Source organism: Pedobacter sp. MR2016-24 (genome assembly GCF_026239655.1).
In the GTDB taxonomy this organism is placed as follows: Bacteria; Bacteroidota; Bacteroidia; order Sphingobacteriales; family Sphingobacteriaceae; genus Pedobacter.
This window is the reverse complement of sequence record NZ_JAPIVO010000006.1, coordinates 173,015-288,357: the sequence shown is the minus strand read 5'-3', so window position 1 is coordinate 288,357 and position 115,343 is coordinate 173,015. Positions and strand designations below refer to the sequence as shown.

The following is a 115,343-nucleotide window of genomic DNA, read 5'->3' as shown; positions in this document are numbered from 1 at the left end:
ATATGTACAAAATGCCGATATGATTTACCTTTTACAGATTTCCAGAATTATGCGGCCAACCCGGTTGCCAAACTCTTTTGGGGCCGGATATCCTGCAATGGTGCAATGGCAATGTTATACTTTAGAAAAGGATCTAAAGTACAGCACCTGATACACCGGCTAAAATATAAGGACCAGACCCAAACAGGTATAGAACTTGGAAAATTACTGGGAGAGCGATTATTATCCTCACCTACCTATCAGACTACCAGCCTCATCATTCCCGTCCCGCTCCATCCGAAAAAACAGAAATCCAGGGGCTATAACCAGAGCGAGTACATTGCAAGGGGAATAGCTGAAATTATGCAAGTCCCTGTCAGTACTACCCATCTGATCCGTCAGCACCATACCAGCACACAAACAAAAAAGGGTCGTTATGATCGCTTCGAAAATATGCAGTCGGTTTTTACAATTCTAAATCCCGGGCAACTCGAAAATCAGCATATCTTACTGGTAGATGATGTGATTACAACAGGCTCAACATTGGAGGCATCTGGTATAACATTATTAGCCACGCCAATCAAACAGCTAAGCATTGCCGCATTAGCTTACTCAGAATAATACAATTGAAATAATATTAAAGCTATGGTTGCGTTTATATAATTGAGAGCGTTAATTTAGATGGTAAGGGCCGGTATTTTCTTCATAGAAATACCGGCCCTTTATCTTTTCTGCAGCTATATTCAATATTGAGCAAATATTTTAAAATAATTAAAACCATTTGGACATATCTTACGTTTGTATATATGAGAGCGTTAATTTAAGGGTCGAAACTTCCAACAAGTTTCGGCCCTTTCTTTTTTGCCTCATTTCAAACAAGCTGTTACTTATATAGTGGAAAACGGGCTACTAAATCTGTAACTTGTTTTTTAACCAGGTTTAAATGTGCCTCATCCTCAGGATTCTGGATTACCTGATCAATTAAGTCTACAATCTGCTCCATATTCTCTTCCTTGAAACCTCTGGTTGTGATTGCTGCTGTACCTACGCGGATACCAGAAGTAACAAACGGAGATTTATCATCAAAAGGAACCATGTTTTTATTCACCGTAATATCGGCTTTTTCCAAAGCATTTTCGGCAAGTTTTCCCGTTATGTTTTTATTTCTCAGGTCAATCAGCATTAAGTGATTATCTGTACCACCTGAAATAATTCCATATCCTTTAGCTACAAATGCTTTAGCCATCGCCTGAGCATTAGCCTGAACTTGTTTGATATAAGTTAAATATTCATCGCTTAGCGCTTCTCCGAAAGCAATTGCTTTAGCAGCAATAATATGTTCCAATGGTCCGCCCTGAGTTCCCGGAAAAACAGCCATATCAAGTACAGATGACATCATTCTGGTTTCACCTTTAGGTGTTTTCAATCCAAATGGGTTTTCAAAGTCTTTACCCATCATAATCATTCCACCACGGGGTCCGCGCAAGGTTTTATGAGTTGTAGTAGTTACGATATGACAGTGTGGAAGCGGGTCTGCCAGCAATCCTCTTGCAATCATTCCGGCAGGATGAGAAATATCGGCAAGCACTAAAGCACCAATTTTATCAGCTACACTGCGGATAAATGCATAATCCCATTCTCTTGAATAGGCAGATGCACCACAAATGATCAGCTTTGGACGCTCTGCCAATGCAACTTCTTCCAGTTTTGCATAATCGATCAGACCATCTTCTTTTTTTACACCGTAAAAAAGCGGATGATAAAGCTTTCCGGAAAAGTTAACAGGAGATCCATGAGTTAAATGGCCACCATGAGAAAGATCAAAACCTAAAATTTTGTCACCTGGCTGAATTACCGCTAACATTACCGCCGCATTGGCCTGCGCACCAGAATGTGGCTGTACATTTACCCATGCCGCACCAAATAATTTCTTAGCACGTTCAATAGCCAACGTCTCAATCTCATCCACTACCTGGCATCCGCCATAATAACGTTTTCCTGGCAAGCCTTCAGCATATTTATTCGTTAAAACGGAACCAGCCGCTTCCATTACCTGTTTGCTTACAAAATTCTCCGAAGCAATAAGCTCAAGTCCATTCTCCTGACGGTCTAATTCCCTATCAATCAAATCAAAAATTAAAGTATCTCGTTCCATTTATCAATGTATATTTTTGTAAAAATAATGATTTTTCACCTGAATTTAAGGGGCAAATTATTTCTATGCCTAAAACCTACGGCCTTAGTTCTTTAGGATTGACTAATATTTTGCTGTTATATTAACAAAAATCACGTACTTTGTATCTTCTTGTCTATTAAAAACTGCATGGAAAACAATACCCATCCATTATTACCAAACATAAACTATCCTGCTGATTTAAAGCAGTATAAAGAAGATGACCTAGAACAAATTAGCCAGGAATTACGTCAGTATATCATTGATGTGGTGAGTGTGCATGGTGGTCATTTTGGCGCCAGCTTAGGTGTTGTCGAACTTACAGTTGCCTTACATTATGTACTCAATACCCCATATGATAAATTAGTGTGGGATGTTGGCCATCAGGCCTATGGACATAAAATCCTAACGGGAAGGAAAGCTGTTTTTCATACAAACCGTGTGTTGCATGGCATCAGTGGTTTCCCTAATATGAGCGAAAGCGAGTATGATACTTTTGGCGTAGGTCATTCCTCAACTTCAATTTCGGCTGCTCTCGGTATGGCTGTTGCCTCTCATTACAAAGGAGAGAAAGACCGTCAGCACGTTGCCGTAATCGGTGACGGGGCAATGACAGCCGGCCTTGCATTTGAAGGATTGAATCATGCCGGTATCGAAAACTCAAATCTGCTCGTTATCCTGAACGATAACTGTATGTCGATTGATCCTAATGTGGGAGCACTCAAAGAATACCTGACCAGCATTACTACTTCTAAGTCTTACAACAGATTCAGGGACGACATTTCCAATGTTCTGATTAAACTTTCAGAGCTTGGGCCAAATGCGCATAAGTTTGTAAAGAAAATCGAAAAAAGTATTAAAGGCACACTGCTGAAACAAAGCAATTTGTTTGAAGCACTTAATTTCAGGTATTTCGGACCAGTAGACGGACATGATGTCAAAAATCTGGCGGCTATTTTAAAAGATCTTAAAGATATCCCAGGGCCTAAATTATTACATTGTGTAACGGTTAAAGGTAAGGGCTTTGCACTCGCCGAAAAAGATCAGACCAAATGGCATGCGCCCGGTCTGTTTGATAAAATAACAGGAGAAATTAAAAAAACTGTTCAGGAAAAACCTCAGCCTCCAAGATACCAGGATGTTTTCGGTCACACACTGGTGGAACTGGCGGAAGCAAATAAAAACATTGTCGGGATAACTCCTGCCATGCCTTCAGGATCATCTATGAATATCATGATGAAAGCAATGCCTGACCGTGCCTTTGATGTAGGTATTGCAGAACAACATGCGGTAACTTTCTCTGCGGGCTTGGCTACACAGGGGCTCCTGCCTTTCTGTAATATCTATTCCAGCTTTATGCAACGTGCGTATGATCAGGTAATCCATGATGTAGCTATACAAAATCTTAACGTCGTGTTTTGTCTTGACCGCGCTGGTATTGCCGGGTCAGATGGCGCAACTCACCATGGTGCTTATGATCTCGCTTATATGCGTTGTATTCCTAACATGACGGTTGCTTCGCCAATGAACGAAGAAGAGCTGAGAAATCTGATGTACACCTCACAGTTAGAAAATAAAGGGCCATTCTCTATCCGTTATCCGAGAGGCAACGGTGTTATGGTGGACTGGAAACGTCCTTTCAAAGAAATTGAAATTGGGAAGGGAAGAAAGATATGTGACGGAGAAGAAGTTGCGATCTTAACGATTGGACATGTCGGAAACTTTGCTATTGACGCCTGTAAAGAACTAAACAGTGAAGGCATTCATCCTGCACATTTTGATATACGCTTTATTAAGCCCTTAGATGAGGTTATGCTGCATGATGTATTCAAACGTTACAAAAAGATAGTAACTGTAGAAGACGGCTGCCTGCAAGGCGGTATGGGATCTGCAGTACTGGAATTCATGGCTGATCACAACTACCAGGCAAAGGTAATTCGTTTGGGAATTCCTGATACCATCGTAGAACATGGCGAACAAGCAGAATTATGGGATATCTGTGGATATGATACCGCAGCGATCATCAGAACAATAAAAGAAATAGCGGTTAGCCGTACTACTGCGACTATCGCTTCTTAAATAAAAAGATAAAATAAAGGCCGGCTTCTTTTACAGATAGCCGGCCTTTTCTATATACTAATTCGCGTTATTCTACCGTAACTGATTTTGCCAGATTCCTTGGCTGATCAACATTACAACCTCTTAATAAGGCAATATGGTAAGACAATAGCTGTAAAGGTATAGTGGCCAGTAAGGGTAAAAATGCCTCGCTCGCATCAGGAATTTCAATGCAGTAGTCAGCCATTTTTCTAACTTCTACATCTCCTTCGGTCACAATCGCAAGTACAATTCCTTTTCTCGCCTTCACTTCCTGGATATTGCTGATTACTTTTTCATAAGAAGAATTTTTTGTTGCTATTACCACAACAGGCATCTCCTCGTCAATCAGGGCAATCGGCCCATGCTTCATTTCTGCTGCCGGATAACCTTCTGCATGGATATAAGAAATCTCTTTCAACTTCAGGGCACCTTCAAGCGCCACAGGAAAACCACTGCCTCTACCAAGGAAAAGACAATTGCGCGAATCTTTAAATTTATGGGCAATCTCTTTAATCAGCTCGTTGGATGCTAAAGCCTGCTGTATTTTAGCAGGGATATTGTCCAGTTCAGTCAATAGCTCAACCAATTTGGTTTGGGTAAGTGTACCTTTCTGCTGCGCCATATAAAATGCCATCAGTGTCAATACAGTTACCTGTGCAGTAAATGCCTTTGTAGAAGCCACACCGATTTCTGGTCCTGCATGTGTATATACACCTGCATGTGTCAGTCTTGGAATTGAAGCCCCCACTACATTACAAATGCCGAAAATGGTAGCGCCCTTTTCTTTAGCCATCTCAATTGCAGCCATGGTGTCTGCAGTTTCGCCCGACTGAGAAATGGCAATTACAATGTCTTTCTCTGTAATGATAGGATTTCTGTAACGGAACTCAGATGCGTATTCCACTTCCACCGGGATCCTGGAATATTCTTCAATCAAATATTCACCCACCAAACCTGCATGCCAGGATGTACCACAAGCTACAATAATGATACGGTCGATATTTTTAAGTTTATCTGCATATTCTTTGATCCCGCCTAACTGTACTCTGCCTTCGCTGGGATAAATCCTTCCGCGCAGACAATCCCTGATAGATCTGGATTGTTCAAAGATTTCCTTTAACATGAAATGCTCATAACCACCTTTTTCCAGCATCTCTAATTTAATTTCGAGTTCCTGGATATAGGGTGTCTGCACTACATTGTCTAATCTTTTAATAACCAGCTCATCACGCTTTAATAAGCAGATCTCATTGTCATTAAGATAAATCACATTTTTTGTATACTCGATAATAGGCGTTGCATCAGAAGCTACAAAGTATTCATCCTTGCCTACACCAATTACCATCGGACTACCTTTTCTGGCTGCGATCAGTTGATTTGGCTGGTCTTCATCCATAATTACAATTGCATAAGCACCGCTAACCTGATGTAAGGCTAATCTGACTGCTTCAAACAAATCCACATTTTCCTTTTCATAAATCTCCTCCACCAGGTGGATCAGTACCTCTGTATCTGTATCGCTGTTGAAAAAATGTCCCCTGGACAATAACTCTTCTTTCAGCGTGGCGTAATTCTCAATTATCCCGTTATGGATGATTGATAGTTTTCCGTCGTTCGACGTATGAGGATGTGAATTCCTGTCAGATGGTTCACCATGAGTTGCCCAGCGGGTATGCCCCATTCCTATAGTACCGGAAAGGTTTTTATCCCCGCCAAAGTTTTCCAGTTCCTGAACTTTACCAGCCTTCTTGTAAATGTTCATATCACCCTCATTAATCAGTGCTATACCAGCACTATCATAACCACGGTACTCTAATCTTTTTAAACCTTTTAGCACAATGGGCCAGGCTTCTCTATGTCCTATGTATCCAACTATTCCACACATATAAATATTTGCTATAAAAGTCCAAAGCTAAACAATTCCTTACTAAATTTCACATATACAATTTAACCCCATAGTGTAGAGAACCGCTACACTAACTCCTTACAGGCACAATCAATAAAAAGCTAATTTACAGTCATTTATAGACTAAAAATACAAGTGGCATTATATTTAATACTTGATATACAGAAGCTATACATAAAATAGAGAAGAATAATCCCGATTTTATGTGACAAAGATCCCTTTCATTATCTACGCCAGATGTATACCGTCATGAGCCGCTCCTCCAATTTTAGCATTCAAACAGAGTATAGCTTCACAACCTTAAACTAAATAACATCACTATGAAAAAGTTAATCTTAAGCGCAGCATTTCTTGCATTTGCAGGAATTGCATCTGTAAAGGCTAATGAAACCAACAGCCTGCAGGCAATTACTGTTCAACAGGACAGTACGACTAAAACACCTGTCAAAATAGAAGATCTGCCGGACGCGGTGAAAGCTACCCTCGCATCGGAAAAGTATAAAGATTGGGCACCACTGGCAGCCTATCTGGTAACAGATGGTAAAAAAACTGAGTATTATCAGGTTGACGTTAAAAAAGCGGAAGAAACTGCTTCTTTAAAAATCGGTAAAGACGGCGTTGTCGTAGAGTAAAGAATCACCATTTTATAATCTATATACAGGCTGGGGGCTTAGCATATAGATTATAAAATATTATCCGTTAAACCCGTCCAAAAATCTCTGTCCACATCTTAAGCCTTAGCTCCTCCATCAGTCCGAGCTGCCCGGCTTTCAATCTCCATCCCCAATTACCCACAACAGTAGCTGGCATATTCATCCGGGATCTTTCATCGAGCCCCAATATATCCTGTACAGGTAGTATCACCATTTTTGCGATAGACATGTAGGCTAACCTGCCCATAACCACATGCACATTTTTTTTGCTTACGGTAGTCCCTGCATAATCTTCGATTCGCTGCCTGTCACCCTTAGTGCTGTCCTGTTCATACCATCCCAGGCTCGTGTTATTGTCATGCGTCCCTGTGTATACCACAAAATTAGCTGTGGCATAACCATGAGGCACATGCTCAGAATTTGCGATATCCTCGCCAAAGGAAAACTGCAGCACCTTCATCCCGGGCAAAGAAAATGCATCTCGTAATAAAAATACTTCTGCAGTAATCTTACCCAGGTCTTCGGCAATGAAAGGCATTTCAGGAAATTCCTGCTGCAGTATTTCAAAGAAATCTGCTCCGGGCCCCAGATGCCATTCACCATTAATTGCATTCTCCGCGCCAGCCGGCACTTCCCAGTAATCATAAAATGCCCTGAAATGATCCAGTCGCAATAAGTCATACAGTTCCATGTTTTTTCGGATCCGCGCCAGCCACCAGCTATAGCCCTTGGATTTTAAGATATCCCATTGGTAAACCGGCATTCCCCAAAGTTGCCCTTCCGCATTGAAATAATCGGGTGGCACGCCGGCAACACCCGTCAACTGGCCGTCCGCATCGATACTAAAAATCTCAGGATTAGACCATACATCTGCAGAATCATGTCCCACATAAAATGGAAGATCACCGTATAATTTAACCCCTTTTTTATGTGCAAAGGCCCTGAGCTGGTGCCATTGCCTGAAAAAGATAAACTGCTGCCATTTAATTTTAGTCAGCAATGCTTCATTGGCTAGAGAAAATTCCTGTAAAACTTCCGTGTTTCGGGACTTAAAGTCCTTTTCCCATTCATACCATGGTGCATACTGATGCTGTTCTTTGAGTACAATATATAATGCAAAATCGTTCAGCCATTCTGATTCACTGATACAAAACTGATCAAAAGCCTTTTTCAAAAGGTAATGTTTCCCTGAGTTAAAAGTCCGCCACGCAATATCCAGCAACTCTTTTTTCAGCACAGTAACCCGCGAAAAATCTACTTCAGCTCTGGCAGGCAATCTGTATTTCCTTAACAGTTGCCCGCTCAGCAAGCCATCCTCAGCCAGTAAATCCGGACTAATCAATAATACATTTCCAGCCAAACCAGATACAGAACTATAGGGTGAATAGGCCTGTTCTTCTCCTATTGGATTCAACGGAAGAATCTGCCAGTATTTCTGCCGGGCACGGGATAAAAACCCAATAAACTTCTCCGCTTCTTTACCAAAATCCCCGATTCCATACACCGAAGGCAGCGAAGTAATATGTAGCAAAACACCAGCGCCACGATCATTTGAAGGAAGCGTCATTTTTAAAAGCGCAAGAGGAAAATCACCGAAAATTTCAGCAACAGCTAAAAAACCGTCCACAGCCTTTCCTTTGCCGGTATTCAGCACACTCTCCCAGGCAGCGGGAGCCTCTGCCGGAAGCACTATCCGGGTATCTTTCCAATCGGCCAGAATCTGGTTATCCCCCAGCTTTCTGGTCAGTCCCGCCAAATCAAGTGGTACAGCAGTGATATACCATTCATGCCCATATCTTCTTGCAAATGCAAAAACATGTTTTGCATATCTGCCTTTCACCGAAAGAGGAATATAATCTCCCAGGTTGAAGAGCTGCGGAGCAGATTGCCGGTGGCGGAACAATTTGTGCAGTAACCATAACTTAATTTTCCCATTGTACCGCTCCTCCCAGAGTTGCGTTAGGGTTGGCTCTTCTGTTGTAATCTGCTCCAGATAGCTGTCACGCAATTCATAATCAACAGGTCGCCGGTTATCAGGATCAACCAGACTCAGATCCCAAAGTTCTGTCCCCTGGTAAACATCAGGAACACCGGGACAGGTAAATTTGAGTAACAGCTGACTTAAGGAGTTGACAATACCATAATCAGCTACCTTTTTCTGTATAAGCTTAAAGCTTTCAGAGAAAAGAGAATCACCTTCCAGTAGTGCAGTGGCAAAATCTTTAACATTCTTTTCATAATCAACATCAGGATCAGCCCACGACGAGTTTGTTTTACCCTCCCTGAGGGCTTTTTCCAGGTAAGCATGTAAACGCTCCAGGTAATCCTCTTCAGGGACGCCAGGCATCGGATAGGTACCTATCAGCGTCTGGTAAACAAAATACTCGTCATTTGCATCGGGCATGTCTGGCAGGGCAGCATTCATGATCCTCCATTCACCCACGGTTTTAATCCATTCCTCGGGTATGTTAGTCAATACATTTAATCTCGCTCTCACATCTTCTCCCCGTTTCGTATCATGGGTAGCAGTACCGTTCAAACTCAATGGCCATAAATTCTGTTTGACGAGCATCCTTTCATGAAAATCCCGCTTGCTGATTCCAAACGCTTCGGGATTGTCACCCACATCGTTATGACCCAAAAACCGGTTATAGGTATACATCAATGTGTCTTCCACACCCTTAGCCATTAAGGGGCCGCTAAATTGCATACATCTCAGGTAAAAATCTTTTGCACGCGCAGTATAACCTTCATCTGCGCCTTCAGCAGTTTCTGTTAATATAACTTTTTCCAGTAAGTCTGCCGCTGGCTCAATATCACTTATAGATCTTATTTTTTTGAATAAGGACTTTAAGCCTTCACGGTTTGCCTCCTGCAGCGGTAACTCATTACCATAATATCTGTAAACAGGGCAATCAATCAGAAAGGCCGCAATAGCAGCTTTCAGGCTACCAGAAGGCAGCAATTTGAGTTCCGTTTCTTCAGCCAGACCAAGCTCCATAAACAGCTCACACAGATTATTCAACTCCCCGCCCATATAATCTTCCAGGATAGCAGATTTCTTTTCAATGATCTGTTTACCAACAGAAGTATGGTCGCCGGTCAGTTGTTCATAAAACCTGGTGAAATCTCTTTTAGCATGGGTATCCGTAAATAAATTATTTACCTGTGCTAAGAAATCATAGCCTGTATTCCCCTCAATCGGCCATAATGCAGGGATTTCTTCCCCTTCTTCCAATATTTTTTCAATTATAATATAAGTATCAGTTCCCGCAACTGTCCTCAGTTGTTCCAGATATCCCTCGGGATCATATAAACCATCAATATGGTCAACCCTCAAACCCTGAAATATACCTTGCTTCAACAAGGTCACAATCAGCTTATGATAGGCAGTAAAAACCTCAGGATATTGCATATTCATGCAAATCAGCGCATTCACGGTAAAAAAACGACGGAAATTGATCTTTTCATTCGTTTCTTCCCAATGACAGAGCCTGTAATACTGACTGTCCAAAACTTCTTGTAATGGTGTGTCCAATGATTTCACTCGGTCATTTACCGGCCATTTGGTATCAAAGTACTGCACATAAAACAGTCCGTCCACTGTTACCAGTTTCAATTCTTCCTTCTCGATGGCCTGCGCTACGGTGCTTCCAAGAAAAGGCACCATCAGCGGGGTTTCTTTATCCCCGGTCCAGTTGATATCAAAAAACTCAGCATATTTAGATTTTGATCCTTTTTTAAGCACATCCATCAGCCATAGGTTAGACGGATGAAAGGCCATATGATTAGGAACAATGTCCTGAATCCAGCGTATACCCAATTTTTTCAGCTTTTTCGATAGCGCTTTCAACTCCTGCAGTGTCCCTATCTCAGGATTAATCCGTTCCGGATTCACCGTGTCATAACCGTGCATACTACCGGGCACAGCTTCCAGAATCGGAGAAGCATAAATAGTATTTACACCTAGCTGATGTAAGTATGGGATAATCTGATCAAAATCTTTGAAGGTAAATTCCTTATGGAATTGAATGCGGTAGGTGGATTGTGGATTAAACATGTTTGCTGGTATAAACTAAAATAGATTCGGATTGAACAGTTACATTAGCTAAAGCATCCAGGGATACCGGAGCAATAGCAGGGCCTCCCCAGCAAGGATCGGCAGAGTCAAATATTTTTTTCCAGTAGGGCCGCGCCCGGGGCATAATCAGATCCTGTACAGTCTTTGAGAAATTGAGCAGACAGACTACATACTGATCCTGATCCCAACGCTGCAAAATCAGACAGTTATTCACTTTATCAGCTGCTACGATCATTTGCGTCCGGTCAGTACTCAGTGGAGCATACTGTTTTCTGAGTTTCAGTAAAGCCTTATAATAATCAGATAGTTGCTGATGGGCGTTTTCCTTCAGTAAATCCCATTGTAATTTAGATTGTAAAAAAGTACTTTCAGCTTGCGGATCAGGAGCTTCTCCCAGACTGTGAAAAGCCGCAAATTCTGCCTTCCGGCCTTCACGAACAGCTTTTATCAGCTCAGGTTCACCGTGACTGATGAAAAACTGAAACGGATTTGTCTCCCCCCATTCCTCACCCATAAACAACATAGGCAAGAAAGGACTGCATACTACAGACGCAGCCATTAGTTTTTGCATTTCACGGGAAAATAACACACTGCTCCGTTCACCAAGCATTCGGTTGCCTACCTGATCATGATTTTGTGAGCATACCACAAATTGCTCACCAGCATGTCCGTCTGCCTTTCCTCCAAAAGTTTTTTGCCTGTGTGGCGAGTAGATCCCGTCGTAGACATAAGCATCACGGTAAGCCTTCTCTAAATGTTCAATACCAGAAAAATCACTGTAATATCCATTTGCAGGTTCTCCGGCAGTTACCCGCAAGGCATGATGAAATTCATCAATCCAGGTTGCATCCATACCATAACCATTTGCTGACAGTGGCTGGATGTATTTCTGATCATTCAGATCAGACTCTATAATGAGGTAATGCATGCGGTGAGTAGTCTTTATCAAATGATCCACTTCCTTCCTTAACTGCTGTAAAAAATGAACAGCACCAAAATCTTTTATTGCATGTACTGCATCCATCCGCAACGCATCAATATGAAAATCCCGGAACCACATCAGTACATTTTCAATGAAATAATTCCTTACGCCATCAGACCAGGCATCATCAAAATTTACTGCACTGCCCCAGGGCGTTTTATATTTCTCTGTAAAGTAAGGACCGGATAAAGCGAAGTAATTTCCTTCCGGGCCAATATGGTTATAAACCACATCCAGCACAACCGCCAGCCCTTTTTCATGACAAGCATTGACCAAATCCTGCAATCCTTCAGGTCCGCCATAAGACTCCTGCACGGCAAAAGGAAATACGCCGTCATAGCCCCAGTTTCTTGTACCGGGAAATTGAGCTACGGGCATCAGTTCTATTGCAGTAATACCTAATTCTACCAGGTAATCAAGCTTGCTGATGATCCCCTCAAATGTGCCCTCAGCTGTAAAAGTACCCGTATGCAGCTCATAAAAAATATACGTATGCAATGGCAGGTTCTGCCATTGCTGATCTGTCCACTGAAAATTATTCAGGTGATATGCCGTCGCAGCTCCATGTACACCATCTGCCTGGAGTAAACTTGCCGGATCGGTGATCACTATTTCATCATCAAGTAAAAACTGATAAGTATCCCCTGCAGACAGGTCAGCTGTTTCCAATGACCAGTATCCAAATTCACCTTTACTTAAGCTGAGGTTTCTGTTGGCCAGCTTCAGCTGAACAGATTTGGCTTCTGGTGCCCAAAGGCTAATAACAGCTGCCCCCGTCTGGTTAAAATTTACGCCAATATTCCGTTTACTGCTATCTATATGATTCATCTCGTATGCTTATCCTTTTATTCCACATGTTTTAAGAGCACTATTGACCGTCCCTCTACCCTTATTGTTTCACTCGTAAAATGACGGCTAAGCTCCTCATCAATTCTCGTTACACTCGTATCCAGTACCTTTACCCATTCTTTTCCATAACGTTCATTAGGCAAACGATAATCCAGGTAATCATCATGAGCATTAAACATCAGATAAAAATTATCATCTATGATCTTGTTTCCATGTGCATCCGTACTTCTGAGCCCTTGTCCATTCAGATAAACGGCTAAAGATTTAGCATAATCTTCATTCCAGTTATGTTCCTCCATCTCCATTCCCTCAGGTAAAAACCAGGCAATATCTTCCAGACCAATACCTTTGATCGGCACGCCCTGAAACCACCTTTTACGGCAAAAAATCGGATGCCGCTTACGCAGTCTGATCAGCTCTTTTGTGAAAGAAAAAAGCTCCTGATCTGCCTTAACCCAGTCTAACCAGGAAATCTCATTATCCTGACAGTAAGCATTATTGTTTCCTTGTTGCGTACGACTCATCTCGTCGCCCGCCACAAGCATAGGTACGCCCTGTGACAAAAACAAGGTGGTCAGCAGATTACGTTTTTGCCTTTTTCTTATCTTATTGATCTCTTCATTATCCGTTTCCCCTTCTACCCCATAATTATAAGATCCATTATGGTTCTCTCCATCCCGGTTATCTTCTCCATTCGCATCATTATGCTTCTCATTATAGGAAACAAGATCATGCAGGGTAAAACCATCATGTGCAGTGATAAAGTTAATACTGGCCATCGGACTCCGGTAACCACCCTGATATAAATCCGGGCTGCCCGTAAAACGCTGCGCAAACTCTCCCAGCATACTATTTGCTCCGCGCCAGTAATCTCTGATACAGTCCCTGTACTTGCCATTCCACTCCGCCCATTCCGGTGGAAAGTTTCCTACCTGGTATCCACCCTCTCCAACATCCCAGGGCTCCGCAATCAGCTTCACCTGAGAGATGATCGGATCCTGATGAATAATATCAAAAAAGGCGCTCAGTTTATTTACATCATGCAGCTCACGCGCAAGCGCAGGAGCCAGGTCAAACCTGAAACCGTCTACATGCATTTCTGTAATCCAATACCGCAAACTATCCATAAAAAGACGGAGAACATTAGGCAGGTTTGCATTTAAAGTATTACCCGTACCTGTATAATCCATATAATACCGTTGATTTTCTGTCAGCCGGTAATAAGAGGCATTGTCTACTCCTTTAAAGGATAGAGTCGGCCCCATATGATTGCCTTCGGCTGTATGGTTATAAACTACATCGAGAATAACTTCAATTCCCGCGTTGTGCATTGCTTTTACCATCTGCTTAAATTCCAGCACCTGTCCTCCACGTTCTTTATTCGCAGCATATCTGATATCAGGAGCAAAAAAACCAATTGTATTATATCCCCAGTAATTATTCAGGCCCTTTTCTACCAGGTGCCGGTCATTGACAAACTGATGTACAGGCATCAATTCAATTGCAGTAATACCCAGTTCATTCAAATAATTCAGTGTAGCAGGATGTGCCAGTCCGGCGTAGGTCCCCCTGATTTCTTCAGGAATATAAGGATGCTGCATCGTAAAACCTTTTACATGAGCTTCGTAAATGATGGATTCGTGATAATTGATATCTAAAGGAGTTTCTCCTTCCCAGTCAAATGCATTGTCTATCACTACAGATTTAGGAATAAAGGGGGCGCTATCAATTTCGCTGAAGCTCAAATCAGCTTCAGGGGAGCCCATTTCGTAACCAAATAACGCATCATGCCAGTTAATGACACCGGAGATAGCCTTGGCATAAGGATCAATCAATAATTTATTCAGGTTAAACCGATGTCCTTCTAATGGTTTAAATGGCCCGTTAATCCGATAGCCGTATAATTGTCCGGGTTTTATTCCCGGCAGATAACCATGCCAGATATGATGCGTACGCTCAGTTAAACTTAAATTGATCACTTCTGTCTGATCATCCTCTTCATTAAAAAGACAGAGTTCAACAGCAGTTGCATTATCGGCAAAAATAGCGAAATTAACACCCTTACCATCCCAGGTTGAACCCAGCGGATAAGGATATCCAGGATATACGTTAATGTTGTTCATTACCTATATCAATGGAATTTCAGCAGAAATGTTTTTATTTTTTTAAATCAGGAAAAACGCCTTAACAAAAAAAAAGATCAGGAAGTATATTTGTGAGTCAGCTGAATTAAATCGCTTATTTCGAAAGGCTTAGGTAAAAAATCATTTGCAAAACAATTATTTGCAATGGATACGATATCTTTATTTGCAGATACCAGAATAATAGGTATAGCCCTGGTACGTACATTACTTTTTAGTTTTCTGCAGATCTCTCCACCATCAGAGCCAGACATTCTGATATCCAGCAAAACTAAATCCGGCTGTATGGTTAACTCATCCTGTAACGACCTCCCGTCAACAGAAGTTTCTACCTCATAACCCTCATCTTCCAGAATCATCGTAATAATCTCCAGGATCGCCGGATCATCGTCAGCAACATAAACTCTTTTTTTTAACATCTCAGGAATTATTTAGTGGCAAACTAAAGTAAAATACCGAACCCTCTCCCCTTTCGCTTTCTACCCATATGGCTCCATTCTGCCTGCGGATAATTTCAGCGGAAATATACAAACCTAAACCTAAACCAGGAAACGAGTTAGAACGCTCATCCTCCAAAACCCTGTAAAATCGTTCAAAGAGGTTCTTTTGTTTCTCCCTGGCAATTCCAATTCCAAAATCTTTCACACTACAGATCAGGTGTTCATTCCCGGAAAAACTATTCACTTCAAGATGATCCGCCTCGGGAGAATACTTGATTGCATTTGATATTAAATTGATCAGTACCTGTCCGGTCCGGTCTCTGTCAGCATTTACATTTAAAGCTTGCCTGTCACTGACTACCTTTATTTTCTTTGTGGTTGTTCTCTGCAGTTCCTCCACTGTATCTGCTAACAGTTCGTTAAAATCAAAGTGCTGTGGCTGCAGTTTAAGCACGGTTCCTTCTATCATTGTCAGATCCACCAGATCCTGGATTAATAAAGTAAGTTTATTGATCTGATTTCCCATCTTTCCCAACAGGGCAGCAGATTTTTCATCTCCCGTTTTTAAAAATCGTTCCTGCAGGTATTGTGCAAATGCCTTTACAGAAGTTACCGGAGTCTTCAGCTCATGTGTAATTACACCCATAAACTCATCCTTTCTGTTCTGCTCATTTTTAGTATCAGTGATATCCTTCACCGTACCAATCATCTTCGATGGCATATGCTGTTCATCAAAAAGTACCTTTCCCTGGGTGTGTATCCACTTTATCGTTCCATCAGGTAAAACAATCCTTGCATCATAATTATAATCGCCATTTAACATGGCAGCATTAAAAGCCTTCTCTACAACATCTCTGCGGTCATCCGGATGAATACGTTCACGCATTTTATAGAAGTTCAGATCAGCAGCTTTTTCGAATCCAAGTATCCTCGCCATCTGATTGGTAAAGATTATATTTTTTGTATGCAGGTCCATCTCCCATGATGCAGTATTCGTGTAATCAAGTGCCATATTTAACCGATGTTCACTTTCCTCCACTTTTTTCCGCGCTAAAACCTGATCTGTCACTTCAAAGCCAACAGTAACTACACCAATAATTTGATGGTGGATATCTCTTAAAGGTTCATGCACAAAATTAAAATAGGCAGTAGAGAGTTCACCGCGTCTGAAAATGTCTACGGGCGACTCATTCGCGGAAAATGAAATGCCACGATCATAGACCTCTTCCACAATTTCTTTGTGTCCCTGCGATACCAGTTCCGGAAATACCTCAGCAAATGTTTTACCCTTAACCTGCTCCAGCGTTCTGTCCCACATTACGAGGGACTTGTTATTGACCAGTTCTATCCTCAGCTCCTTGTCTTTAAATATAGCTATCGATACAGGGGCCTGAAACAATATATTATTGAGGTTCTCTTCTGAAGCCTTTATGAGTAATTTCTCTTGTTCCCGCGCATTGATGCTCCCCATAATCAGGGATATCTTAGAGGCAATCAGCTGAAAAAACTGCTGATATTCATCGTTAAATACCAGATTAGGACTTACGCCAAATACCATAATACCTATAGGCTGATGATCTGCAGGTTTAAACACCGGAATACACACTGCAGTCCGGGGCAAATCTCCAAGCAGTGTATGATGCAGCCTGGTGATCTTATCTCCCACACCTTCAATAAACACAGGCATTCTTGACTTTATGACTTTGCCAAATTGCCAGAAATTATCCTCTGCTGAGAAATCATAATATTCATCAAAGGGTTCATGCCCCTGCAGTTCAGCCGTAGAACCGACCAGCTGAGCAACTCCTTTAGCATTTAATATATATAAAGCACTGAAAGGAATATCACTATAATACTTATCAATGATTTTATAAGAAGCATTGATCACTTCAGCAATTGAATTGGAGACCCATGAAGCACTGTTTATCTCGGTAGACAGCTGCATTCTTCGCTGTTGTAATACTTTTTTTGTCTCCTCGTGGCAGGCACAAAATAATCCGCCTACATCACCGTATTCATTTATAATCGGACTGTAGGAGAAATTATAATAACCTTCTTCCCTGAATCCTTTACGTTCCAGCACCAGCATCAGATCTTGTCCATAAATAGACTCTGCATCATCAAATATCATATTTTTCATGGGCAGCAGGTTCTCTTCCCAGATTTCAGACCAGAGTTCATCTGCCCGTCTGCCTAAAAAATAAGGATGTTTAGTACCCATTAACGCCACATAGGCATCATTATGAATATTGATGATGGTATCTCTCCCCCACCATAAAAACATCGGGTACTTGGAATGAAGAATAATACTAACGGAGGTCTTTAAACTCTGCGGCCATAACTGAGGAGGTCCTAAAACTGACTTTGACCAATCAAAATTCCTGAGTAATTCCCCGCAGTCACCGCCACCCTTTAAAAAGGACAAATTATTCAACTTAGCTGTATCCTCCATAACATACATAATTCCTATAAATCCACCGTCTTTTCAAACTCTCTTCAAGAATACCCAACAAATCCCTTAATTACAAATAATACGTATACAGCTCATATTTGGATGAAATTACAAACAAAAAAGCGGACACCAAATCTGGTATCCGCCTTAGTTTTTCATAGTAGATATTCAAATGAACACCTATACTGTCATATTGTTTTTATTTTTTTTCAAAAGCTTTCTTCAACTGATCAGCTGCATAAGCCTGTGCATCTTTAGCCTGAGGTACAACAGCAGCCATACCAAAGAATTCATGCGTCACACCTGCATAATTTTTTGAGTCTACGGTTACACCCGCAGCTTTTAATTGAGCAGCGAGCATGATACCATCACTATTCAACGGATCTATTTCGGCAGTAATAATTGTTGTTGATGGCAACCCTTTAAGATTGGCATTCACCAGAGAAATTCTTGGGTCTTCAGCTTCGGGCATAGCCGTTACATAATTCTTAGTGAACCAGGCCATCATCGCTTTGTTTAAAGGATGTGCATCAGCGTAAGTCTTGTAAGATTCAGTAGTCATATCTGCCTGTGCAATCGGGTAAACCAGTACTTCATGAACAGGAACCATTATTTTCTTATCTCTGGCCATTATACTCACATTTGCAGCCAGATTACCACCTGCACTCTCACCTACAACAGCAATCTTCTTTGGATCACCTTTTATTGATGCTGCATTTTTAACTACCCATTCATAAGCAGCAAATGAATCATTATGAGCAGTTGGGAATTTAAACTCAGGTGCCAGACGATAGGCTACGGAAACAACTACTGCTCCCACCTGTTCTGCAAGTCCTTGAGCAGAAGCGTTATAAACATCCAGATCTGCAATAACAAAACCTCCTCCATGATAATAAACAATTACAGGATAAGGACCAGTTCCGGTTTTTGGCGTATAAATTCTCAGATGAACATTCCCTCCTGCTACCGGGATATTTTTACCTGCCGTATCGACACCAGGTGCCGGTAACATGATATTGTTTTCTTTAATCAGATCCATTACCGCATCCGTTGGGGTATGATTTTTCCTGGCATCTGCTGCACTTAAAGTTTCAATCGGTTTATCGCCGTAACTGACCAGCTTTTCTATCACCGCCTGCATCTCAGGATGAATAGTTTTACCCCATTCTGGCGGGGGACCAGCAGGTTTCAATGCGGTTTCTGTAGTTGTGGTCGCGGTATCCGTAGCAGCACTATCGCTGCCAGCGGTGTTTTTTGAATTATTTCCGCAGGAAGAAAGTATAACTACACTCCCTAATAATGCAAAAGCTGAATTAAATGATAAAAATTTCATAGGTATATTATTTTGTTTCCCCCTTAACACCCCCGCCAACGGGATGTTTCAACCTACAACCTGCAGGAATGCCTATATAAAACAAAAACAGCTAAAACACTTTAAGATGGAGCGTGTTAATGCGATAGTATAGCTAAAGCCGGAAAATGAAACCTGTATAAGTCAGCACTTATAAAAGACATACTGATGCAGGATCCATCGCCTAAAAAATAAAATATGAAAAACAACAACAATTCACAGAACGGGAAACAAAAAGAACTAACTCCGGATAAAGAAAACGGAGCAGGTGAATTTTTGACCACAAACCAGGGGCTGAAGATCAACGATAATCAGAACTCTTTAAAAGCTGGAGAAAGAGGTCCTACCTTACTGGAAGACTTCATCCTGAGAGAAAAAATAACACATTTTGATCACGAACGTATTCCTGAACGTATTGTTCATGCGAGAGGATCTGGTGCGCATGGAGTTTTTGAACTGTATGAATCACAGGAAAAATATACCAAAGCAAATTTCCTGAATGATACTTCAGCTAAAACCCCCGTTTTTGTTCGTTTCTCTACCGTAGCCGGCTCCAGAGGATCTACAGATCTGGCAAGGGATGTGAGAGGTTTCTCTGTGAAGTTTTATACACAAGAAGGCAATTATGATTTTGTAGGTAATAATATGCCTGTCTTTTTTATTCAGGATGCCATTAAATTCCCGGATCTGATTCATGCTGTAAAACCAGAACCACATAACGAAATTCCACAAGCAGCTTCTGCACATGATACTTTCTGGGACTTCATCTCACTTATGCCCGAATCAACGCACATGATAATGTGGTTAATGTCAGACAGAGCAATTCCAAGAAGTTACCGCATGATGGAAGGTTTTGGTGTACATACTTTCCGTTTAATTAATGCCGAAGGCAAAGGCAGTTTTGTTAAATTTCACTGGAAGCCTTTACTGGGTGTACATTCCGTAGCCTGGGATGAAGCGAAAAAGATATCAGGAAATGATCCCGACTTTCACAGACGCGATCTTTGGGATGCGATAGAGAGCGGCGCTTTCCCGGAATGGGAACTGGGTTTACAGATCATCCCCGAAGAAGATGAGCATAAATTTGATTTTGACATCCTGGATCCTACCAAATTGATACCGGAGGAGATCGTACCGGTACAGCTTGTAGGTAAAATGACGCTGAACAGAAACCCCGACAACTTTTTTGCTGAAACGGAACAGATCGCTTTCCACCCTGGCCACCTGGTTCCGGGTCTTGATTTCTCTAATGATCCTTTATTACAAGGCCGTCTGTTCTCCTATACAGATACACAGTTATCAAGACTAGGCAGTCCGAATTTCCATGAAATACCAATTAACAGACCGGTAAACGGAGTGCATAATAATCAGCGCGATGGTCACATGCGTCAGACGATCAGCACCAGTCGCACCAGCTATGAACCCAACAGTATAGGTGGTAATTTTCCTGTACAGGCAAAAGAAGCAGAAGGCGGGTTTACTTCCTATCAGGAAAGAATAGACGCTAAAAAAATCAGAGACCGCAGTGACAGCTTCTTTGACCACTTCAGCCAGGCAAAATTATTCTATAATAGTCAGTCGGAGGTCGAAAAAAACCATCTTGTTGACGCATTAAAGTTTGAACTGGGCAAGGTGGAAATTGTGGACATCCGCAAGAGAATGGTGGGCATCCTGACACAAGTAGATATGGAACTGGCTAAAAAAGTAGCGACAGGACTCGGATTAGATGTACCTGCAGCACCGGAAAAACCCATAAACCATGGTGTACCGGCAGATGCAGATCCGGCAAAGTACGAATCCAAAACAGGCAGTTCATCGTTAAAAGTTTCTGCGGCGCTCAGCATGTCCAATACGCCAAAAAACAGCATAAAATCGCGGGTAATTGCAGTACTGGCTACTGATGGTGTGAATGGTGCGCAACTTAATGCAACTAAAAAGGCATTATTGGCAGGCGGAGCACAGGCAAAAATTGTAGCTACTCATGGCGGCTTCATCAAGGATGATACAGGTGCAGAGATCAAAGTCGATTTTACCTTCCTGACAACCGCATCAGTGTTATTTGACGCCGTATATATTCCAGGTGGTGCACCAAGCATAACTGCAATCAAGGCAGAAGCTGATGCCGTTCACTTTGTGACAGAAGCTTTCAAACACTGCAAGGCAATTGCTGCTGAAGCAGAGGGAGCAGAACTACTCAAAGCGGCGTTAATACCGATGGATAAAAGTAAAACTCCGTTAGGTGTGCTTGCGGATCAGCAACCAGCAGACTTTGTAAACGCAATTGCAAATCACCGTTTCTGGGAAAGAGAGAAAAAACCTGATGTACCAGCCTAATCATCGTAAAATGAATCAAAACACTGCTGAATTAATCAGCGCAGCCAGAACCGGCGACGTTAATTTTTTACAAAGTTCAATTAGCGCAGGAGCTGATATAAATGCAGCGGATGAAAAAGGTTATACGCCTTTAATCATTGCTTGTTACAATAACCAGCTTGCCGCAGTACAGGTATTGCTCAATGCTAATGCTGATATCAATAAAAGTGATGCTGGCGGAAATACAGCTTTGATGGGCGTATGTTTTAAAGGGTATGCAGCTATTGCTGCCCTTTTAATTCAACATGACGCTGATCTTAATCTTCAGCACGGTAACGGGGGCACTGCGCTCATGTTTGCTGCCATGTTCGGCAGAAATGAACTGATCAGGATGCTGCTTGAAAAAGGAGCAAATCGGGATGTGACTGAATTCAGAGGCCTTACGGCACTGGATCTGGCAATACAACAAGGCAATAAAGAAGGTGCAGAATTACTGAGCAGGCAAACATCGGCGGCTGTAGACTGTTAATGTATTATAAAATTAATATTATGGCACAACTAGAAGTTCAACCGAAAAAATACAAAGACTGGTTCAACTGGCTGATCGCGATAGTAGCAATTGGCCTTATCCTGTTTTATTTTGTAAGTGATAAAATTACCAGCTAAATATTCAAGCATATGGAAAGGAAAGAACATCAGCATGAAATCAGCAGCCTGAAAGAACTCAGCAACAGTGATTTCGAAATCAAAGATGGTCAGCCAGATATCATCAACTGGACAGTTAAAAATTCAGCTGACCAGACTATTGGTAAAATAAGCGAATTACTTTTCGATGAGCAGGAGCGGAAAGTAAGGTATATGGTACTGGATCTGGAAGGAAACAGCTGGCAGATAGAGGAACGTGAGGTATTAATTCCTATTGGCGTAGCCGAATTGGATAAAGACCATGACCACGTTATTCTCCCTAATATTACTGCACAACAAATAAGTGTAATGCCGGATTATATCAAAGGAGCAGCAGTCATATCTACAGATTCAGAACTATACGGTCATAAAGATTTTGATGAATCCAATCTCTATGCAAGAAGGCAAACCGGTAGTTATACCGATCATGTACCTTTCCAGGTGATCACCAAAATATTTCAGGAAGAAAATGAAGCTGAAAATGCCCTGGCTTTGCTAACTGAACATGGTTTCTCAGAGAGTGATATCAAAGTAACGATATACAATCCATTGAACCGGGTGGATAATCCTTCAGCCCCGGATAATCCCAATTACCTGGGAGACGGCTCCAGGGATGAGTTTATCCTCACCATAGCAGCCAGCTCTTCTGCACAGGCAGACCTTGCACATAAGCTATTGGATATCAATGCAGAATAACAGAAATAAATAAAAAAAAGACCTGTAAAAAACAGGTCTTTTTTTTCCAATAACTACAACTCATAGTGATATGGCAAGGTGTTTGCCTTACCAGACATAGTATCTACCAGATAAAAAACTATGACGAATCCACTTAATAAAAATATAATTAAAAACGCTGACATTAGTGCACTCGCCGCAAATTTCAGGGAATATATTGCCCGCAATAAAGCTGAAGAAGAACGGGAACAATTAATTGAAGATTTAACATCACGCAACCAGGACCTAAGTCAGTTCGCCTATATCACCTCTCATAATCTCAGAGCACCGCTATCAAATTTAATAGGCTTGATAGATATTTTAAATTATGACCTTCTTGACGAATATAATAAGACCATCGTAGATATGTTTAAAGATTCAGCGTTAAAGCTGAACGAAACAATTTACGACCTTACCCAGATGCTCAGCATTAAAAGCAATAAAAATATCAGCATCGAAAACGTCAGTGTGGCACGCATATTTAAAAAAGTATGTAACTCATTCACCAAACAAATACACACAATGGGCATTTCCATACACACCGATTTCCAGTGTGAAATGATTCCCTTTAATAAGAGTTATCTGGAAAGTGTGTTAATGAACCTGATGTCAAATGCAGTAAAGTACTGTTCAGAAAACAGACCATTGAAGATTGAAGTTTCCACCAAATTGGATAGAAACGGGGATATCATCCTTACTTTTAGCGATAACGGCATGGGAATAGACCTGATCAAACACAAAGACCGCATATTTGGTCTAAATGAAAGGTTCCATAGCCACGTAAATGGTAGTGGAGTAGGATTATTCATTACCAAAACCCAGATTAACTCGCTGGGAGGGGATATAACTGTTAAAAGTGAAGTAGATAAAGGATCAACTTTCACTGTTACTATAAAAAATCCATGTTAATGTAACATCAAGATGTGTCTTTACTTAAGCGGTTTGGATTGATATTATAAATAATTTTGTTGTATCCAGAATAATCCAGATCGCCATGAAAAAATTACTTTTAGTATCCGCAGCAATTTTAGCCGTAATAACTTTGTTTAACGTTAAAGCCAATGCACAAACGCCGTTATCAGCAACAGGAACTGTTCCATTAAGAATTGTTCTTTCAGATGCCATCGCAATTACAATGAAAGCCGCTGATGATGTTGAATTCGACTATACCACTGCAGCCGACTATCAGGGCTCTAAAACAGTTCCTAAAACGGGGCACTTTACTGTTGTCAGCAACAGGGCTTATAAAGTAGCGGTTAAAGCACTTGCATTCACCCCAGCCACATCAGGCAACTCTACTGTTGTACCTCTGAATATTATCCAGGTATCAGTAGGCACATCGCCGACTGTAGGAACGTTCAATACAGCAACACTTGGAACAACAGACCAGACGCTGGTAACCACATCACCTGCAACAATCGCTGCCAGTTATAATATTAATTATACCATACCAACAGCAGCTGCGCTGGTAGGAATTACAAAAGACACTTATGCTACAGTAGTTACCTATACCGCCACGCAACTTTAAGCTGATTAATGAGATTATACACTACACTATTTACCTTATGCCTTGTCTCTTTGTTTGTAAACACAACAATGGGGCAGGGCTTTTCAGTATCACCATCCCGACTCTTTTTTAAAGGCAATCCCGGGGAAACACTGAGTCAGCAGATTACTTTTAGTAATACTTCCAGTGTTCCCGTTTCCTTTGTTTCCAATATTCAGGACTGGAACAGAGATACTGCAGGCAATAAGATGTATTTTGCCAAGAACTCCATGCCCTCGTCCAATGCAAACTGGATCACACTTTCTACGAATACGCTGACTGTTCAGCCTGGAGAAACTAAACTTATTAATGTATCTATGACCGTTCCTGCAGGTCGGGATGAAAAAAAAGGTTTAACGAACAGCATGCTCTTTTTTACCCAGGTGAAGGAACAGGCACCAAAAAAAACGAATAACAAACAAGTTGGTTTAACTATTTTGCTCGAGGTAGGTGTACAGATCTACCATACTCCTCCCGGACTGACATTTGGAGAACTGGAATTTCTCGCTTTCAATGATCTCGGACTAATTGAGACAGATAAAGGAAAGAAACGCAGATTCGCTATACAAATCCATAATAAGGGAGAAGTCAATAAAGATGCATACGTCCGATATGAAGTGACCAATAAAGCTACCGGAGAAGAATTAAAATTAACTCCTGAAGCCATTGCCATGTTACCCGATGCCTCACAATGGGTTTACCTCGATCTGCCTGCAGATCTGAACGGTAAATTCCTTGCTGTTGCAATTTTAGATGCCGGTTCTGCTTATGATTTGAAAGTTGCTGAAAAAGAAATTATATATAACCCTTAGTGCCTGCCTCTGTATTTTCAGTGTAAAGCAAAGTGCCGGGCAAACAATTACGCTTCCGCAGACAAATATCAGTGCAAATTCAGATTATACCGTTACCTCCTTAACCGGCCCCACAATAGATCTTGGGGTACTGCCTACAATTAAAGTTAAAAGCGCTTCCTCAGACTTTACCGCCACCTTAACAGGCGAAAAAATACCACTGTCTGTCGCACATCCAAAACTTCGCTCTGCTGGTAATGTCGGTTTGCTGGGCTATAGTGCAGAAGTGACGCTGAGTACCAGCGACGCAACACTATACCAGGCAGTTTTAAACCTCGGTGCAGGAGGAACCTCATTGTTAGACTACCGGATTTCTACTTTAGGTACCATCTGGAAAGCAGGAAGTTATACCACCACACTGAACTATAGTATCACAGGAATATCCACGGGAATCACCCCGGCCACTCAGGTCTTACAAATTGATGTTCCCGCTTTCATCTCTGTCGATGTACCACCTGTATCTCCTGCAACCATTACGATGGATGCTATTGCCAAGTTCAGAAATACCAATGGAAATAGTATTACTTCACCATTTACTTACTCCACCACAGTAATCAATCAGATTGCCCTTAAAACCACTACCGGAGTCTCCGCATTCACTTATACAGGTACCGCAGCCGTGCCGCCGGTTACCGCAGTGAATCTGGTAGCGCTTCGTTCTGATGTAACCTCACCCGCCACATTTAACCTCTCAGCAACAAATCAGCTGCTCAATACCAGCAACCTCGCTGTTCCTGCTGCAAATAAAAGTAGCATTACCCCAACTTTCACCATCTCAAAGGCCGATCTGCAGACTGCTTTCATCCAGGCCGGAACTTACACCCTACCGCTTACGTATACCATCAGTAAACCCGCTACTGCTTACCCGACAGGCGCTACCGTATCGACGACAACGACAGTAGATCTGAAGGTTATCACCAGTGACCTGGCAGAGCTCATTCTTGCCCCGTCCCAACCCAATATCACTTTTAACTATACTTCTGCCGCAAGTTATACACAAAGCAATACAGTCGAGCTAAGTGGTCATTTAACCTTAAGCAAAACCACGCCCTACATTGTTACTGTAAGAGCTAACGCAGCAAATCTTACACTGGGCGCCACTGCGAATCAGATTCCGGTTAATATCGTCACCATAGCGCCTATGGCTGGCCAGGCAGGCATAAATACGATTACACTGTCTAATTCACCACAAACATTGATTTCTGCTTCGGGCCCGGTAATTGATCGTCAGATCAATCTCCAGTACCGTATCCCTTCAAGTCAGAATTCTAATCTTGTTGGCAAACCATCAGGAACTTACGAAACAACTGTGACCTATACATTAGTCGCTCCCTAAAAACGGGTTACACCTATCTTTCTGCGTTCATCCCTGTACATAAATGTCAGCAGTTCTGCCGGACTCCCATTTAAGGCAACCCGCTCCTGTCCGTTTTCAATGGAGAAGGGCAAACCTTCTGTTTCTACGTAAACAGTGTACTCATTGCGCGGCAGGTAGAAACAGAATTCTCCATGATCATTTGTCAAAGTCTGATGCAAATTACCATTCACATCCCTTGCTTTAACCCTGATCCCCGCAAGGTCAGGCATCCCATCGCCATATTTTACAGCAATGATTTTCAGTTGCCCGAATAAAGCCTGTGTTTTGACAAGTGCAATGTCCATTTTCTTATTTTTATCCAGGAAAACCTGAGTAGGTTCCTGCAAGCTCCAGCCCTTTGTATTGGTGATAGCAACCGTATAGGCATCTTTTTTCATCCCTTTAAAAGCCACTTTTCCTTTGGCATCAGTCAGCGCTACCTGACCATTTATCTTTACCAGCACCCCCGGAACTGCCGGTTCATCTGCATCTTTCTGACCATTGCTGTTCCTGTCCTCATAATAAACCAGTTCCAGTTTCTTAGCATTGTTATTTCCCGGGTTTCCGAATTGTTTCTCTATCCCTACACGGATCTGTCTGGTATTGAAGGTTGATGTAGCACGCTCATAGCTGGCAAAATCTGTCCGGTCAACTTCGGTCACCAGTTTCTGCCGGATAATAGCATACAGCGCGTCACCAGTCAGCGCCCAGTTCTTCTTAAAATTATACCTGAGCATCCCATTCAATGAATAGTTGCTGCTTCCTGTATAACCATAATGACTGTACATCGTACTCATCTGCAAACGTAATGCGTCGTTAAAAGCAGAAAGACGGACATTCGGGCCTATAGCATACAGATGATAACGCCGGTTCTGCCCTGTTACCGTCAGCACATCAGACAGGTAATAAGGGTTCAGCTGCACATAAGTACTCAGGCCTAAAAAAGAATAGGTATAATTACCCGTAAACTTAAATGTATGATAAGGTGCCTGTGGGGTACCCGAGGTATTTACATAAGTATAACCATAATCGCCATTTAGGGTAAAGGATTGGTTGGAGCCATAATAGCCAACATTTACAGCCATACGTGCAGCAGACGATTTCCAATCCACGGTAGAATTGGTTATTGGTGTAAAGCTGGTGGAATACAACCGCTGTTCCAAAAGATAAGGTGTAAATGATAAGGAAACGCTTCCCACACCAACACTGTAACCCAGTTCGTAAATATTGATTGTATTTTTGCTCTCTCCTGCATATAATTCATAAGTGAGGTTATTTTGATACTCAGGATGGCTGGTTTGCAGATTGGCATGTGCAGTTAGTTTGTTCTTGTCATTCAGCCTGATCATCATCCGCAAATCAGTATTGAATAATCCCCTTCTGATTCCTGTATAATACGGACTGCTATAGTAACCATTGCCAGAAAACTGAATTCCTTCCCCTTCATATACATAATTCAATCCTGCACTCAAGCCACTTTTTTGTTGTTTACCTGCGCCCTGAACTTCTTCAAGGGAATATCCCGCTTCAAAACCAAAAGATTTTCGCTCACCAAGATCAAAGTTCATTTTAGTACTGAGCTGACTGGCATCGACACCGGTTAAAGGATCCTTACTGTGTATGACAGTAAGTCTTTGATGGTCTGATGTAGACTTTTCCTTCTTATAGTCAAGTGCATACACCTTTGCACCGGGCAGCGAATTATTCAGCTGATTAAAAAGGAAATAATCATTTTGAATCCCATAGGCCGATAAGGACTCTCCCGCAGCAAGGTTTAAATTTGCTTTAATTCCCCGTCCGCCAAAGGCGTAATCCATGTTTTCATATATATTCCCGAGCTTAATGCCCCAGCCTTTACGCTGATAATCTATAAATGAATTATAAACGATTAATCCATTATTCTGCTGCTGCCTGAAATAGTCCGTATTCATTCGATAAGACAAGGAGCTGTTATTCCCCATACTCAGTTTTCCGTTACTCTGAAACTGGTAATAAGCAGAAGTACCGTCCATATCCACATAACGCAATGCTGCGCTGTTGGGCAGGTCGCCATTCAACTGTACATTCCCTCCTAACCTGCCCTCACTGGTCACGTTTACCACTCTAAGCGTTTTTACTGCCAGTTGGTTATTACCATTATCTAGGGCCCGGATAGTTACTGTAAAATCCGAGATAATCTTTTTGCCTAACCTGTTCTTCGCAGTAAAAGGCAGCAGTTGCTGCGCACCGGGTTGTAAGACGAGATTCATGGTCTGCCCCGTGAATTCCAGTCCTTCAGGAATTCCGTTCAGGAGTAATCTGAAAGACAAGGGTACAAAACAGGTGTTGATGCAGCTCACCATAATCTGCGCCTGGTTAGTATATTGATTGAGGTAAATCTCACTTTCTTCAGTACCAATGACCAGACCGCCGGCATCCACCAGTCGGGTAATAAAACTTGCAGCAGATTGTACTGAAATACTTGCTTCGGCAGCAACAAGGCGGACGGTAAAGGTTTGTACATTGTCCTTTATATTTTGCCTGTTGGTCATATATTTCATAGGAAATATACGCGTCTCTCCGGCACCCAGAACAATAGTGTCAGGCAAAGAAATAAAACCTTTTAATAATATATGCTGCTGATCCTGTTTCAGTACCACGGGCTTAGGATAAGTGTTGGTTACTCTAAGCAAATTGGAAAATGTCTGTCCCCCTTTAATGATGAGGCTATCCTTAGTAAAGGCATATTTTACCTGAGCGTGTCCCTTAAAGAAAAGAAACATGATGCAGAAAAGTAAACATAAAATCCTCAGGTAGCTGGTTCGAAGCATCAAGCTAATTAAATTGAAGCATATGGCAAATAAAATCGTTATTTAACAATGCAAAAATCCGGAATTTACACCGCTGAATGAAGGCCGTAATGACACATCTTAGTGTGTCACCCCCTACCTGAACTGTGCCAGCAGCTCTCCCTTACTGTTGATGTTTAACTTTTTATAAGTTCTTTTGATATATTGCCTTACGGTATCCAGAGAGATACCATACTTGTATCCTATCAGCTTATAACTTAAGCCATTCTTCAGTCCTTCAACTACCTGACGTTCGCGGAAGCTTAATGCAGACTGATAATCAACCGTTTGCTGCACCTGCATAATTACATTTCGGGAAATAGAAGGGCTGAAAACAGATCCCCCTTTATAAGTGGTTACTATGGTGGAAATAATTTCGTTCACACAGGTATCCTTAGTCAGGTATCCCATTGCACCTGCTTTCACACATTCCAATACGCTGTTCTGATCATGTATATCACTATATACCACTACATTGGTATTGGGAAACTTACGGTATATAGCTCCTATTGCTTCTACACCGTTCTGCTCTATATCCAATAGTGTTACATTAGGCTCCTCATTAGGCTGAATTTTCTTACATTCACCCATTGAAGCTACCTCAACAGTCACTTTAAAATTATACTGATTCTGATGATTTAATAACATGGACATCATACCCCTGCTTTGTTGATTGATGTCGATAATCCCTACTTTAATCATGATTCCCTCCCATCTTTAATAACCTAAAACGATACAATAGTAAAATTAAGGAAATAGTTTTTGAGTCAGGGCGTTCATTCTGTTCATTAAATTTTAGCGAACGAATGTTTATCGCCCCTTAGGGTTTTGTAGTCGTCTTCATAATTAACGGAATTGTAAATGAAGAAGAGTCGGGCGAGATGAATGCATCCCTTAATTCTCTCCCCAAAAGCACATGTTTATTTACTTCGGCTGCCCTGTGCGCATAGTAAGCTTCAAAGGCCGACAGGTAATTCATACTGGTCAGGAGATAATCGGATAATACTTTCGCATCTGTGAGTGCATTTGTAGTTCCTGCGCTGGTAAATGGCAAAGCAAGATGTGCAGCATCTCCAATCAGCACCACATTATCACGATGAAATCTCGGAAGCAGATCAAAATCTCTGGTATTCCAGATATAACTGGTCGTAAAATCATTCGCTTCCAGAATAGAGGTAACTTTTTTTGGGAAGTGTTTTAACATGGAAAAACAGAATGTTTTCAATTGTTCGGCAGAACGGTCCTTTACATCTCCCAGTGATGGATCATATTGCATAAACCATACGAGTTCTGTTTCTGAGGTAGGTATCAAACCAAAAGCAAGTCCCCTGCTTTTTTCCTGGAATTTAGTGAATTTCCCCGTGTACAGACCTGCAAACTCAGGATGGTTCACAATTCCAACTACCTCTTTAACAATACCTGGCTTAAAATTTATATCACCAAAAATCTGCTGGCGGACAATAGAATTTGCACCATCTGCCGCTATAAAGATATCACCATATTCCAATGTGCCATCTGTAAATTCAGCAGCAATAACCTTTTCATCTCTATAAATAAAGTGGGAGAAGATTCTACCGTCATTTAACCGGGATGCCGGAAAAAGTCCGGCCAGGCAGATCGTCAGGTCTGTCCGTTTAAAACATTGCCAGTCGTCCAGTTTCATTGTCTGCATCAGCTCTCCGTCCGGCCTTTTAAAAACAAAAGTGTCAATCAATTTTCCCGGCAGGATACAATCTTCGGCATCAGCAAGCGCCTGCAATATGGCAATACCTTCATGATGCATCAAAAACGCATGTCCGCCACCTACAACGCCTAATTTTCTTTCATTAACACTTACATCAACACCGTTCTTGTGAAGATAAATGCCCATACACAAGCCTGCGATACCACCGCCGATAATTACAGCTTTCATAGCAAATTAATTGTATTTTTCATCCTGCCAAGAGCTTCCTTTAAAATGTCTTCCGATGTAGCAAAACTCATCCTGATATATCCTTCAGCACCTTCTCCAAACCATTCTTTAGCACCGGGTACGACTGCCACTTTAGCCTCGTCCAGCAAGAGCTGATGAATTTCCTTACTGCTACGTCCCGTTCCGGTAATATTTGTAAAAGCTACATAACAACCTTCCGGCGCAATGCAGTTAAAACCCTTCATCATATTTAATTCAGTAACACATAAATCCCTCATGCGCTGTAAATGAGATACAAAATCTGTCAGCCAGTATTCGCATTCATTCAATGCAGTCGTTGCAGCAACCTGTGAGAGTATATTAGCCCCATGGATCGTAGAGCCATGCAGGGATGCAGTGAACAAGCGTTCATAATGCAGCGGATTGGAAGCCATTACAGCACCAATTCTTAATCCCGCCAGCCCATAAGATTTACTGTAGCCGGTTACAGTAACCGTCTGATTTTTAACCTCTTCATTCAGGGACGCAATGCTGGTAAATATATGTGGTGTATATACGATATCACTCCAGATCTCATCTGACAGTATCAGTAAATTATGTTTTACGGCTATTTCACCCAGCTTTAATAATTCATCTTTCCGAAAGACTTTACCAGTAGGATTTAATGGATTACATAAACAAATCATTTTTGTCTTCGAAGTAATCAACCCTTCCAGGCGGTCAAAATCTACCTCTGCACTGCCAGGAGGAATCGGAAATGGCACCGCCACACCACCAACGGCCTCAGTAGCATACCGAAACAGAAAATCAACGGGATCAAAGATGATCACTTCATCACCAGCATTAACAAATGCCCTGCAGGTCAAATAGATACCAAAAGCAGCACTGTCAACAGGAAAAATATAGTCGGGATTGGCTGGAATATTCCGCTTAACAGAAAAATAGCGGGCAACACTTTCTTTAAATTCAGGTAATCCTGCCGGGGGTCCGTAAGAAAGGTACCTGTCCTTCGTGAACCGGATTATAGCTTCAGCAATTTCAGGTGCACTGCGAAAATCAGGATCAGCTGCAGTCAATGGAATTACTCCTTCAGCCACAGTAGCCCATCTTAAATTAAATGCTCTTTTTTTTAAAATATCAAGATCGATTGAGGCGTTTTGAAACATTCTCCTAAACTATCGATTTTAAAGAAATAATAGAAATTTATATTATTATCATAAACCATTATTTTATAAGAACATACGATTCAGACCAGTTATTCTATGTTTTCAATAATTTCCAGAAATTTTTCTTTTACTAAAGGTTTAATAATGAAGTCAGCTACCGAGCTGATGTTTTTTGATCTTTCCATTTCATGTGGTGAAATGGAAGAAGAAACAATGTATAATTCAGTTTTTCTCGCAAAAGACTGGTATAAATCCTGGTATTCTTCCAGAAACTCCCAACCGTCCATTACGGGCATATTCAAATCCAGAAAAATTACGTCCGGTAAACGTTCTTTTTCATCGTAAATGTTTTTCAAATGTGTAATTGCCTGAAAGCCATCAGAGAAAACCTCAACTTCTATATCTGTGGTAACTTTCAAAATTGTTTTTTTTGTCAGGAATACAAAAATATCGTCATCGTCTATAAGAAAAACCTTCTTCATTTCAATTTATATTTTGATTCACAAATTCTATTGAAAACTTCGCTCCTTCATCAGGAGCACTCTCCACCCAGATTTTACCACCCATCGCTTCCACCTGAGTTTTTGTCATAAACAAACCCAGCCCCTTTGCATCGGGATGACGATGGAAAATTTTACCGATTTTAAAAATACTGTCCTTGTGTTTCAACAAATCTATACCCAGCCCATTGTCTTTTACGGTAAGAAAAATACTTCCATCCTGCCTCCTGGAAGCAAGCTCCAGTGATAATTGTCTGTCCGGCGACTGATATTTTATCGCATTGCTAATCAGGTTATAAAAAATGCTGGCCAGATATTTATGGGGATAAACTACAGATGGGGCATCATCAAAGTTGATCCGTATCTTAGCCCTGGCTCTTTTGATTTCCATATGTAAACCATCCAGCACTTCCTGCAGACAGACGTTCAAAATTATGATATCTGCCTTGATATCACCATTTTGCCTGATCTGGATAGACTCCACTAATTCATTAAATGTATTCTTCAGATTTTCAATAACCGGTTCCAGTTTAGAAACCAGCAATTTTTGCTCCTCTGCTTCTTTTGTTTCCTGAATAAATTCAACCAACATCGACATATTGATCAGCGGTCCGCGTAAATTATGAGAAACTATATTGCAGAAATCCAGCAACTGAGTATTCTGAATAGAGAGCTGATCCATAATTACCGTCTGTTTTTCTTCCAGTAATTTACGCTCAGTAATATCCATACCAAAACCAATCGCCATCACAAAGTTACCATGCTCATCGTGCATCGGAAACATCCTCCGCAGGAAAGTGATCTTATCCCCTTCAGGATTCAGCAGACTTTCTTCCCATACAATAGCTTTACCTGTATTTTTTACCTGCAAAAACTGATCGCGTCTTTCCTGTGCTATTTTAATATCGCGGTTGCGGTAAGCAGCATATTCAAAATCATCTTTGCCGATGATATACTTCCTCAGCTCATCATTTTTAATTGCACCGGGATTGGCGAAAAGATACTTATGCTCCGCATCAAAAACCACAATATCCGAAGGAATATTATTCAGTATACTTTCGTAAAATTCTTTTATACTGCTATTGATCACAGGCAATCGCAATTGCAAAACCGTAATGATCTGTTGAACAAGCAGCGCCAAACCTTCATTTTGCGACTCCGTCAATTTAAAAGCTTCGTAGCCGGCAACGGATAAATGACCTATAACCAAATTATTATATACCGCTATAGGTACAGTTACCATAAACGGATAATCCTGCTGCAAACTATTGTCCCTTGGCGTTTCTGTAAATTTCACACCCAGACTGGCTTTAAACCAGATTCTGTCCTCATCAACAAATGAAATCGTTGCGATAGGTGTATTCGCAATGATAGCAGCCAGCTTAACGATGTTATCGAATTCCGGTTCTTCCCGGGTATCGAGAATCTCCAACACATAAAGTGCAGCGATTCTCTCAGCTTCATTTTTAAGTGTTGGTAAATTAATCATAAGCGTTTTCTGTCGAAGATTTTGACAGTACAAATCTAATTATAAGATTGATAGTTTTAACAATTAATAATTCCACCTCTTTTAAGTTGAATTCCAAGGTATAATTTTTTATTCATAATCATTCATACTCCAAATAAATAATGATTATTTTTTTAGAAGACTTTTCTGTTATAATAGATTAAATGAACTGAAATTTTTCCAAATCAAATCATTTAATAAAGAAAGCCTGTGTAAATCTCCATTCACACAGGCTATAAATACCTATTATACAAAAGATTATGACGCGAATTATCGCTATCCTGTTAAACGCGAGCTTTCTGCCTGCCCCACAATTGATTGAATGGCTACATTTAGCTTTTGGGAGGAATCATTCAAAAAGGTAAGTGTTTCCTGGGTATCTTCTCCCGGATATTTAATCAGAAACTCTGTTAAACTCATGATATTGGCGAGTGGTGCACGTACCATATGACTTTGTATCCATGCAATTTCCTTAAGGTCATGATTCTGCTGCTCAATTTTTTGAATATAACTCAGACGTTCCGACACATCTGTAGCCAATACCAGTCTCGCATCTTTACCCTCAAAGCGGATTACATTCGTCTCGATTTCTACAGGGAAAGTTTCCTGCGACTTATTCACATGTGTCAGTAAACCGGAATATTCCCTTGTTTTAATCATGCTATTCATATCCATCAGCTTCCCGGTCTCATTCTGAGGACGAATCTGTGAAATATTCATTCGCAGAAATTCTTCGCTGCTGTACCCATATTTATCACACGCAGCCTCATTTACATGCAGAAAATTACCAGTCTGCAAATCAAAAACATACATAGGTACGGGATTAGCCTCGAACGTACTCCTGTAGTACTTTTCTGATGCATCTAACTTAGATACAAGCGTTGCTTCCTTAACTATCGTCTGCTCCAAACCTTTTAGCACCCGGCTGATCAGCATTACGCTGATCAATGTGACAAAAATCAGGTTCCCGGAATAAGAAACCCATAAAGGCAGATCATAACTAGCCAGCAAGGGACTATCAAATAACTTGTATTCTATCACAACACCAAAACCCGCACAAATCAATACATTGAGTCCGACAAGATAATAGGCAGTCGGCCGCGGAAATATCATTGCCGAAAAAATAGTGATGATAATCAAATAAAGGGCACCAGGTCCTTCAGAACCTAAAACTGCAATATAAACTACAGCCAGAACATATAAGAGAAAGAGCGCAATGATTTTTCTAAAATGAATCATGATGCTTTTATTAAATACTGTAAATAGAAAAGAGCACACGAATAGAATGGTGAACCATTGTATAAATGTGCTGCCTGCAAAAAAACCATAAGTAACTGAAGAGGCAAAAGCAATGATACCTACTATAAAAGCATAGGTAATCATATTAGTAAATAGCTTTTTTCGCCAGAAAACAGACTCATCTTCCCAATGATTCCCGTTTTTCAGCACCGCACTCTCCATCATATGTTTAAACCTGTACCAATACGCTTTAATCGGAACCATATTCAATTTTTATCATAACCCGTTGTTTCAGCTCCCGGGTTATTCAGTTTATTCAGTCAGCCAAAACCTGCAAAAGTTAATCCATTTTTTATTTAAGTTTGCCTAAACCCCATCATGACGAAGCCAATAACAGACAATGATAAATTTGCAAGTGATGCTGCGTTCGACAGTTTGTATTCATTAAGAGCACAACAGTTGTCAGCAATTCACTGGACGCCTCTTCAAACCGTTAAGAAGGCTGCCCTGCACCTTACCGGAGGTTCAGGAAAGCGTATACTTGATATCGGGAGCGGTGTAGGAAAATTCTGCATTATAGCCGCGCATTATTTTCCCGATTACGAATTTTATGGAGTTGAACAACGGAAAGCGCTCATAGACGAGGCGATTATTGCCCAAAATGCAACAGGTATCAGCAATGCAACGTTTATTCATGACAACTTTACCACACTGGATCCCGATGAATACGATCACTTCTATTTTTACAATTCCTTTAGTGAAAACATCTATCATTATAAACCAATAGACAACCTGGTCAACTCCTCTCCGGAGATTTATCAGGATTACCTGCAACATTTTCACCAGCTGCTGGAAGCAAAACCATCCGGCACGCGACTCGCTACATTTCATTGCCAGCAAAATGAAGTACCTCCGGGATACAAAAGGATACAGCATATTACAGGTGAAGACCTTAAACTTTGGATCAAGCAATAAAGTTCAACGCTCATGAATAACTTGTTAAATGCTATCAAACGCTTTCCCTACATCAGAGCGTTTGTAACTATTTCAGTTTACCTGCTTTCCATTATATTGATCCTGATGCAAGGTTCAGCCGGCCCCGGGCTGTTTTATTTATTATGCGCCTCTATATTTACAGATACCCTGTTGTACCATAAAAAAAAATACTTCTCCTGTTTGCTGCTGATAGGTACATTGCTCGGCTTCACATTAATTATTGCTTACAAATTAGCTGAAACACCACTATTATTTCAGTTCACAACCCAATCCTGGCTAGGTTTCACTATTCATCTCCTGATTATCAATATTGCCTGCGTTTCCAGCATCAGTATCATTACAAAAAAACTAAGAAATAAGATCACCAAAGAAGCCGAGCTCACCCTTTTGCTGGCTAAAGAAATAGAAGAAAAAACAGTTTTGCACCAGAAAATCAGGGAATCGGAAGATTATTACCGTTACCTGTTTGCTTCCAATCCCGTACCCATGTGGGTTTTTGATAGCAATACCCTAAAATTTCTGCAGGTCAATGATGCCGCCGTAAATTTATACGGCTATTCCCGCGAAGAGTTTCTGAAACTGACCATTATGGATATCAGACCAGCATCGGAAGTGAAAAACGTAATGAACATGGTGGCAGATAAATATTATCCCGTGGCAGATTTCAAAGGGAATATGAAACACCTGAAAAAAAATAAAAAAGTCTTCCCTGTAGAGATACGGAGTAATCCTATACAGATCAACGGGGAAACGGCAAGACTGGTGCTGGCGACCGACATTACGGACCGCACCAACTACATCCGTAATATTGAAGAGCAAAATAAAAGACTGCATGATATCGCATGGATTCAGAGCCATAAGGTCCGTGCGCCATTAGCGCGGGTAATCAGCCTTGTAGATCTGCTATCAAGACCAGCGGCAAACCTTGAGCAGGAAGAAATATTAAAGTACCTAAGTATCTCCGCAGATGAACTAAATCAGATAGTTACCGCTGTAATTAAACAAGCAGAAGAAGACAGCCGTTAACTTTTAATTATAAGCAGGCAGGCAGATCCTTTATAAATTATATTATATCCATACCAAAGCATATTTTATTTCTTGGAAGATAAACTATAAATGCGTTATTTTGAGGAGAATATAATTTACAACTCCGCTATCAGGTAATAGTGGGGATCAATAATAACGCAAAGTTAAATCAAAAAATAAATGAACCAGCAAGCATCCTTAAATGTGGATTATACTGAAAATTCATTCGTACTTATCAACACCAATAAGGAAGTTATTTTCTTTAAAGTCGATCAAACTCAGGAGATTGAAATATATTTACCACATCAGCCCGTAACAGGCCAGCCTGTATTGGACTGTATTTCAATTTCTTATAAACACGATTTTAATGAAGTACTTGACCGTGCACTGGCGGGTGAATCCATTACTTTCAGAGATGAAATGACACACCGGTTAACAGAGCGGCCTTTCGTCATCATCATTACCTGCACGCCCATATACATTGCAGGAGAACTCAGCTATATTAACTGCACATTTGCAACAATGAAAAGGGTAACAGATATTGTCAGAAAATTTGACGATTATTCAAAATTTGCCTCCCATGAGCTCAGGCCGCCCATTACAAATATTTTAAGTTTATCCAACCTGCAGAATTACCCAAAAATGAAAACCTATGATGTGGATCGCATCAGGTTTTTATTAAATGATATCTACGAACAGGCCGAGAAACTGGATAATGTGATTATGGTATTAAACGGACTCATCAATGATAATGAGGAGAACAAGCAACAGCAGGAAATTCCCGCGCAATTACAAAAGGCTGCTTCAGGAATAGTTAATCGCCATATTGTCCTTGTAGATGACGAGCCTATTGTTAACAGGCTGCATCAGATGTTACTGAAGAAATACCAGCAGGACAGGACAATTATAGATTTTGCAGACCCAACGCTGGCAATGGAATATGTGATCAGCAATAAACCAGATCTGATCTTTCTGGACCTGAACATGCCAAAGATCAACGGTTGGGAATTCCTGAAGCTGATTGAAGATAACCGGATCAAAGTATCCGTCATCATTGTCTCTTCCTCTATCGATGAACATGAAAAAGCTAAAGCCAAAGCTTATCCTTTTGTAAAGGACTTTTTAAGCAAGCCGCTTACCAGTGAAAATATAAGCGCAATGTTCTCTTAAACATTGCGCTCTTTGATTTATGCCCAGAGATTTTCAGGATAAACCTTTTCATCAATCAGCTTTTGCAGTTGTGCTTTCACAACAGGTGCGTCTTCTTTAAAAGTTACACCAAACCACTTCGCTTCTGTAGGAATCATTTTCACTACGCCATTCCCGGAATTGATTAAGGTATCAGCAACCTCAGGTATTAAAAATTCGGCCTTCAGTTCTGTTTTATTCTCATCCAGGAACTTGTAATATTCAGCTTCAGACCAGTTTACAAATTCAGGCGTAAAGCAAAAGAAATTCATACTTACTTTAGTGTCTAAAGGAAGTTCCAGATCAGCCTCAGCCTCTTTGGTAAATGCTTTACCTTCTTTTTTATAGATTTCCTTACGTTCTGTAATACTCACAATATTTTGTGCCCCATCCACATTGATTTCACCACGGGTCACAGATCCATTATCACTCAGTGTATTTTTCAGCTCGTAACCAATGCAGGCATATTTCCCATCTGCTATTCCATTGGAAAGAAAATCATACGCTTGTTTAAATGCGTCAAATCCATAGAAATCATCCGCATTAATTACCGCAAATGGTGCATCCAGTACATCCTTGCAGCACAATAACGCATGCATTGTACCAAAAGGTTTTGTACGTCCTTCAGGAAGTGTTCTGCCACCGCTAAAGCTTTCCAGCGACTGATACACGTATTCCGTTTCAATCTTACCCGCTAGCTTAGGTTCTATAGTAGCTTTAAATGCCTCAGAAAACTCTTCCCTGATAATAAAAACGACTTTCCCAAATCCGGCCTGTATTGCATCGTAAATAGAATATTCCATAATCGTTTCACCTGAAGGCCCGAAGGATTCAGTTTGTTTATTTCCACCGTAACGGCTTGCCATACCAGCAGCCAGTATAACCAGGGAAGGCTTGGTTGTAGTCATAGATTATTGTTTTTAAGATTTATTTATAAAACTAGCAAATTTCCTCTAGATTCAGACAGGAGGTATTCACATTTTAAGTACAGAAATGATAACAGAAAAAATCCAACATTGGTTTGATTTCGTTTATAATGCAACAGCTAACCAATAAGCCATATGAACAGTTTTGAAATCGAAGTGATGAGCCAGCATTACATGGGATCATTATCCGTTGAATCCGTTAGTTCCGATCATAAATTGTTCGCCGTCTATCTTCATAGAGAGATTATAGGCCTGGTCAAACCCATCAAAAATCCCCGGTCCACAGGATGGTATTCCCACGAGATTACCGATAATGAACTTTTAAAACAGATAGGCGACTGGATTGATTATTACTATCCGGAAAGCACTGCTAAAAAGCATTCTCTTCACCATGAAATACATTGATGATGGTCATAAATATGATCCTTACATCAAGCATACTGCTCCAGTTCTCCAGGTACCAGATGTCATGCTCCACCCGTTTTTGCATGGCCGTGTCATCCTTAGTTTCGCCGCGATAGCCGTTCACCTGTGCCCAGCCTGTAATCCCCGGCTTTAAAAACTGTCTCACCATATACTGGCTGATAATCGCTTTATATTCCTCCGTATGGCGCAGCATATGCGGTCTCGGACCAACCACACTCATCTCTCCCATAAATACATTAAAAAACTGGGGCATCTCATCCAGGCTGCTTTTGCGCAGGAATTTCCCGATAGTCGTTACCCTGTTATCATTTCTGGTCGCCTGCTTATTATCGCTGTCATTGTTCATCCGCATACTTCTGAACTTATAACACCAGAAAGGTTCGTCATTAATACCGCTTCTCTGCTGTTTAAAAAGTACCGGTCCTCTACCCTGTAGTTTAATCAGTAATCCTATAATGGGATATAACCAGCTCAATACAAAAACGATCACTATCGTACTGAAAACAATATCAAACAAGCGTTTCTTAAATCGGTTACCCATGCTTTCCAGAGGTTCATCCCGTAGTGTAATTACCGGAAATTCCCCGCCCATATAGGTAATGGTATAAGGTGCTGATAATGCACCTGCAAGATCGGGAATAAACTTTAACCGCAATAACTGTTTGTCAGCCTCCTTTACGAGCGGACCGATCTCCCGCATGCGCGAAGGTGAAACGGAAACATAAAGATCTTTTACACCTGAGTTTGCGGCATCCTGCAGGGTTTGTACAGCCTCTGCAGACAGGCGACCAAAACCGTCGCCGTACATACTTGCCTCGTCACCAATCAAGCCATAATATTCTAAATTCCGCTGCTTCTGAAAGTAGTCCGCCAGGCGCAAACCTGTATCATTGTTCCCCATCACCGCTACTTTACGGGTCAGGTTAAATTTGGTAATCACCAAATGCTGAATATAAGTTCCAATAAATCTGTTCAGCACAAAACCTGCTAATAAAAACACATAGAATAAGACCAGGAACGTCCGTGAAAATTCATAATCCTTCGCAAACAGCAAATAAATAGAAAACAGCACGAAGTGCAGCAATAAACTCTTTAAAGTTCCCCTGTAAATCCGCTCAATTTTACGTGCGTTATATGCCGTATACAAGCGGAATATAGCCGTATTAAAAAACCAAAGCAGATTACAAACCACCAGGTAATGCTGCTGTATTTCCTCACTGACTACTTTACCCATATATCCGGTAACGTAATAAGCAAGCACATAAATGAGATTGATCATGATTACATCCGTAATCGGCAGGATATATCTCAGCAGGTAGAGGTATCGGGTTTGGATAGGCATGTTAAATATTTTATTAAGTTAATTCCTCAGCTGCCATTGCAAGCCAATCATTGAGCCAAAATTATTATACAGCTCACCAAAGTCGTAGGCAATGGTGCCTGATAATGATAATTGTGAATTTGGAACGCGCCAGCTTACCTCTTCCATGGTATAAAACTGTGAAAGTGGGATATCAAAATTTCCCGGCGAATAGTTCCCGTAATTCTTCGTATAGGTGAGCTTTGTTTTGGTAGAAATCTGCTTGTTGATTTCATATACAAAAGCGGCATGACCACCTACTACACGGTTATTAATGATATTACTCAAAGGTTTAATATCACGTTGCGGTCCGTCCCAATCATAGGGCTGTACATCGTTAAAATACTTCGATCCTCTTACCCGGTTAACGAATAACGGCGTACCAATAATCTGATCATTATACTCCCATCCCGTCCTGTACACGCCATTATTATAATAACTTTCTCTGTACTGCTGCGCATAGAAGTCATTCATCTGCTTGGTATAAATGAATTCCAGCACCAGCTTTTTCAATTTAGCACCGGGCTTTTTATTAGTAATATTTAAACTTAACAACCTGTCGATATTTCTGATGTCAATACCCTGTCCCATATCAAAAGGAGTCTGGTTGTTCAGGTTAATTTTATAGTGCTCATTCTCCCATTCAGCACCCGCTTCAATTACGCCACGCTGGTCGCCCGACCTGTTAGGTCTGATCTGACCGGTCGTACTTCCGTCATCTGACTCTTTAGCCAGCAGGATATTCCAGAAGCCGCCCCATGATTTATCCAATGATAAAAAATCAGGTCTGGAACCACCCCATACGGCGTAATGTTGTATACCCCCATATAATTTCAGCTTGCGTTTTCCCAGTCTGAAATAAATATTTTTTTCATGCAGGTAAGCACCCTTCATAAACTGGTTGTCTCCCATTAATCCATGTCCAAGCTGTCCTTTAAACTGGATCCATCCGTTCGTAAAAGGAATCGCTGTATAGTCGAGCGATAACTTAATTTCAGGAATAGGCAATGCGTTCCCGCTAATACCAAGCGATCCAGACGAAAGATCCGGATCCACCTCGCCGACTACCTGCTTAAACCTCCCCACACTTAATTTCAGGTTTTTGTAGGTCGCCTTTAGATAAGCCTCCTGAATCAGTGTTTTACGCAGGTGGTCGTTATTATAAATATCAACCCCATAGTCCAGTTTCAACCAGGACAATACCTGGTTCGTATTCGTGGCTCTCACATGTGTGGAAAAATCAAACTGCTGGTCAGATATGATCCCATAACGGTTAGCTACAAGCCATAAAGGAAGATAGTCTTTAGAAGCAACAGTCACCGCTGTTCCTGCCTGCACCTGTAAAGAATCAAGCACCTGCGCACTGGCGGATACCGTCAGGCATAGAGATAAGGTGAAAATTAAAAGGTATTTCATAGGTAAATAGGTTTAAAATCAGGATACATCCGCCAGCATCTTTGGCAGAATATTACGTTTATCTAAAAATTGCTCTGCATATTTACGTGCATTCACACGATACTTATCATGGTCATTCTCCGCAATAAATACAATAGTCCGGGCCAGTTCATTTTCATCTTCCGCAGCAATCACTACGCCCATATCATGCGCATGAATCACATCATGCAGGGTAGTGCCTGCATTTGCAGTAACCAACGCCAGTCCACCTACAGATAAAATTGAGGTCAGCTTAGAGGGCATCACCAGGTCACTCGCATTTGCTTTTTGTAACACCAGGTGTACATCTGCCATGTTTAGAAATTCATTGAAAACATCAAAACCCTGTAAAGGCAGAAAATCAAGATTCTTCAGGTTCTTCTCCGTAGCCATTCTAATCAGTTCCTGCTTAAAAGGCCCTGTACCACAAATCACGAATTTTATCTTTTCTTTTTCCTGAAGTTGTTCTGCGATACGGATTAAAGCATCAAGACCTTGTTTCTCACCAATACTACCAGAATAGAGTATAATCTGATGATCTTCCCCATAACCCCATTTCAGTTTCAGTGCATTACGGTCAGGCAAGGGAAAAAAGGTTTCTGTATCCACCCAGTTCGGGAAAAACATAATCTTCTTTTTTACTTTTTTTCCTACCCTCGCAATCATCCCTTCAGAGATAGTACTCACAAAATTCATCTTCCTCAGAATAAAATTCTCCAGCCCAAACAAGGCATCAAACATCCAGTCATGTTTCAGCATGTTCAGCTCTTTCGCTGCTTCTATCTGTAAATCCTGGATATGATAAACGATTTTACCACCCCGGATAAACCTGTACATCAAAGCCAGTATAGCCAGGTGAAAAGGCGGTGCAATACAAAAGATCAGGTCCTGTTTCTTCTTGAACAGCAATTTAAACACCATCATGCCGGCCGACATAAAAAAATTGGCTTCATGTAATAACCTCTTCAATCCCGAAGGATCTTTAGGCACATACAAAGGGCAGCGGTGTATGGTTAAATTATCATTGCAAAGCTTCTCTGTTTTATAAAAATTACCATGGTAAGGCTGCTGCACCTGCCAGTTAGGATAATAAGGAAAACCTGTAACCATCGTTACCTGGTGACCATCATTAGCCAACCATTGAATCATCTCACCTGTATACTTACCTATCCCCGTCAGTTCGGGTAAACAATTAATTCCTAATACTAAGATCCTCTTCTTCATATCCATCTTGCTTTAATATAACTTAAGGGATTTCCTTTATAAATACCATTCTCTGCCACATCCGCCGTCACTACAGAACCTGCGGTGATGATGGAATCCACACCTACAGTCACTCCCGGCGATACAAATACGTTTGCACCGATCCAGCAACCATCCATCAGTCTAATCGGCCCGTTCCGGTAGGGCATTTCCGGAATCCTGTAATCATGGTTACCGCCACATAAAAAGGCACGCTGCGATACACAGACATTATCACCTATAGTCAGCAACTCAAAGTTCAGCAAAAATGCCTCCTCTCCAATCCAAACATCATTTCCTATCACCAGCTTCCACGGAAAATGTATATTTACCCTTGGCTTAATGATCACACCGCTCCCTACTTTAGCACCAAACAATTGCAGCAATGCTTTCTTCAGCGCATTTGGATAAGGCATGGCCGACAAAAAGAAAATCATCTTGATAAAATACCAGCTGATTTCTTTGAATTTACCCGCACCCCGGTCCAATCCAATCTGAGAATTGAATGCGCCAAGGTTTACTTTCGACTGCCGTTTTGCTGCTTCCATATTACAGTTCAGTATCTTTTTTTAATTTTTCTTCTTCAATAATCCGCAAGGCGAGAATAATCTCTACCATCGTACGCTGAAGAGTATAATGCCAGCCTCTCCAGCCGTTAAATATCAGTCCTTTTCCAAACAAGGTGTAAAAGAACACCAGGAAAGGCGCGATGATCTTTGTCTTCCTTATTTTTGAACTCATTGGTAGTGGCCCCGTGCTCGCAATCAGTTTATTCGCTTCTTTGATGGCGTATCCATCCTGGTTGCTCAGCCAGCGGCTCAGCGATTTTCTATCGTCATGTAAAATAACTGCCTGATAGGAGCCTGTCTCACCATTCACTTTCAGCCTTTGAGTATGTCCGTCGTCGTAGTAAAAGCATTTAGACTTTCTAAACAGCACAGGCCTTGGCGTGGTATTGTCCTTCAGCAGTGGTTTACCAAATACCAGAAATTTAAACCTGGTATCATAAGCCGGTTTGTCACCGGTCGCCACCCATTTCTTTGTTTCTGCAATAAAATCTTCAGGCAGCACATAATCTGCATCCAGGCTCAGTACCCAGTCGCAGTCTACCAGAGAAAGTCCATAATTCCACTGGATCGCATGTGTATCAAAAGCACGCTGCTCTACCACTACATTTTCATATGCCGCTGCAATTTCCAGCGTTGCATCTGTACTGAAACTATCCAGAATAACCACTCTTTCCAGCCAGGTCAGCTGATCCAGCACCCTTTTCAGGTTAGGTTCTTCATTTTTGGTCAGAATCACTGCTTGCAGTAGTGTAGCGCTTAGCTTTTCCATATCTATATTTTATTTACCTCTATACCGTTTCTAAAATCTTTTTGTACTCATTCGCATAATTTTCAATCAGTTTATTAGCTGAAAAATGCTGCTCAATGATCTTTCTTCCACTTTCCCTGATTGTTTTGCGGTGTTCCGGATTTGCCCTCGCCTCAGTCAGCTTGATCACTACATCTTCCACTTCCAGAGACGAAACCCAGCCCAGATCAAGCTGTCTCACTGTTGCAGAAAGCGCAACTTCTTCAGATACCAGCACAGGAGTGCCCATATGTAAAGACTCAATCACAACATTCGCAAAGTTTTCATTGAGAGACACCAGTACGAAGAGATCAGCATGCATCAGTGCCTCGAATTTCTCTTCCCTGTTTAACCAGCCTAACCACTCTATTTTATCCGCAATATTTAAATCAGCAGCCAGATTTTTTAGCTCACTGATATATTCTGCCTCTCCGGATCCGGCTATTTTCAACACTATATCAAAACCCAGGCCGCTAATTGCACGGAAAAGGATTTCTATACCCTTTTTGGGGTGTACGCGCGACATAAATATGATCGTAAACACCTTGTTATCAGGCGCCACAACCGGTATCTCAGGCAGCGTAATAATGTTAGGCTGTATAAACCCTGTCCAGTTATCAATGACCAGTCTGCACTCCTCATACTCCGATTCCGCGGTCGCATGAAAGGTGCTGCGCGATAAAGCAAATTTTCCCGTAACGCTATGGATCAGCTTTTTCGATTTACTGCTGCCTGAATTAAAAATATAACCGCTTAACATCCCTCGTGGTGAAATCACCACCTTAACTTTTTTGAGATGGCAGATACAGGCCGCAACAATGACCAGGAAGTTCCACCAGGATTGAATATGGACAATGTCATAGGCCTTTACATTGGCATATAAATGTTTCCAGAGGGCCGTTGATACATGCGTAGGATCTTTTGTAATCCGCTTGAAGTAAGTTACCTTCACTCCATCCACATCCATCACCTGACCCGGTACTACATCCAGTTCCACTTCCCCGTTGGCAGTAGTCGTGAATACGTCCACCTCATGCCCGGCCGCAACCAGTCCCTCACATAACTTTGAAACCGACTCTATCGGTCCTCCATAAATGTAGGCAGGTTTATAAGAAGGCACTATATGTAATATCTTCATGATGATCAGTTCTTAGCAGTTAATACTTCTTTATAAATTTCCTCTATCCTGTTCAGCGCATGTTCCAGATTAAACTGTTTCACGTGTTCAACCCCTCTCTCTATCCAATCCTTCTTCTCTTCACCCTGAATTTGTACAGCTTGCTGTAAAACCACCGCAGCCTGTTCTGCCCATTCAGCATCATTCCCCGGCGGACGACGGTCTATCAGCAAAGCAGCCGCACCAGCAACTTCCAGCATGGGTGCTTCATTGGTCGTAATCACCACTGTTCCCGATGCCATCGCTTCGGCTATCGGCCAGCCAAAACCTTCAGCTATAGAAGGGAACAGAAAAACCGACGCCCCGGCGTAGGCCTTTTTAACCACTTCATCACTCACACCCACAATAAAGTGGATATCATTTTTATAATCAGAATTATTTCTCTTTTCCTCCAAAGCAACCGCAGGTTTTGGTCCTATCAGCAATAGGGGCAGATTACCTTCCTGTTTTTTTCTCCAGGTATCATAAATCGCAATCACGCCTGTTCTGTTTTTATACCATTGGTTGCCCCCCACATGCAGGATATACCCATTAGCCAGATCAAGGTTGAGCTCTTTACCCAAAGACAACCTTGACACATTTTCTGGTGCCGGTACAAATGCAGGATTTAAGCCATTATATACCATCTCTGACCGTTCCGGTTTTACCGCCATAAAACGCTCCAGATCGGTTCTCGTCTTTTCAGATACAGAAATGAAGTTCCTTCCTTTACTATAACCATTTTTAATGTAAGCCTGGTATTTTTTACCACTTGCTGAAGTGATATTTTCCGGGATCTCTCCCAATGCAGAGCGCTGGGCAAGAAAATCATGGCAATGAATTACATGCAGACGATCGGCAATCAATGGTATATAAGGACCCAATGCATGATCGGTGACTACATACAAGGTATCAGCAGGCTGAGTCTTTAATAGCTTTTTCACTGTCCCCGGAAAAACAATATACTGGTCGATATAACTCATCCATTTTTTAAAACCTCCAACAGGAAGTTTTGAAAACTTTGCTTCCGGCTGCCATACTTCTGTTTCATGACCACGTTGCCGCATTCCTTCCGCAAGCATATGGACAAAACGCGGCATGCTCTGTGAACCAAGAAAAGAAGGATGTGCAAAAAAAACTATTTTCATAATGCTGCTCCCCGATCCGTTTTAAATTTCACTATAGCGTCAGACAGTTCCTGTCCGTATTTTTCCCATGGTCTCAACCTTGCTGTTTCCATTGCTGCCCGTCCTGCAGCAGCAATCACACCAGGCTTGCCAATCAAATTTTCTATGGCCTGCTGCAAGGCCACCGTAGAGCCTGCCTCGATAATCCAGCCATTCTCTCCATCCGTAATCAGGTCAGGTCCCGCTGTACGGTCAGTTGTAATCACCGGTGTTCCCTGAGACATGGCTTCAGTAATCACCAGACCAAAGCCTTCAAATAAAGAAGGAAAAACCAATACATCATGTTCCTGCATCAGGCTCAGTACCTCATGGTGTGGTAAACTAGGAATCCATTTATGCCTGCCCAGCGCTTCTTCCAGTGCAGTGCAATCCCCAACAGTCTTCTTTCCGACAACAGTCAGCTCTACCCTTTCACCAATCCCATCCACTGCAGCAAATAAGTCCGCAATACCCTTACGCTGCGACAGTCCGCCTACAAATAATAATTTCAATGGCTTTTTCGCATCATCATTATATTTTCTGTCAGACACTACCGGCGGAAATCCATAAGGTATCACCGTTACTGGACACAGCTTCCCTTCATATTCATTCAAAGTTTTAGCCGTGAAAGAACTGGCTACTAAAATCTGATCAGCCAGCCTCAGCTCTTCATCTTTCCTTTTTAACTTTTCATCGGAATTACGCAATCCTGTTAAAGTAGGCGCCCATTCCGGCCATCTTTCCTGCTCCGCAGTCAACAAGATTTTGGCTGCCTTCCAGTAACCTATAGGTAAATCATAAATACAGATCAGGTTTAGTTCCTTTGCTACTGCAAAAGAATTTAAAGCACCGTCCTCATAAGCATATACTGCATTCAAACCTGCTTTCTTTTCCTGTTTCAACACAGCAGCCACACGCTTGTCGAAATTATTCCAAACCGCATCCACACTAAAAAGGCCTACCTCATGTTTGATCAGCTGCTTAAATCCGAACTTGATCGACAATAAACGACCCAGTTCACGCAATGGCCATACCCCTGTAGCCTGGTGTAAAGTTGTATCGAAACGCCTTCTGTTTAATTCAGCTAAAGGGCCAAAACCACTCAGCTTATCCAGTAAAGTGCCCTTAAATACCGCTATACTGGTATAAAATTTAGATAAAATTCCCGCCTTTGCGCAGGCAACTGCTGCTGCACGCACATTGGCATTACCAGAAGGATGCGAAACTATTATCTTCATATTTTTTTGGTATTGAAGGAAGCGATAATCAGCCCCCCAATTAATGTACTAAACCCAAGATTTGTCGGCTGCGCCCATTGTCCCTGCGGGATCACCAGTAAGCCAAAACTCAACAGTAACCAGGGTAACAAATCGCCATCAGCCAGTTTTTTAAATCCAGCTGCAAAAAGTTTGAATGATAAGCCAAGCCTGATAAAAATCACACCCAAACCCATAATTGTGCCCATCTCCCCCAATACTCTTCCCCACTCTTCCTCAGAAATCAGGAAAGTCGTACGTCCGCTGATCAGCATAGCTCCCACATTAGTTCCCATACCGATTCCGTATCCAAAAAAAGGCTGATCAAATGAGCTGCTTAATGCTTTTGTCATTAAACCTATGTACCTGTTTCCTAAGGTTCCCTGTAAACCACCCTCACTATCACTCGCATTTGTAAACCTCGAAGTAAATACTTCTATAGCTGTTTGAAAGAAAGGTAGCTGGATGAGGATCAGCAGGGAAAGAGTGATCAGCACACCCGCCATAATTACCTTTCCTGCATATTTTCCGTTTCTCAATACACCTATCACAGTAAATACAAGAGTGATACCTATACTAAAGAAGAGCGTGCGACTAATTGATAGGGGAATAGAAGCTAAAACAGCTGCAGTCGCCATAATCAATAAAATCTTATTCATTCCTGTATTAAACCAGAAATAGATCACAAATGGAGCACATAAGGAGAAAAACAAGGTAACTCCCGTAGTAAAAGAGAATGTTCCCGGTGGACGGAAATAACCCATTGCACCACTAAACCCGCCTCCTTCTGTATTATCACCAATACCGCGGTTTACAAAAGAGGCCTGGGGACTATAAAACTGTACTGCAATCAGCAATGCCATCGGGATAGCAATCATTAAAATCATTTTGCCCATCTCCAGCACATCCTCTTTTTTAAAGATCCGCCCGATGACAAACATCAGCGGAAAGTGAACCAGCAATATTCTTGCACCAAACACCGCTACAGGTAAATTTCCGTGTCCAAATAAGAGCGTGGTAATCACACTGATCACCGTAATTACTACCATTGCCGTCAATAAAAATGTATTCGTCAGTTTACCCTTTCTCCAAACCTGGTAAATCAACCATATCGCAACAGGATCACGCACTACCAGTAAAGGAGTTGCCAGCGAAGGAACCAGCCACTTCCGCAGTGCGCCTTCAAAAATCAGCAGAAAAAAATAGATCCAGACCCCCCGTTTTAACCAGAGGTCTTCATCTTTATTTTCCATTAATCTTTTATCCCTTGTGTTTTGCATTATCAAATTCTATATCCTTTATTTTATGCTAAAGTGGTTATGTTATCAAAGCCGGGTTATCCCCAGATCATTATTCTATATTTACTGACAGGTCATCAACAAACTGTTTAGCTGTACCTGCCAGGGATGGGTTGTAGGAAAAATCCTTTTCTCCATTAAAAAAATCATCCAGGGAGCCTCCATCGAATGCAGAGATGCCGTAAAGATTGTTTACGGCTCCGATTCCACCATAGGCGCGGTCACGTGATACAGCCAGTAAATGAACACCATGTGCTCTCATCGCTGCAACGGAACCACTTTTTTCAGCCAGTGATAAAGGCGTTGTAAAAATTCCGAACTCAGCTTCCGTTAATATTTCAGATATGCTTTTTTCACTCAGTTTTCCTAAGCATTCAGCATCCAGACCGGCTCCCGTCCAGATCTTCATCCAGCGTTCAAGCTCATTGCCACTCCTGCCAATGATTATCAGCTTAATTTTGACATCATTCAGGTCCGCATAAGCTTTTGCCCGGGCAGCAAATGATTCAATTGGGGCATCAGGGTATATACTCCCGAATACCACAATATTGATCGTTTCACGCCTATGATGTGTTGTTCTCAGTTTTTCCTGTACCTGCTCCGGAGAAACTACAGGAATATTAGAAAACAATGGCAACAGACGAGCTTTTGCCCCCATTCTTTTCAACTGTTCCAGGTAAACCATATTAGTGGTATGTACTACCGGTTTCAGTTTTCTCAACAGCTGCTTTACCAGGTACAATTGCACTTTGCCCCATAATACCTCTTTCACACTTGCGCCTTTGTACATCCCTACAGCAATTTCATGAAACATCACTTCCCACTTTTTCCCTTTCCCTACGTCCATCAGCATATTGTTCAGTCCAAAGTCAAGACCCTTATCATGAAAGGAGAAAGCCACATATTGCAGACTTATCCAATCAGGATTGAATTCAGCTATATACTTTCTCAATATCTCCATTCTATTCACTGCCGTCAATCCAGCAGGAATCCGAAGTGCAGCAACATGATTTGCATCACCTGCATTGATTGTTTCCAGTTCGCCCTTCAAATGACGGTCATTGATTGCTGCTACAGCAACATCAATCCCATTGAGCATTAATTCAAGACATAAAAGCCTCAAATAATCCCCAACTCCATCATGTCCAGGTTCAAAAGATCCGCAGATAAATACAATTTTCATTTTAGCCATATTGTGCACCCGCTGATGTTCTTTTTTTATTAAATATGTTCACTTTCACGTTTTCTCATTCCAATCTTCCTTGCAGGGACGCCGCCCCAGATCTCTTCCTTTGGTACAGATTTAGTCACAACGGACTCTGCGGCAATGATAGCACCATCATTAATCACTACACCTTTTAAAACGATTACATTACAACCCAACCATACGTCCTTACCAATTTTAATAGGTATTTCAGTTCCTTGTTGCGTCCTCACCAATTCACCATAAGCAAAACCATGATCATGGTCAATAAACTTACATCCTGACGCAATCAGTCCATCATCTCCTATTTCAATTCCCAATCGAATGTTAAACTCACATCCGGCACCAATAAAAACACGATTTTTGATTTTAATAGAAGGGCCCTGCTTCCAGATACCATCGAATTTGAAAAATATATCATCTTCCAATGTGCAGTTATCCCCAACAATTACCTGATGTGGCCATGTTACCTTTAAAGGTGCTAGTCTCGTATTTTTACCCGTTTTCAATCCTATTAAACCATAATAAGAAGTACGGACAAACATTCCCAGCTTCCTGAAAATCTTATTACGTACAAAAAATATTGATCGGTCAAAGAGGCTATTCGTCATCTTTAATTCCATTAAGTTTAATTATGAAAAAGGCCAGTAGTAATAATAGCTGACCAGAAGAAACCATTATGTTCATTAATAACACACCATTTAGCGTAGATATATCCATGAATATGATGCCCGCAACAACTGTGATCAGGTTTACAGGAATGGAAATGGCCGGATTGATAACCCATCCACGACTAGTGGAGAGACTAAAGATACAACCCGTAATCAGTGCCAGACAGCTTCCCAAAATACTAAAAAGAAGTGCGCCCGAAAGATCAGCATATTGCTTACCCAATATCCATAACAATTGATCAGGGAAGACATAAACAATGCCCATAATTATTGTACAAACAGCCACCAGGACAACAATAATTTTTACAAAATTACTGGTCAGCAATATCTTATTGCTTGCAGCCCTTGCAAACCTCGGTACTACCAGCGTAGCGAATAATACAGTAAATACACTCAATACCATTCCCAATCTGCTAAGCGCACCCACCTGTGCAATCGCCCTGGTCGTTCCCAGAATAGAAATCAGCCATACTGTTATCTGACCCGAAAGACAGTAATAAATTGCGCCCGGCAGTCTTCTCTTTACCATCTTCAGGATTTCAGTCTGATAAACCGGATCTACTGGTTGACTTGTATCTGCAAACCGCAATGCCATCTTTCTCAACCTGAAATTGCCGATGATCCTCGGAATTCCATTCGCCAGCAACGCAATAAAAGTGAAAGGAAAAATGAATACCGATGCCGAAGAAAGAAAAAGGCGGAAAAGTCCAACTTTAGCCTGATTAGCCTGCAAAGGCTTAATATCCTGATGTAACTTCGGAATGGTTTCCAGCAGCGAGTCTGATAAAGCAGAAAAAAAAGCTGGAATCAGTGCCGCAACAATCAATATAATTACCCAGGGCTGTGCATGTTGTAACCATAACAAATACACCAGTACAGGCACGGCTACCAGCAGACTAAAAACAGCGAATTTCTTTCGCAGTTCCATTCCGGTTACGAGTACCTTACCTAATTCTGTCCTGTCGCGCCAAATCTTCCCCCCCTGTGACATCACTCCAGAGCTGATTCCTCCATCTGCCAGAATCGTCATGGTACCCAGCATCGTATTTGCCAGTGTATAGAAGGCATATTCCTGAGTAGGCAGCATTCTGATAATAAATATACCCGTCAGCAAGCCTGTCGCCTGCACCAATACTTGTGCAGCACCAGTCATAAAAATCAATTTCCCCCATTCCAGGGACTTTGAATATTTAGGATGAGCAAGAATACGCTGACTGATACCCCTCATTAGACCTTTACTTTAAGTGCCTTGACCGATGCTACAATTGCAGCACGACTTTTCATTTCATAATTTTTGATCACATCCACATCTACCTTGATCGTTTCCAGATTAGGATTACAACCTGCCGCCAGGTCATCTGAAGAGATAAAATCTGCTCTTTTTACTCCAAGCTCTTTAAAAAGCAGTTCATTTTTAACCGCATATGCAACCGGATATAGAGGAATTCCCAACTTCAAAGCAAATATTGTAGTATGGTATCTCGTTGCAAAAACTCTGGTTGCGGTAGCCATGTGTTTGATCATACGTAGCGGATCAGCATGGTATTTAGCATGTTTTACTTCCAGACCTTCCAGCAGAGACTTACCAAATGCTTCATCATCCGGAGTAAAAGGAATCGTTTCCACCGTTAGTCCATCAGCGATAGCCTTCTCCACCACATTTCTCACGAGTGCTTTATAAGTACTATGCATCTGTTCGTAAGCTGCATAAAGCGCTGGTCTTTCTTCTTTATATTGATCAGATGCTACAATTTCACCATTGATCAGTTTGCCGTACAGCGGGATAATATTGACCAGTAATTTTCCTGGTTTATCACTCCTTACCTTTGCACGTTCTTTTTCACAGAAGTCAGGGTACAAAGAAAAAGCAATATCAGGATGGAAATGGATATCCTGTCTCCCCGTCATTGTCTTTAATTTTTCCGCCTGCGCTTCACTTCTGCCACTTACATAAGCAGCTTTTCTGATCAGCTCAAGGCATACCTCCGGATATGATTTCTCATTAAAGTCGACCCCCAATAAAGAAACCTTATGGAAGTCTCCCTTATAGCGTTCAGCTACCCGCGTTAAGGAATCCGCATAACCCACCGCTCCACCGCCAACAATTGCATAAGGTGCTTTCGGCCATTTGTCCAGGTTGTAAATCGTCTGCATACCAGTTTTGATCTGTTCTTCTTCCAGTACCGATGTAACCGATGTGCCCAGGGCAATATCACCCAGATTACCCCCATGATAACCACCAACTACGCCGACTTCAACACCAGATATTTTCTGTTTGATATTCCTTAATCTGTGCTGAACCTGTATATAAGACATCATCATATTATTATTGATTAGATTTACCTATTTTGATTTTTTGAAAAACTTTTTAAATGAATCAGTAGCCGTTTCTTCTTCATTACCGTAACCATAGCCATAACCATAGTTCTTATTGATCGCAGCGCCATTCAGCAGAATGGTCATTCGTTCTATCTTTTTAGTCCTGAAAATGTCCTCCGTAATTTCCAGTTGTTCCTTATGCGTATAATTCTCACGAACAACATATAAGGTCAGATTTGCATGCGTACTCAATAACTGTGCATCCGTCACCAGTCCCAGCGGCGGTGCATCCACAATAATATAATCAAAATCAGCTTTCAGCGCAGCCATTAAGATTCCCAGGCGCTCATTCAGTATTAATTCTGCAGGATTTGGCGGAATAGGTCCCGAACCAATGACAAATAAATTATCCTGAATCCCTGAAGGCACTACTATATCACTGATCTCCACAGCCGGAGAAGTAATAAAATTCGTGTATCCTACCTTGTTACTCAGATTAAATTTATTAGACAGATTAGGTTTCCTTAAGTCCATCTCCATGATCACTACCTTTTTCCCCGTCAGTGCAATAGTAGCAGCCAGATTGATCGAGCAGAAAGACTTACCTTCCCCACCCATACTTGAAGTGATCAGAATTGTTTTTTCTCCTTCCTTGAGGAAGAATGACAGACTCGTCCGCAGGTTTCTGAATTGTTCCGAAATAGCCGTTCGTGAATGATTGCCCACTACAATAGTCTCTGCAGAGTCACTTATGCCAATCTCCGCTATCACTGGTACATGCGTTGCTGCGAGAATATCATCTTTAGATTTGACAGTCGTGTTCAGGATATCCAACAGGTAAATAATTCCTAAGGGAAGAAACAAACCTGCGAAAATTCCATACCCGATAATGGACTTGCCATTCGGGCTGATTGGGCCGGTTGATATTGGTTTCTCGATGACTTTACAATTGGAAATATTCGATGTTTTAGAAATAGCGGTCTCTTCCTTCTTTTGCAGCAGGAAAACGTATAACTCCTGTTTGATCTGTTGCTGACGCTCCAAATCCAGATATTTACGCTGAATAGTAGGTACCTTTCCGGCCTGATTATCCATTTTATTTGTTCTGCCCTGCACAGAATTCTTTGCAATCGTGAGCGATCTTTTCAGACTTCCGATACTCTTCAGCATGTCACTGCGTACGCCCGCAATCTGTGTGTTCAGGTTCTGTACATAAGGGTTGCCCTCTGTCTGGCTCAATTTGCTGCGCTCTTTTTCCAATACAATGGTATTGTAACGCTCCATCAAAGCAGTAAAATTCGGATCTTCCAGGAATACCCCACTTGGCATTACCCGCTCCGCATTCCCTTCATCACCAAGGTATTGCTCCAGTGAGCCAATGATACTCAACTGTGTTTCCACTTTGGCCAGTTCATTTACAGACTCACTAGAAGAGGTGATCAGCTGTGCAGATTGCGCAGCAATATCCGTTACCTTATTCTCTTTTCTGAAAGCTTCCACATTTCCTTCCACCCTGCTCAGTTCAGAGCTCACCAGCATTAATCGCTCGTTGATAAAAGAGATCGTGCTATCTGCAACCGTATTTTTATCCAGAATATTGGATTGTATATACGTTTCTATTAAAGTATTTAAAATCACTTCTGAATATGCCGGCAATGGAGAAGAAAAACTCAGGTTAATGATATTTACCTGCTTACTCGGTATCGCTACCTGTAATTTTTTCAGGAAGGAACCAACCACCGCTTTAACAGGCACTACACTTACTGCATATATTTTTCCAGGCTCCGCTTTCAGTTCCCCACGTTCAAGCTGAATATTACCGAGCCCTGGTACGGCAACCGCTTCATATAAATTGACTGTCTTGTTCCAGTTATTACCCTGCAGCTTGTATTTACCATCCTTCACTTCTACATTAAAACCCCCGGCAGCTTTTGCTTCCGGGTTATCTAATACATGCACTTTGAAAGGAGCTTCGTCCAGTTCCACGTCCTTCACCTTACCTTTCGCAAAATAAATGATATTGGCATTCAGCTTCTTTACTACCCGTTCCATCAGCATTTGCGTCTTAAAGATCTCCGCTTCTGTTTCCGTGCTGCTCGTTGGCGCCATATCACCACCAAAAGCTTTCAGCAGACCACTCTCACCACTGGCGTTCTCATCTTCTTTAATCAGCACGCTGGCAGTAGTACTATAAATCGGCGTAGCATATCTGATATATAAATAAGATACCAGGACGAAGAAAATTAAAGAGATCAGCAGCCAATACCAGTTTTGCTTCACCTTAGCCAGATACTTCTTAAAATCAAATTTGTTCCCAGATCCGAACAACGGATCTTCAGTAAATTCCTGACTAGTATTCATACGTTGTAATCAATTTATAATCTTGTAATTAATGCAATAAGGACCGATAGTGAAGAAACAAGTATCGTCAGCGTCTGGCGTTGCGCAGCATTGTTGGCAGCAATCTTTCCTTTGCCAGGCTCTACATACAACACATCATTCTGTTTCAGATAGAAATAAGGAGAGCTCAAAACCGCAGACTGCGTTAAATCCAGCCTTACCACATCCTTTTTACCATCCGTTTCACGAATCAGCAGCACATTATTCCGCTTTCCATAGATCGTTACATCACCTGCCATCGCTATGGCATCCAGTATCGATACCTTCTCATTCGGCACTGTATAAGAAGATGGTTTAGCTACCTCACCCAGTACCGTAATTTTATAATTTGCAAAACGAACCTGTATCGTCGGATCCTTGTAATACTTCAACGCTTCCGTTCTGATCACCTCTTTGGCCGCTGCCGTAGTCAGACCCGCTAATTTCACGATTCCTAACATTGGAATTTCGACATTCCCTTTTTTATCTACCAGGAATCCCGAGATGGCCAAGCCTGCACCCGCTGAAGCTGGCGCTGCCGCAGCTGGGGTTTGATTCACCGCCATAGAAGCAGCAGGATCAATAGTCTGCACTGTAATACTTAAAATATCATCCGTCTGGATCAGGGGTTCGGTGAAAGTGGCTCCCATCACCTGCTTTATTTTAAGCGAATCAATATCCGTAAAATATACGGCCTGCACTTTGGGTGCGCAGGAAGAAAAAATAAGCATAGACAACAAACAGAATGTGAGTGTTTTGATGCTGATCGTAAGTACTTTATTCATAGTTATTTCAAAAATAAAAGGACAAAAGCGCCCAAAATTGTATTAAATGCATTTAGCAAAAGCGCTGTCAGAAAAAACCTCCAGGTTTCTAAATGGGTATTGTCCTAAAATTGTATGTAGTTTACCGCTTCGCACCCCATCCCCAAGCATCTTCATATGTTTATCGTGATGAAGATCGGTTCCGGCAAAATCATACATCTTTGCGTTAAGCAGGTGTTCAGCCATTGCCTTCACCCCTTTACCATAATAGCCCAGTACAGATAGTATGTTCAGCTGGAAAGAGCAGCCTATGCTTTTAAGCTTCTCATAGCGTTCCGTATGTCTGAAATAGAAATTGTAACGTTCCGGATGTGCCAGGATTACCTGGTAACCCTGCAACTGAAGTTCGAAAATGATATTTTCTATATTCGGCGTTTCCATCAGGTATGACATTTCAATTAGGATATGTTTACCCGGAAATACCAGCAGTCCTTCTCTCACTACAAACTCACTGTCGGCCATATATTCTGCCGCAGCATTGATTTCGATACTTAGATTTTGATTTTTTACTTCCTCCTGAACTGTTTTCAAGACAGGAAGGATTGTTTCAGGCGTATTGGGATATAAATCCTGAAAGATATGCGGGGTACAAACCAGCCTGCCAAAGCCTAATTCCTGCATTTCGTGAATGTAACCTAAAGACTGTCCGATTTCTTTAGATCCGTCATCAATACCAGGTAGAATATGTGAGTGAATATCAACTCCCAGCCACTCTATGTCAGTTATTTTGTTTTTCTTATGAAAGAAATCGAACATATAATTTTTTAAGTAAAATTGAAATCTATACACATTTAGTCATACATCGTCCCTACTAATGTACTTTCCTAAGATAAGTTATTATTATAAAGTATAAAATATCACTTATTAAAAATGTACGTTATCTTTATATTATCCTATGATTAAATAGATTTAAAACAGCATCCAAAACAAGCGTTAGAATAGCTGCAATACAGCTATCGAAAAACATTGATTTAAAATGAAAACGCTAAATTAAAACCTTTATTATATCAATTATGTTACAATAAATTGAAATTACGGATTTTATAAGGCTAAAAACAGCAAAATATTACCTAAAAATTCCCAAATACTGATAAATATTAAATTTACTAAAACGAACCAAATACTATATTCGTCAAATATTCCAGTTAACAGTCTTAAACTATAAATAAATAGGTCGAATTACTCATTATAATGATTGTAATTCCATCTTAAGTGACCTATTTAGCACTGTGTATCAATTATGATACCAATTAATGACCAATTCACAACCTTTGGCTCTGAATAAGAATTCACACAATTACACAATACTGTGTATCAGTAATTTACATTGAAGATAGTGTATTTATTACAATTACTACCAATAAATTTATTTGTAATATATTAGAGCAGAAGCACTTCAGCTAGTTTTTGAAACAATGTTAGGGAAGATTATTCCGGAAAAACAAACGGGTGTTCAATTTTATAGTCAGATGTGACTATAATCATTGCCGACTAGAGAAAGATTGCCGCTAATTTTCTAAAGTATTAATGCATGGCCTCAGCAGACAGAAAAACTGTCATAAAGAAGAGAGCGGCTATTATGAAGGGTTTTAATTTTTAATATCCAGACTTTCAAAAACAGAGTTTTTACTTTTAAACTCTTTTACCAAAGCTTTCATATTCGTTACCACCTGCAGGTCGTCGCAGCGTTGCGCATGCTCTATCAGATTATAGATTTGTTTTTGCACATCATCAAATGCATATTCCCTTACCTTGCCAATCATGATCTTCTCATGGTGTGTAGGCATCGTATTCTCATTATCATTCAATAATTCCTCAAAAAGCTTTTCTCCTGGACGAAGTCCTGAATACTCAATCTGGATGTCCTGATTAGGTACCAGGCCGGCTAGCAAGATCATTTTCTTAGCCAGATCAATAATCTTGACAGACTTGCCCATGTCAAACACAAAAATCTCCCCCCCAGAACCCATGCAACCTGCCTCCAATACCAGGCGACAAGCTTCCGGTATAGTCATGAAATAACGCGTAATTTCCGGATGTGTCACTGTGATAGGTCCGCCTTTTTCAATCTGCTGTTTGAACCTTGGTATCACAGAACCATTAGACCCGAGCACATTTCCAAAACGTGTGGTAATGAATTTAGTAATTGGTTTTACATCCAGCTCATTGATATAACTCAAACCGTTACTGAAGATATGATTGTTATTATGCAATGAATTATTTAGTGATTGTACGTAGATTTCAGCAATACGTTTTGACGCCCCCATAACGTTTGTCGGATTAACCGCCTTATCCGTAGAAATCATCACAAACTTTTGCACACCATACTTTACTGCTTTATCAGCAATAGTCTTGGTACCCAATACATTTGTTTTAATCGCTTCACAGGCATTATCTTCCATCAAAGGTACATGTTTGTATGCACCGGCATGATAAACGTAGTGAGGCTTTAATGTACTGAATAAATGCTCCATTCTGCGCTCGTCTCTCACATCACCAATAAAAGCGTGGAAATTCTTGTTTTTAGTGGTCTCCGTCATTTCAAGATATAACTCATGTAATGCAGACTCAGACTGATCACAGAGAATGATCAATCCCACATCAAACTTAGCGAGCTGTCTTACAATCTCAGAACCAATAGAACCCGCTGCTCCTGTGATTAAGATTCTTTTGTTCTGTAACTGTGCTCCTATTCCTTCAATATCGATATGAATAGGTTTACGGTTTAACAAATCTTCAATATTTAAGTTCTTGATCTGCGTAGTTTGTATCTTACCATCAGTCCACACGTTAGGTGGTGGAATATTTAATACTTTGATCCCATTCTCCAGACAAACATCAACAATTTGTTCCTTACGCTCCGAAGGAATGGTATATGAAGCAAAAATGATTTCATCCAGTTGATGTTTCACGATCAGATCAATCAAATTCCTTGCATCCAGAATTTTTATCCCGTCAATGGTTTTACCCATCTTCCGCTGATCATCATCCACAAAAGCAATGATCATTTTATTGACATTTGGGTCATGGTCAAAAGTACGTTTGGTAGCAACCCCTGCTTCACCTGCACCATAGATCATTACACGTACAGTATCTAAACGCAGGTTTTTGATATACATGAAAAAGTATTTCACCAATACTCTATAAGTGATCAACATCACAAAACTTGTGAGCCCATTAATCACTAAAACACTATTAGGAATCAGCGCATGATTGCCAAAAGCAACAAATCCCATATTTATCAAGAAGAACGTGCCGTTAGATACAATAACCGCATATAGAATTCTGAAGGAATCCTGCGCACTTGTATATCGGATAATACCTGAAAAGGTTTTTACGACAATAAAAACTAATGTACTGATCACAGTTGTAATTAATACATTCCGGCTAAATTCTAAATAGTCTAGTGTAGATAGATCAAAATTACGTTTGATCAGGTATGCTATCGCCAAAGAAACGAAACAGATCGTTAAATCTAATGTGAATATTATCCACCGGGGCACTATATTTATCTGGTTGAACAAGATGTCGTAGTTTTAGTAACGGCAAATTTAATCAAATAATCATACCAAGCATCAACGCAGGATATCATTTATACACTCAAATTATTTATTAAGATACTAAATGTTGTTTAATACCCATTAAACCGATTTATTAGACAAAATATAACCCTCAAATTATATTTGCAGGTTATTGATAATTATATTTCAGGAAGTTAAAACGCAAAAAAACCGTCCATTTTGAAGGCTTGACCTAAAAAATGAACGGTTTTTTTATACAGTATGTATACTATTCGAAGTTATTGAGTGTCTTGAAACCTCCAACTTTCAAATGCTCGTCTTTTTTCATCAGTTCTAAATCAGCCTGCATCATATCTTTAACCAGAAGCGGTAAATCATATTTAGGTACCCATCCCAATTTCGTCTTGGATTTTGTAGGATCTCCTAATAATAAATCCACTTCCGTAGGACGGAAATATGCAGGATCGACTTTCACCACTTCCATTCCGATTGTTAATGCTTCTGTATTTAATCCCAACTCAGCGGCAATGGTCTCGTCAATCGCAGCAATCGCTCCAGTTTCCTCTGCACCTTCACCACTAAAAGCAACTGTAATTCCCAGTTCAGCAAAACTCATTTTTACAAAATCACGCACAGTAGTTGTTACTCCTGTAGCAATTACGTAATCTTCTGCAACATCCTGTTGTAGGATTAACCACATGGCTTCTATGTAATCCTTTGCATGACCCCAGTCGCGCTGTGCAGAAAGATTACCCAGGTATAAACATTTTTGTAACCCTAATCCAATCTTTGATGCTGCTCTTGTGATCTTCCGCGTCACAAAGGTCTCTCCCCTTAAAGGACTTTCATGATTAAATAAGATCCCATTACAAGCAAACATATTATAAGCTTCCCTGTAGTTCACTGTAATCCAATAGCCATAGATCTTGGCCACGGCATAAGGAGAACGTGGATAAAAAGGAGTAGTTTCACTTTGAGGTACTGCTTGTACCAAACCATATAATTCAGACGTGGACGCCTGATATATTCTTGTTTTTTCCTGCAATCCTAAGATTCTGATAGCTTCCAGCAGTCTTAAAGTACCAATACCATCCGCATTCGCGGTATATTCAGGCATATCAAAACTTACCTTCACATGGCTCATGGCCGCAAGGTTATAAATTTCATCAGGCTGCACTTCCTGAATAATACGAATCAGATTAGTGGAATCTGTCAAATCGCCAAAATGTAATTTGAAGTTCACCCCATTCTCATGCTGATCCTGGTATAAGTGATCGATCCGTTCTGTATTAAACATGGAAGATCTTCTTTTCAAACCATGAACAAAATATCCTTTTTTTAATAAGAATTCCGCTAGATAGGCACCATCCTGGCCCGTAACACCTGTTATAAGAGCAACTTTCATTGATTAATATTTATAAGTAGATTAAATGAAAATATATATTGTTTTAGAAGTATTAAGCAAATTCATCACCACAAGCGGCAACGATCGCTCTAGACACCTCTTTTATTTCTTGTTCTGCAGCCTTAGGATAAATCAGCAAAACTTTACCGTCATCCACTACGATGTAATTATCAAGCCCTTTGATCACCGCTACTTTATCCTTAGGAATCTGGATCATACAATTTGAAGTTTCAGCAAGATTAACAGCATTTCCAGAAAATACGTTGTTGTGCTCATCCTTTTCGATCACCTCATACAAAGATGCCCATGTACCTAAGTCAGACCAGCCAAAGTCGCCAGGAATCGTAAATACGTTCTCTGCTTTTTCCATGATCGCATAATCAATCGAAATATTATCAGAAAGCGGATAGTTTACGGAAATAAAAGATTGTTCATCTGCAGTATTATAACAAGAATTTCCCTTTTCAAAAAGTTCAAATATCGTTGGAGAATGTTTAGCTAATGCACTTAATATTGCATTTACGCTCCAAACAAAAATACCTGCATTCCAGAGGTAGTCACCACTCGTCACAAATTCTTGTGCTTTCTCCAGATTCGGTTTTTCCAGGAAATGCAATACCTTATGTACACCGTTCAGGTCCCGTTTATCGTAATTAATATATCCATATCCGGTATCCGGCCTCGTTGGGCTAATTCCTAAAGTAACTAAAGCATCATTTTCCTCTACAAATGCTAACGCTTCTTCTACTTTTTCCAAGAAAACCTTTTCATTCAGGATCAAGTGATCAGAAGGCGCAACAACAATATTCGCTGCAGCATTCAGTTGTTTGATTTTAAACGAAGCATAAGCAATACAAGGCGCTGTATTGTTGCGACTTGGTTCAGAGATGATGTTCTCTTTTGGCAGATCCGGCAGCTGGTCAATAATTAAAGCGGAATATTGTTCATTTGATAAGATGAAAATATTCTCTTTCGGACAAACGTTCAGGAAACGTTCGTGTGTCAATTGTAAAAGTGACTTTCCAATACCAAGAATATCAATAAACTGTTTTGGAAAGTTGTTACGGCTTTTTGGCCAGAAACGGCTGCCAACTCCACCAGCCATGATTAATACATAAGTGTCCTTCATAGAAATAGCAATTGTTTAATACCTTTTATTTACAATAAGTAAATCTAACGAATCTTAATATATGACAATAATAACAAATTATTAACTATACTTTAAGTTTACGCGCATTTTGGCTTTTCTTTTGCTATATAATAACGTCAAGAATTGCTAAAATAATACTTTAACCAAATATTTATCTTTTTATATCCTTAAAACTCTCAACAATGACAAAAACTGTAGGGCAAAAATTAAAAATATTACGTCAAACTCAGTGTTTAAGTCAGAAATTCATTGCCGACAAACTAAACATTTCTGTTCCAGCCTATTCAAAGATTGAAACAGGAGGTACAGACATTACGTTCAGCAAATTACTATTAATTGCCAACATTTTCAGTATATCGATCATTGATTTGTTGAAAATAGGCGAAAAAGACAGTGATGATGATGAATTCCCTGATTTAAAAAAACAATTAGCTAATTTAACTGAAGCTTACGGTGTGCAGCAACGGAAGATTATTGAGTTGCATGAAGCTATCAGGGAAAAAAAAGCTTAAGCTGTTTAAAGAGTTTCAACAAAACTTATGTTATCTCTTTAAACAATTACAATGGGGAATATAATACCCGTCTAGCGCAAAGTATTACATTCCCCTTTAAATTTATAACTAAAGGGGCGGTCCCTAAGAACAAAGAAAAAAATTAGCATCTATTTATTGTATTCACTAGCCTTTTAGAATCTGGATCAGGTCATCGTTGATATAAAAAACTTCTTTACCATCTTTTGCAACACTTAATATTTTTGCATCAACCAACTTATTGAAATATTTTGTCAGTGTCGTTCTGGAAGTAATACCCATAATATTACCAAGAAATTTAGGCTTGATATAAGGCTGACTAAAAATGGCTTCATTCACCTCCTTCGTGTACCATTTAATTCTGGTCTTTGCATAAAGCAACGTCGGTTCCATCTGACTGATTATACTTAAGATCAATTGGTTAGTCAGCAACGCGGTTTTCTCCACAGCATCCAGCATGTACAAAACCCATGGTTTCCATGAATTTCTTTGCGTAACTACTCCTAAATGATAGTAGTAGTCATCCTTATTGATCAGGATGTATTTTGATAAATAAAGTACAGGCTGTTCCAAAAGGCCTTTATTCACCAGATATAATAGATTTAAGATTCTTCCAGTTCTCCCGTTTCCATCAGAAAATGGATGAATTGCCTCAAATTGATAATGGGATATACACATTTTAATCAAAGGATCAGATGGATACTTTATATCATCATTTAAATATTCAATCAGATTTTCCATCTTACGTTCCAAAATACCTTCGCCTCTTGGAGGGGTATACACAATTTCTCCTGACCGGAATTCACTTTGACCTCTTCTGATTACGGTTAAACTTTGAGGTGATCTTAGACCAGCAGTGGAGTTTTTGACTTGCCTGAAAGTACTGATCACACAATCCATATCAATTTGTCCGTTAGCCAATATCAATTTGTATCCTTCCCATAACGCTTCCCGGTACCTTAACACTTCCTTCGTTGCCGGCTTTATATTGTCTTCCTGAATTGAATCAGAAACCGCCTTATACAGTTCATCTTCTGTCGTGAAAATATTTTCAATTGCAGTTGAAGTTTGCGCTTCCTGTAAGGCGATCGTATTAACCAACATTGTAGGATTAGGTAAGCGATGAATACTGCTATTAGTCGCAGCCAACGCTCTTGATGCACTGACTAGTTTTTTTAATACTTCCACATCGTCTTCCACTTCATTCGATGGCAATAACGGAAGTTCATTAAAGGGTTTTGTTCTATCGTAAGGCATGCTATAAGCGTATTATGTTGGACATTTGCGTCTGCTATACGGATATCTGAACACAAAAAAGCTATATGTTCATTTTTTACCAAATATTGGACACATCACAAATATAATCAAATAGAATGGACATATAAGTTTTATATGTTCACATTTTCAAAGATAATGAACATGTAATAGCTAAGGCTGAATTCTAAAATCGTTAAAAATCGGTATATAATTGTCTAAATGTACTTCTCAAACCAATAGTAAATAATCCAGTATTAGTTGAAGATACCGCATTAGATTCCTTTCTGAATATACCACCCAATTCTATACGCAGATTATACTTTGGATTAAGGACATAAGCTACTTTCGCTTCACCATAATATAGATCTGTGGCTAAGCCCTGACCAATCTCATTCCCATAATCTGATACTCGTACATTATAAGATTTAAAGATATCTCCCCCATAATTTTGTCCTTCAGAATCCAAGCCCTTCTTTGCATACATTAACTCACCACTAAAATCAAATCTTTTGTAGGTATAATTCAAAAGCCCTACAAATTCTCTGTAATTTGCTCCTAACTGGTTAGCCAATGGCTGGTTCATTGAAGCATAATTGGATACCCGGTCAAAATGCGCGTAAGTATATGGCCTAGCTGTATTAAATTCAGCTAGGTAATTTAAGCCTTTCACCTTTATCAGATCAGAACCTCGCACCCCGATTTGGATAGCATTTTTATTTGCCCAATAACCAGTCCCTTTGAAAAACTCTTTAGCAGTAAATTCATCAAACATGAACTGACCATAAACTATAGTATGATCAAATACTTCATATTTCAAATTAAAACCTAAACGCATCTTATCTGGAGACGTAGTATTGGCGCTTTCCACAGAACGCAGGAATACAAATGGATGAGCATAATTAAAATCAAAACCACGTTTACCTTCCGGTTCTGCGTCAGCCCAGGTTACTGCCTGGAAGAAACCTGCAGAAAATCTTTTAGTCACATTCCAATCGATATAATGCGCCGCCATCCATTTCCCACGATCACCAAGCCTCCTGTCTTCAGTTAAATGATCTGCTCCCGGATCCAGCATATAAGCATAAATCGTCTGGTATTGAACATTACCCAATGTAGCGCGCACTCTAAAAAACGAATAAGGAGCTGTATTATCACTTAAAAGTACCGAACGGTAACCATCACCAATGAAGTTCTTATCACGTCCGAGAGTAAGATTTAAATGTTTATTAGGTGTATAGGAGATTAATGCAGTAGCGTATGAATAATCCTTGGTCTTGTTATTCAGCTTATCCCCACCTGCCTGTCCGGGAACAACCTGATTTTGCTCCACAAAATTGCTATAATAGTTAGCGAATACTCCCTGATTTTCATAAGCACTTGTATAAAATGAAAATTTAGAACCGACATTACCTCCAAATTGAAAGCCACGCGTATTTAACCAGGTATTCTTCTTGTCTCTTACGTCACGACCAATCATCATGTCTGGTAGAAAATCTGCATAAACATTGTAGTCATCACCAATAAAATTCAACAAATGTTCCTGAGTAATTTTTCTTCTTAACCAACTCCGGTGACCAACTGAATCTACCCCCATGTTCATCAATTCATTATAACGTCCTACCAGTGTTGTATCATCGCTATAAAATCCTCTGATCGAACTATGAACCTTTGAATCAACGTCATACACAGAATTATTAAACTTCTGATAGTACTGATAAGAATAAGGTAAAATCTGGTTTGGCGTTTGCTCCTGAGCAACTGCAGTAAGAAAGAGAAGTCCAAGAAATAACTGAAGTATGATTTTTTTCATATGATTTGCGTTATGCAATTTTGGTTCCAAATAGCTTTCTTGAGCCTTCTGTAGAAAAACGAACAATTATAAAGATGATTGTGGAGAATACCAGTACCACTAAAATAGCAGGTATAGATTTCGGCAAAAAATATATGATAACAGCATTGATGAGCAACTGAACCAAAGCATATGAAGAAGAAACTATTAGATGAGGGACTTTTCTTTCATTAGCTAAATACTGATAAAAATGACTTCTATGCGCATCAAAAATATTCTCCTTTCTCATTAACCTGAAAAAAATAGTAGAAACTGTATCTAATCCGTATAATAATAGAATCAGGAAGTAAGTAAAATCCAAAGTTTTTAATATCAGCGCACCTACTAAATACATTATTATAAAAGCAATACTTACGCTACCTACATCTCCAGCAAAGCACTTTGCTTTGATTCTGAAGTTAAATATATTGAAAACCAATAACGATAATATAGAAATGATCAGAAAGTTCGATTTAATAAAAACGATTTGAAATATATTTATATAAAGCAAAGAACAAAGTGTAATTAGCGCATAAGCTCCAGTTATGCCATTTATCCCATCCATAAAATTTACTGCGTTAATGATTCCAATTACCAAAATAATGGCCAAAACGATCCAATAAAAAGGCAGATTGAGAATCCCCATTTGATAAAACAACAGTATAACACTAATTAAATGAACTGACAGTCTCAATTTATTACTTACCGGTTTTATATCATCTAAAAAGCTAATAAAAGCAATAGCAATAAGCCCCAATAAAAAATAAAAATATTCAAATCCAAAATAAAATGAGTATAAAAGAGGTGCTATAACGAATATTATTCCACCTCCCCTCAAAACCAACACCGCATGAGAACTTCTATGATTAGGCTGATCAATTATATTGAAACGACTAGCAATTTTAAAGTAAAGAATCTCAGTAATAAAAAGAATAAGAAAAAAAGTTCCGAATGTAACTATACTCATAAGCGATAATAGATGTCCATAATAAAGTGGAATTAACAAATATATACACAATATCGTAATATAACCTTAAAATGACTATTTTTCTTATATAGCGAATGATATTAAATTGTATGTAACCCTCCCTTTTTTCGAACCGGTTTAGGAGGCGAGAATTCAAATTCATGTATTATTTCTTATCCCTCAGCATGCAGTCGACTCCGCAGGAGTTGACTGCATGCTGAAACCCCATTGGGCTCTATATTCCAGCAGTATTTTACCCTCCAAAGCTTCATGTGGCTCTTTGAGTTGTAATCGTTTACCCATTCTTCTGCTAGAAGCTGTACTTGCGTTATATCATCAAATAAATTCGCATCCAGAATACTTGGCCTGAAGCTGCAATTAAAACGTTCTATATATCATTTTGCATTGGCCTTCCGAGTTGTGTATATCGAATTTCAATATGATTATCCTTGCACCATGTACTGAATTCCTTACTAATAAATTCAGATCCATTATCAACCCTGATACATTTTGGTTTTCCTTGCTCGCAAATGATTGTTCCAATATCCTGGTTACTCTTACCGCCGACATCGAATGAGCAACTTCAATAGCAATGGCTTCCCTGTTAAAATCATCTATGACATTTAGTGTCCTGAACTTTCTTTGATTGGTCAGCACATCGTTCATAAAGTCCATAGATCACATTTCTCCAGGATCATCCGGACGTAACAGCGGAGTTTTTACCCTCTCTGGTAAACGCATGCGTACTTTCCTTCGTTGATTTAATCCTAGTAATAGATACACCCGCCTGACTCTTTTATAATTCCATTTATAGCCGTGTGTACGGATTCTTCCATAGTATAGATCCTGTCTTTCAGTTAGATAAGCCAAAGACAGTTCCTGAAGTTAGCTATGGTTTCTGAATCATCCTTTACCTCTTGATAATAATACATGGATTTAGGTAGCGAAGCTACCCGACAAGCCCTACTGATGCTGATCTGGTGATGCTCCACCACATAAGCAACCATGTTTTTACGCTGGCAGGGCTTTAGAACTTTTTTGAAAGTACATCTTTAAGTATCTTGTTATCAAGGGCTAGTTCAGCATACATATGCTTAAGTCTGCGATTTTCCTCTTCCAGTTCTTTCAAACGGCGAAGCTCCTGATTATCCATCCCGGTGTACTTTTTCTTCCAATTATAGAATGTGGCTTGGTGTACGCCAAGTTCACGGCAAATATCTACCACTTTTTTACCTGACTCTTGTGCCTTGATGGCTGCTACGATCTGGCTTTCACTGATTATTGACTTTTTCATCTTATTATTTTAAAATTACGAATTTCGCTACTTATACAGTCCGATATTTTAGGAGGGTTACAAAATAGATGTCGACTTTAAATGCAATACGGTTGGTCATTTAAACGAAACTCCCTACAGTCTCTATCTTGAGGATATTACTTTACCATATATGTGTTAATTCTACGGTTTAAGCCTTCAACCAATGAAGACCCTGGCTTTCAATACTGAAATATATTTCTTCCAAACTGCATATATCGGTCTATAACGGGCCACTTGTATCGGTGATATTGGGCCAGTCCTATCGGTTATACCGGGCCACTTAAAACAAGTTGTATTTTACAGAGTACATAAATCTGTAAAAATATGACTGGTCATCGAAAAGACTTGTTAGATATACGACGTATAATTCAATTGAAGGCCCGTGGAGAAAGCAACCGATCCATAGCCAGGTTGCTGGGCATAAACCGTAAAACGGTAAATGAGTATATCCTAAACTTGGGTTCTTCCTGAAAAGATTTCTCAGAACTTAGTCGCCTAGATGAAGAAGCCCTTACATCTATTTTGCCAGAGTCCAAAGCATTCAATAAACCGCAATGCTATACTAACCTGCAGGAAATGATACCAGCTTTTCGTACTGCCTTGAAACATTCGGGCTTTACCTATCTGAATATCTGGGATGATTATCGTAAGAAATATCCGGAAGGATATGGATACACTCAGTTCAAAGAACATGTGCAAAAAGCTTTTGCCGTGCAGCATGCCTCATTTCACATGGAACAGATCATGGGTGGAAAGCTATTAATCGATTATGCTGGTGACTGCCTGTTGCTTACTGATAGAGAAACAGGAGAAACAAGACCAGCGGAGGTGTTTATCGGTATACTTGGAGGTAGTGGATATACTTATGTCGAAGCGAGTGAAAGTCAGCGGAAGGCTTATTTTTTCAATAGTATCAGAAGATGCTTTGAATTTAATGGTGGTGTTCCTAAATTGATTGTCACGGATAACTTAAAATCGGCGGTAACACAGGCTCATCGCTATGAACCTGAACTTAATAAAGACTTTAAAGCCTTTGCGCTACACTATGGAACAGCAGTATTGGCTACCAGAGCACGTAAACAAAAGGATAAAGTATTAGTTGAGAACGCTGTACGACTTGTTTATCAAAGAATCTGCTTTGCCTTAAAAGACCAGGTGTTCTTTGATCTTCATTCCATGAATCAAGCAATCAAGCCATTGCTTGATCTTTATAATGCGCGCATGTACCAGCAGAGACAGACCAGCCGTACACAGTTATTTCTGGAGCAGGAAAAGCCCCTGCTGTTACCAGTACAACCATATGAATTACTCACTTATAAAAATACTTTGGTACAGAAGAACTATCACGTCTTTATCAGCGAGGATAAACATTATTATAGTATGCCGCATCAATATATCGGTAGAAAAGTAGAGATCCGCTATAACGAGACGTTGGTAGAAATCTATTCTTAAATTTCACGAATTGCCTGTCATATTAGGAACAGAAAGGCAGCGGGCTTCAGCACACATGATAATCATATGCCCGCCAATCATCAGATCATGAAGGAATGGAATGTGGCTTCTTTTCTATCATGGGCAGAATCCAAAGACCCCGTAATCTACCAATATATTGAAAAAGTGTTTGTGCAACGGTCACATCCAGAACAAGCCTATCGATCCTTTGGAGGTATCCAACGATTGGGCAAGATCTACGGGATTGAGAGGCTAATATCCGCAGGTATCCGTGCGATCAGTTGAACAATATGGATATAAAATACTGGAATCCATCCTAAAGCAAAATCTTGATCAACAACCATTAAAGTAGGAGGAAGTTCAACTGCCATTGCACGAAAATCTACGTGGCTCCGCTTATTATCATTAACAAATAATAACAATATGAATACTCAACAAACACTAGAAAAAATGAAAAGCCTACGGCTGCAGGGAATGCTATTGGCTTACAGTAGTAGTATTGAAAGCAAATGCCACCTGCAATTGACAGCTGACTAACTACTTAGCATGGTGGTGGATGCAGAATGGCAGGATCGATCTAATAAAAAAGTAGAGCGGTTAACGCAGAGCGCAGCATTCCGTTATCTTTCTCATTTATCTGAAATCAACTATCAGGCTGCAAGGGATCTTCACAAGGAATTACTGACCCGGCTTTCGTCTTGTCAATTTGTTCAACAGAAAGAGAATGTTCTCATTACTGGTCCAACGGGTGTAGGAAAAAGTTTTATTGCCTCCGCATTAGGCCATCAGGCTTGTTCTATGGGTTTTAAAGTTGCGTACTACAATACTGCTAAACTGTTTACAAGGCTCAATAGCGCCAAGGCAGATAACTCGCTGTACAGAGAAATAGCTGGTATTGAGAAACAGGATCTACTGATCCTTGACGACTTTGGATTACAAAATCTCGACAAAAATCAAAGAGATCTTTTGATGGAAATTATCGAAGACGGGCACAACAAAAAAGCCACAATAATTGCTTCACAACTTCCTGTGAGTACTTGGTATGAAGTCATAGGTGAGGGAACTATCGCTGACGCCATTCTTGATAGACTTGTTCATGGCGCACACCGAATAAGTTTATCAGGTGAATCCCTGAGAAAAGTAAAAAAATAATCCTATTATTGCTGGCCAGCTATCACCGATACGCCTGGCCCATCTTCTAGCGATACGCGTGGCTCACAATCACCGATATATCCATCCAAACTATAGAAAGTGCTTTGAAATACATGAATGTCTGGTGGGATCTGAGCCAATTTAAGCCGGTTCCAGTTCTCTGAAATAATGGATCACAAACTCAGCTTACTTTCTCAAGATGACTGCATTTAAAGCCCCACTTTATTACATTCATAATAACATTTAGATTGCCTAATTTACCACATACAATAAGCACAAATTACTGATAACCAACCAATTTCTTAAATATTGGAAAGTTAATAATATATTGAAATATAATTCTATGTCCTCTATCATTTAAGTGAATATCGTCACCGAAAGAAAAGTATTCTAAAATAAACCAACCATTTTTACTTAACTTTTGCAAATAGTCCACTACATGGCCAGGAAAGGATATAATCATTTTATCATTTAGAATTTTGAGCCTTTTTCTCATATCTGCGTTACCAAAATTTCGCGGTTGTGTGCCTGTGATCATATAATTTATATTATTAGACTTCATCAGGTTTACTAATACAGTATAATTAGCTAAAATTTGATCATCTGAAAATCCCGAAGCAACATCATTTGTAGGCATGTTAATAATAATCAAATTAGGCCGATAACTAATAGCTTTTGTTATATTTCTAAATATGTCTGGAGATGGTTTTCCTGAGCTCTCAATATTTCCGTTAGGTAAAATGTGAAATGTATTGTATCCTGGAACAGATAAATTTATAATATCTACGTTTTTACCATCTTGTCTTAACTTATTTCGTAATAAATTCACCCAACTAAGAGATAAGCTACTTGCTCCATTACCTGCGGAAGTTGAAGATCCTAATATCACAATCTTCAAGGAAGAATCTGGAAATTCAATAATAGAATCTATTTGATTTTCGATAGGTAACGGAAGTGACAACTGAGCAGTATCAATATTTAAAATGTCTTCCTTTATCAATTCAGAATTTTGAACAGTTTTTTTGCAAGAAAACAAACAAAAAAAAGAAATAATCAAAAATATTGTGCGAGTGGTGTTCAGTTTCATTATTAACCATTTAATATTCGAATATAATATTATATAGTATTAAATACTAGCGTATTATTATTCGCTTTAAAATAACACCATACATTTATATGTAGTTATCAAATAATTACCCTTTGAAGATTTATCATCATAATCAGATAATAACAGCCAAATACATATCTGCGAAAGGCAAGTAATGACGGACAATAATTAACTTCGTAAAAACTTAAATTCTGATCCCAAATACCCACTTAAACTTACTTGAAATAAGCATTTTAACAATAAAAAAACTGGACAAGTATACAGTTAGAAATCTTAGAATTGACCAACCTATATTTTGATATACATTATACTCGTCAAAAACAAGATGAAATGGTTTAAAGACCAAACCTGTGAGGTATACGACAAATATCCAATGTACCAAATAAATTCCAAATGTAGTTTTACGAGGTAACAAATTAACTGAAAGCCAGTTAATCTTCCCAATTTTTATTAATAAAACAAACATACCAAGAGAGTAAAGTATATTGGTAAATTTTAAGACATTAAACACTTGATCTGATCCGGTCGTAAATAAGAAATACGATTCAGCTAAACTAGTGATAAATAAAAATACGTTAATTATAATTAATCGGGTATAAGAACATTTTTTTATGTGACTACTAATCCTAGAATAATGCTTATTTATGTAAGCGCCCAACCAGAAATAAAATACAAATCCAAGGAGTGCACCTGAATGACTTGCTAACACCCACCCTGTATATATATTAACGCAATAAAAAAGTGTTAGAATTAGAAAAAAAAAGCCCAACCAACAACTGTATAATACCTTTTTAAAGGATAATAGTATACATATACAAAGTAAAAAATTTGGAATGAACCAGAAACTAGTTAAAAATACTGTATTGTAAATCTCACTAAATAAAATTATTGTGAAGGTGTCAAAAGATTTAAATACAGCATTTAATCCAATTGAATAAACAAGATACAGAATATTTAAAACAATTAAAATCGCTACCCAAAAACTCCAAGGTTTAAAAGTGTTACTAATTCTATTCTTTAGATATTGTATTGAAGAGTATTCCCGAAATTTATGGTGTAGAAGAAAACCAGCAATCATAAAAAAAACGATAGTTACGAATTTAAACGCTAACAAAAAAATCATACTTACTAGAGTAGATATAATATCCGTATATGAAACATTTATACTAGAATGTTCAAAAACAATACCTATCATAGAAATACACCTTACTGTATCGATAAAACCAAAATCTAAATCATTTTTCACTTCCAAAAATAGGAGAAATATTCATATAAGTTAGAATTTTTATCTATATATTGGTAGTGTTTAGAATTTTGTGTAAGTAGGAAAAAGGGCATGAGCGAGCAAATCGAACAAAGTATTGTTAGATGTAGGCCCGTGGGATGAGTACCTGTGACCTGAAAAAGCAGATCCGTGAGGTTTATGTTGTTACAAAGCCCTTCACCAATATATTTGAAAGAAAGGTGAACTAAAGAGCCTTCTTGAAATTTATTTGTCCGGCACAAGAATCGTGTGTCATCCCAGACGCAAAAAATGTAATGGCTTTTCTACGATTACTAGCTACAAGCATAATAACCAATAGTTATCCAAGGATGGATATCAATTACTTTTTAGCATAGTCAAGTCTAAAGATGCGTATTATCTCATAAGAAACAACGCTATTTATCATTTAATATGAATGAATCGACCGTTATTATCATACCTGCTTCTGAAGACAGTGGAAGCTCGATTGCAAGTTCATTTTTTATCATCTTATTGCTAACAATATAGTTTTCCGTTAATTTACATAAGCGTTCAGTATTTAAAGGCAATCCTAATAAATCACCTATTCTTGCGACTATTTTGACAAGCTTTTTTGGGATCCATAATAGCTTTATACTTTTGTTTAGCCTATTTGTTATAATTGAAATGACCTCATTTGTAGATAATGATTTATCGTCTGCTACATGATATAGTCCAGACAAGATTTGATCTTTTAATATTAATCTCTCAATAACAAAACATAAATTACCCACGCTAAGATAAGATCTTTGATTTTGAAAAGCTGCTAATGGGTAAGGAACGTTTTTTTCCACAAATTTATAAAGTAAATTTAAATTACCCTTATTTCCTGGTCCATGGATCATACAAGGTCGCAAGATAATATATGATTTGTTTTCAAAAACTCCAAGTTCTTGAATATATCTTTCTGCTAAAAGTTTCGATTTTCCATAGTGAGTTTCAGGATTAGGAATTATTGATTCTTCCAATATGGCATCTATGCTATCAGCAGCAGCTTTAACCGAACTAATAAATATAAATCTTTTTGCAGTTGATGATAGGTAAGCATCGTACAATTTCTTGGTAAGTTTAAAATTTACATCATAATATTCGTCAATATTTGAAGTCTTTTTTAAATCATGCGCTTTACCAGCCAGATGAACGACAGAATCGACACCTTCTAACTTAGCTTTAAGTGTTTCATCTGAATCATATCTTTCAAATTTTATAATTTCAATATCATTCCCCTTTAGATATTTAATTAAATTCAATCCAACAAATCCAGAAGCACCAGTCATTAATATTTTCATAAATTCTTATTATAAATGCCGATATAGGCTGCCACCATTTTATCCCTTGAGAACAACTTCGCCCTTTCTAATGAATTCCGTGAAAATTTTTCATAAAGTGATTTATCATGAATAATTGATTCTATAGCATGTTTCAATTCTAAACTGTTTGCCGGCTGAATTGTTAATCCTGAAAAATTATGTAGAGATACAAACGGTACGCCCGACTTGAGATTTGTATTGATAACTGGTATTGCATTTGTCATAGCTTCCAGTTGAACTACACCAAAAGCCTCAGCTTCATTAATTGAAGGAAGTATGAATAAATCCGATTTTTTGTACAAGCTTTTTAATTCTTCGTCATTAACCTTACCTAAAAAATTTATTTTATTATTTATACCAAGATCGGAAACATATTTTTTCAGCTCGACTTCACTCTCACCTTCACCACTTATAACTAAATTTACATCTAAATCCTTAATCGCTTCAATCAGATATTTTAAGCCTTTATATATTCTTAATTTACCTACGAATAAGAGTTGAAAAACTCTATCTACAGGATATCTTTTTGGTTTCACCTGGTATGAAGTGATGTTGGGGTCAAAGCTTAAAGGAATTACTATAATTTTATTGGCAAAAGGTTTCAGTATATCCGACGCTTCCAAAAGTTGAGGAGACGTCACCACTATCATTTTCGCTTTTATCAATAGTTTAGATATCAGAGGATCGTAAAATTTACCGATCCAACTCCATCGAGAATTTTTAATATTAGCGTGCCATGTAATAACTAAATCTTTCCCATCCAATAAATCCATATTTCGAAAAAGAGCCAATTCCATATTGGGAAATGGGTAATGATGATGGATTATATCTGCATCTTTAATTAATGCCCTTAAAGAAGAGTATCTTAAATTGAGTGGTTGACTTTTAAAGAAGAATGGTGTAGACTCTTTAATAGAAATTAGTCTATCGGTAACATTGATTGCTTTCTTGAAAGACGGCAAATGGCTATTTGCGTATACTGTAAATCTCACGTCATCCACATTAGCAAGAACGCCCTCAACAAGGTTTTTAACGACAGACTCCATTCCCCCTTTTGAGGGGGCATAATATTTTACAGTTTGTAAGATCTTCATCTATTTTTTAATTTGAAACTTTAACTTTTCACCATTAGAGTGAATAGGTCCACAATTGGAAAAAGAGCTTTTAATGAGTAAGTAAGTACTTTTTGGATTATTCGAAGAAAACGATTTTGAAAAACCTCCAAATTTTACAAACTTGCAGTTTTCAAAAATTGTACTGCCATCGGCAAAGAAAAAGTTAGTATTGTTACCATTTACTAAAGAATGTCTCACTCGCACCAAGCCGACAGCACTTTGATATGCCTGTTTTCTACCATGAAAATTCAGCGAAGTATTGTCAACATAAATTTTAGCTGTACTTCTATAATTTAAAAAAGCCAGTGCATCACCATTGTCATTGCCATCAATCATACCTGTTGTTATACAACTATTCTTAATGTTAATTATTGATTTGTCATTTAAGACATTAGCTATACCGAAATTGAAATCAGACATATTTGAATTATTTATAGCTACAATTGTCTTCGCAAACTCCTCAATATGTATACACTTGGCAAAGCCTTTAATATTAACCTTATTTATGTTGATTTTATAAAATGAAGTTGAATACTCAAAGGTGATAGCTGACCTGCTCCTCTTTGCTTTAGACTTCATACCAATAAACGTACAGCCATCAATAGAAATATTACCATCATTTTTGACAAGAGAATGGTAAACACCATCACCGAAACCATCAAAATCTATTTTTTTTGCAAATGGCGTGGCTCCCCTCCCACCCACATTAATGAAACTGCACTTGGAAATAGTCGAGTTTTTAACATTATGAACTCTTATTCCGTAGCCGAAAATATTTCGAAATATGCAATTATAGATAGTGACGTTCTCAGCTAAAATTTGTAATCCAACGTTTATATCTGTATCAAAACTTATTGTTGGAAAACTATACCTTAACCCCGACCCATCAAAACTCAAACCAGTAATCGACACCTTTGTATTTACACTTCTTCCAAACATAGAAGTATCCCTTATTGAATTTATTGTTTTACCAATTGACAAAAAAATATGCTCTCTAAAAGATGTCAAATTATATCCGGAAGAGTTTAAAACTACTCCATCAGGTTTAATAACAGCACCATCTGAGATAATATTTACGGTCTGATTAGGTTCTAAGGATATTCGAATCGTTGATCGAATATTATATGATTGTTTTGTTCTCGGAAAAAAACAGTTTATTCCTTGTTTTATAGAAAACAAAATTGCTTTTTGAATAGCTTGAGAATCGTCATGAACTCCATCACCTCTTGCTCCAAAATCTTTCACAGAGATAGCTTTACTCTGATAGTGATTGCAACTTACGATAAATGGGAAAATGAATGATAGAGATAAAGTCAAATACAGGAATAATTTCATACGAATGTCTTAACTCTGGAGTGAAATCAAATGTCTCCTTGAGAATTTCACGTATTCCCAGCACTGAAGTAAATAATACTTTGCTATTGAAATTTTTCTCTCCATATAAAGCATTTTCAAACACAATACGACCCCTAAATGCATTTCCCGTAAATTCGATGATAATCCCTTTTCTCCAAAAATCCGTTTCTCTTCTAAATTTGCCGCACCGACATAGTCAAGAAGGTATCCCTTAAAATCAAATAGCACCTTCAACCACAAATAGTAATCCTCTGCATATTTCATATCCTCGTTGAACCCACCACATTGAATAAAACAGGCTTTTTCTATGATAACGCAGGGAGTAAGGAAAAAGTTTTTATATAACTCACGATTAAAGGATATAGGTCCATCATAATCTAGATTTGCCGATATATATTTGGTACCTATGATTTTATATTCAGCACTTTGCTCAAGGAATTCTTTCTGGAATTTTATTTTGTCTTCAAACCAGAAATCATCACTATCTAAAAATGCAATATGTGTTGAGGATGTGACCATGACGCCACAATTCCTAGCCCTAGAAGGCCCAGAATTCTTTTGATAAATAATTTTTTTAATAATTGAACTATTATCTGAATCAAACCTATCGATAACAATTTTATCACTCCCATCAGTACTTCCGTCATCGACAACGATGATTTCATCTACATTGGAACTTTGACTGAATACAGAATTTAGACACGATAAAATAGTTGCTGCGGAATTATAACAAGGAATTACTACTGCTATACTAATAATATTCTTCATATGAATTCTGATAATTTACGTGTTATACTACTTAAGCCATTATCAATTTTGAAACTTCTAATGTTATCTTTCATTATTTCAATTTCTGCTTTGTATTTTCCCGTGCTAATTCCCTCTATAAGTACTTTCATTGCTTCCATATCCTTACATAGAAAACCCATTCTTCCATATTTATTGAAAAGCCATTCAAAATAGTCATTAGTTATAGATATAGAAATAATTCCTAATTTTATGATCTCAAAAATAGCACCGCTTGCACACAATTGATAACTATTATTATCATAAAAGAAAAGTACAAAATCCATCTCTTTTATTGCCTTTTCGAAAAGATATTGGGGGACAAAGCTATCACTATATTGCAAAGATACCAGTTCATTTCTAAATGGCTCGATTTCAGTTAAAACTTTACCAATCGCCCTAAATTCAATCTCCCCAGCCAAAATTGAATTCTTAAAATAAGAAGCTACTAAAAATAGGTTCTGAGAATTTTTATTGACCATAAGTGTACCAATAGTACCATAAATCAATTTATTTTTAGATAACTGTACAGGAGTAAAGTTCGGCTTTGAATAATCATAAGGATGCAAAATAGATATGACCTTTCGAAGGCTTTTTGAAGAGATTTTTTTTGAGAGGTGATTCTTGATACTATCCCCCAAAACAATAAACTTAGTTGTCCTTGCACTAACAAAGAATGAAAATTTTAATAAATAACCTAAAAGAAGTTTAGTTATTTTCCCTCTCTTATTTTTTATCATCTCCAACTCGCCGTGTAGGACAATTATATGAATTTTATCATTATTATATAACCTTGAGATTAAGTTTAAAAATAATTGTCCCGTTGGAAGTAAACATGTCCAAATATAAATTCTAGCATTTAATTCCTTCCCTATTTTTAAAGAATTGATTACTTGTTTGATTTCACCAAATACCCTCGATAACCAGGAATATTGTTCAGTGTCGTAATATTTTTCAAAGGGGATATAAGTAATTTTATCTGTCATTTCTATTGCTTGTATAGCTTCAGAATGTGCCTTTTCTGCTCTAAAATAAATTTCATCTGTGTACAAATCATCAATAATCTTTAGAAAACAACTATTGAATTGCAGATGTACTTCTCCACCATGGGCTATCTCACTTACTATTACCATTATTCTAAAACTCTATTAATACGGTTATCAAAGATAGAATTATAAGGTACATATAAGTTATAATAGGAATTTATCAATGCATTGAATCTACTTGCTGATACAACCATTATTATTAAAAAAATCAAAATAAAGTTCTTAGGTGCGAATTTGAAATACGATAATGTAAAGCATATTAGAAATATTTCGAAGAATAAAAATGGAACAGACGCACGAGCAAAAATAGATAAATCCTTAGCAAAAAGGAAATAGATTATATTTCCGAACATATACAAGTTCAAATATCCTTTTATATTTGAACTATTTTGATAACACCTATTTTTAATCCAAAAAAAGATTGGGATAAATAAACACCGTTTAATAAGCCCTAATATATAAATAAGTAAAGGATTATTATTCGTATTTATTGTATCCGTACCACTAGCATTCAAATACTGATTGATTTTTTCACCAGCGTAGCCGTTGATACCAATTACTTGTAATATTAAACTTAGAAGTTTCTCACCTCCACCCAATAATCCAAAAAGTATACTTATGCCTGTTAGAATATAAATCGTTCTATCCTTTAAATGTGACCAGTAGATAAAATAAGCTAAAATGTATAATATCGACGTAAAATGGATGCTTGATGCCAGACCTACTGATATTGCAAATAAGATGGGTCTCTTTTTAATTATAAATCCCGTACTAACAAGTGTAATTGATATAGCTAGATTCTGCCTGACAGCGAAAATATCACCAAAATAATAACAATAGAACAGCAATATTATCGTAAAAATTGTCTCCTTGTGATATCTTACAAAAAAACTAAATTTAAGTGCTAAGCATAAAAAACTAAAAATACCCAAGTAGATCGTGTAATTACTTGTGAAACTGCGTATAGTGGAAACAATGATGAGAAATCCCGGTTCAAAATATCCTCTATAAATATCAGAAAAATAATAAAATACATCATAATACGAATCCCAATCGGTCCCTGTTTTCCATTTGACGGTACTTAAAGACCATAAAATAAAAAAACAAATTATGATTGCTATCGACCTTAAACTATTTTTTAGCCTCGTATTAAAACCTATGTATTCCAAAAAGCTAAGACAAGCGAATAACAGAAATATAACTATATATAAAAACAATTTAACATAATTTATTATTCAACAAAAAAATCATAATTTCATTCTTTAAGTTTTCTAAATTTAACTAGTAAACATAACATTTTAAATAACCATAACGGAATGAGATTCCTCAATACAATCAATTTTTCGCTCTCGCCATAATATACATTCATGTCTCGACTTATAAAACATTGATAATCTCTCTTTATGATGTCTAAATTAAATAATACATGCTCACAAACGGCCTGTAGATATTGATCCCCATTCTCTACAGTTTTGTATCTTAATCCATCTATCGCCTCAAATTTGTAAATTCCTATTCCTCCAAATGCCGATAATACAGGCAAAAATTTATTTTTAGATAATTTACTATTCATGTTTTTCTTCTGTTTAAAGAATTCACCAAAGGTAAAGTATGGTTTATTAGTAGGGAATTCTTCGCAAAAAGCAAACATATCATGATACATTTTATATATAACTTTACTAAAGATTCTTGTGTCTGTATAGCCATTTGCAAAGATCCCCCCCCATTTTTCCGGTGCTCGCAAAATTGAGGTTACAACTTCTGTAACATTAAATGACTTTATATCAATATCAATTACAATTACGAGGTCAAAATTTTTATTATGAGAAAATATCCAGTCTAAATAGATATTTCTATAAAATGCCATTTTTTCGATACGGTCCATACTAGTTCCTGGATATGGATTGTCAGTAGTTGGTGCTGGCAGAGTCAATGTAGAATAGTCCTTAGATATAATTTCTACATTAGAATGAGTTAAAGACCAATTATTCAAAATGGCTTTAGTTGAATCAACACTATCATTCTCTACTATTACAACTGATGATCTAACAAATCGCCCTCTTAATTCTTCAACAGCTGGAATGTTTTTATGTAATGCATCTTCACAATCGCGTGCTAACGCACAAATAACAACAGACTTATTAATTTTTTCCAAAGCTTTATTTATTTAAATACTTTCGTATTGATGTCTCGCTAATTAAAAATTCCTGACTTTCAAGACGATGATATTCAGCAAAAAAAGATAGAATAAAATTGTAATATTTAACTCCAACCATAAACTTCAAAATTTTCAAAAACTTGACACCCATTTTAATCTCACTAGATCTGCTCTTTATAATGTTTGGATTGGAATAATTATCATCCTTTATAATTACGCCTGTCAATAGGCCATTCTCCTTCATAATCTTGTAAAACGGATTGTCTACATCAAAGGGATTTTGACAAGCTATCTTACTCTCCAACTGTCTATAAAGACGTCTTTGCAATGGGGTTATTTTTTCCGAGTTGCTGTAAATATTGTAGCCATATGGTAAGTGGCTAAATCTTTCATAATTCATGGCTAAAACCAACTCGGTGTACTCTTTGAAAAGACGACGAAAAGTTGGAAAAGAATCAACATTATAGCTGGGATGACGTCTATTTATGACATCTGGTCTTTTGGGATTAAACCCAGAAAAATGGAAGAAAATCAGTTCAAAACTTTCATTAGAACTTTTACTCTCAACATAATAATTACCATCTCTAAGAGAGAGGCTCCGTTCATGTAAATTCCAAATTGCTACATTGATTCCTAAATGATGACAAATGCAAATATTATTAGGAAAAAATGCAGGAATGAAATCAAACCACTTTTGATCAACATGTAGAGCGTCGTATTTGTCTGCATAGCATTTGTTTTCCAACCTATTCATCCACCAATCCACGACCTTGATTCCAACATCAGATTTTTTGATACCTAAGAAGCCTAGATTATAAATACCGACAAAAAGTAGCTCCTCTTCAGGAACAGCTCCATTATAATTATTTTGTATTTCGTTGTAATGAGGAGTAATAACTATATCCTTCAAATCTAGCAGGGAGAAAATACTCTCAAAGCTATTAGTCGCATAGGTATCTGGATCAACATAAATTACTTTGTCGTATTTTTCAAAAAGTAAGTTAATACAAAAAGGTTTAATGCTCGTAGAGTACTCAATAACATTATACTTAAAAGCCATATTATTCCAAGATGGAATCCAAGATTCATCTGGGAAAATTACGTCTAAATCCTCTATTCCTGTTGAAGTGTCTGAGATGAATATTACGAATGGAATCTGGGGATTATATGTTAATAATGATTCTTTCAAAGCTAGTGCTTGTGCTAAATAATTTTTTGCACATATAGTAAAAATAACTTTATTTGTCATAGTAATGTATGTAGAATTATATTAAATCTAATTTTTAAAGGCTTTTATAAACAAACCGTCTTTTAAGCCAGTAACTATTGATTTTAATTTGTTAAGTTTATCTTCTTCACCAATGATTATTTTTGCGATACGATATACTATATGAATCTTTATTAGAGTCTTCTTATACTGTTGTTGAAATAGATCGGGATAACGTCTCCAAATTATTATATGATTACGAATGATATAGTACGTTCTGAAGGAGGAATAATTATCTGTAATCAGACCAAAATTTATTTTGGTTGGGTAACCAACCTCATGCTTTAAAATAATAGAAGGAAATACGATAGTATCATAATTTTTCAGCTTTTTGATTCGGTAACAGTAATCATAATCTACTGCATCTATAAACAAGTTTTCATCGAAATACCCACATTCACCAAAAATTTTAATAGGAAAAATAGATCCAGATGTAATTGCATCGGGTATTCTGATGTATGCACTATTTGTCTTGAAAGTAAGTTGTCCCCTATTATCTGGATTTGCTGAATATATGCCGACATTTTTAACATTATCATTTGATATCAAATGACGAAAGTTTTTTAAATTATTTCCTTCAAAATAGCTGTCTTGATCTAGTGTCAATAAATGGGAAAACTCCTGATCTTCAGCCCATTTTGCCCCCTCATTAAGTGCTTTCGCAATGCCTACATTTTTACCCGACCCAATGAAATCAATTTTATCAAAATAGGAATGTAAAAGTGTAAAATCTTTTTCACCAACTTCAGAGTTTCGGTACAATAGAAGGTGGTCGATTTGATCAATGTAAGATAAAATATTCTTTATTACTGCTCTTATATCAGGTTTGTACAACACTACAATAGCTATCAACTTCATTTTCTTATTTTCTTAGTATTTTTAGAAAAAACGTGTCCGCAAATTATTTTAACATCTTCTAAAGTTATCTTTAGGTCTCTAAAAACCATTAATGGCCACTTCCATCCTTGATAACACAAATCAATGACTCCGGGTGCTAATGCCATTCCAAATAACCCCAAGTTCGTAAATTTAAAAATAGCTATTAATAAAATTACTGTAGCAATTCCAGAATAAATTGATGGCTTCATAAATGGGATTTCGTTTCTTGTTGAAATTACTGCTCCAGATATGCCAGCGTTCAGACCTATAAATGAAGAAATAAACATCGCCATCATTACCTTTAATGATACGAGTTCCGTGTTACTTCCTATAAAACTCAGAATAATAGGACCTAATAGAATAAGACTCAAACCAGCAATTAAATATACAATATTTGAAATTAAAATTCCTTTCAGAAATATTTCCTTTATTCTTTTATTATCCCCCTCAATTCTTAAATTAGTAATTTGAGGTAAATATGTAACCAACGTTATATTAGCTACTGCTATTATAATATCAAATAATTGTTTTGTTATACCAAAGGAAGCTATTGCACTTAATGCAATAAACATTGATCCAATAAAAACTGACGATTTTTGAATCATAAAGCCGCCTAAAGAAGTTATACCATATTTGAAGGCATTTGGGGAAATAGCGTTAATGACGGCTTTTCTAGGGTATTCGACTATATTAGCTAATTTTTCAATCATTTGTTTTGTAAAAAACATCCTATAGGCTAAAACTCTGATAACAATTACTGATAACAATTGAGCTAAGACCAATGCAATTAACCCAAATCCCTTCCAAACCAACAATGATCCAACAAGAAGGTAGATTAAATTACCAAGTATTGTAATTTGCTTTGACGCTTTAATTAATCCCATCCCTTCTAAAAGCGCATCATAATACAAGGTATAGAGATTATATGTATTGATAAGGCAAAAAAGTATCCAGGCTATAAAGATTTGAGATTTATCACCCTCGTAGTTTTTAAGGATAATGTTTATATAATAAGTACCTACAGTTAACAACAAAAGTAGTAAGATAAAAGATACTCGAGAATAGAACCATCTCATGGCTTTTAATAAGCCTTTAAGAAGATTATAATTTATAGCCAAACCTTTATGGTCACTTGGGAAGCCCTCTTTCTGTAAAGACTGAACTCCACTAAGTACGTAAGTTACATTTCTAGAAAAAGAAGAATTAAAACCAAAATCAATCAAAAAAATTAATGCTGATATTGTTGAAAATATAGCCCAGATTCCAACGTCTTGAGAAGGCAAGACACGTAGTATTATTGGTAATAAAATAGCTGAAGCCGCGATCTTGAGAAATGTTGCAAAATAATTCCATATGACGTCAATTTTTTTTATCTGCATAACTTGATTATTGCACTGAAGTTTTGTTATACATTATAAATCATCAGCTAAAGATATCAACACCAATCTTTTAATGAATAAGTACAAGCATATAATTGACGCTGAGATAATGAAACCAAGAAGTGAAAATTTTATTTTTCCAAACTTTATAATCTCTAATGGAAAAACTGGTTCGTCAACAACTTGAATAAGCGGTGTTTCTCTCCTTAAAGAGATTTTAGATAATTCGAGATTTTTAACTAACTCAGTTAAGATAGCTCTATTTGTCTCCCCACTAAATTGTGACCTTTGGAATGGGATAGCTCTTAAAGATAGCTTAGAAGCATTAAGATTTGGTGTAGCATCAGTAATTCGTGCAGACAGAGAAATAGATCCATTCATTACATTTCTCACCGAATCCGTTTTTTGTTGCAAAATTTCAATATTTTGAGTCGACTTTTTCACCTTGGTCATTATATAAAAATCATTCACATTTTTAACTATCTGATCATTGAAATTTTTTGAAAAAATCTCATCAGAAGACTTCACTTCCGCTTTAATTAAATTTAACTTTTTATCTGGTTTGCCTACAGATAAATAATTCGTATTGATGTCATTTACAAAAACATTAATAAGACTATCTTGAATACGCAACAATTTTGCATTAATTGGTTTTGACATAGATCTATCTTCAAATGAGATTTGCGCCAAATCAGTCGCAGACCATTTTTCGCGAAGATTGTTTAAATTAATATATCTATCTATTAACAGTTCTTTACTACCGGTAACCTGCACCTTAGTTAAAAGTGCCTTTTGAATCATTTTTTTTGATTTATATAGTTCTAAGATGTTATCTCCTTGAAATATCCCCCCCCCACTGGATCCTAAATCAATGCCAACCATTGAAGCTATCCCTGCATACTGGCCTACTCCTCTATCACTATCTTCTAAAACAAAAGTTGTTACTGCCGTATAGATAGGTCTTTTATTATTGGCATATACAAAACCTAAAATTGCGCCTACTACAGCGAAGAATAATATATATATTATATTTGCTTTCAGATATTTAAAGTAGCCGTTTAATCCATGTAGAACCTCTCCTATAGAAAAATCGGATGATGTCTCAGTATTTTTTTTCATTATATCTATTTCCATATATCAACAGGAATACTATCAAAAAATTTCACGCTATCTAAGGAGGGTCACTATAATGGCTGCCATCGAAGCAATGGCCGAGCCTAGCCCAACTATAGCTTGTAATCCAAGTTTCTCCTTCGGTGCCCTTTGAGGAACAAATATTTCTGCCCCTGGCTTGACCTTGGGGTAATTATTAAAGAATAGAAACCTGCTTCCCGCATCAACAGAACCATTCGCATATTGTATATAAGCACCTTTTCTATTTGCATTATAAGTAAACCCACCAGCTCCATTAATATATTGTTTCATTGTCTTGTTACTGCTATATACAACGTTTATCGGTTTTAGGACTTCCCCTGTAACTTTCACAGTTTGTAATTGCTTAGGAACTCTTATAACATCCCCATCTTCTAAAAACAAGTCAGATTTTGATCCAGGTTTTTTTAATATTCTAACCATATCTATACCAACTAAATCACTTTCTAAACTTTCTACCTCTTGTATTAACTGTGCTGTATCTTTCAGCCCAACTCCTAACTGAATTCTCTTCAAATTAGCAAGCTTTTGTTTATCTTCTTCAGACTGATCTATTGCATTCTTATTTTTATCCGTCCCTGACTTATTAGCTTCTACTTTAGCACCTGGCCTTTTCAATGATGCACCTTCGGCAAAAGATAATGATGTCAAACCGCCAGCACGAATAATAATATCTGAGATACGTTCATCTTTCCTAGTTACCGTATATATACCCGGATAGAGAACTTCTCCCTCCACTTTAACCTGCTGCTGAACCTGATATCCTTCAGCACTTCGTATTGAAACAATATCAAAAGGTTGTAATACAAAAGCAGAGTCTTGCAAAGTTAGATCTCTAGAAATATTAACATTTAAAATATCAGCGGTCTTAGCAGTCTTTGAATTGGCATCACTATCTTTTATTCTTCTTGCAATTTCTATCCTATTTGGTGTAGCGCCTTCTTTAAAACCACCAGCCATTTGGATCAATGATTGTAAAGTCATTCCTTCCGCATATTCAAAAGTACCAGGCAATCTCACTTCACCTTTAATGTCCACTTTATACTCATCACGCAAATCAAAAATGGATGATATGGTCACTTTGTCTTCCCTTCTTAACGGAATATCCTGTTCAGTCCCTTTCATGATCTTGGCCACGTCAAAAGAGGTCAAAGAGAGACTATTATCTGAATTCAGTCTGGAAATATAACCTCTATTTAAAAAGGCATCCTCTTTCAATCCTTCAGCTTTCTCAATTAAAGCTTTCAATGTCATCCCTGTTTCCAACTCAAATTGTCCTGGTCTGAATACAGCGCCATTGATCTCCACTCTATTTGCAAAGCGATCAAGGATAGCTTCTACAACATATTTATCTCCATTTAATGGGCTATATTTACTAAAGTCATCAGCATTGACATCAGTAATCCTTCTCTCTTTGTTCGTATTCTGCAACACCTTGATTTTTGCCGTGTAAGCTTTATTAGAATATCCTCCTGCAAAGTTGATAACATCTTCTAAAGATTCAGTATTGAGGACTTCGAACAATGCAGGCCTTTTCACCTCACCAGACATCTCTACTCTTGTCTGATAAACGGGAATATTAATTACATCCTGATCCTGCAAACGAACATTCCCTGTTTGAATACCTTTCAGAAGAAAATTGTATACGTCAATTGTGGCAACTATTTTATTATTTCTGATCACCTGGATTTTCCTAAACGATCCATTATCATTTGGTCCACCTGAAGCACTCAAAGCATTGAATACTGTAGACAATGATGATAAAGTATAAGATCCTGGTTTTACGACTTCTCCCAGCAAAGTAATTTTAATACTCCTGATATTGCCAAGATTAACAGCAACGTTGGTACGCCCACTTTTCAAACTTGGATAAGTTCCTCCCATTGCTGAGCGAATTTTCGAAGTTGCCTGTTCAATAGATAAGCCACCAACTGAAATGATTCCAACATATTGCAAACGAATAGTTCCATCAGGACTTACCTGAAGTTTATAATTAGCTTCATTATCACCAGTCAAATCAATGAGCAACTGATCATCCGGACCTATAATATAACTTTTTGGGGTAGCCATTCTCAAATTTGGCTCGAAAGTGATATTGTCATTTTTGAACAATTCTGAACCAAATATTTTAGGGATGAGGTTTCCAAAGGCGTCTTTTAACTGTGCATCGCTTCTATCGGCAAGATTTGGACTTTTTAACGGACTACCATCATAAGCTCTACCACTGCCTTCTTGATTATCACCGGCTTGTTCAATTGTTTTTGGTTCCTCAGTTCCCCCTTGTTTTCTTAACTGGGCAACCCGGGCTCTCAACTTAGTAATTTCACCTTGCTGCATCCCCTGTGCAGCCGCCATTTGTTCTAATTGAGCATCGTTATAGCCAACTGATTCCGCGCGCTGCATCAACTGACGAACCTGCGTATCAGACAGCTCATCTACCTTCACATCCGAATAATTAGTTTGAGCAAGAATAACATCTGAAGAAGCAACTATAATCAAAAATAATAAACCGGTAATGACCTTTTTGAAATTCATATTGGGGTATTGTATTAAATAGTATTATTCGAAAGAATTAAGTGTTCTGAAACCACCACTTTTAAGGTGTTCCTGTTTTTTCATTAATTGAAGGTCGGATTGAATCATATCTTTCACTAGCAGAGGCAGATCGTACTTCGGTTCCCATCCCAGCTGAGTCTTTGATTTAGTTGGATCACCCAGTAATAAATCGACTTCCGTAGGCCTGAAGTATTTTGGATCAACCCTAACAACTGTTGTGCCAAGTTTAAGGTTCAAATCATTTAATCCAAATTCATCAATCTTCTCCTGATCAACATCAATTATAACGCCTTTTTCATGCTCATCTTTGCCAGAGAATTCAATTTCTATACCTAATTCAAAAAAGCTCATTCTTACAAAATCACGAACAGTGGTAGTCACCCCTGTCGCAATCACGAAGTCTTCTGCTTTTTCTTGCTGCAGGATTAACCACATAGCTTCAACATAGTCTTTAGCGTGTCCCCAATCCCTTTGTGCAGACAGATTACCCAGGTATAAACAGTTCTGTAAACCCAAAGCAATTTTACAAGCTGCTCTGGTGATTTTACGGGTTACAAAGGTTTCTCCTCTTAATGGACTTTCATGGTTAAACAAAATTCCATTTGATGCGAACATACCGTATGCTTCTCTGTAATTAACTGTTATCCAGTAACCATAAATCTTTGCAACGGCATAAGGTGATCTGGGATAAAAGGGGGTCGACTCACTTTGAGGTACAGCCTGTACTAAACCATACAATTCTGAAGTAGATGCCTGATAGATTCTGGTTTTTTTCTCTAAACCCAAAATCCGAATAGCTTCTAATAACCTTAGTGTTCCAATACCATCGGCATTGGCTGTATATTCAGGCATTTCAAAGCTCACATGTACATGACTCATTGCAGCAAGATTATAAATCTCATCTGGCTGAGTTTCCTGTATAATGCGGATCAGATTAGTAGAATCGGTAAGATCGCCGAAATGCAATTTAAAATTAACTCCATTTTCATGTTGGTCCTGGTAAAGATGATCAATACGTTCTGTATTAAATAAAGAGGATCTTCTTTTGAGACCATGAACAAAATAACCCTTTTTCAAAAGAAATTCTGCCAGATATGCCCCGTCTTGTCCTGTTACACCTGTTATTAAGGCAACTTTCATTAGGTTAATTTTATTAGATTACAATTACAAATATAGGGTAAATTATTTGATTACTCAGAAATTTGACAATACGGAAACCCTGAAATTAAAGGTTTTGCACGCAGGTATTTAAACTGTCTCTCCAGTAAGGTATTTCAATTTCCAATGCCTTTTTAATTTTCGTCTTGTCCAATACAGAATAATGCGGACGTCTCGCTTTGGTAATAAATGCAGAAGATGCTACTGGTAAAACGTTTATATCTACTTCAGCAAACTCAAAGACTGCTTTGGCAAAATCATACCAGGATGCTATACCTTCATTGCTGTAATGGTACAAACCGTAAGCAGTCAGGTTATTACTAATTATTTTCAGAATGACGTTCGCCAGATCCATCGCATAGGTTGGCGTACCTACCTGATCGTAAATCACAGTCAGCTGATCCCTGGTTTGTGCGAGCTTCAGCATCGTTTTTACAAAGTTGTTTGCTTTCTCTGAATACAACCAGCTGGTTCTGATAATGAAATACTGTTCCGTCACTTTCTGAATCTCCTGCTCTCCTTTTAATTTTGATAAACCATACACGTTTACGGGATTAGTGACCAGCTCTTCTGTTAAGGGAATGCTCGAATCACCATTGAAAACGAAATCAGTAGAAATATGGATAAGTGTAGTTTTATATTCCACACAGATAGCCGCCAATCTTTTAACTGCAAAAGTATTGATTTCGAAGGCCTGATCCTGCGCTTCCTCTGCATTATCTACTGCCGTATATGCTGCACAACTGATACAATATAGTGGCAGATATTCTTGAAATACTGCTTTAGTTTGTTCCTGATTGGTAAAATCAAGATCAGCTCTGCCCAAAAATATATAGTTAAAATTTTGATCCTGTTTCGATACTAAATCATTCAGGCACTGTCCCAATTGACCAGAACCTCCAGTGACGATTACATTTTGTTTCATTATAGGTTAGAAAGTTTGGCGGTAAAGATATTGAATTTATCTGTGGATAGCTGTAAACCGACGTATTCTGTTGGTATGGAATGAGACGCCTCGTAGCAGGTACCGGGTTGAAATAGGGTTAAGTACTATAAGGACCTATAGCAAAAGTATTAAAAAACAATAGACAGACAATATTTTTAGGGCGACTATAAGAGGTTTGATAGGGGGTTGATAGGCGGTTGTAGGCGTTAAACCTTTTTCAATGTTTAATCAGCTATATATCAACACATTGTAACAATTTTGTTGTTTACTGCTTTCCTCTACTCACTCTCTTGTTTCTTTCAGTATCTCTTCCTATCTTGCTCATAACCAACCCAGAATCCTGTAACTAACCAAACAGCATCATGGCAAAACATCCTTATGGCGTCCTTGGTCCCTTTATCGGCAGATTAGGCCCTACAGTAGGTTATATGCTCGGCGATATCAATGTCAGCCGCACCATTGGTAAATACCATGGCCCCAGAACGCCCAAACAATTTGCGAATGAAACCAGAATGGGACTCGTTTCTTCCTTGTCCGGTATCCTGGAAGAGTTCCTGAACTTTGGCCTGAGGGCTGTTTCCGGCATCGGTAAGCAGGATCCGCGCAACCACTTTATCAAACTCAATAAACAAAAAGCCGTTAAAGGGGAATATCCCAACATAGAAACCGATTTCAGCAAGCTGATCGTGGCCGATGGAAACATCCCTGCACCGAAAAATGGTCAGGCGCTATTGACAGGAAACCGCCTTGAGGTAACCTGGAAGGCAGACATGGAAGCCTTAGGAACGAATGAAAGAGATCAGGTGATGATCCTGGCCTACTTCCCTTCGGTGAAAAAAGCAGTGACACTGGCCAGTGGTGCCCGCAGGTCCGCAGAAACGGAAAGCATCAATTTACCTGAATTTGAACTGGAAACTGCTGTGGAAGTCTATATGGCCTTCGTGGCGGATAACCGCCTGGATGCCTCTCCAAGTGTATATTTAGGGCAATTACTCCTTAATGAGGGCGTGGGCGAACTCGAAGAAGGTTTTAAATTTGCCAGTGAGGCCATCAATAAGGAAACGGGCGAAATTTATTATGATCCGGCCTATCAATATGTACATGTTCCGCCGGAATATGACGACAAGAAGCCTGAACAGGTGCATAAAGTGAAGAAACTTTCACCGATGCTCAGGGTATTCAAGAACCAGATCAATATCGGTTACCCGGAGGGTGGCACATTGACGCAGATGAACAAGGCCATGAGCTATAATCTGCTCCATGCGATGAAAGGGGAAGCCCCGTTATATCATATTGACTTCCCTAAGCTAAAATTCAGCAGGGGAAAAAGGGAAAGCGCATGGTCCACCAAAATGATGCTGGATGAAGACAATAAGCTGCAGGTAAAATGGGCCGTGCCGGAAACGGCAAACATGAAACTGATTGGGGATGACATCGCCTGCATCATGGTGTACAATCAATCCAGGAAGCATGCTTCCGCTGAATCTTATATGGTTACACGGAAAGAGCTTTCCACTGAATTGTATTTACGGGGAATAAAACCGGGAGATATTATTCATGCATGGATCTTCTTTTACACCCCGGATGAATCACAGGCATCCAATACAGATTACCTGGGCAGCCTGACCATACAAAAAAAATAATTTTATGTTTACACCGAAATAAAAATCCCAGTGTAAACAAAGGTTGAGGTAAAATTTAGTACAAATCGAATCTTTAGGAGGGGATCCAGCTCCTCCTTACAACTTACAGTGCTAAATTATTAGTTGCCAAATCAAAAAACTGAAAACTTTTATTCCCCCGGGTAGTTAAAACTAATAGATATTAGATTAGCGCAATGGAGAATAAGAAAGAAAATGGTTTTAAAGAATTGTTTGAAGTAATTCAGCTTTATGCAAAAAACCGGGTTGAATATTTCAGGATCCTGATCCTCGAAAAATCAGCATCAATTTTGGCGGACGTCATCACAGGTACAACAGTAATTATTTGTTTTACACTTGCTTTTATACTGGGCATGGTGACACTGGCATGTTTTCTGGCTGCCGAACTCAACAGTTACCCCGCAGGATTTGGCATCGTTACCGTTTTATTTTTGCTGATTGCCATTTTAGTACTGGTATTCAAAGATAATGTGGAAAGAGTAATCGCTAATTTTTCTATCAGGCGGATTTTTAAAAAATTACAGGAGATTGAAGATGAAAAGGAATTATAATATCAAAAGCTTAGATGAGCTGCGCCAATATAAACAGGTGTTGAATCTGGAGTCCGGTTCGCAGGAGATCTGGATGAAAGAAACCGCCACTACGCTGATCAAATCATTTTCATTACCAGATATAATGGCGAAAGCAGTAAAACCGTCTTTAGGTAACCAATCTGCTTCCAAAAATATAACTTCAACTATTTTAGGAGTTGCATTACCAGTAGTGCTAAACAAAACATTATTCAGAAAATCTGGTTGGTTTACCAAAATCGTGGTGGGGATGGTCTCACGACAAATTGGTAAAAGAATCAAATAACTGCAGGATTTTATATCAGGTATAAAGGAAAACCGCAAATAGAAATATATGCGGTTTTTTATTTGGCTCAATATATGCCTGATAATATGAGCATTAAACTTATAACTCCGGCTGTATAATATAAATCAGGTATTTAACACTGTAAAAATTAATAAAGACGTAAAAATCAGGATTTTTTGCGTTAAACCGCAGTAACAAAAATCGTTACAACAAACTAGTAATGAGGTAATTAAATACACAAAATGTGGACAATATTCCACTAAATCTTTTTAGTATATAAAAATTTGAGTTCAGCTTGCTTTATTTTCCATACATACCAACAAAAGCTGATTATACTTTTCAAGCAGATCTATATATTTATCCTTCCAGTCAGTCACATTTCCATGCGCGGTCTTCATCTTTGGCAGCATATCCATAGGATCGGGAGAATGCTGCCTGATAAATTCATCTTTTGAAAACAGATTGGGGAACTCTGAAGAAAAATCATAATTGAGAACGCATCCTATGCGAAATATGATCTCCGGCTTAAGATGCCGCTGATTAAACCAATTGTAAACAGACCTCCTGTTTACTTTTGTAAGACGGGCGAGCTCGCTGATGCTATGCCCATTTCGACGTATGATACGCTCTACTATTTGTCCGTTATGCAGCTCCATAATGAATAATAAAATTAGGTCATGAAATAGTTAATTTAGTATGTGATGGTATTTAGAAATACTTTTGGTTAGAATAATATGATCGGAACTGATTTTTACTTTAGCAACCAATGCGCAATCCAATTGCTTCATCATTACTAATACGGATTTCCCTTGTATCTCAATTACTTCTGCTGGTAAGTCAAATAGAATGCCATCGTTTACCCGAACATAGTCGCCCGGCCGCAGCGTATTTATACTTACAATTTCCAGGTCTGAGTATTGTTCCATATAAACTTTGATCTTTTCTATATCAGTTGCCGGGACAATTGCCGGCTTACCACAGTAATAGATGAAATTCACTACACCTGCAGTCTGCAATACTTTCAACTGCTCTGAAGGGTTCACACAAACGAACAAATAAGAGTTAAATAAGGGAAATTCTACCAGCTTAAACCGGTCCGCCCATTTCTGTGTCCTTTTCACTAAAGGACAAAAACTCTGGATTCCCTGGAGATTCAATAGCTCGTGCGCCCGTTTCTCACATTTTGACTTTGTGTATACCACCATCCAGCTTCTGCTGCAGGTATCTTTGCTGATTACATGTGCGGCTTTCATAATTTTATCGATTTTTTGTGCTTAAACGAAAATAGTATTAAAAAGAACTGAATAAATCGCAGGCTTACTCAATGTATAGCAAAGTGTAGAATGTGTGCAAATGTTGTGACGGTCTTTTACCCTGTAAAGAAAAAAAGACAGTAAACTGCTGCTGTATCCAATCTTCAGCACAACAAACAACAAGCTAATAAACAAGTACTTATAACTACTAATTCTTTTTTCTCAAAAATTCACACTTCTTCACGAATGCATCATCATATGGAATAAATGCTTCATTTTCTCTTCTTCAGCAACTAATTTTATGAAACAATTGATGGAAACGGATTCCACTTAGAATTCACAAAAAACAATTGTAACGCTCTGCTTCTGAAATAAAGATCTACTGTAAGTGGAGTGGCGAAGCTCATTTAAATCCCAAAATCAGATGATGATAAAACCCTCAACGTTTCTCGCTTTATGTGCATGTATGCTCATTTTCGGCGCCTGCAGTAACAAATATCAGAAAATCCCTTACTTTCAGAATGTAAACAGATCTGCCGAAACCAGGAAGCAGATTGAAAATTTCACAGCACTGACTATTCAGAAATCTGACATCTTAAGTGTAAACGTAAGCAGCCTGAATCCTAAAGCTTACAGCGACTCGAGCGCCAGGGATCTGGGTTACCTGGTTGATCAGGACGGACAGATCCAGCTCCCGCTGATAGGGAATGTAAAGGTGGAAGGATTGACCACTTCCGTAGCTGCTGAACAAATCAGAAAAAGACTGACAGAATACTTACGAGAACCCGCTGTAAACATCAGAATGCTCAACTTTAAGATTTCCATCCTGGGAGATGTTTTAAAACCTGATGTCTTCAAGATTCCCAGTGAAAGAGTAACGGTAACTGAAGCGCTGAGTATGGCGGGCGACCTTAATATTACAGCGCGTCGAAACAATATCCTGCTCATCAGGGAAATTGACGGGAAACGTGAATTTATTCCGCTGGACCTTACTTCAGGGCGAATATTCGAATCTCCCTATTATTATCTAAAGAACAATGATGTGATCTATGTACAGCCTGATAAGACTAAATACGCAACGGTAGACAATAGCTACCGCAGTCTGAGTCTGATCTTGTCTGCACTTTCGATCGTCGCCATTGTACTGACAAACACCTTATAATTCAAAATCTGCCTGCTATGGAACAATTAACATATACCCCATTTACTGAAGTCGGCGAAGAAAAACGCAAGAATCTGAGACAGATCCTGAGTAAGTATTTATATCACTGGCCTTTATTTCTGATCTGCCTGATGTGCACAACGGCTTTGGCTTATGTATATATCAGACATACGATACCGGTTTATCAGATCAAAGCCAAAGTTGCCTTAAAAGATGATAAAAACCAGCCGCTCTCTGGTGGTGCCGCCGCGCTGGAGCAATTGAACATTTCTTCCAAACCTAAGTTTGCTGAAAGTGAAGTGGAAATCTTAAAATCAAGACCTGTAATCAAAAAAGTTGTGGATGAGCTCCAGTTATGGTGTAATTATTATGAAAAAAGTAGTTACACTACGCTGGATTTATACGCCACCACCCCTTTCCGGTTCAAATTTATTAAACAGAAAGAACCTTTAAAGGACTATAATTTCAGCATAACGATCAATAGCATGGACAGTTATACCATCGTTAAACCGGATCAAACAGAACTGAAGGGAAAATTCACGAACACACTGAACAGCTCTTTTGGCAAATGGCAACTGGTACCTACTGCAAACTTAAAGTACTTTATAGGGAGAACGGTGTTACTGCATCTGCAAAGTGAGCATAAGACCATTTCTGACTACCAGGAAAAGATCATTACGGTCTTAAATAAAACAACGCCGATCATAGAAATGAAGATCGAAGATGAAGTTTTCCAGCGTGGAACAGCTGTTTTAAATAAACTGGTAGCCGTATACAAAAGCTTCAATGTGATTGACAAAAATAAAGAAACTGAAAGTACGCTAAAGTTCATTGATGAACGACTCACTTCTTTAACGCAGGAGCTGACCAGTGTGGAAAAAGATGTGGAAGGGTATAAGAGCAGTGTGGGCCTGACGGATATCTCTGCCAAATCGCAGGTATTTCTGGATAATGTACAGGCAAATGACAGTCGCCTGAATGAAGTGAATGTGCAGCTCAACGTAATTGAGGGCGTAGAAAAGTATGTAAATGCACCGGATAAAAGTGACCATGCTCCGGCGACTATAGGGATTACCGATCCCGGATTAATCAACCTGGTAGCACAGATGAACAAACTGCAGGTAGACAAAGAAAGACTCCTCGCCATCACACCGGAAAACAACCCGATTTTTGTACCGATCAACAGGCAGATAAAAAGTACGCAAAACGCGATCAAAGAGAATGTAAACAGTATTAAAACTTCGCTTACAGCGACAAAAAGGCAACTGAATTCATTCAATTCCGGATTGGAAGCGGGCATCAAGAATATGCCGGGAGAAGAGCGTCAGTATGTAAGTATCAAACGCCAGCAGGGCATCAAGGAAAGTCTGTATGTCTACCTCCTGCAAAAACGAGAGGAAGTAGCGCTGAGTTATGCCTCTACGCTGACTGATGCGCGTACCGTGGAGGAAGCGTATTACGATGATCCCAAAACAAGTAAAAAAATACCGTTGTTTATTGCATTACTAGCAGGACTTCTGGTCCCGGCTGGCATGATTACAGGCAGAAGTATACTCAGGAACAGGGTACTGACCAAAGATGATATTGCAGCCATAACTGCTGCACCTGTCATCTGTGAACTGATCCAGGAAAACACTAAAAAACCATTGGTCGTACTGGACCGCGATGCTTATGCCATCGGTGAGCAGATGAGGGGACTAAGGACCAACCTGTTGCATGCCTATGACCGGAAGGGAAAGGTAGTCCTGTTCACTTCAAGTATCCCTAAAGAAGGGAAAAGTTATGTGTCCAGCAATATCGCTACTTCCCTGGCTATGCTGGGTAAAAGAACAATCATACTTGAACTGGATTTGAGAAAACCACAGATCAGCAAGATCTTTAATTTAACAGCAGATCAGCTCGGACTGAGTGAATACCTGAGTGGAAAAGCCGCTAAAGAAGAAATTATTGTACCCTCAGGCGTACACCCGAATTTATTTGTGATGCGCTCCGGCGCAGTTCCTGAGAACCCTTCAGAGCTGATCGGCTCTGATAAAATGGCAGAACTGATTACCGAACTGCGTGCTGATTTTGATAATGTGCTGATAGATACTCCCCCGCTGCACCTGGTAACGGATGCAACAATCCTGGCACCAATGTGTGATGTGAGTTTATATCTGATACGTCATAATTACACACCCAAATCAGAACTTAAATTCATTGATGAAGTGTACAGAGAGGGTAAACTGGTTAATATGAGCCTGGTTTTTAATGGCGTACAAATGGATAGCCGCTACGGATATAATTTAGATTACGGCTACTATAAAGACAGGGTAGATCTGTCACCCTGGTTCGCTCCCTTCCGTAACTTTTCAACAAGATTCTAAAACTGATCATTCCCCCTTATGGCTTATGAGTAAAATTATTGTGCTGACCCCGATTAAAAATGAAGATTGGATCCTTGAACAGTTCCTGACGGTAACTAGTTTGTTTGCAGATTGCATTGTGGTAGCTGATCAGCTCTCTACCGACAGGAGCAGGGAAATCTGCGCAGCTTTTCCTAAGGTACACCTGATCATCAATGACAAAGAGAACTATGGTGAAGATGAAAGGCAGATCTTACTGATTGAAACTGCAAGAAAATTATTCCCTGATGATAAGAGGATCTTAATGGGACTAGATGCCGACGAGATATTTGCCGCAGATAGTTTGCAGCAGCAAGCTACCTGGGACCGGATCAGAAGTCTGCCTCCGGGCACATCGCTCCATTTCGAAAGAACAGACATGATCTTCAACAATAACAAATGTATCAGGGGGGATCAATATCACCAGTATTTCCCGCTGGGTTATGTAGATGATGGTCATGCGCATGAGCCGGACATTATTCACTCCAGACGGGTGCCTTGTAATCCGGCAGGGGACACGGTATATATCGAAGAGATAAAAATTCTTCACTTTTTATATTCCAGGATGAAAGTACGCTACGCTAAAATCAGGTTCTACTCGGTGATAGAGAATGTCAACAGATCCAGCTCTACTTATGTCAGAAGGTACAAATACAACGCCGATGAAATGAAAAAGATCCGCAATTCCAGCCGGGTGAAACCCGTACCGGTAAAATGGCTGCGGGAATGGGAAGAAATGGGCATCAACTTAAAGAACTTTTATGAGCCTGAATTTTCATGGCAGGATTTCGAAGTATTGGAACATTTCAGGAATTATGGATATAAGCGTTTCCATACGGATGACATCTGGTATTTCGACTGGGAAGCCTGCCGGGAGGAAGCGGCAAAACATGGGAAGGAAATTCCTCCTGCACCTATAGAAAGGCCGGGAACATTCATCCAGCATTCACTGAAGCTGATTGACAATTTATATCTGCTGAGCAGACGTCTAAGATTGAAACCATTAAGAGCATAAAAGAAGATGTCGGTATCATCAAGATTAATTTCCGGGACAACGGCCTCATGGATGCAAATCGGTGTCACGCTCATCACTCAGCTTACACTCGTACCGCTATACCTGAGTTACTGGGACGTGACTACTTACGGATTGTGGCTGGCTGTGTTAGCCTTGTCGGCCTTGCTGACTTCGCTGGATCTTGGTTTCCAGGAATATATAGGCTTTGAATTTCTCCGCTTCGGCAAAAAAAGGCTGCCTGAACTGAGCAAATATTTATGCTCGGGACTGCTGATAGGAATTGTAATGGGAATTATACAACTGCTGGTAATTGCGGGAATCCTGTTTTTCGGAAATATAGGGGCATTACTTGGTGAACAATCGGCGGGCAGACAGGCACAACTAATTTATGATGCCGGAATAGTTTTACTGGTACAGAGTGTTGCCTGGCTGATTTGTGGCAGTATTGGGGGCATCCTGACCCGTGCACTTGCTACATTTGGCTATTTTCACCGGATGGCCTGGTGGGGCGTTTTCTCTGCTTTACTAATGAATATCGCACCGGCTATAGCGGTGATTGCTGGTGCCAGTCTGCTACAAACAGGTTTCATTGTAGCGGGTATCCGTATCGTTGCGGACATACCTATTTATATAGACATGCTGCAACTGCTCAGGAAAGAAGGAATCACCGGCACCACCCCGTCTTTACAATTAGGGTGGCGTATATTGATGAAATCTATATTGTTATCCATCACTGGTCTATTTGAAAACCTGCGGCAACAGGGAGCAAGATTACTGTTAACCCCATTTACTGGTACAGCCGGACTTGCTGCGTTTTCTACCATGCGGACAGGAACAAACGTAGCTATGCAGGGTCTGCATACAATCACCAATCCGCTGATGCCGGAACTGATGCTGTTCCTGCACAACAGAGATCAGGAAAGAAGCGATAAAGCATTCGGAACGGTATGGATCGTGTCTATTTCCCTCCTGGCACCTGCACTGGTATGTGCACAGGTAATTGTTGAACCCTTGTATGAATCCTGGACACGTGGAAGAATTCCTTTTAACCCCTGGCTTTTTGCGGCTTTGTCTGCAAGTATACTGGTATATGCTATAGCGCAGCCTGCGATTGCCATTGTAAGAGGAAATAACCTGTTGAATGCGCAGCTGCTCATTTCGGGATTAACCGCAGCTATTGCCCTGGCGGGTATCTTTTTACTGGTGCCCTGGCTGGGTATTACGGGCGCCGGACTCGGGCTTTTACTGGCGGAAATTGCCGCCAATATAGGATTCAGAATTATAGCCAAAAGATGGCTGCAGCATAAAGGACTGATGTGGCCGGAAAAACCTTTTTACAGGAGTGCCATTTCTGTTTGCATAGCGATTGCTGCGATGGCACTAATCATATTGCTGCCCGATTACAAATGGCCTTTGCTGGTCATTACCATGCTGATGCTGACATGGAACTGCTGGAGATACTGGCAACTGTTGCCACTGCTTTCAACTGAAAGGGCAAAACACATGATAAGTAGCCTGCCACTGTTCAGATTGCTGTTTTCCAGATAATTTAAACCGTCTGTCATGATGAATGTAGGAATTTATTGCCCGGAATGGATGGTAGCCCGGCATCACAAAGCGTATAAAGTAGCCCGCATGTTAGGCCAGCTTGGTGCATACGCGCAGCTGAAAACTGAATTTGTAGCTTCAGAAAGTTATACCAGGACATTTAATATTCACCTGATGCTGCACCGCCTTTTACCGGCTTTACCACCGCTGGTTGATTATGGTATCAGGAAAACTGAAGAAGAAATAGACCTGATCTATCATTATGGCCCGCCTGCTAATCCTGTGGCCTTTTTCAAAGCAGTAAAAGAAACCCCGGCATTTGTAACTACCGGATTTATCAGGGCTGAGCAGATGGCTGATCTATCCCATAGTGGATCAACAGCACAGCAGCAAGCAGATGAAATGGCCAGGTCGCTCGAAAAAGCAGCAGTACTGCACTTTTTAACTAAAGCGGGCATGGAAAGGTTTTTATTTTACAGACCGGATTTTAAGGATAAAACTGTCACGATTCCCCTTTTTATGCCCGGTCTGGAGGCAGCTGAATATATACGTCCAGACAGGAGCCGGGTGAATATCCTCTTTGTTGCCCACGATGGTAAAAACAAAGGACTGTTTAACCTGCTGGACGCAATTGATTTGCTGGGTCACGATTACATGGAAATTCACAAGGTAGCAGTCACAATTGTTGCTAAAGATAAACCTAAACCAAAAACGGATTACCGGCTCAGCTGGTATCCCGGACTGCCCCACAACGAAATCATCAGGCTCATGAAAGAAGCTTCGATCTTTGTGAAGATTCCCACAAATGAATCCTATGGCACAACGCTGGTGGAAGCGATGCTGTACGGCTGTACGATCATAACTGACGATGATGAACTGAGACAGGAAATTGTGGGCAATACAGGGATTATGCTCGACAATAAATCTGCCGCCAATATCGCACGAACTTTGAGGGTGCTGATTGAGGATACTTATTGGCGGGAGCTGCTCGGCCAAAGTGCATGTTTACGTGCGCAGCAGCTATTTCTTCCGGAAACAGTAGCCCGGCAATATGAAAAAAGCTTTCGGGTGCTACTCCAAAATGCCTGATATAAATTAACGTATTTCTATTTACGCTCTCTGTATGAACACACAACTCGTACCTAACCCGGATACCGGGCACCTGACCGTATATGATAAAAAACCTGTTACCATCCAGTTAACGCGGGTTGCCGGTTTCCTGGATAAACTGATCTTATGGTCATGGATCATTTTCTTTTCTGCTGCCGCATACCAATGCCTGTTTTGGTGGAGTATCCCGAACCTTGTGGCCATGTTGTATGTGGCTTTTGCATGGCTGCTATTATGCCTGCTGTACTTTCAGCAATTCACGCTGCAACGATACCCCCTCTCCTCATTCCTCATCATTGGCTTTACGGCTACGCAGTTTTATTTTCCCCTGATATTTACTTCGATCGAGTTGAAGTCTCTGGTATTTAACCTGGACCTGCCTTATGAAGTATTCTTTCATTCTACACTTTCCCTATTTGCTTTAATTGCCGGACACTATATTTATCAGTCACTCCCCATCAACACTTTAAGAAGCAAAGGCGCTGTTTTACGCCGCCTAGGTTTTTTCACACCACCTTCAGAACTTCAGTTATGGCTGATGGGTGCCATTGGGCTGATGGCAAATATTTACGTATTTTTCTTTTCTTCGGCAACAGCCACTGAGGTAACCGGCAATGCGGGCGACAAAGCCATTCAGGCTTTCCTTCCTTTTGGTTACTCTCCTTATTTTATCCCATTTTATATGCTGTATGGTGGTAAAAAGCCTGATTTTAAAAAGACGGTTCCACTACTGATCATATTTACGCTGGTCTTGTTTCTTCTGAGCATAGCCAGAAACAGCAGGGGTGCATTTATGCTGGGATTTACGGCCGTGGGCTTCTCCTATTTGCTGGGTATGATGCTTGGGATTTTTAAGACTCCGGTAATTTCCACCAAAATCATGGTGGTAGGCGGCTTTTTTTTCTGGCTGATTACCGGACCTCTCGCAGATTTGGGTACAGCAATGGTGATTGTTCGTAGTCAGCGTAATGATATTTCCCGCGCAGAATTGATTGACCTGACACTGGAGGCTTACCACGACAAGGATGCCATCGCCTATCGCAGGCTGGAAGATGCCACAAGTGAGAGTATCTGGGACGAGCGTTACCTGGATAATATATTTACGGCAAGGTTCGCAAATATTAAATTCAATGATGCCAGCTTGATTCTTGCCGAACAGGTAGGCGATCATAATCCTTCAGTGTTAAAGTATTCTATGGATTATATGTGGGGAATCTTACCTGCGCCGGTACTCAAGGTAGTTAACCCTAAAGTGGACAAGGAATTTGTTTATTCGCTCTCCTTTGGTGATTACCTCTACAGTGTAGCAGGTGCAGGCCCCGAAGCTTATGGCGGTTTCCGAACGGGACATTTTGCAGGAACGGGTATGGCGGCATTCGGCTGGTGGTACCTGGCCATTCTTGGCATAGGCATCATTCCTGTATTCCTGCTGTTCGACCGTTTATGCCTGATCCGAAAGGTGGAACGGTTTAAGGGTTACCCTGAGCGGCAGCTGATTTTCAGTGTATGTGGTCTGTTAGCCATCAGCTCTATTTTTCAATTTTTACCTACAGAAAGCGTAATGGGTATTGTCACCTACCTGATCAGAGGTTATCTGCAGATGACCGGACTTTATCTGGCCATCTTTCATGTGACAAAAACCGCGGATTATCTCTTCTGAATACTCCCCTATTTCTACAGCTAAATTATATCTCATGTTGACTATTCTTTATATAGGTGACAACCATCCGGGTTCTACCTCTTTTCACCGGGCGCGTGCATTGTCGAGACTTGGACATCGGGTAATGGTTAAAAACCCTGCTGAAGCTTTTCAGCAACTCAGCTCACGCTGGTGGGCAGCGCTGCATTTTAGAACTGGCTACCGGTTATTACAGGCGGACATGTTGAAATGGGTGAAATCGATGATGAACGAGATCACGCAGCCGGACCTGGTCTGGGTAGATAGTGGTGAACTGATGGGCTGTAACTGTGTAAAAGCCTTGCAGACCTTAAAGTGCCCGGTAATATTGTATAATATTGACGACCCTACGGGTAAAAGAGATGGACGGAGATTCGATTCCCTGCTGGGGGCTATCCCGCTGTATGACCTGGTGGTGGTGGTGAGAATGGAAACAGCTAAGGAATGTTCTTTTCTAGGTGCCAAAAATGTGATGCGTGTATTGCGCAGTTATGATGAAGTAGCGCATCAGCCTTATGCTGATATTCATGAAATACCTGCAGATTTTAAATCAGATATCGCTTTTATAGGCACCTGGATGCGGAATGAAAAAAGGGATGAGTTTATCCTGCACCTGATCAGAGAAGGACTACAGGTAAATATCTGGGGGGATGGATGGCAGAAGAGCCACTTGTTCCCTAAACTCAAACATTGCTGGCGCGGAAAAAGTCTGAGTGGGAGAGATTATATCGCAGCGATACAGGGCGCAAAAATTTGCCTGGGAATGCTTTCTAAAGGCAATCGCGATTTGCATACCACAAGGTCGTTGGAAATCCCTTATGCAGGAGGCCTCCTTTGTGCCGAACGCACAGCGGAACACCAGCACTTATATTTAGAAGGGGTAGAAGCCGCTTTCTGGTCAGACGCCAGTGAATGTGTGAAAGTATGTAAAGACCTGCTGAACAATGGAAAGATTGATCAGCTCCGTCTCGCAGGAATGCAGCGTGTCAGAGCACTCAAAGTCGGAAACGAAGATATCTGCAGAGCAATTCTTGAAACCGCATTAAACTGAATTTTGCCCCGGTAATAGCTAAAAGCCAATGAATATCGTTTTTTTCTCTAATCCCGATTTTATGGGCAGTGAAAACGCACCAAAATTTACGAGTATGCACAGGTTTACAGCGATGCTGGCCGAAGGAATGGCAAAACGTGGCCATGATGTATCCGTATGGTCGCCAAAAAGAAAATTTTTCTCTCTCAGGGCACCATCGGCCTTTAAGAAATGGCTAGGTTATGTAGATCAGTATATTCTATTTCCATCAACCGTCAGAAAAAGGCTGAAGAGCTGTCCGGCAGACACCTTGTTTGTTTTTACAGATCAGGCCCAGGGTCCATGGGTACCCCTGATGGCTAACAGAAGACATGTAATGCATTGCCACGATTTCCTGGCACAGCTTTCTGCAATGGGAAAAATAGCGCAGCACAAGAGCAGCTGGACCGGCAAACTGTACCAGAAATTTATACGCAATGGATACAGGAAAGGGAAAAATTTTATAAGTGTTTCCCGGAAAACGGACCAGTTGCTGCAACAGATGCTGCCGGATAAGGTAACATCTACGGCAGTGGTTTATAATGGTCTTGATCAATCCTATCGCCCGTTTTATCATGCGAAAGCGAGAAGGCTGATTACGAAAGAAACCGGTATTGATTTAGCTGCCGGTTATTGTCTTCATGTAGGTGGTAACCAATGGTATAAAAACAGGGAGGGTGTAATTGAAATTTATACCGCATGGCGTGCACAGAGTGAATTTACTTTACCTCTGCTGATGATTGGTCCGCCGCCCTCTGCCATCGTTTTACAACAGCTGGAAGCTTCGCCTTTTAAAGAAGATGTTCATTTTATCAGTAACCTGAGTGATGAATTTGTACAGTACGCTTATGCAGGTGCAAATGTATTTCTCTTTCCTTCACATGCTGAAGGCTTTGGCTGGCCAATAGCAGAAGCGATGGCTTCCGGATGCCCGGTGATGACCACCAATGAAGCGCCAATGACGGAAGTAGCGGGAGACGCCGCATTTCTGATTGCAGCACGGTGCCCGGACAATGATCAAACCTGGGCGTCAGAAGCCGCACTGACGCTACAGCAAATTGTGAGCCTGACGGCGGCTGAACGCAAAACAGTAAGGGCAGCCGCGATCAAAAATGTGAAAAGATTTGATGCTAAAGCTGCGGTGGATAAAATAGAATTTATCTATGAACATATCTCCAGTTAAAGAATGCTAACCTCTCATCTATCAGGATATGATCACCTTAATAACCGCAAGAATCCGTAGTCGCCAGCCGGACATTCAACTGCTGAAAAAACTGCAGCTAGGTTTTAAGCGATGCAGTACATGGAAAACCAGGCCGGGACCGATCCTTTTTGCCCCGTGCGCACTGTCCAGCAGATGGTATACACTGATCCATTATCTATTGAAGCCGGTACTGAAAAGCTATAAAATAAAAGGCGCCGTACTGAGTCTGGGTTTACCGTACAGGTTTTATTTTTTCTCCAAGACCTTCCCCTATTTCAGCCGGGATGCAGATATGCGGGTATTGTGGACATATGATGTATGGCAGCCAGACTATCCCAGGGTAGAAAAGCTGGTACGTGAAGGTAAAATAAACCTGCTCCTGTTGTCCAGTCACCAGGCAACTGAACATTTTTATAAATTAAAGATCCCGGGTTGTACGGTGGACTGGGTTCCGGAGACGATAAATGTAGAAGAATATAAATATAAGCCCTGGAACAGGCGCAGTATTCATGTGCTTTCTTTCGGTCGCGGATGGCAAAAATATCATGATCAAATAGTTGAAGGATGCAGGGAAAATAAGATTAATTACCTCTCACAACACGCAAGTGAAGATCATGACGTTGCTGTACATGGCCTAAAAAAGAATCTCCTCTTTCCTGGATGGACTGATTTTGTAAATGCCCTGGCAGACACGCAGATCTGTATTTGTTTTCCCCGGTCTGTAACTCATCCGGGGCTCGCCGGCAATGTATCAACGCTGACAATCCGTTACCTCCAGGCAATGGCTTCAAAGTGTCTGATCTTAGGAACGGCCCCCTTAGACATTGCCTATTTACTAAACTATAATCCCGTAATAGAAGTCGACTGGAGCGACCCCGTAGGCCAGATCAGAAATATTCTTGACCAACCAGCACAATGGCAGGCACTGGTAGAAAGAAATTACCTCACCGTGAGCAGGATGTTTCAATATAACAATGCAGTAGATCAGATTGACAGACTGATTAAATCACAGCTGGAAATTAATGAAATGAGTTTAACGGTCAATGCTTTCAAATACAATAGCATATGAAGATCTTACATGTAATTCCATCAATGAACCCTTCTGAAGGAGGCGTCTCTCAGGCAGTAAGGACGATAGTAAAAGGTCTAATCGAAAATGGGGTACAGAATGAAGTAGTCACATTCGATGATCCCGGAGCACTGTACTTATGTAATGACCCCTTTATCATTTATGCGCTGGGAAAGAAAAGAGGACCATGGTGTTATAACAGTAGTTTTTATCCCTGGCTGCTGACCAATCTGGGCGACTTTAATGTAGTAATCGTGCATGCCCTCTGGTCATATCCGGGTTATGCTATTCAGAAAGCCATGAAAAAACTGGCCGGCAGAACGTATGGAAAGGAATTGCCAAAGTTATTCGTGATGCCTCATGGCATGCTTGATCCTTATTTTCAGCGTGCACCGGAAAGAAAGCTGAAGGCCCTTCGTAACTATATTTACTGGGAACTGGTAGAAAAAAAGCTGATTAACGCCGCTGATGGCATTCTGTTTACCTGTGAGGCGGAAGCGACGCTTGCAAAAGAGCCTTTCTGGGGATATAAACCCAAAAAAGATATTGTGATAGGGATGGGAATAACACCTCCCCCACCTTTTAAATCCGAAATGAAAGCGGCTTTTATGGAAAAATGCCCCGGTCTTGAAAATGAACCGTATTTGCTTTTCCTGAGTCGCATTGACGAAAAAAAGGGGGTAGACCTCCTGCTGAATGCTTACCTGGATGCTTTGAAAAAAACCGCAGGTACGGGAATCAGCTTACCGAGACTGGTTATTGCCGGTCCGGGTATAGAAACGCATTATGGGTTCAGAATGCAGCAACTGATACTGGAAAATCCTGAACTGCGTAATGCTGTCTTTTTACCAGGCATGCTTTCCGGGGACGCTAAATGGGGCGCTTTTTACGGCTGTGAGGCTTTCATATTGCCAAGTCACCAGGAAAACTTCGGTATTGCCGTAGTGGAAGCTATGGCCTGCGGAAGAGCAGTACTGATTTCTGACCAGGTCAATATCTGGGAAAAGATCAGCCTTGGCGGCGGCTGTTATGTAGCAGGCGATACGCTGGATGGCACTTGCGGATTGCTGGACTACTGGCAAAAAACGTCTTATTCACATAAAGCCGCGATGGGTAAAAATGCCTACAGTTCCTTTAAGAGATGGTTTTCAGCATCAACTGCTGCTAACCAACTGTTGAGGGCTATTCAGGAATCTTAAAAAATCAGATCATGGAACCAAAAATATCCATTCTTACACCAGTATGGAATGGCTTACCTTATATAAAAGAGTGTATCAACTCGGTACTGAAACAGGATTTTCAGGATTGGGAGCTGGTAGTGAGCGACAATGGTTCTTCTGACGGAACACTGGAATACCTTGATTCGCTGGCGGACAAGAGAATTCGTGTGATCAAACAGACGGGTAATATCGGGATAATGGCCAATGTAAATTTCCTTTTCCAGCAGAGTAGCGCGCCTTTGTCTTATATACTTTGCGCAGACGATTATTTTATAGGGACGAAGGCATTATCTACTGTCATCAAATTTTGGCAGCAGGCTCCAGCCGAAGTAGGTTTTGTGACTTATAATCCCGCAGTGCCCACCAAATATCCTATTCAGCACCTGGAGTATCAGGTGCTGCCAGAGTTCATTAAGCCAGGGCAGGCAGATAGCTGGTTTCTGATTTTCGGGAACTTTTGCGGGAATCTTTCCTGCATGAGCGTCAGGACGGAACTGGTGAATAAAACCAGTGGATTTGATCTGGCTTTTCCTTCTGCAGGCGACTTTGAGTTTTGGAGCCGGCTTGCCCGGATCACTGGCATGGCTGTCCAGCGGGATGAAATAGTTTATGTCCGCAGACACGAAAAGGTAGCCTCGAATTACATGAACCTGAAAGGGGAAGGCTTTCAACAACATGTTCAGATTTACGAAAAAATCCTGAATACACTGGCAGCTGACAGTAAGCTGAAACGCAAAGAGCTGATCAATTATTTCAACTACGAGATCTGCTCCTACCATTACAGGGTGGCCATCAAAGCTGCATCAAAAGGTCATTTCACCTATTTGAAAAGACTACTACAAGCACAATCGCCCATCCTCTGGCCTTTACAAAGGCGACCTTATCTTTTTTCATTTTCATTACGGAATAAAAGACAGCGCCTGACCTACCCGATGGCACAGCAACTACTCAAGAATCAATCAATATAACCCATAAAATATGAAAGCAGTAATACTAGCAGGGGGCTTTGGCTCAAGAATTAGTGAGGAAAGCGGGGTTAGACCCAAACCCATGGTTGAAATCGGCGGTACACCGATTCTTCTGCACGTAATGAAAATCTATTCCACTTACGGCATTAACGATTTTATTATCTGTTGTGGTTATAAGGGCCATCTGATCAAGGAGTATTTTGCCAATTACTTTCTTCATAATTCGGATGTGACTTTTAACATGCGGAATAATGAGATGCAGGTGCATAAAACGCACACTGAGCCCTGGAATGTCACCCTCGTCCATACAGGCTTTGATACGCTGACCGGCGGAAGGCTGAAACGTGTGAAAGAGTACATTGGCGATGAAACTTTTTGCATGACCTATGGAGATGGTTTAAGTGATGTGAACATTGAAGAACTGATTGAATACCACCAATCACAGCACACTTTGGCTACGCTTACAGCAGTGCAGCAACCCGGCCGCTTTGGCGCATTTAACCTGGGTGCAAATGATACACAAATCAGTCATTTTCAGGAAAAACCCGACGGATCAGAAGAAATGCCATGGATCAATGGTGGTTTCTTTGTTCTGGAGCCGCAGATATTCGACTATATAGACGATGATAAAACTATATGGGAACGTGAGCCGATGGAAAACCTGGTAAGAGACAATCAGCTCTCTGCCTACCGCCATACCGGATTCTGGCAACCGATGGATACCCTGCGCGATAAAATGTTACTGGAAGAACTCTGGCAGGATGGAAAAGCACCATGGCATGTGAAATCGCTGGAGAAATCACTTCTGAAAACCTGAACATAAGCATCTTAAATAATTACAACATTTCGATTATGAGAATTTTGATTACCGGAAACATGGGATATGTAGGTCCCGGAGTAGTAAGTCAGCTCCGCACTGCCTTTCCAGACGCAACCCTGATTGGATATGACATGGGTTATTTTGCTTCATGCCTGACCAATGCTGCTATTTTACCAGAGAGTAAGCTTGATCTGCAGTTGTTTGGCGACATACGCACGATACCGTTTAACACCTTAAGTGGTGTAGATGTGATTGTTCATCTGGCAGCAATCAGTAACGACCCGATGGGATCACGTTACGAAAATATAACGCTGGATGTAAATTATAAATCGAGCGTCAGGCTTGCAGAAATGGCGAAAACTGCAGGTGTAAAAACATTTGTTTTCGCTTCGAGCTGCAGTATGTACGGTGAGGCGGATGGTCATGCAAAAACAGAAAATTCTACGCTGAACCCCTTGACGGCTTATGCACGTTCTAAGGTGCTCACAGAAAGGGAACTGGCAAACCTTGCAGACGAAGACTTTACCATCACCTGCCTTCGTTTTGCTACTGCTTGTGGTATGAGCGACAGGCTAAGGCTGGATCTGGTCCTGAATGATTTCGTTGCCGGAGCCGTTGCTTCAGGCAAAATCAGCATTCTCAGTGACGGAAGTCCCTGGCGACCGCTGATTCATGTAAAAGACATGGCCTTAGCGATTGAATGGGCTGTGCAGCGCAAGGCGGATAAAGACGATGAATTTCTGGCTGTAAATGCTGGTAGTGACACCTGGAATTTCCAGGTCTTCGAGCTTGCAGAAGAAGTGATTTCCGCCATTCCCGGCACAGCATTGAGCATTAACAGGGACGCAGCCCCTGATAAACGTTCGTACCGGGTGGACTTCAGTTTGTTCAGGGCGCTGGCGCCGGATCATCAGCCTAAACAGCAGATCAGGCAAACGATACTCGAACTTTTTGTTGGCCTGGTGAGTATGGGTTTCAAAAACGGCGATTTCAGAAACTCACCTTTTATGCGCCTGCACATCTTGTCCAGCCTCCAGGAAAAAAAACTGATCAATGGAAAACTGGAATGGACTTTCAAAGAATCAGAAATATCAGCAATTAACACCTTATAAATTTTACAGTTATGAATTTTCAAGAAACACCTTTAAAGGGCGCCTATGTTATTGAACTGAAACGCCTGACGGATGACCGTGGCTTTTTTGCCCGCTCTTACTGCAAAAATGAATTTGAAGCTTATGGTTTAAATACCAATGCAGTACAGGCCAATCTGAGTCATAATTATCGAAAGGGCACCCTGCGGGGCATGCATATGCAAAATGCCCCATTTGGAGAAACAAAATTGGTCCGTTGTACAAAAGGGGCAATTTTTGATGTGATTGTAGATTTGCGCGGAGAATCTGAGACCTACAGACAATGGTTCGGTATAGAATTAACTGCAGAAAATTTTACGATGCTCTATATCCCTGAGGGTTTTGCACATGGGTTTATCACACTGGAAGATGATACTGACGTGAGCTATCAGGTAACAGAATTTTATACCCCATCCGCTGAACAGGGCTTTCTCTGGAATGATCCTGCTTTTAATATCCAATGGCCCATCCAGCCGCAGGTGATTTCTGACAAAGACCGTGCACACCCGACTTTCGCTGAACAGTTATCAGCAGACATCAATAAATAGCCTTTTTCCAACCTTTTAATCTTTTACGAATATGATCATAATAGATACTGCATTAGCTCAGCTGGAAGCAGCAAATACCCCAATCAGAGTAGCCATGATAGGTGCCGGATTTATGGGCAAGGCCATTGCCCTGCAGATCTGCAGCTTTACGCCGGGCATGGAACTGGTCGCTATCTCCAACCGCCGGCTGCAGAAAGCCAGGCTGGCTTATGAGGATGCCGGGATAGCAGATTTCCAGGAAGTAACGACCATCGAACAATTGGAGGAGAATATCAGGCATAAACGTTATTCAGTCACTAACGACCCTTTTCTGGTTTGCCGTGCTGCAGGAATTGACGTGGTAATTGAAGTGACAGGAGCCATTGAATTTGGCGCCGAAGTAACGCTGGCAGCTATTGAAAATAGCAAACATGTGGTGTTGATGAATGCGGAACTGGATGGCACCGTTGGCCCGATACTGAAGAAATATGCCGAAGAAGCAGGAGTTGTACTGACCAATTCTGACGGCGACCAGCCGGGCGTAACGATGAACCTTTACCGCTTTGTCAAATCTATGGGTCTGAAACCTGTTTTATGCGGCAATATGAAAGGGCTGCATGATCCCTACCGTAACCCTACAACGCAGGAAGGTTTTGCGATGAAATGGGGCCAGAAACCTGCGATGGTATCTTCCTTTGCTGATGGCAGCAAAATCTCCTTTGAACAGGCCATTATTGCCAATGGAACAGGAATGCGCGTGGCAAAAAGAGGTATGATAGGTCCTGATGCCCCGGGCTTGCAACTCAAAGATGCCATCAGTATGTTTCCTGCCGAAGAACTGCTGAATGGTCCGGGAATAGTGGATTATATAGTGGGTGCCGAACCTGGTCCGGGTGTATTTGTGCTGGCCACCTCGGATCATCCTGTACAGCAACATTACCTGAACCTGTATAAATTGGGCACCGGTCCTTTTTATCTTTTCTATACGCCCTACCATCTCTGCCACCTGGAAGTGCCCAACACGGTAGCCCGGGCAGCACTGTTCCATGATGCGGCCTTAACTCCGCTTGACAAGCCCTGTGTGGAAGTTGTTGCTGCCGCAAAAACAGATTTGAAGGCAGGCAGTGTAATCGATGGTATCGGTCATTATATGACCTATGGCCTGTGTGAAAACATAGAGACCAGCACCGCAGAAAACCTATTGCCGATTGGCATCGCGGAGAACTGTATCCTGCGGCACGACATCCCAAAAGACCAGGTGCTGACCTATGATGATGTGATTTTACCCGATGGCAGGCTGGTAGATCAACTGCGCAGGGAACAGGTGGAATATTTCAATTTAAAAAATAGTCTTGTCATTTAACGCTTTAATAAAAATGAAATGGAATGCAGGTTTTGCGCATCAGAACTGACTGATGTTTTTATTGATCTGAACAGTTCGCCCGCTGCGAATTCGTTTCTTACCCATGAGCAGCTCGATCAGCCTGAGGCGGTATATCCGCTTAAGGTCTATACTTGCCGCGCGTGTTTTTTAACACAGATTGCGGAATATAAAAAATGCGATACCATCTTTGACGACCACTATGTATACTTCTCTTCTTTTTCCACCAGCTGGCTGCAGCATGCACGGGATTATACCTATGCGATGGTGGACAGATTCGGATTTAATGCAGATTCGAAGGTAGTTGAAGTGGCCTCCAATGATGGTTATCTGCTGCAATATTTTAAGGAGCAGCAAATTCCCGTGCTTGGCATTGAACCCACGGCAAATACTGCAGCAATTGCGCGCGCAAAAGGCATAGAGACCATTACCGAATTCTTTGGAACAAAGTTAGCCGCCACACTGGTGCAGGATGGCATAAAGGCAGATTTACTGATCGGGAATAATGTGCTGGCACATGTACCGGATATTGTTGATTTTGTAAAGGGAATGAAATTGATCCTAAGCAGTACAGGGATCATCACCATGGAATTTCCGCACCTGATGCAGCTGGTGCAGAACAATCAGTTTGACACCATTTACCATGAGCATTTTTCTTATCTGTCTTTTTACACGGTGAAACAGATTTTCGCTGCACAGGGACTGGCATTATTTGATGTGGATGAAATTCCTACGCACGGCGGTTCCTTGAGAATCTATGCCAAACATGCTGAAGATGCAACAAAGGAGATCTCGCCAAATGTAGCTGCCCTGCTCGACAAAGAAATCGGTAAGGGTATGAATACAATTGCCTATTACCAGAATTTCCAGGAAAAGGTGGAGAAGATCAGGGAAGATTTTACTGATTTTCTGCACAGGGAAAAACTGGCCGGTAAAAAAATTGCCGGATACGGTGCGGCAGCAAAAGGAAATACATTCCTGAATTACTGTGATGTTCATGAAGACAGCGTATCCTTTGTAGTTGATGCCAGTCCGCATAAACAAAACATGTGGCTTCCTGCAAGTCATATTCCGGTAGTTGAAGAATCGGTTCTACTGAAGGAGGAGCCGGACTATATCATCATTCTTCCATGGAACCTGAAAACAGAGATCATGGAGCACCTGAGTTACGCAAAAAGATGGCATGCTAAGTTCGTCACTGCTATTCCTGCATTATCCGTTATTGAAGACATACTTACCATAATTACCTAGTCTCCTTTAACC

The 115,343-nt window shown here is 39.9% G+C and carries 95 protein-coding genes and 1 pseudogene (1 of these 96 cut by a window edge); 37 read left to right on the top strand and 59 right to left on the bottom strand.

Features of this window, described 5'->3' with window-relative positions; translation table 11 throughout:
- Positions 1–600 carry the 3' portion of a ComF family protein gene (locus OQX62_RS17565; protein WP_265832928.1) on the top strand. It extends 99 nt beyond the left edge of the window, so the window shows 600 of its 699 coding nt (coding positions 100–699); the start codon falls outside the window, past its left edge; it ends in the stop codon at positions 598–600.
- Between the two features lie 262 nt (positions 601–862).
- On the opposite strand, the gene glyA is transcribed toward OQX62_RS17565, so the two are convergent.
- A complete protein-coding gene (gene glyA, locus OQX62_RS17560) occupies positions 863–2,134 on the bottom strand; it encodes a serine hydroxymethyltransferase (protein WP_265832927.1) in 1,272 nt (423 codons plus the stop codon).
- 168 nt (positions 2,135–2,302) lie between these two features.
- Here glyA and dxs point away from each other — a divergent pair, with 168 nt between their 5' ends.
- Positions 2,303–4,231: a 1-deoxy-D-xylulose-5-phosphate synthase gene (gene dxs / locus OQX62_RS17555; RefSeq protein WP_265832926.1), complete on the top strand. Its 1,929-nt coding sequence runs from the start codon at positions 2,303–2,305 to the stop codon at positions 4,229–4,231.
- Between the two features lie 67 nt (positions 4,232–4,298).
- Here the strand turns inward: dxs and glmS are convergent, their stop codons facing one another.
- The gene (gene glmS / locus OQX62_RS17550; RefSeq protein ID WP_265832925.1) at positions 4,299–6,137 is read right to left on the bottom strand and encodes a glutamine--fructose-6-phosphate transaminase (isomerizing); all 1,839 of its coding nucleotides are present in this window, start codon (positions 6,135–6,137) and stop codon (positions 4,299–4,301) included.
- Positions 6,138–6,478: 341 nt separating this feature from the next.
- Here glmS and OQX62_RS17545 point away from each other — a divergent pair, with 341 nt between their 5' ends.
- Positions 6,479–6,790, top strand: a complete 312-nt coding sequence (locus OQX62_RS17545; RefSeq protein ID WP_265832924.1) for a hypothetical protein — start codon at positions 6,479–6,481, stop codon at positions 6,788–6,790.
- 67 nt (positions 6,791–6,857) lie between these two features.
- Here OQX62_RS17545 and treY read toward each other — a convergent pair whose 3' ends face one another.
- From treY to OQX62_RS17515, 6 genes are all read right to left on the bottom strand, one after another.
- Positions 6,858–10,871, bottom strand: a complete 4,014-nt coding sequence (gene treY / locus OQX62_RS17540) for a malto-oligosyltrehalose synthase (protein ID WP_265832923.1) — start codon at positions 10,869–10,871, stop codon at positions 6,858–6,860.
- A complete protein-coding gene (gene treZ, locus OQX62_RS17535; protein WP_265832922.1) occupies positions 10,864–12,702 on the bottom strand; it encodes a malto-oligosyltrehalose trehalohydrolase in 1,839 nt (612 codons plus the stop codon). Before treZ ends, treY begins: the two co-directional genes overlap by 8 nt.
- 17 nt (positions 12,703–12,719) lie before the next feature.
- A complete protein-coding gene (gene glgX, locus OQX62_RS17530; RefSeq protein ID WP_265832921.1) occupies positions 12,720–14,846 on the bottom strand; it encodes a glycogen debranching protein GlgX in 2,127 nt (708 codons plus the stop codon).
- Positions 14,847–14,923: 77 nt separating this feature from the next.
- Entirely contained in the window at positions 14,924–15,283 is a 360-nt protein-coding gene (locus OQX62_RS17525) for a response regulator (RefSeq protein ID WP_265832920.1), read from the bottom strand.
- Position 15,284: 1 nt separating this feature from the next.
- Positions 15,285–17,756, bottom strand: coding sequence for an ATP-binding protein (locus OQX62_RS17520; protein ID WP_265832919.1), 2,472 nt, complete (start codon positions 17,754–17,756; stop codon positions 15,285–15,287).
- Positions 17,757–17,955: 199 nt separating this feature from the next.
- On the bottom strand, positions 17,956–19,089 hold the full coding sequence (locus OQX62_RS17515) for an alpha/beta hydrolase (protein WP_265832918.1): 1,134 nt from the start codon (positions 19,087–19,089) through the stop codon (positions 17,956–17,958).
- Between the two features lie 216 nt (positions 19,090–19,305).
- On the opposite strand from OQX62_RS17515, the gene OQX62_RS17510 reads away from it, so the two are divergent.
- The 7 genes from OQX62_RS17510 to OQX62_RS17480 all read left to right on the top strand — a co-directional run bounded on the left by OQX62_RS17510 (position 19,306) and on the right by OQX62_RS17480 (position 26,551).
- The gene (locus OQX62_RS17510; RefSeq protein WP_265832917.1) at positions 19,306–21,441 is read left to right on the top strand and encodes a catalase; all 2,136 of its coding nucleotides are present in this window, start codon (positions 19,306–19,308) and stop codon (positions 21,439–21,441) included.
- A 10-nt stretch (positions 21,442–21,451) separates the two neighbouring features.
- On the top strand, positions 21,452–21,949 hold the full coding sequence (locus tag OQX62_RS17505) for an ankyrin repeat domain-containing protein (RefSeq protein WP_265832916.1): 498 nt from the start codon (positions 21,452–21,454) through the stop codon (positions 21,947–21,949).
- 149 nt (positions 21,950–22,098) lie between these two features.
- The gene (locus OQX62_RS17500; protein WP_265832915.1) at positions 22,099–22,800 is read left to right on the top strand and encodes a PRC-barrel domain-containing protein; all 702 of its coding nucleotides are present in this window, start codon (positions 22,099–22,101) and stop codon (positions 22,798–22,800) included.
- A gap of 120 nt (positions 22,801–22,920) precedes the next feature.
- Positions 22,921–23,727, top strand: a complete 807-nt coding sequence (locus OQX62_RS17495) for a sensor histidine kinase (RefSeq protein ID WP_265832914.1) — start codon at positions 22,921–22,923, stop codon at positions 23,725–23,727.
- Between the two features lie 85 nt (positions 23,728–23,812).
- Positions 23,813–24,346, top strand: a complete 534-nt coding sequence (locus OQX62_RS17490) for a hypothetical protein (RefSeq protein ID WP_265832913.1) — start codon at positions 23,813–23,815, stop codon at positions 24,344–24,346.
- Between the two features lie 8 nt (positions 24,347–24,354).
- The gene (locus OQX62_RS17485) at positions 24,355–25,176 is read left to right on the top strand and encodes an Fn3-like domain-containing protein (RefSeq protein ID WP_265832912.1); all 822 of its coding nucleotides are present in this window, start codon (positions 24,355–24,357) and stop codon (positions 25,174–25,176) included.
- The gene (locus tag OQX62_RS17480; RefSeq protein ID WP_265832911.1) at positions 25,145–26,551 is read left to right on the top strand and encodes a hypothetical protein; all 1,407 of its coding nucleotides are present in this window, start codon (positions 25,145–25,147) and stop codon (positions 26,549–26,551) included. Before OQX62_RS17485 ends, OQX62_RS17480 begins: the two co-directional genes overlap by 32 nt.
- Here the strand turns inward: OQX62_RS17480 and OQX62_RS17475 are convergent.
- The 7 genes from OQX62_RS17475 to OQX62_RS17445 form a co-directional block, all read right to left on the bottom strand.
- Entirely contained in the window at positions 26,548–29,334 is a 2,787-nt protein-coding gene (locus OQX62_RS17475; RefSeq protein ID WP_265832910.1) for an SdrD B-like domain-containing protein, read from the bottom strand. The genes OQX62_RS17480 and OQX62_RS17475 overlap by 4 nt on opposite strands.
- 162 nt (positions 29,335–29,496) lie before the next feature.
- A complete protein-coding gene (locus OQX62_RS17470) occupies positions 29,497–30,102 on the bottom strand; it encodes a response regulator transcription factor (protein ID WP_265832909.1) in 606 nt (201 codons plus the stop codon).
- 118 nt (positions 30,103–30,220) lie between these two features.
- Positions 30,221–31,312, bottom strand: a complete 1,092-nt coding sequence (locus OQX62_RS17465) for an FAD-dependent monooxygenase (RefSeq protein WP_265832908.1) — start codon at positions 31,310–31,312, stop codon at positions 30,221–30,223.
- Entirely contained in the window at positions 31,309–32,478 is a 1,170-nt protein-coding gene (locus OQX62_RS17460; protein WP_265832907.1) for a pyridoxal phosphate-dependent aminotransferase, read from the bottom strand. Before OQX62_RS17460 ends, OQX62_RS17465 begins: the two co-directional genes overlap by 4 nt.
- Before the next feature lie 89 nt (positions 32,479–32,567).
- The gene (locus OQX62_RS17455) at positions 32,568–32,960 is read right to left on the bottom strand and encodes a response regulator (RefSeq protein ID WP_265832906.1); all 393 of its coding nucleotides are present in this window, start codon (positions 32,958–32,960) and stop codon (positions 32,568–32,570) included.
- 1 nt (position 32,961) lies between these two features.
- Positions 32,962–34,467, bottom strand: a complete 1,506-nt coding sequence (locus OQX62_RS17450) for a sensor histidine kinase (protein ID WP_265832905.1) — start codon at positions 34,465–34,467, stop codon at positions 32,962–32,964.
- 294 nt (positions 34,468–34,761) lie between these two features.
- Entirely contained in the window at positions 34,762–35,988 is a 1,227-nt protein-coding gene (locus OQX62_RS17445; RefSeq protein WP_265832904.1) for a PAS domain S-box protein, read from the bottom strand.
- A gap of 114 nt (positions 35,989–36,102) precedes the next feature.
- On the opposite strand from OQX62_RS17445, the gene OQX62_RS17440 reads away from it, so the two are divergent.
- The 3 genes from OQX62_RS17440 (at position 36,103) to OQX62_RS17430 (ending at position 38,916) form a co-directional block, all read left to right on the top strand.
- A complete protein-coding gene (locus OQX62_RS17440; protein ID WP_265832903.1) occupies positions 36,103–36,699 on the top strand; it encodes a class I SAM-dependent methyltransferase in 597 nt (198 codons plus the stop codon).
- A gap of 12 nt (positions 36,700–36,711) precedes the next feature.
- Positions 36,712–37,746: a PAS domain S-box protein gene (locus OQX62_RS17435; RefSeq protein ID WP_265832902.1), complete on the top strand. Its 1,035-nt coding sequence runs from the start codon at positions 36,712–36,714 to the stop codon at positions 37,744–37,746.
- Positions 37,747–37,926: 180 nt separating this feature from the next.
- Positions 37,927–38,916, top strand: a complete 990-nt coding sequence (locus tag OQX62_RS17430; RefSeq protein WP_265832901.1) for a response regulator — start codon at positions 37,927–37,929, stop codon at positions 38,914–38,916.
- Positions 38,917–38,933: 17 nt separating this feature from the next.
- Here OQX62_RS17430 and OQX62_RS17425 read toward each other — a convergent pair whose 3' ends face one another.
- A complete protein-coding gene (locus OQX62_RS17425; RefSeq protein WP_265832900.1) occupies positions 38,934–39,842 on the bottom strand; it encodes a nucleotidyltransferase family protein in 909 nt (302 codons plus the stop codon).
- Positions 39,843–39,995: 153 nt separating this feature from the next.
- Here OQX62_RS17425 and OQX62_RS17420 point away from each other — a divergent pair, with 153 nt between their 5' ends.
- Positions 39,996–40,265, top strand: coding sequence for a hypothetical protein (locus OQX62_RS17420; protein WP_265832899.1), 270 nt, complete (start codon positions 39,996–39,998; stop codon positions 40,263–40,265).
- On the opposite strand, the gene OQX62_RS17415 is transcribed toward OQX62_RS17420, so the two are convergent.
- The 19 genes from OQX62_RS17415 to OQX62_RS17325 form a co-directional block, all read right to left on the bottom strand.
- The gene (locus OQX62_RS17415) at positions 40,231–41,628 is read right to left on the bottom strand and encodes an undecaprenyl-phosphate glucose phosphotransferase (RefSeq protein ID WP_265832898.1); all 1,398 of its coding nucleotides are present in this window, start codon (positions 41,626–41,628) and stop codon (positions 40,231–40,233) included. The genes OQX62_RS17420 and OQX62_RS17415 overlap by 35 nt on opposite strands.
- 18 nt (positions 41,629–41,646) lie before the next feature.
- Positions 41,647–43,062 carry a capsule assembly Wzi family protein gene (locus OQX62_RS17410; RefSeq protein ID WP_265832897.1) on the bottom strand — a complete coding sequence of 472 codons (1,416 nt, stop codon included), beginning with the start codon at positions 43,060–43,062 and terminating at the stop codon, positions 41,647–41,649.
- Positions 43,063–43,080: 18 nt separating this feature from the next.
- The gene (locus tag OQX62_RS17405) at positions 43,081–44,304 is read right to left on the bottom strand and encodes a WcaI family glycosyltransferase (RefSeq protein WP_265832896.1); all 1,224 of its coding nucleotides are present in this window, start codon (positions 44,302–44,304) and stop codon (positions 43,081–43,083) included.
- Positions 44,301–44,870 (bottom strand): WcaF family extracellular polysaccharide biosynthesis acetyltransferase, encoded by a 570-nt coding sequence (locus tag OQX62_RS17400; RefSeq protein ID WP_265832895.1) that lies wholly within the window; start codon positions 44,868–44,870, stop codon positions 44,301–44,303. Before OQX62_RS17400 ends, OQX62_RS17405 begins: the two co-directional genes overlap by 4 nt.
- Before the next feature lies 1 nt (position 44,871).
- Entirely contained in the window at positions 44,872–45,660 is a 789-nt protein-coding gene (locus tag OQX62_RS17395; RefSeq protein ID WP_265832894.1) for a glycosyltransferase family 2 protein, read from the bottom strand.
- 19 nt (positions 45,661–45,679) lie between these two features.
- Complete coding sequence (locus OQX62_RS17390) at positions 45,680–46,816, bottom strand: XrtY-associated glycosyltransferase XYAG1 (RefSeq protein WP_265832893.1); 1,137 nt, start codon at positions 46,814–46,816, stop codon at positions 45,680–45,682.
- A 5-nt stretch (positions 46,817–46,821) separates the two neighbouring features.
- A complete protein-coding gene (locus OQX62_RS17385; RefSeq protein ID WP_265832892.1) occupies positions 46,822–47,982 on the bottom strand; it encodes a glycosyltransferase family 4 protein in 1,161 nt (386 codons plus the stop codon).
- A complete protein-coding gene (locus OQX62_RS17380; RefSeq protein ID WP_265832891.1) occupies positions 47,979–49,238 on the bottom strand; it encodes a glycosyltransferase family 4 protein in 1,260 nt (419 codons plus the stop codon). The genes OQX62_RS17385 and OQX62_RS17380 overlap by 4 nt, the downstream gene beginning before the upstream one ends.
- Positions 49,235–50,509, bottom strand: a complete 1,275-nt coding sequence (locus OQX62_RS17375; RefSeq protein WP_265832890.1) for a hypothetical protein — start codon at positions 50,507–50,509, stop codon at positions 49,235–49,237. Before OQX62_RS17375 ends, OQX62_RS17380 begins: the two co-directional genes overlap by 4 nt.
- Positions 50,510–50,606: 97 nt before the next feature.
- A complete protein-coding gene (locus OQX62_RS17370) occupies positions 50,607–51,737 on the bottom strand; it encodes a hypothetical protein (RefSeq protein ID WP_265832889.1) in 1,131 nt (376 codons plus the stop codon).
- Between the two features lie 38 nt (positions 51,738–51,775).
- Entirely contained in the window at positions 51,776–52,381 is a 606-nt protein-coding gene (locus OQX62_RS17365) for an acyltransferase (protein WP_265832888.1), read from the bottom strand.
- Positions 52,359–53,657, bottom strand: a complete 1,299-nt coding sequence (locus tag OQX62_RS17360; protein WP_265832887.1) for a lipopolysaccharide biosynthesis protein — start codon at positions 53,655–53,657, stop codon at positions 52,359–52,361. The genes OQX62_RS17365 and OQX62_RS17360 overlap by 23 nt, the downstream gene beginning before the upstream one ends.
- On the bottom strand, positions 53,657–54,751 hold the full coding sequence (locus tag OQX62_RS17355; protein WP_265832886.1) for a polysaccharide pyruvyl transferase family protein: 1,095 nt from the start codon (positions 54,749–54,751) through the stop codon (positions 53,657–53,659). Before OQX62_RS17355 ends, OQX62_RS17360 begins: the two co-directional genes overlap by 1 nt.
- 21 nt (positions 54,752–54,772) lie before the next feature.
- Positions 54,773–57,109, bottom strand: coding sequence for a GumC family protein (locus OQX62_RS17350; RefSeq protein ID WP_265832885.1), 2,337 nt, complete (start codon positions 57,107–57,109; stop codon positions 54,773–54,775).
- Between the two features lie 14 nt (positions 57,110–57,123).
- Complete coding sequence (locus OQX62_RS17345; protein ID WP_265832884.1) at positions 57,124–57,912, bottom strand: polysaccharide biosynthesis/export family protein; 789 nt, start codon at positions 57,910–57,912, stop codon at positions 57,124–57,126.
- Between the two features lie 42 nt (positions 57,913–57,954).
- Positions 57,955–58,707 carry a tyrosine-protein phosphatase gene (locus OQX62_RS17340; protein WP_265832883.1) on the bottom strand — a complete coding sequence of 251 codons (753 nt, stop codon included), beginning with the start codon at positions 58,705–58,707 and terminating at the stop codon, positions 57,955–57,957.
- An 833-nt stretch (positions 58,708–59,540) separates the two neighbouring features.
- Positions 59,541–61,475 (bottom strand): polysaccharide biosynthesis protein, encoded by a 1,935-nt coding sequence (locus OQX62_RS17335; protein ID WP_265832882.1) that lies wholly within the window; start codon positions 61,473–61,475, stop codon positions 59,541–59,543.
- A 265-nt stretch (positions 61,476–61,740) separates the two neighbouring features.
- A complete protein-coding gene (gene gmd, locus OQX62_RS17330) occupies positions 61,741–62,877 on the bottom strand; it encodes a GDP-mannose 4,6-dehydratase (protein ID WP_265832881.1) in 1,137 nt (378 codons plus the stop codon).
- A 52-nt stretch (positions 62,878–62,929) separates the two neighbouring features.
- Entirely contained in the window at positions 62,930–64,006 is a 1,077-nt protein-coding gene (locus OQX62_RS17325) for a mannose-1-phosphate guanylyltransferase (RefSeq protein ID WP_265832880.1), read from the bottom strand.
- A gap of 203 nt (positions 64,007–64,209) precedes the next feature.
- Between OQX62_RS17325 and OQX62_RS17320 the strand changes: the two genes are divergently transcribed.
- Positions 64,210–64,539 (top strand): helix-turn-helix domain-containing protein, encoded by a 330-nt coding sequence (locus OQX62_RS17320; protein WP_265832879.1) that lies wholly within the window; start codon positions 64,210–64,212, stop codon positions 64,537–64,539.
- Between the two features lie 165 nt (positions 64,540–64,704).
- Here OQX62_RS17320 and OQX62_RS17315 read toward each other — a convergent pair whose 3' ends face one another.
- The 6 genes and pseudogenes from OQX62_RS17315 to OQX62_RS17300 all read right to left on the bottom strand — a co-directional run bounded on the left by OQX62_RS17315 (position 64,705) and on the right by OQX62_RS17300 (position 69,903).
- Positions 64,705–65,814, bottom strand: coding sequence for a Fic family protein (locus tag OQX62_RS17315; RefSeq protein ID WP_265832878.1), 1,110 nt, complete (start codon positions 65,812–65,814; stop codon positions 64,705–64,707).
- Positions 65,815–66,007: 193 nt separating this feature from the next.
- Positions 66,008–67,624: a gliding motility protein RemB gene (locus tag OQX62_RS17310; protein WP_265832877.1), complete on the bottom strand. Its 1,617-nt coding sequence runs from the start codon at positions 67,622–67,624 to the stop codon at positions 66,008–66,010.
- 10 nt (positions 67,625–67,634) lie between these two features.
- Positions 67,635–68,609, bottom strand: coding sequence for a UDP-GlcNAc--UDP-phosphate GlcNAc-1-phosphate transferase (locus OQX62_RS17305; protein WP_265832876.1), 975 nt, complete (start codon positions 68,607–68,609; stop codon positions 67,635–67,637).
- 173 nt (positions 68,610–68,782) lie between these two features.
- Complete coding sequence (locus OQX62_RS25205; RefSeq protein WP_416276585.1) at positions 68,783–69,001, bottom strand: integrase core domain-containing protein; 219 nt, start codon at positions 68,999–69,001, stop codon at positions 68,783–68,785.
- Positions 68,998–69,275: pseudogene (locus OQX62_RS25200) on the bottom strand (DDE-type integrase/transposase/recombinase). The gene OQX62_RS25205 and the pseudogene OQX62_RS25200 overlap by 4 nt, the downstream one beginning before the upstream one ends.
- Positions 69,276–69,636: 361 nt before the next feature.
- A complete protein-coding gene (locus tag OQX62_RS17300) occupies positions 69,637–69,903 on the bottom strand; it encodes a transposase (RefSeq protein WP_265832875.1) in 267 nt (88 codons plus the stop codon).
- 345 nt (positions 69,904–70,248) lie between these two features.
- On the opposite strand from OQX62_RS17300, the gene OQX62_RS25195 reads away from it, so the two are divergent.
- The 3 genes from OQX62_RS25195 (at position 70,249) to istB (ending at position 72,528) form a co-directional block, all read left to right on the top strand.
- A complete protein-coding gene (locus OQX62_RS25195; RefSeq protein WP_416276580.1) occupies positions 70,249–70,395 on the top strand; it encodes a helix-turn-helix domain-containing protein in 147 nt (48 codons plus the stop codon).
- A gap of 51 nt (positions 70,396–70,446) precedes the next feature.
- Positions 70,447–71,376 (top strand): IS21 family transposase, encoded by a 930-nt coding sequence (gene istA / locus OQX62_RS17295; protein WP_265832874.1) that lies wholly within the window; start codon positions 70,447–70,449, stop codon positions 71,374–71,376.
- 546 nt (positions 71,377–71,922) lie between these two features.
- The gene (gene istB / locus OQX62_RS17290; RefSeq protein ID WP_265832873.1) at positions 71,923–72,528 is read left to right on the top strand and encodes an IS21-like element helper ATPase IstB; all 606 of its coding nucleotides are present in this window, start codon (positions 71,923–71,925) and stop codon (positions 72,526–72,528) included.
- A 280-nt stretch (positions 72,529–72,808) separates the two neighbouring features.
- Here the strand turns inward: istB and OQX62_RS17285 are convergent, their stop codons facing one another.
- The 16 genes from OQX62_RS17285 to rfbD form a co-directional block, all read right to left on the bottom strand.
- Positions 72,809–73,615, bottom strand: a complete 807-nt coding sequence (locus OQX62_RS17285) for an SGNH/GDSL hydrolase family protein (protein ID WP_265832872.1) — start codon at positions 73,613–73,615, stop codon at positions 72,809–72,811.
- Between the two features lie 205 nt (positions 73,616–73,820).
- Positions 73,821–74,882: an acyltransferase family protein gene (locus OQX62_RS25190; RefSeq protein ID WP_416276584.1), complete on the bottom strand. Its 1,062-nt coding sequence runs from the start codon at positions 74,880–74,882 to the stop codon at positions 73,821–73,823.
- 413 nt (positions 74,883–75,295) lie between these two features.
- Positions 75,296–76,207 carry an NAD-dependent epimerase/dehydratase family protein gene (locus tag OQX62_RS17280; RefSeq protein ID WP_265832871.1) on the bottom strand — a complete coding sequence of 304 codons (912 nt, stop codon included), beginning with the start codon at positions 76,205–76,207 and terminating at the stop codon, positions 75,296–75,298.
- A complete protein-coding gene (locus tag OQX62_RS17275) occupies positions 76,204–77,322 on the bottom strand; it encodes a glycosyltransferase (RefSeq protein ID WP_265832870.1) in 1,119 nt (372 codons plus the stop codon). Before OQX62_RS17275 ends, OQX62_RS17280 begins: the two co-directional genes overlap by 4 nt.
- A complete protein-coding gene (locus OQX62_RS17270) occupies positions 77,323–78,678 on the bottom strand; it encodes a glycosyl hydrolase family 28-related protein (RefSeq protein WP_265832869.1) in 1,356 nt (451 codons plus the stop codon).
- A 9-nt stretch (positions 78,679–78,687) separates the two neighbouring features.
- A complete protein-coding gene (locus OQX62_RS17265; protein WP_265832868.1) occupies positions 78,688–79,467 on the bottom strand; it encodes a glycosyltransferase family 2 protein in 780 nt (259 codons plus the stop codon).
- Entirely contained in the window at positions 79,464–80,618 is a 1,155-nt protein-coding gene (locus OQX62_RS17260) for a hypothetical protein (RefSeq protein ID WP_265832867.1), read from the bottom strand. Before OQX62_RS17260 ends, OQX62_RS17265 begins: the two co-directional genes overlap by 4 nt.
- On the bottom strand, positions 80,618–81,700 hold the full coding sequence (locus OQX62_RS25185) for an EpsG family protein (protein WP_416276579.1): 1,083 nt from the start codon (positions 81,698–81,700) through the stop codon (positions 80,618–80,620). The genes OQX62_RS17260 and OQX62_RS25185 overlap by 1 nt, the downstream gene beginning before the upstream one ends.
- Positions 81,701–81,786: 86 nt before the next feature.
- Positions 81,787–82,686 (bottom strand): hypothetical protein, encoded by a 900-nt coding sequence (locus OQX62_RS17255; RefSeq protein WP_265832866.1) that lies wholly within the window; start codon positions 82,684–82,686, stop codon positions 81,787–81,789.
- A gap of 4 nt (positions 82,687–82,690) precedes the next feature.
- Positions 82,691–83,938, bottom strand: a complete 1,248-nt coding sequence (locus tag OQX62_RS17250; protein WP_265832865.1) for a hypothetical protein — start codon at positions 83,936–83,938, stop codon at positions 82,691–82,693.
- A gap of 27 nt (positions 83,939–83,965) precedes the next feature.
- The gene (locus OQX62_RS17245; protein ID WP_265832864.1) at positions 83,966–84,814 is read right to left on the bottom strand and encodes a glycosyltransferase; all 849 of its coding nucleotides are present in this window, start codon (positions 84,812–84,814) and stop codon (positions 83,966–83,968) included.
- Positions 84,811–86,214, bottom strand: coding sequence for an O-unit flippase-like protein (gene wzx, locus OQX62_RS17240; RefSeq protein WP_265832863.1), 1,404 nt, complete (start codon positions 86,212–86,214; stop codon positions 84,811–84,813). The genes OQX62_RS17245 and wzx overlap by 4 nt, the downstream gene beginning before the upstream one ends.
- Before the next feature lie 33 nt (positions 86,215–86,247).
- Positions 86,248–87,348: a lipopolysaccharide biosynthesis protein gene (locus OQX62_RS17235; protein ID WP_265832862.1), complete on the bottom strand. Its 1,101-nt coding sequence runs from the start codon at positions 87,346–87,348 to the stop codon at positions 86,248–86,250.
- 33 nt (positions 87,349–87,381) lie between these two features.
- Positions 87,382–89,901: an SLBB domain-containing protein gene (locus tag OQX62_RS17230; protein WP_265832861.1), complete on the bottom strand. Its 2,520-nt coding sequence runs from the start codon at positions 89,899–89,901 to the stop codon at positions 87,382–87,384.
- 24 nt (positions 89,902–89,925) lie between these two features.
- On the bottom strand, positions 89,926–91,062 hold the full coding sequence (gene gmd, locus OQX62_RS17225; RefSeq protein WP_265832860.1) for a GDP-mannose 4,6-dehydratase: 1,137 nt from the start codon (positions 91,060–91,062) through the stop codon (positions 89,926–89,928).
- A gap of 85 nt (positions 91,063–91,147) precedes the next feature.
- Positions 91,148–92,005: a dTDP-4-dehydrorhamnose reductase gene (gene rfbD / locus OQX62_RS17220; protein ID WP_265832859.1), complete on the bottom strand. Its 858-nt coding sequence runs from the start codon at positions 92,003–92,005 to the stop codon at positions 91,148–91,150.
- 383 nt (positions 92,006–92,388) lie between these two features.
- Between rfbD and OQX62_RS17215 the strand changes: the two genes are divergently transcribed.
- The 3 genes from OQX62_RS17215 to OQX62_RS17205 all read left to right on the top strand — a co-directional run bounded on the left by OQX62_RS17215 (position 92,389) and on the right by OQX62_RS17205 (position 94,542).
- On the top strand, positions 92,389–93,669 hold the full coding sequence (locus OQX62_RS17215) for a DUF6266 family protein (RefSeq protein ID WP_265832858.1): 1,281 nt from the start codon (positions 92,389–92,391) through the stop codon (positions 93,667–93,669).
- Between the two features lie 194 nt (positions 93,670–93,863).
- Positions 93,864–94,238 (top strand): phage holin family protein, encoded by a 375-nt coding sequence (locus OQX62_RS17210; protein ID WP_265832857.1) that lies wholly within the window; start codon positions 93,864–93,866, stop codon positions 94,236–94,238.
- Positions 94,222–94,542 (top strand): hypothetical protein, encoded by a 321-nt coding sequence (locus OQX62_RS17205; RefSeq protein WP_265832856.1) that lies wholly within the window; start codon positions 94,222–94,224, stop codon positions 94,540–94,542. The genes OQX62_RS17210 and OQX62_RS17205 overlap by 17 nt, the downstream gene beginning before the upstream one ends.
- A gap of 290 nt (positions 94,543–94,832) precedes the next feature.
- On the opposite strand, the gene OQX62_RS17200 is transcribed toward OQX62_RS17205, so the two are convergent.
- Positions 94,833–95,198, bottom strand: coding sequence for a helix-turn-helix domain-containing protein (locus tag OQX62_RS17200; RefSeq protein ID WP_265832855.1), 366 nt, complete (start codon positions 95,196–95,198; stop codon positions 94,833–94,835).
- Positions 95,199–95,228: 30 nt separating this feature from the next.
- Entirely contained in the window at positions 95,229–95,795 is a 567-nt protein-coding gene (locus OQX62_RS17195) for a UpxY family transcription antiterminator (RefSeq protein WP_265832854.1), read from the bottom strand.
- A gap of 424 nt (positions 95,796–96,219) precedes the next feature.
- On the opposite strand from OQX62_RS17195, the gene OQX62_RS17190 reads away from it, so the two are divergent.
- From OQX62_RS17190 to OQX62_RS17115, 16 genes are read left to right on the top strand one after another with little or no spacing between them, the layout of a single operon-like run.
- Positions 96,220–96,957, top strand: coding sequence for a polysaccharide biosynthesis/export family protein (locus OQX62_RS17190; RefSeq protein ID WP_265832853.1), 738 nt, complete (start codon positions 96,220–96,222; stop codon positions 96,955–96,957).
- 17 nt (positions 96,958–96,974) lie between these two features.
- Positions 96,975–99,323, top strand: coding sequence for a GumC family protein (locus OQX62_RS17185; protein WP_265832852.1), 2,349 nt, complete (start codon positions 96,975–96,977; stop codon positions 99,321–99,323).
- A 25-nt stretch (positions 99,324–99,348) separates the two neighbouring features.
- A complete protein-coding gene (locus OQX62_RS17180) occupies positions 99,349–100,356 on the top strand; it encodes a glycosyltransferase family 2 protein (protein WP_265832851.1) in 1,008 nt (335 codons plus the stop codon).
- A gap of 6 nt (positions 100,357–100,362) precedes the next feature.
- Entirely contained in the window at positions 100,363–101,904 is a 1,542-nt protein-coding gene (locus OQX62_RS17175) for a lipopolysaccharide biosynthesis protein (RefSeq protein ID WP_265832850.1), read from the top strand.
- A gap of 15 nt (positions 101,905–101,919) precedes the next feature.
- On the top strand, positions 101,920–102,993 hold the full coding sequence (locus tag OQX62_RS17170) for a glycosyltransferase family 4 protein (RefSeq protein ID WP_265832849.1): 1,074 nt from the start codon (positions 101,920–101,922) through the stop codon (positions 102,991–102,993).
- A gap of 34 nt (positions 102,994–103,027) precedes the next feature.
- Positions 103,028–104,674, top strand: a complete 1,647-nt coding sequence (locus tag OQX62_RS17165; RefSeq protein ID WP_265832848.1) for a hypothetical protein — start codon at positions 103,028–103,030, stop codon at positions 104,672–104,674.
- A 34-nt stretch (positions 104,675–104,708) separates the two neighbouring features.
- Positions 104,709–105,743, top strand: coding sequence for a CgeB family protein (locus OQX62_RS17160; protein ID WP_265832847.1), 1,035 nt, complete (start codon positions 104,709–104,711; stop codon positions 105,741–105,743).
- A 28-nt stretch (positions 105,744–105,771) separates the two neighbouring features.
- Entirely contained in the window at positions 105,772–106,944 is a 1,173-nt protein-coding gene (locus tag OQX62_RS17155) for a glycosyltransferase (protein ID WP_322973758.1), read from the top strand.
- 28 nt (positions 106,945–106,972) lie between these two features.
- Complete coding sequence (locus tag OQX62_RS17150; protein ID WP_265832846.1) at positions 106,973–108,034, top strand: glycosyltransferase; 1,062 nt, start codon at positions 106,973–106,975, stop codon at positions 108,032–108,034.
- Positions 108,031–109,233 (top strand): glycosyltransferase, encoded by a 1,203-nt coding sequence (locus tag OQX62_RS17145; RefSeq protein WP_265832845.1) that lies wholly within the window; start codon positions 108,031–108,033, stop codon positions 109,231–109,233. The genes OQX62_RS17150 and OQX62_RS17145 overlap by 4 nt, the downstream gene beginning before the upstream one ends.
- 11 nt (positions 109,234–109,244) lie before the next feature.
- Entirely contained in the window at positions 109,245–110,222 is a 978-nt protein-coding gene (locus OQX62_RS17140; RefSeq protein WP_265832844.1) for a glycosyltransferase, read from the top strand.
- Between the two features lie 10 nt (positions 110,223–110,232).
- The gene (rfbF, locus tag OQX62_RS17135; RefSeq protein WP_265832843.1) at positions 110,233–111,039 is read left to right on the top strand and encodes a glucose-1-phosphate cytidylyltransferase; all 807 of its coding nucleotides are present in this window, start codon (positions 110,233–110,235) and stop codon (positions 111,037–111,039) included.
- A 35-nt stretch (positions 111,040–111,074) separates the two neighbouring features.
- Positions 111,075–112,154, top strand: coding sequence for an NAD-dependent epimerase/dehydratase family protein (locus tag OQX62_RS17130; protein WP_265832842.1), 1,080 nt, complete (start codon positions 111,075–111,077; stop codon positions 112,152–112,154).
- 11 nt (positions 112,155–112,165) lie between these two features.
- Positions 112,166–112,720 carry a dTDP-4-dehydrorhamnose 3,5-epimerase gene (gene rfbC / locus OQX62_RS17125; RefSeq protein ID WP_265832841.1) on the top strand — a complete coding sequence of 185 codons (555 nt, stop codon included), beginning with the start codon at positions 112,166–112,168 and terminating at the stop codon, positions 112,718–112,720.
- 31 nt (positions 112,721–112,751) lie between these two features.
- The gene (locus tag OQX62_RS17120; protein ID WP_265832840.1) at positions 112,752–114,062 is read left to right on the top strand and encodes an NAD(P)H-dependent oxidoreductase; all 1,311 of its coding nucleotides are present in this window, start codon (positions 112,752–112,754) and stop codon (positions 114,060–114,062) included.
- Positions 114,063–114,080: 18 nt separating this feature from the next.
- Entirely contained in the window at positions 114,081–115,331 is a 1,251-nt protein-coding gene (locus OQX62_RS17115; protein ID WP_265832839.1) for a class I SAM-dependent methyltransferase, read from the top strand.
- Positions 115,332–115,343: the final 12 nt, after the last annotated feature.

Excerpts from the sequence above, each read along its gene's own strand:
- OQX62_RS17355 (WP_265832886.1), bottom strand. The coding sequence starts at position 54,751 with ATGATGATGTCTTATATACAGGTTCAGCACAGATTAAGGAATATCAAA.
- OQX62_RS17155 (WP_322973758.1), top strand. The coding sequence starts at position 105,772 with ATGAATATCGTTTTTTTCTCTAATCCCGATTTTATGGGCAGTGAAAAC.
- glmS (WP_265832925.1), bottom strand. The coding sequence starts at position 6,137 with ATGTGTGGAATAGTTGGATACATAGGACATAGAGAAGCCTGGCCCATT.
- OQX62_RS17385 (WP_265832892.1), bottom strand. The coding sequence starts at position 47,982 with ATGAAAATAGTTTTTTTTGCACATCCTTCTTTTCTTGGTTCACAGAGC.
- OQX62_RS17285 (WP_265832872.1), bottom strand. The coding sequence starts at position 73,615 with ATGAAACTGAACACCACTCGCACAATATTTTTGATTATTTCTTTTTTT.
- OQX62_RS17275 (WP_265832870.1), bottom strand. The coding sequence starts at position 77,322 with ATGAAGATCTTACAAACTGTAAAATATTATGCCCCCTCAAAAGGGGGA.
- OQX62_RS17150 (WP_265832846.1), top strand. The coding sequence starts at position 106,973 with ATGATCACCTTAATAACCGCAAGAATCCGTAGTCGCCAGCCGGACATT.
- OQX62_RS17120 (WP_265832840.1), top strand. The coding sequence starts at position 112,752 with ATGATCATAATAGATACTGCATTAGCTCAGCTGGAAGCAGCAAATACC.
- OQX62_RS17340 (WP_265832883.1), bottom strand. The coding sequence starts at position 58,707 with ATGTTCGATTTCTTTCATAAGAAAAACAAAATAACTGACATAGAGTGG.
- OQX62_RS17400 (WP_265832895.1), bottom strand. The coding sequence starts at position 44,870 with ATGGAAGCAGCAAAACGGCAGTCGAAAGTAAACCTTGGCGCATTCAAT.
- OQX62_RS17190 (WP_265832853.1), top strand. The coding sequence starts at position 96,220 with ATGATGATAAAACCCTCAACGTTTCTCGCTTTATGTGCATGTATGCTC.
- OQX62_RS17505 (WP_265832916.1), top strand. The coding sequence starts at position 21,452 with ATGAATCAAAACACTGCTGAATTAATCAGCGCAGCCAGAACCGGCGAC.
- OQX62_RS17175 (WP_265832850.1), top strand. The coding sequence starts at position 100,363 with ATGTCGGTATCATCAAGATTAATTTCCGGGACAACGGCCTCATGGATG.
- OQX62_RS17320 (WP_265832879.1), top strand. The coding sequence starts at position 64,210 with ATGACAAAAACTGTAGGGCAAAAATTAAAAATATTACGTCAAACTCAG.
- OQX62_RS17490 (WP_265832913.1), top strand. The coding sequence starts at position 23,813 with ATGAAAAAATTACTTTTAGTATCCGCAGCAATTTTAGCCGTAATAACT.
- OQX62_RS17250 (WP_265832865.1), bottom strand. The coding sequence starts at position 83,938 with ATGACAAATAAAGTTATTTTTACTATATGTGCAAAAAATTATTTAGCA.
- OQX62_RS17210 (WP_265832857.1), top strand. The coding sequence starts at position 93,864 with ATGGAGAATAAGAAAGAAAATGGTTTTAAAGAATTGTTTGAAGTAATT.
- OQX62_RS17510 (WP_265832917.1), top strand. The coding sequence starts at position 19,306 with ATGAAAAACAACAACAATTCACAGAACGGGAAACAAAAAGAACTAACT.
- OQX62_RS17115 (WP_265832839.1), top strand. The coding sequence starts at position 114,081 with ATGGAATGCAGGTTTTGCGCATCAGAACTGACTGATGTTTTTATTGAT.
- rfbD (WP_265832859.1), bottom strand. The coding sequence starts at position 92,005 with ATGAAACAAAATGTAATCGTCACTGGAGGTTCTGGTCAATTGGGACAG.
- OQX62_RS17325 (WP_265832880.1), bottom strand. The coding sequence starts at position 64,006 with ATGAAGGACACTTATGTATTAATCATGGCTGGTGGAGTTGGCAGCCGT.
- OQX62_RS17450 (WP_265832905.1), bottom strand. The coding sequence starts at position 34,467 with ATGATTAATTTACCAACACTTAAAAATGAAGCTGAGAGAATCGCTGCA.
- OQX62_RS17165 (WP_265832848.1), top strand. The coding sequence starts at position 103,028 with ATGAACACACAACTCGTACCTAACCCGGATACCGGGCACCTGACCGTA.
- OQX62_RS17200 (WP_265832855.1), bottom strand. The coding sequence starts at position 95,198 with ATGGAGCTGCATAACGGACAAATAGTAGAGCGTATCATACGTCGAAAT.
- OQX62_RS17495 (WP_265832914.1), top strand. The coding sequence starts at position 22,921 with ATGACGAATCCACTTAATAAAAATATAATTAAAAACGCTGACATTAGT.
- rfbC (WP_265832841.1), top strand. The coding sequence starts at position 112,166 with ATGAATTTTCAAGAAACACCTTTAAAGGGCGCCTATGTTATTGAACTG.
- OQX62_RS17470 (WP_265832909.1), bottom strand. The coding sequence starts at position 30,102 with ATGATTAAAGTAGGGATTATCGACATCAATCAACAAAGCAGGGGTATG.
- OQX62_RS17245 (WP_265832864.1), bottom strand. The coding sequence starts at position 84,814 with ATGAAGTTGATAGCTATTGTAGTGTTGTACAAACCTGATATAAGAGCA.
- OQX62_RS17370 (WP_265832889.1), bottom strand. The coding sequence starts at position 51,737 with ATGAAAATTGTATTTATCTGCGGATCTTTTGAACCTGGACATGATGGA.
- OQX62_RS17410 (WP_265832897.1), bottom strand. The coding sequence starts at position 43,062 with ATGAAATACCTTTTAATTTTCACCTTATCTCTATGCCTGACGGTATCC.
- OQX62_RS17380 (WP_265832891.1), bottom strand. The coding sequence starts at position 49,238 with ATGAAGATAATAGTTTCGCATCCTTCTGGTAATGCCAATGTGCGTGCA.
- OQX62_RS17145 (WP_265832845.1), top strand. The coding sequence starts at position 108,031 with ATGAAGATCTTACATGTAATTCCATCAATGAACCCTTCTGAAGGAGGC.
- OQX62_RS17305 (WP_265832876.1), bottom strand. The coding sequence starts at position 68,609 with ATGAGTATAGTTACATTCGGAACTTTTTTTCTTATTCTTTTTATTACT.
- OQX62_RS17315 (WP_265832878.1), bottom strand. The coding sequence starts at position 65,814 with ATGCCTTACGATAGAACAAAACCCTTTAATGAACTTCCGTTATTGCCA.
- gmd (WP_265832860.1), bottom strand. The coding sequence starts at position 91,062 with ATGAAAGTTGCCTTAATAACAGGTGTAACAGGACAAGACGGGGCATAT.
- gmd (WP_265832881.1), bottom strand. The coding sequence starts at position 62,877 with ATGAAAGTTGCTCTTATAACAGGTGTTACGGGCCAGGATGGTGCCTAT.
- OQX62_RS17360 (WP_265832887.1), bottom strand. The coding sequence starts at position 53,657 with ATGAGGGGTATCAGTCAGCGTATTCTTGCTCATCCTAAATATTCAAAG.
- OQX62_RS17430 (WP_265832901.1), top strand. The coding sequence starts at position 37,927 with ATGAACCAGCAAGCATCCTTAAATGTGGATTATACTGAAAATTCATTC.
- OQX62_RS17130 (WP_265832842.1), top strand. The coding sequence starts at position 111,075 with ATGAGAATTTTGATTACCGGAAACATGGGATATGTAGGTCCCGGAGTA.
- OQX62_RS17265 (WP_265832868.1), bottom strand. The coding sequence starts at position 79,467 with ATGAAGAATATTATTAGTATAGCAGTAGTAATTCCTTGTTATAATTCC.
- OQX62_RS17395 (WP_265832894.1), bottom strand. The coding sequence starts at position 45,660 with ATGGAAAAGCTAAGCGCTACACTACTGCAAGCAGTGATTCTGACCAAA.
- OQX62_RS17520 (WP_265832919.1), bottom strand. The coding sequence starts at position 17,756 with ATGGAGGATACAGCTAAGTTGAATAATTTGTCCTTTTTAAAGGGTGGC.
- OQX62_RS17425 (WP_265832900.1), bottom strand. The coding sequence starts at position 39,842 with ATGACTACAACCAAGCCTTCCCTGGTTATACTGGCTGCTGGTATGGCA.
- glyA (WP_265832927.1), bottom strand. The coding sequence starts at position 2,134 with ATGGAACGAGATACTTTAATTTTTGATTTGATTGATAGGGAATTAGAC.
- OQX62_RS17345 (WP_265832884.1), bottom strand. The coding sequence starts at position 57,912 with ATGAATAAAGTACTTACGATCAGCATCAAAACACTCACATTCTGTTTG.
- OQX62_RS17455 (WP_265832906.1), bottom strand. The coding sequence starts at position 32,960 with ATGAAGAAGGTTTTTCTTATAGACGATGACGATATTTTTGTATTCCTG.
- OQX62_RS17170 (WP_265832849.1), top strand. The coding sequence starts at position 101,920 with ATGATGAATGTAGGAATTTATTGCCCGGAATGGATGGTAGCCCGGCAT.
- OQX62_RS17280 (WP_265832871.1), bottom strand. The coding sequence starts at position 76,207 with ATGAAAATATTAATGACTGGTGCTTCTGGATTTGTTGGATTGAATTTA.
- glgX (WP_265832921.1), bottom strand. The coding sequence starts at position 14,846 with ATGAACAACATTAACGTATATCCTGGATATCCTTATCCGCTGGGTTCA.
- OQX62_RS17230 (WP_265832861.1), bottom strand. The coding sequence starts at position 89,901 with ATGAATTTCAAAAAGGTCATTACCGGTTTATTATTTTTGATTATAGTT.
- OQX62_RS17235 (WP_265832862.1), bottom strand. The coding sequence starts at position 87,348 with ATGGAAATAGATATAATGAAAAAAAATACTGAGACATCATCCGATTTT.
- OQX62_RS17310 (WP_265832877.1), bottom strand. The coding sequence starts at position 67,624 with ATGAAAAAAATCATACTTCAGTTATTTCTTGGACTTCTCTTTCTTACT.
- OQX62_RS17460 (WP_265832907.1), bottom strand. The coding sequence starts at position 32,478 with ATGTTTCAAAACGCCTCAATCGATCTTGATATTTTAAAAAAAAGAGCA.
- OQX62_RS17300 (WP_265832875.1), bottom strand. The coding sequence starts at position 69,903 with ATGAAAAAGTCAATAATCAGTGAAAGCCAGATCGTAGCAGCCATCAAG.
- OQX62_RS17180 (WP_265832851.1), top strand. The coding sequence starts at position 99,349 with ATGAGTAAAATTATTGTGCTGACCCCGATTAAAAATGAAGATTGGATC.
- treY (WP_265832923.1), bottom strand. The coding sequence starts at position 10,871 with ATGTTTAATCCACAATCCACCTACCGCATTCAATTCCATAAGGAATTT.
- OQX62_RS17525 (WP_265832920.1), bottom strand. The coding sequence starts at position 15,283 with ATGTTAAAAAAAAGAGTTTATGTTGCTGACGATGATCCGGCGATCCTG.
- OQX62_RS17365 (WP_265832888.1), bottom strand. The coding sequence starts at position 52,381 with ATGGAATTAAAGATGACGAATAGCCTCTTTGACCGATCAATATTTTTT.
- OQX62_RS17390 (WP_265832893.1), bottom strand. The coding sequence starts at position 46,816 with ATGAAGATATTACATATAGTGCCTTCTTATAAACCTGCCTACATTTAT.
- OQX62_RS17415 (WP_265832898.1), bottom strand. The coding sequence starts at position 41,628 with ATGCCTATCCAAACCCGATACCTCTACCTGCTGAGATATATCCTGCCG.
- rfbF (WP_265832843.1), top strand. The coding sequence starts at position 110,233 with ATGAAAGCAGTAATACTAGCAGGGGGCTTTGGCTCAAGAATTAGTGAG.
- OQX62_RS17195 (WP_265832854.1), bottom strand. The coding sequence starts at position 95,795 with ATGAAAGCCGCACATGTAATCAGCAAAGATACCTGCAGCAGAAGCTGG.
- OQX62_RS17205 (WP_265832856.1), top strand. The coding sequence starts at position 94,222 with ATGAAAAGGAATTATAATATCAAAAGCTTAGATGAGCTGCGCCAATAT.
- OQX62_RS25195 (WP_416276580.1), top strand. The coding sequence starts at position 70,249 with ATGACTGGTCATCGAAAAGACTTGTTAGATATACGACGTATAATTCAA.
- OQX62_RS17435 (WP_265832902.1), top strand. The coding sequence starts at position 36,712 with ATGAATAACTTGTTAAATGCTATCAAACGCTTTCCCTACATCAGAGCG.
- OQX62_RS17140 (WP_265832844.1), top strand. The coding sequence starts at position 109,245 with ATGGAACCAAAAATATCCATTCTTACACCAGTATGGAATGGCTTACCT.
- OQX62_RS17405 (WP_265832896.1), bottom strand. The coding sequence starts at position 44,304 with ATGAAGAAGAGGATCTTAGTATTAGGAATTAATTGTTTACCCGAACTG.
- OQX62_RS17500 (WP_265832915.1), top strand. The coding sequence starts at position 22,099 with ATGGAAAGGAAAGAACATCAGCATGAAATCAGCAGCCTGAAAGAACTC.
- dxs (WP_265832926.1), top strand. The coding sequence starts at position 2,303 with ATGGAAAACAATACCCATCCATTATTACCAAACATAAACTATCCTGCT.
- OQX62_RS17420 (WP_265832899.1), top strand. The coding sequence starts at position 39,996 with ATGAACAGTTTTGAAATCGAAGTGATGAGCCAGCATTACATGGGATCA.
- OQX62_RS17215 (WP_265832858.1), top strand. The coding sequence starts at position 92,389 with ATGGCAAAACATCCTTATGGCGTCCTTGGTCCCTTTATCGGCAGATTA.
- istB (WP_265832873.1), top strand. The coding sequence starts at position 71,923 with ATGGTGGTGGATGCAGAATGGCAGGATCGATCTAATAAAAAAGTAGAG.
- OQX62_RS17260 (WP_265832867.1), bottom strand. The coding sequence starts at position 80,618 with ATGGTAATAGTAAGTGAGATAGCCCATGGTGGAGAAGTACATCTGCAA.
- OQX62_RS17465 (WP_265832908.1), bottom strand. The coding sequence starts at position 31,312 with ATGAAAGCTGTAATTATCGGCGGTGGTATCGCAGGCTTGTGTATGGGC.
- OQX62_RS17445 (WP_265832904.1), bottom strand. The coding sequence starts at position 35,988 with ATGGTTCCGATTAAAGCGTATTGGTACAGGTTTAAACATATGATGGAG.
- wzx (WP_265832863.1), bottom strand. The coding sequence starts at position 86,214 with ATGCAGATAAAAAAAATTGACGTCATATGGAATTATTTTGCAACATTT.
- OQX62_RS17350 (WP_265832885.1), bottom strand. The coding sequence starts at position 57,109 with ATGAATACTAGTCAGGAATTTACTGAAGATCCGTTGTTCGGATCTGGG.
- OQX62_RS17160 (WP_265832847.1), top strand. The coding sequence starts at position 104,709 with ATGTTGACTATTCTTTATATAGGTGACAACCATCCGGGTTCTACCTCT.
- OQX62_RS17270 (WP_265832869.1), bottom strand. The coding sequence starts at position 78,678 with ATGAAATTATTCCTGTATTTGACTTTATCTCTATCATTCATTTTCCCA.
- OQX62_RS17545 (WP_265832924.1), top strand. The coding sequence starts at position 6,479 with ATGAAAAAGTTAATCTTAAGCGCAGCATTTCTTGCATTTGCAGGAATT.
- OQX62_RS17485 (WP_265832912.1), top strand. The coding sequence starts at position 24,355 with ATGAGATTATACACTACACTATTTACCTTATGCCTTGTCTCTTTGTTT.
- OQX62_RS17475 (WP_265832910.1), bottom strand. The coding sequence starts at position 29,334 with ATGTTTCTTTTCTTTAAGGGACACGCTCAGGTAAAATATGCCTTTACT.
- OQX62_RS17375 (WP_265832890.1), bottom strand. The coding sequence starts at position 50,509 with ATGGAAAATAAAGATGAAGACCTCTGGTTAAAACGGGGGGTCTGGATC.
- treZ (WP_265832922.1), bottom strand. The coding sequence starts at position 12,702 with ATGAATCATATAGATAGCAGTAAACGGAATATTGGCGTAAATTTTAAC.
- OQX62_RS17515 (WP_265832918.1), bottom strand. The coding sequence starts at position 19,089 with ATGAAATTTTTATCATTTAATTCAGCTTTTGCATTATTAGGGAGTGTA.
- OQX62_RS17440 (WP_265832903.1), top strand. The coding sequence starts at position 36,103 with ATGACGAAGCCAATAACAGACAATGATAAATTTGCAAGTGATGCTGCG.
- OQX62_RS17185 (WP_265832852.1), top strand. The coding sequence starts at position 96,975 with ATGGAACAATTAACATATACCCCATTTACTGAAGTCGGCGAAGAAAAA.